Origin of the sequence: Sporosarcina gallistercoris, from assembly GCF_014836415.1 — a bacterium.
In the GTDB taxonomy this organism is placed as follows: Bacteria; Bacillota; Bacilli; order Bacillales_A; family Planococcaceae; genus Sporosarcina; species Sporosarcina gallistercoris.
On the sequence record NZ_JACSQY010000005.1, the window covers coordinates 1 to 115343 of the forward strand.

The following is a 115343-nucleotide window of genomic DNA, read 5'->3' on the forward strand; positions in this document are numbered from 1 at the left end:
ATGTAGATTCTCCTCATCTCTTTGGTTGTATTCTACAAGACCCTATCTTTATTGTCTAAGTAAGTGTAGCCTATTCATACTGTTGACGTGATAATAGCAACCAGCATTAAATACGCATCCATTAATAAAATATACAAATGCCCGATAATTGAATAACAATATTTATTCCATCTTACCGAAATTACCTAATCGGGAGATAAAAAAACACTTCTTTTAAGAAGTCCATTTATTAACGCTAGCTAATCTTTGTTGTCTAAGTACTCTCTTATCTCATCTATCTTTTTATCCATTTCTTCTAATTTATCTTTTGTATGTTTAATAAAATTGGCGACTCTTGAGATTAGAAAAATGATAAAGATAAAAAATATGATATTCATGCCAGCATCAACCGCATCCACATCTCCTCACCTCTCTCTTTTCTTATTAAATAATATTCCATATCACAAAATGGCCCGTTTTCGGAACAAAATCTAGTTATTCCATCGTACCATAATCACCAAATTGTTAGTCATAAAAAAACACCTCTTATAAGGTGTTTTTACGACACGTTATGGTCCGAGTGCATCATTAATAAGAACGTCAAATGATGATTTAATGTTGTTCTACAAACACGCCCGATTTTTTAAATACAGTCTTTCAAAAAAATGAATTTCTTCATCCCCAAAATCCATTTTACGTGTAAGCAGAAAAAGACCATGCGATTAAAAAGATGCTTATTACTCCCCAAAGAACAGCTCCCCATATCCACCATACAACGGGGTAAGGTGATATCTGTTTGCCTTCCATAATATCCTTGTATTCAATTGCTAGAGCAACTCTTTTCTCCATGTATTTTTTCATTGAAATAAGGACAAAAAATCCTACTATAATAAACCCAACCTTTATCCAAAGTAACAAATTCATTTTAACACCCCATTCTGTATACATTACTTTCTATCCCAGCTCTCCCTAAATTATGTTCTAATTGAAACTTCTAGTTCTATTCCGTTAAATGGATCGTTTGAGGAATAAAATTTATTTCATCGCACTATACCCACTCTAGTCGGAGTAATTAAAAACCCCTGAGATAAGACGTTGCTACGACACGTTAGGGTCCGATTACGCAGCGCCGAGTTGTCCGGTGAGTTCATCGTACTCTGTCTGGGACAACCGGTCGTTCAACAAGAAAATATCCAATTTAAACTGCATATCTTCTTTCGATGAATATGCTGCGCGATCCACTAATGATTTACAAGCTCTGTATGTTGGTGTCATTATAAATTCCTCCAGTCATTTTTATTGTAATCCCATTTCAATCATCGAAAGACGGAAGTCTACGTCTACAAGGTACTCCATGTTACTGTTCACCGATTCACTCAACGGCGATAGATTTGGCTGCTCAACTTCCGGTTCATTAGGGTCTGGATAACTGAACTCAATCTGTTTCGTTTCCGGGTTGACACGATAGCCATTTGATTCTGTGAAGTCTTGCGCGTATTGACCACAACTTAACTCAATTGCCCCAAAAGTTGCTCGGATTCGTTCTGATAGTACAACATAATTTGCTATGTCCTCTTCGATAGTGGTGGTCTTTACCAACCCCCGTCGCTCTCCTGTATCGAGCAAGATATTTCCCGTGATTTTATCGTAAAAGATTCTTCTTACTATACATCTCAAAGTCATCCCTCCCTTTATTCAAACGCAATCCAATGCCAAACAACAGAAGTTCCTCCTCCTATAGGCACCTGAAAACCATTTTCAGAAATATAACAGTTACCAGTCACCCTATATTGTCTGCTCGTCGTGTTAACGCCATAAAAACCATTTGTTGGGTTATAAAACGGCCATCCTTCTTCAACTGATACCGCTCCTAGATTGTAATTTGATTGGTCAACATAATAAATCGTTTTAGGAGAGAACTCTAGTCCTGACACGTTAATGTATTCAGCAGTTAATTTACTTCCGTTGGTGTTGACTATAAATTCTAAACCAGGGCTTATCTTATTTGCTGTGCCCATTGCCCACTTCTTTCCCGTACTAATCTGCCCAATCGCAGCAGCCAACTGTTGAAATGTCGGGTTGGTAGGTACTAACACGCTATAGTCAACGTCAGTAATCGCAGTACCTACCGCTTGTTTTCCATTACTGACATTTGTAAAAAGCTCATTCATTGCGTTAACAATCGATGATTTATCGGTTGTTTTCAACGTTGCTTTATTCCCAATACCATGTGCCGTATCATCCGCCTAATACGTCGTAAAAGCAAGTAGAATTTAAATGTATTGCTTATTCTTCATTCCAAGCCCAAATGCCAAAAAACCACAGTTTGTAGATAAATCTACAAACTGTGGCTATACATAGTGATAACTACCAAAAAAGAGAAATATCTATTTTCGACGTGTTATATAAAATTATACGTAGGACTCAAACAGTCATTATAGTTTTCACGAAAAATCATACTGAATGGCACGATGCCCGATATCACTTCTCCAAAAAACTTCCGCTTTATCAATCTTCTCTAACTCCGTATAAACTATCGCACGCGCAGCAAGAAGATCCTCACCCTTCGCAGTCGCAATTAGTACTCGACCGCCATTCGTCACGTACTCCCCGTTTACATTCTTAGAAGTTCCTGCGTGATATATGTCTATATCTGGGCCAATTTTATCCAATCCAACAAGCGGAGTCCCTTTGATATATACACCCGGATAGCCTTCCGCAGCAATGACCACTCCTATCACCGATGCTTCATCCCATTCTAGCTCGTAATGCTCTCCTGCGAGGACAGCGAGCAACGTTTCGACCAAATCATTCTTCAGCCGAGGGAGAACGACTTGGGTTTCCGGATCTCCGAAGCGCGCATTGAATTCGATGACTTTCGTACCTTGTTCCGTTGCGATCAATCCTGCATAGAGCACACCGGTAAAAGGACGATCTTCTGCTGCCATGGCATGTGCAGCAGGCTTCACGATTCGTTCGATAGCTTCAGCGATCGTGTTTTCTGGAATTTGCGGTACCGGAGAATAGGCTCCCATCCCCCCAGTGTTCGGACCAGTATCTCCGTCGAATGCACGCTTATGGTCTTGAGCAATCACCATTGGATAGACATTCTTTCCATTTACAAAGGCCATTAAAGAAAACTCTTCGCCTTCCAGGAATTCTTCCATGACAACAGATGCTGACGCTTCCCCGAATTTCGCCTGCACGAGCATTTCTTGAAGTGCTTCCTCTGCCTCTTCTTTCGTTTGGGCGACGACAACGCCTTTGCCAGCAGCGAGCCCATCTGCTTTGATGACAATTGGAACGCCGACTTCGTCTAAATACTTTATGGCGGGTTTTAAATCGGTAAAGGTTTCATAGGCGGCAGTAGGGATTCCATAGTTTTTCATGAGCTCTTTTGCGAAGGTTTTGCTTCCTTCAATAATGGATGCGCGTTTGTCAGGTCCGAATACTGGCAGACCTGCCGCGTTGAAATCGTCCACTATGCCATTGACCAAAGGCACTTCGGCTCCGATGATGGTTAAGGAAATGTGCTGTTCTTTAGCGAATGCAATGAGTTCCTGATGATTCTCTTCAGCAATCGGAACAAGTTGTGCGACATCTTCCATTCCTGGATTGCCCGGAGCTACAAAAACCGTTTGGACACGTGGACTCATCGAGCATTTTTTTGCGAGCGCGTGTTCGCGACCGCCTCTGCCAATCACTAATACGTTCATGGAATCACCTCTGTGTGTAATCGAATTATGTACGGTTTCTTCATATAGATCTTAGTGTTTAAAGTGTCGGACGCCTGTAAAGACCATTGCAATCCCATATTCATCTGCCTTTTTAATGGAATCTTCGTCGCGTACTGAGCCGCCTGGCTGGATAATCGCAGTAATTCCAGCTTTTGCTGCAGCTTCGACTGTATCATCCATCGGGAAAAATGCATCGGATGCGAGTGCGGCTCCAGTTGCTTTTTCACCTGCTTGTGCGAGCGCAATGTTCGCAGCCCCGACTCGATTCATCTGACCTGCGCCAATTCCAAACGTCATCTTTTCTCCGCTAACGACTATGGCATTGGATTTCACGTGTTTCACGACTTTCCATCCCAGTTTCAATGCCGCCCACTCCTCTTCAGAAGGCTCACGTTTAGTAGGAATCGTAATGGTTGCCTCATCTAATCCGTATGTGTCCAAGTCCTGTACTAGTAATCCGCCTAGGATCGACGTAGTTTTCCGCTCGTTTTTCCGTTCCCCTACGAAATCGACAGTCAAAAGGCGGATATTCTTTTTTGCCGTCAAGACTTCCAAAGCTTCATCTGTAAAAGAAGGTGCAATGATGATTTCCAAGAAGATTTCACGCAGCATGGTTGCCGTTTCTAGATCCACTTCTCGGTTCAACGCGATAATTCCACCAAAAATCGAAGTCGAGTCCGCCTCGTACGCTTTCTTGAAAGCTTCAGCCAATGTATCTCCGACACCTACACCGCATGGATTCATATGCTTCACTGCAACCGCGGCTGGTTGATCAAAGTCACGGACGATTAGTAACGCTGCGTCTGCATCATTAATATTGTTATAGGAAAGTTCCTTGCCATGAAGTTGGTTACTGTAGGCAACAGAGAACTTAGAGCCTAGTGGTTTTTGGTAAAATGAAGCGTGTTGATGTGGATTTTCTCCGTACCGAAGGGATTGTTTCAAGTTATATGTGAGCGTCAAACTTTCAGGGTTCTCTTCTTCTGCCAGCTGTGTCATATACTCCGATATCACTGCATCATAAGCTGCTGTATGGCGGAATACTTTTGCAGCAAGCTGACGTTTCTTCTGCTTTGTAACGTCACCATTTTCCGCTAGCTGCGTAAGGACCGCTTCATAATCTGCCGGATCCACAATAACTGTGACGAATTCGTGGTTTTTCGCAGCGGAACGGAGCATTGTAGGACCGCCGATATCGATGTTTTCAATCGCTTCTTCGGGAGTCACGTCAGGTTTTGCAATTGTCTGCTGAAAAGGGTATAAATTGACACAAACGAGATCGATCGGTTGAATATGGTGTTCGGCTAGTTGTGCGAGATGGTCATTATCATTCCTTTTCGCCAACAAACCGCCATGTACATTCGGATGCAACGTTTTCACTCTGCCATCCATGATTTCAGGGAATTTCGTTACTTCCTCAATCCCGATGACTTCAATTCCATTATCTGCAAGTGTTTTTTTCGTTCCCCCTGTAGATACGATTTCAAACCCTGCCTCTTTGAGACCTTTTGAAAACTCAATTATCCCTGTTTTATCGGAAACACTGATCAATGCTCGTTTCATTCGATAGTTCCTCCCTATTTTTGCTAAAGTGTGCTGCTCACCTCGAGCTGTTTCTGCCGCTCAATAAAAATAATTGACTTCTATGTTAGAGAGATACACTTTTTTTCCCTTTGGTGAAAAGTTCTTGAAGTACTTCAGGGTAAATCACGTGCTCTTGCTGCTGGATCCGTTTTTGCAGCTCATCCTTTGTATCATCGGAATGGATCCTGATTTCTTTTTGAGCGATAATCGGACCTGTATCCATACCGGCATCCACATAATGAATCGTCAGACCGCTTACCCGGACCCCTGCATCAATTGCTTGTCCGATTGCATCCTTACCGGGAAAAGCTGGCAGCAAGGAAGGGTGGATATTGACGATTGCTCCAGGATATTCCTGTAATAGCGTGGGTCCGATGAGCCGCATATATCCTGCAAGAACGATGAATTCCACTTCCCGTAATTTAAGCTGTTGCACAATTTCCGTTTCAAATGCTCCCTTATCAGGGAAATCCTTCGGTGAAATGGATAACCTGTCGATTTCTTCTTTACGGGCTCTTTGTAAGACACTTGCAGACGGCTGATCACATACGAGCAAGCGAATTTCCGCTTCAAGTGTACCGGCTTTCACCGCATCCACCAATGCTTGAAAATTACTGCCCGTTCCGGAAGCAAATACTGCAATTTTTTTCATGACTCACCCAAGATCGCCACACCGGATCCGTTTACAACGTGACCGATTCGATAGGCGTGTTCCCCGTGTTTTTCAAACAAATCAAGGAGTTCATCCGCTGTTTCCTCTTCCACTACAAGCGCCATTCCAATACCCATGTTGAAGATATTATACATATCCTCTCGGGCGATGTTCCCTTTTTCTTGGATCAGCTTGAATACAGGCTGGATAGCCCACGTACCGGACTCGATTTCAACACCTAAATCATCTGGCATCATCCTTGGGATGTTTTCGATGAATCCGCCACCAGTGATATGTGCCATTCCTTTGATGTCAAATTTTTTCATTGCATCCAAAATGGATTTCACATAGATTTTGGTAGGTTTCAACAGCTCTTCTCCAAGAGAACAACCAAGTTCGGGAAGGAATTCCGCGAGCTTCATTTTTGCATCCTCGAGCAAAACTTTTCGTACGAGCGAATAACCGTTACTATGAATGCCGCTCGAAGCCAAACCGATTATACAATCGCCAGGTTGAATGTTCTGTCCTGTAATTAGGTCTTTCTTTTCACAGGCACCAACAGTAAATCCTGCGACGTCATACTCTTCCTCGCTGTACAGGCCAGGCATTTCAGCTGTTTCACCGCCGATCAACGCGCAGCCAGCTTGTGAGCAGCCATCCGCGATTCCTTTCACAATGCTCTCTATTTTTTCTGGCTCCGCTTTTCCACAAGCGATGTAGTCCAGAAAATAGAGTGGCTCTGCACCTTGTACAATGATATCGTTCACACACATGGCCACACAGTCGATTCCGATGGTATCGTGTTGGTCCATCATCATTGCAAGCATGAGCTTCGTCCCTACTCCATCTGTTCCTGAAACAAGTACTGGCTCCTTTAAATCCAGCTGGGATAAGTCGAATATTCCACCGAATCCGCCCAGTCCGCTCAGCACTTGGGGACGCATCGTTTTCAGTACATGTTTTTTCATGCGTGATACAGCTTCGTAGCCCGCTTCAATATCTACTCCCGCTGATTTGTATGCTTTTGACATGGATTGAAATCTCCTTCGCTCAGCTTTTTATGAAATCTATTTCTTGGTCCGAAAAGATTTCTGTAGGATACTTTCCGTTAAAACAGGCTAGACATTGTCCCCGGTTTTCGCCTTCAAACTGCCTTCCAATCGCTTCAACGGTACCTTCAACACTTAGAAATGTCAGAGAATCCGCTCCAATCAGTTCACGAATTTCTTCTACTGACTTTTTAGCAGCGATCAATTCTTCTTTGTCGGATGTGTCAATTCCATAAAAACAGGGGTTTTTAATAGGCGGCGAGCTGATCAATACGTGTACTTCCGTCGCTCCAGCTTCCTTCAGCATCCTGACAATCCGTTTGCTTGTCGTACCACGGACTATGGAATCGTCCACCATGACAACTCTTTTCCCTTCCACAACTCCGCGAACTGGCGAAAGTTTCATTTTCACCCCTTGTTCTCTGAGGGATTGGGAAGGCTGAATGAACGTCCTGCCAACATATCTATTTTTGAGTAAACCCATTTCATAAGGGATGCCACTTGCTTCTGCATACCCGATTGCAGCGGAATTTCCGGAATCAGGAACCCCTGTAACAACATCCGCTTCGATTAATTTTTCCACTGCGAGTTGCTTTCCTAGATTCTTCCGAGCTGTATGGACATTGATGCCATCAATGTTGCTGTCTGGACGGGAAAAATAGACATATTCCATCGTACACATCGATCGTTGTGAACAAGTGGCGAATCGTTCACTTGTGATTCCTTCATCATTGATAACTAGAAGCTCCCCCGGTTCAATATCCCTGAGAAACTCTGCTCCTACGATATCCAGCGCACACGTTTCAGATGCTACGACATAAGCGTCACCTAACATTCCAAGAGACAAAGGTCTGAGTCCATTCGGATCCATGGCGACGAACATTTCCGAATCCGTCATGATCAAGTAAGCATAAGCGCCTTTTAATGAGCTAAGCCCATTTGTTATGCGCTGTTTCAATTCTGAAAAGCCGCCTTTTCGGATTAGATGCGCCAATACTTCAGTATCAGAAGTGCTATGAAAGATACTTCCTTGTCCTTCCAGCTGAGCTTTCAACTGATCGGCATTCACGATATTCCCATTGTGGGCCATTGCCATGGATTCACTTTGAAAGTTGAATAATAGAGGCTGGACGTTCTCATAACCACCCCCGCCAGCCGTTGTGTAACGGACATGACCGATTGCTGCATTACCAGATAAATTTTGCATTTTCTCCTCAGTGAAAACTTCTGTGACCAAGCCCTCACCTTTCGAACTGATCAGTTTTCCATCTTGAGCGAGAACCATTCCAGTACCTTCTTGGCCACGGTGCTGAAGACTATGCAATCCGTAATAGGTAACTTGCGCAGCATCCGGGTGTCCCCAGATTCCGAACAAGCCGCATTCCTCATTCAATCCCTTTAGTTCAGCAAGCATGGAATCGCACCTTTCCAAGCTTGCTCTAATGATTGGACAGGAGTATCGATTAGAAGTCCTTCTTGCTCATGGGATATGGTCAAAAACCGATTATTTGTGACAGTACCTACACACCTTGCATCTTGCACAATCGCTTCAAAAGCATCACGATGTTCCGGTGCAACGGATACAACGAACCGGGATTGGGTTTCACTGAATAATTCCGAAACTGCGTCCATATCCACAATAATCCGAGCCCCTAGCTCCGTTCCAAACAAGGATTCCGACAAAGCAACAGCGAGACCGCCTTCAGATAGATCGTGAGCTGAAGCGACACATCCTTTTTGAATTGCTCTCAAGAGCTGCTGCTGACGAAGCTTTTCCAGTTCCAAGTTAATAGAAGGAGATTTACCGAAGATTTTCCCTTCCGTCATTTTTTGCAACTCACTGCCGCCGAACTCTGTTTTTGCTTCCCCGATCACATAAATCACATCACCGGGCTTTTTGAATTCCTGGGTTGTGATATGAGCAAGATCCTTTATGAGCCCTACCATGCCAATAACAGGGGTCGGATAAATCGACACACCATTCGTCTCGTTATAAAGGGATACATTCCCTCCGATTACAGGCGTGCTTAACACTCTGCAAGCTTCACTGATCCCGTCCGCAGACTTCTCGATTTGCCAGAAGATCTCCGGCTTCTCGGGATTTCCAAAGTTCAAGTTATCCGTCACTGCTAGTGGTTCTGCTCCTGAACAGATGATATTACGAGCCGCTTCAGCTACAGCGATTTTCCCTCCTGTTTCCGGGTCCAGGTGAAGGTAACGGGAATTGCAATCAGTCGTCATTGCAAGCGCCTTATTTGTTTCACGAATCCGTACTACAGCCGCATCCGAACCTGGAGGAACGACTGTATTTGTCCTAACCGTATGGTCGAACTGCCGGTAAACACACTCCTTACTTGCAATGGTCGGCTGTGAAAGCAATTTAACGAGTGTTTCATTAAAGTTAACGACGACAGGGGCAGCGTTTGACATCGCTTGGAAATCACGGAAGTATTGCGGTTCCGCAGATGGTTTGTGGTAGACTGGCGCTTCTTTCACTAAAGCGTCCACAGGAACAAAAGCAGCCACTTCCCCTTGATGGGTAAGCTTCAGCATCTTTTCTTCTGTAACGAAACCGACAGCCACTGCTTCAAGCCCATACTTTGAAAACAACTCAGCAATTTCCTGTTCGCTTCCCTTTTTAACAACAATGAGCATCCGCTCTTGCGACTCTGACAACATCATTTCATAAGCGGTCATACCAGGTTCACGCTGTGGGACGAGGTCAAGGTTCATCTCGATTCCCATACCAGCTTTAGAAGCCATCTCCGCAGATGAGCTCGCAAGCCCTGCTGCACCCATATCTTGGATCCCGATAAGTGCATCATGTTGAATGAGTTCAAGGCACGCCTCCAGCAGCAGTTTCTCCATGAAAGGATCTCCGACTTGTACTGCCGGACGTTTCCCATCTGAAGAATCCGTCAATTCTTCCGATGCAAAGGTTGCTCCATGGATACCATCGCGTCCTGTTTTCGCACCGACATGCATGACAATGTTGCCGGCACCATGAGCTTGACCTTTTTGAATATCTTCATGATTGATCAATCCGACGCACATCGCATTGACTAGCGGATTCCCTTCGTATGAAGGATCGAATTGAATTTCACCGCCGACTGTTGGGACACCAATACAGTTCCCATATCCGCCAATCCCTGCAACCACTTCTTTGAACAAATACTTGACACGAGCACTCTCCAATTCACCGAAACGGAGAGAATTCAAAACCGCTATCGGACGAGCCCCCATTGAAAATACATCCCGTATAATCCCACCTACTCCAGTTGCTGCACCTTGATAAGGTTCAATTGCAGAAGGGTGATTATGGCTTTCGATTTTGAAGACAACTGCCTGACCATCACCAATATCCACGATCCCTGCTCCTTCACCAGGTCCCTGGAGCACGTTTTCACCGGTTGTGGGGAACTTTTGTAAAATGGGTTTAGAATTTTTATAGGAACAGTGTTCAGACCACATCACTGAAAACAAACCTGTTTCTGTATAGTTCGGTGTCCGTCCGAGGATGTTCTCGACCATCTCAAACTCTTCATCTGTAAGACCCATTGTTGCATATTCTCGCTGTGATTTAATCATTTCGGGGTTTGGTTCAAGCATTAACGACATGGCTTTCCCTCCAATTTCTTACGATTGATTGAAATAGTTTTAAACCGTCAGCACTTCCTAGTAATTCATCGACGGCACGTTCAGGATGGGGCATCATTCCAAGCACATTTCCTTGCGCATTCGTTATTCCTGCTATATCTTCCAGACTGCCATTCGGGTTTTCAACATGATACGTAAACGTGATTTGGTTGTTTTTCTTTAACATGGCCAACGTTTCTTCATTGCAATAGTAATTGCCTTCTCCATGAGCAATCGGCAAGGTAATCGTTTCGTCTATTTCGTAATTGCTTGTAAACATCGTGTTGTTGTTCACAACTCTCAGCTGAGTCGGTTTACAAATGAAAGCAAGGTCTCGATTTTTTCTCATCGCACCTGGCAGCAAGCCTGCTTCCAGTAAAATCTGGAACCCATTACAAACACCTAGTATCGGAACTCCTGCATTTCCTGCCTTTACTACTTCTCCCATGACTTTTGAGAAACGGGCGATGGCGCCTGTGCGCAAATAGTCTCCGTACGAAAAACCGCCAGGCAAAAGAATGCCATCATAGCCTTCTAAGCTTTCTGCTGTATGCGGAACATATTCAACTTCTTCACCTAGTTCGTCTTGAATAGCATGAAACATATCGATATCACAGTTGGAGCCCGGAAAGACAATCACAGCAAATTTCACAGCGCGACAACCTCCTCGATTTCATAACGATAATCCTCAATAACCGTATTCGCCAACAGACGCTCACACATTTCTTTCACGATTTCATCGATGTCCCGATTGTTCTTTTCAATCGTCAGTTCCATATATTTACCGATCCGCACATCAGAAACGCTTTCATATGACATGCTGTGAAGTGAAGATTTCACGGCAGCTCCTTGAGGATCCAAAACATTTTCTCTTAACGTGATATAGACCTTTACTTTAAACATACTGACGACCTCCTAGTTTTGTATAAATCGTTTCATAGACATCTACTAAACTTCCTAAATTACGGCGGAATACATCCTTATCGAGCTTTTCTTCTGTTTCGGAGTCCCACAAGCGGCACGTATCCGGAGAGATTTCGTCTGCTAAAAGAATCTCACCATCTGCAAGTTTTCCGAATTCCAGCTTAAAGTCTATTAAACGAACTCCTAGTTCGGCAAAGAGGTTTGTTAAAACGGTATTCACTTCCAAAGCTTTTTGCTGTAAGAGGTGGACTTCTTCTTTAGTCGCAAGCTCCAATTCTTGTATATGGGCTTCTGTAAGTAGTGGATCACCAAGCGCATCGTCCTTGTAATAGAATTCAACGAGTTTGTGTTTTAACAGCTGTCCCTCGTCCAGCCCGAGTCGCTTGGATAGGCTTCCCGCAACTACATTGCGTGTCACCACTTCAAGTGGGATAATCGAAACTTTCTTGACGAGCTGCTCTGTGGAGGAAATCTGTTTGATGAAATGAGTAGGAATTCCTGCCTCATGGAGCTTTGAAAATAGCAAACTCGTAATTCCATTCGTCAATGCACCTTTGCCGATGATTTCCTCTTTTTTCTCACCATTGAAAGCTGTTGCCGCATCTTTATATTCCACCCAGGCGACACCTTCGTCCGTTGTTGCAAAAATCTTCTTCGCCTTGCCTTCATACAGCAATTCTCGCTTTTCCATTTGAAGAACCTCCGAAGTTAAGAATAATGTTTTGTTCCAGCAGCCACTTGCTAGCTCGTTCTGGTCAATGACTCCAAATCCCACTCACTTCAATTTCATCAAGAGCTAGCTCCACCGAGTCTCTCAAAACATTGACATGACCCATTTTTCGTTTAACAATCGCGTCTTTCTTCCCGTAAAGATGAACTTTCCAATCTTCTAATTCCGAAATTGCGTTTAGGATGTCCTGCAGATGTTCACCAAGAATATTGATCATTACGACAGGACTCATTAAATCTGTTTCGCCCAATGGCCAATTACAGACTGCCCGTATGTGCTGTTCGAACTGTGATGTCTGACAAGCTTCCATCGTGTAATGACCTGAATTATGGGGGCGTGGTGCCAATTCGTTTACAATAAGCTCTTCCTGTTCAGTTACAAACATTTCAACAGCTAGCGTTCCAACGAGGTGAAGCTGAGTGGCTAGTTGCTCAGCAAGTTTCACAGCTTTCCGTGATACTTCTTCACTGATACGTGCAGGCACGATGCTTTTGTGCAAAATGTTTTCGTGATGGATATTTTCTGCAACAGGGAAACACTTCATCATGCCATTCGTTTTCCTAGTGACGATTACAGAAATCTCTTTTGTAAAAGGGATCCACTTTTCAATGACACACGTGCTATTATTCAGGAGCCCTGAAGCCAGCTCAATATCAGATTCTGAATGAATGACAATCTGTCCCTTACCGTCGTATCCCCCACGTGTTTTTTTCATTACACACGGATAGCCTACCGTACTGACGATTTCATGAATATCGCTCACATTTTTAACGATGCCGTAGGGAGCTACTGGTACTCCCGCATTTGTGATCGCCTTTTTTTCTGTGATCCGATCTTGAGTGATTTGTAATAGTTCCGCTCCTTGAGGCAAGTAACTATTTTCTTTTAACCACGCTAACGCTTCAAAACTCACATTTTCGAATTCATAGGTTATGACATCGCTCACTTCAGCGAGTTGTCGGATCGCATCTAGATCATCATAAGCGCCACTGATTTCAATATCTGCTATTTGACCGCACGGACAGTTCGTTGTCGGATCTAAGACCGCTATACGGAATCCCATAGCCTTGGCAGACAAAGCCATCATGCGGCCAAGCTGCCCCCCGCCGATGATTCCAATTGTCTGTCCTGGTAAAATCACGTTAGATAAGTTGTTCATTGCTATTTAACACCTTTACTTTCGTTTCATTTCGAAGGGTTTCTAATCTATGTGCAATTTCAAGGTCATTGCTGCCAATGATCTGCGCAGCCAGTAATCCAGCATTGACGGCACCCGCTTTTCCAATCGCGACTGTCGCTACAGGCACTCCGCCAGGCATCTGAACGATTGAAAGTAACGAGTCCATTCCATTTAAGGCCTTCGTTTGAACAGGAACACCAATGACAGGCAACGTGGTTTTCGCAGCTGTCATACCAGGTAGATGAGCAGCTCCGCCAGCCCCAGCGATAATGACCTGTATGCCTCGTTCGCGTGCGCTTTCTGCATAATTGAACAGCAAATCCGGAGTACGATGTGCCGAAACCACTTGTTTTTCATAGGGAATCTTCATTTGTTCCAATGCTTCACACGCATGTTTCATCGTCTCCCAATCGGAAACACTTCCCATAATGACTCCAACTTGTGCGTTCACTGTCTTCCCTCCCACATTTGGATACAAAGTTAACGAGTAGAAATAAAAAAAGGACAGGAAACTTTCTCGTAGAAGAGAAAGTTCCCTGTCCGGGATAAGTCGCCTTTTTAGAAAAAAGGGCATACCTATCCTGTGTTAAGGATGCACTTTCTCTCATAGTCCAACAATTTACGGTTATTGGGTAGAAACGTCCGGGCCATATTCCCGAGTATATATGAGAGATATAAGTAAGTTCGTAATCATCTTAACAATCACTTAACCGGGCGTCAACAGAAAAGCGAATGTTTTATAATTATTTTTATTAAACGTTCGTATTATTTGGTTTTTAGAGGGTTAAAAAGCAGTATACTTAAGCGGTTTTCATCGTTTCGTTAAAAAACACACCAAATCATTTCTTTGTTGCTCTTACCAATAGTAGATTTCTTGTGTCTCAATGGAATTCGTCAGTTCGTTCAGTTTAATAATTCTTTGCTCCTCATCTGCAGAGGGTTGTTATGGGAGGAAACCATCTCATTTACACTTCGCCACCCGTCGCATGTATAGCAATTTCCTTTTGAAATGCATGAGCTTAAAAATACAAGCATAAACTTAATGGGATTCTTCTAAATGACGTAAGAGAAAGGAGTTGTTCTTTTGGATCATGCTAACTCCAGCAAAGAAAATGAGGAACCAACCCCAATAAGTGCAAGTCTAAGGCTTGCGCTCATATCATCCATTCTAATAACTATTGCAGACGGCATAGCAACCATCTCGGTAATTGCTGCAATCGATGAAGAATTAAGCAATGGTGAAAGTGAGAAACAAGACCAAAAAGAGTTAGATGATAAGTTTGAAAACATGCAAAAGCAAATTGACAAATTGACATATGAACTAGCCAAAGTAAGATCAGCACGATTCTAATTAGCACATACCGGGTTTCCATTATCTTGGTGCGATATGCACTAGACACTTAGAAAAAAAGCAATTACCCTCTGCTAACTGACCAGTAAGCGGGGTAATTACTTTTCGGCATAACGTTTCTAAAACTTTGTAACCACTTTTCTATCGGAAGAAAAGTATGGCAATGGATTAGCGGGTTCAAATCACAAGGATACATAAGTGTTCTTCTTGATAAGAGCTAAACGTCTCTCCTTTTATGGGGAGACGTTTTTCAATATATCTATTTATCACGTGACTGATATTCTTTTGACACAATTAACTCATTATCAAGCAATACATAAGGATGCGTTTTATACAAACTCTTTTTGAGATAATCCGGCATTCTATTTTTATCATATGCACAAATCAAAGAAAATGGTATTTGCATGACTGCCTGGTCAACTATATTCTCAAATTCTTCGATGAGGTGAGAAGGTCCGTTCAAGCTTGCCCACTCTACATGAGCCCAAGATCGGAATGAAATTTTATTTTCTACGTACGGTTGGACTGTTTTCGTAAAGTATTCTTCGATTGCGGAAGGAGAATAACTGCCACTCGACAAATAGAAGTGAATGCTGTTTACATAATGGACATACTCCATTTCCTTGTCGGTAAATCGGGTGCTGAGCTCGTTCATAATCAGCCGATGATTTCGTTCGTTTTCGACCAAAACTACGTATTCACCTGCTGTGATCCCATCTCGGATATAGTTCAAAAGCTGGTGAAAATAATCCTTACTATCGTTATACTTAAACAAAACATGAGCATGCATTTGTTCATCAAATAATCGTTGGATTTTACTTTTCTCCACATCATTTACTATTTCAACTATGGTTCTCACCCCTTTAAATAGAATTCATGTTCGTAGATCCATTTTATTACTTTATTAGAATAAAAGATAGTTTAAACATTCGACATTTTTTGCGCAGATCCTTTTTACAGGTTAAATGACATGGACTTCGTAATTAAAATCATTATTATGAATGATTTTACCTAAGTTAATGACTTAGGGAGGACATCTTACCATCATCGTTTCTCGATTGGTACAGCTATCTTTTTTGAGACCCCTGCTTCAAACTATAGGCAAGAGATGGTTGACGAACTCAGAGATTTTTTAAGAGGAAATACTTTGAGTGGAGTGAGAATGTTGAAGAGTCTATCCTTTACACAGCACGAAAGATTTGAATTCAGAAGTTTTTCTATACGTTCAAAACGTTTGCTCCCCACTAATACAAGTTACATGTTAATACGTTTCCACATACCTTGAGGAAAAGGGGGATTCCAAATTGAATCAAAGCTCAGTGCAGGATTCTACAGATACAAAAATCTTAAACGATATTTTAAAAGCGATTGATGGTGAGTATACGGCGATAGCATGCTATGAAATATTGGCTAGTCAGGCACCAAATGCTGATATAAAGAAACGTATTCTTGAAATCAGAAATGATGAAATCAGGCACTACGAAACCTTTTGGTACCTATATTTTTCTTTAACTGATAAAAAACCAACACCAAAAATGACAAAACAATGTTCTCCGGATTATAAAGCCGGAGTACTCGCTGCATTCATCGATGAACAGGAAACCGTTGATTTTTATCACAAGATAGCTAGAAGTACTGATAATCCAATCATAAAAAATGTGTTTACCAATACTTCTGCAGACGAACAAAATCATGCAGTTTGGTATTTGTATTTTTTGAATCTCCTTTAAAGGGCTACCAATCTGCTAAAAAAGTCTTTTTTGTCGCTTTTCACATTTGGAAGGTGTGTTAAATTGTTTGTGAATCGCTAAAAATAATCAAAGGTGATTTTTTAGCGATTCCTCTTCTTTCTTCCAATCATCTTTTCACTTAGCACATAATTCTTATAAGACAAGATATTCATCCACAATTTAAAAGTGTACGAATGGCCCTCAATTCACTACATCATTTTCGCATAGTTTCATACTATACTTAGAAATCATTATCCAATAAAGGATGTGTAACAATGAATAACCGTAATTATAATCCGCAAAGTGAAAATAGTGTCTCTCCAGAAATTTACGCTGCAAGGATTGGATTAATCGGCACATTACTCTCCACATTAGGTGATGGACTTCAGTCGATCGGAGCAGGAATCGCATTACAACAATTAGAGATTTCTAGTATTCAAGATGCACAAACGCAAGCAGATCAATCCAACCAATTTGACTCCATGCAAAAACAAATTGACTTATTGACCAAAAAATTGAAGAAATGGAAAAAAATAAATAAGATAAAGTATTTTTACAAGAAACCTGTTCTTAATCAGTTACTACTTACAGAAGAACGGGTATTAACATCGTAATCTCATGCTAACTCTTCGTATAACGCTTCTACTCATTTTCCCATATATATCAGGAGGATTTATTTCATGAAAAAGTCACTAATACTTTTTGTAACATGCTTAGCAATAATGGTTGCAGGGTGTACGTCAAACGAAAAAGAACGCCAATCATTTGAAAGCATCAATTTGGTTGCATCTGAAAAGACATTGCCGAGTGAATTAGAAAATATTGCTGTAGTGCAAGATCCTAAAAAACCTGTTGTAGCTCGGGTCACAAATCAGCAAGATTATGAGGTGATGTGGCATCAGTTTACTCTCGAAGGAGACATTCCTGAAGTTAATTTAAAGAAAAACGATTTCGTATTTATCGGTATGTTCGAATCTAGCAGTTGTACATATGAAATTGACACGATGAAGGTAGAAGCCGAAACAAAAGAGTTAACAGTCGATTTTTCTCCGATAGCTGAAGCATGTACTGCAGATTTAAGTCCGAGAAATTTTGTAATTGCCATATAAAAAGAGATTTCCAGTGAACTTGACACTCTATTGTTAGTCTCCCAAGGAAATCAAACAGATATATCGATTCAACCCCCAAGAGGAAGTCTTGATAAAACCTTAACTTCATTCATTGATTAGAAGTAGAGAACACCAATCATGTTGGGTTCTCTTTTTCTTTTTTTATTGGTAAGACTCGTCTTTGTCTGAGTACAAGCTCTCTAAATTCTGAATTTTAACAGATTTGTTCTTTCATGCTTACTTCAGCTCTATTGTGGCTGGATGTTCTTGTTCTAATTAACTGGGATATCCATTGATTTTTAAAGTAATCGGATTTTGTATTGAAGACTCTGGCAGTTTCATCATTAATGTGGTCTCTTCCTCACCATTCGGGGATCCACTCCAATACTCAAATCGATGTTCTTCTTTTTCAGCATCTTTGAAATCAACACTGACTGGATAATTGTAGAAATTCTTTTCACCTTCGAAAATCTGAAGGTTAAGACGTTTTTTATCTAAAAGGAAAATAAGTATATTTGGTTACTTTCGCAGAGAATCTCTTAGTAATGCTTCTAGATAAGCTACATCCGTTATGTTTTTATTGCATTTATTACTATCAGCGCAAATAAGATTGCCGATCGATCTGAAATAATCCGGATTGTTTGGATCCCTCTCTTTAGTTTTTGTAGTGAAGAAGGTAACGTCTGACTGACATTTGCATATGGAACATGTGTTATTCTTCGTAGAAAGGGAAAATGCACATTCGATACCAACTAATTGTCCGTCAAGGTCATAAAGTAAATATTTTTTATTGGACCTGCTATCGTTCCAACTTAAGTATGTGACACGTGTCAAGTCAACACCAGTTAAATCAGGCAGCTTCAGTTTTTTGCTTTTGGGGAAAAGTTTTTTAAGCTGTTGCTCTGTCACCGTTGGAAAAGGCAAGCGATAGGCTTCTAGCTCCATCATAGCTTGGTCATAGTCCTCTACTGTCTTCAACGTAGAAAAATCCAATATTCTTTTCTGCTCTGGAGTTATATTGGGAACACAGTTCATGATTTTTTCATTTGATAACTCATACACGGAGGCTAGCACTCGGGGAGGAATATGTTGCTTCGTGCTGTCTTTAATGAATGCCACTTGTTTACTGATGAAATTAAACTGATCATTTTTTATAAATTTTTCTATCATCGCGCTTCACTCCTAAGTTCCAACTTTTACTCCATATCCATAGTTTAAAGGCATATGTGATACCCGACTAGAGCAAGAATCGGTTAGAAACGTTCTCTACATAACAAAGCCCCGTGCACATGGGTTCACCATTGACACGGGGGGATTTCAACACATATTTTTATGATGTGAATAGACAATCTTTTTAATGGTTTCAACTGAGAGATAATACTCCTGAGCTAGATCCTCTATACAAGCACCTTTTGTAAAAGCTTCTCGAATTGTTGCATTTCGGAGATCTAACCGTTTTCGGCTGCCGCTGGAAGCTCCCCATTTTTGATACTCATTTTCATGCTTAGGGATGTAAAGCGTTTCCCCTTGCACATATTTTTGGATTTCAATTATAAGCTGTTCAGGTAAAACCTTCTGTGCGTTAATATACGGCAATTTCACTCGCTCCTTATCTTGTATAGATAAATGGGAGCAAAGCCAATTGGTCAGAAAAACTCATAGCGATAAGATTAAATAATTCGCCCCAAGCAAAGTATCGCCTTCCTAATTATTGGCTTTGCATGAGTGAGTGAAGTATCAGACAATCGTAGACGATTCTCCAACTCTAAGCACCTCCTTTTAAACTGAATATTGAAGACCTCTTTTTACCTTACTAGTATTCATGGTATCACGAATTTCCACGCCATGGACACTAAACAACTGAACAAAGTAAGGTGAAATAACAAAACGTTTTCTAATTCGATCATTTCAGTCATTTTTTGTTGGCCGCAATCAGCGCGACACTATGATCATTTTACCGTATGCGTCAGAAACTGATGAACTTTTTGTTTATATTCCATAGGCTGCGACGCATACGCCTCACCATGGTTTGCATCCTCCACTAAGAAGATTTCAGAACTGCTGGAAGTATTCTGATACAACTCAATCGCATTCTTGACTGGCACAAAAGTATCCGCTTTTCCATGAATATACAATATCGGTACCTCTGTTGTCCGCACAGCTTTTAGTGAACTTGCTTCCTTGAACAAATAGCCAGCCCGCATCTTGGTCACTAAACTAGTACTATCCAACAAAGGAAATGCAGGTAGATGGAACATGCGCTTCATTTGATATGAGAACAATTGATAGACAGATCCGTATGGGCTGTCTGCAACTACCGCTTTCACCTGTGACGGTAACTCTTTTTCCCCGCTAGCCATAAGCACTGTTGCGGCACCCATCGACAATCCATGATACACGACTTCTGTCTCGGGTCCGAGTCTCTCGACTAAAGCATTGGTCCAGTCGATCAAGTCCAGTCGATCCGGCCATCCAAAACCATAATAATCCCCTTCACTCTTTCCATGCCCTCGCGCATCCGGCATGAATAGGTTGTAACCTAATTCCTGATAATAAAAAATGCCGAACAGCCCCATTTGTTTCGCATTTCCTAAATAGCCATGCGTCAAAATGACGAGCTTATCCGACGGTACAGCAGCTGGTAAAAAGTACCCTGACAATTGTAATCCGTCTCGTGATTCTAGTGTTAGTTCTTCAAAGTCCTGGTCGCGCACCCAGTCTATCCAATCGCCATTTACATACAAATCCATGGTTTCATCGGCAACCTCTAAGTCAGCATTATTTTGTAAGAAGTCTTTCGGTCCTCTTTTAATCGCTAGGTCATAAAAAAATATGCCCCCAATGACTTGAATACTGATAAAAACAACTACAACCAACAGTAAAACTTTTCTCCAATTTCTCTTTATCCTTTTCATTCAATTACCCTCAGTCCGTCAAATTCTTTCTTATACTAAGTATACAGGAATCAGAAAGAGAGTATGTGGGTAAATCTATTGAAGAATTGGATGATCTTTCTTACTTCGAATGAGCATTTTAAACATGAAAAACTCTTAAAACGCTTTCAATACACTTTTTGAACGATCAACGCTTACTGAGTGATCACGCAAGTATTGACAATTTTGTTATTCAAATGAAGGATGGGCCCACCATTCATCGGCAATACTCGGTAGGTTCTCTTCTTTGAAATTTTTCCTCTCTTCATTCAATCGTTCTATGGTGGCACCCGAGTAATTCGATTTAATGACATAACGTTCAGAGGTGTTCCCGTATTTATCTGTATATGGATATGTAACATTCACTTTAATATGATCAATGTTCAGACCGAGTTCTTTTACTGCATAGACGGCGTCACGTACAGTAAGTTGAATGCTTTTTTTTGTCATGTTATCTGAGAGGTTCTCTTTGCCTTTATACTCGATTTTCAGTGAAAACGGTTCTTTAGCATCGAGTCCGTCCACACCTACCAAATCGCCAAATTTGTTGTCTTGCAAAGCGGCTTCTACTAGTTTTTTTCTCTTTTCAGGATTTCGCTCCTTCGCAATAGTTCCTGATTTTAATTGGCCAGCCATTACCTCTTGTGTCGCCGATCTCTCATTTTTCAATTCTTCATGCTTTCCACATGCCGTAAGTAGCAAGGCGCACATTCCTATGGCAACTAATTGTTTCATCTTGATATCCCCTCTCTATGCTTACAGAATGCCTCAAGCCACCCTGCTTCATACAGAAGTTTTGCATTTTGTAGATGACAATATTACGTAATCGTCCCCTGTCTTCTATGCGTGTTTGCATGAAAAAAGCATCCGAATTCCAGACACCTTTTAAAAGGCGTGGTGAATTGGATGCTGATTGCTAGTATGGCTGTAATTTAGGTCAAATCATGATTTGACGTACCAAGGATTCTGCTATCACTTCTTACGTATACGGCCATTCACGTAAGATATGATAGGCGGCAAGATCGAAAGTACAATGACACCCATGATGATCGTAGAAAAATTGTCTTTTACAAAGGGGATATTTCCAAACAGGTACCCGACGATTGTGAACAGTCCAACCCACAGCGCTGCGCCTACAATATTGTAGGTGAGGAAATACCGATAATCCATACGGCTGGAGCCAGCAATGAACGGAATGAATGTCCGGATGAATGGCATGAATCGAGCAATGACAATCGTTTTCCCGCCATGCTTATTAAAGAATTTCTCAGCTTGATCGATTTTTTCCTGATTGATCAACCGGCCGACCCATCGATTTTGTGTAATAGCGGTTCCTAGTGTTTTACCGATATGATAATTGACAGTGTCACCGATCACAGCAGCCAGAAAGAACACAAAAATCAAGAGCCCGAGATTGAATACTTGCTTAGTTGCAGCAATCGCTCCGGCCGCAAACAGAAGTGAGTCACCCGGCAGGAAAGGAAAGATCACGATGCCTGTTTCCGTAAAAACAATCAGAAACAAAATGACGTAGGACCAAGCACCAAAGTTTTGAATAATCTCAACTAAATGTTCATCAATGTGTAAGATGAAGCTGATCATGGTTTGAATGAATGACATATGGATTCTCACTTTCAAAGTAGGATATGTATGATTCCTGCATGAGTCTAGGAACTTTCTCAGTAGAGATCAGTAACCTTCATTATCATACTTCAAATTGAAAGCCTTGTCGTGAATAAGCTAGTTTGTTCTGCAGATTAAAAGATATTAATAAAACCAACACTTACTCTCGGTAATATGATTATCATTTCCCTAATAGCTGATAATTACATACTGACTGTGAGAGAGGTTGTCCATTGAACCAAAAAAACAGCTTTACTACCCTTAACAAGTAGAAGGCTGGTTTTTTTCACACTCAGAGTTAGATACGGCTCTAGCTATTTTCATTAATGGAGATTACGAATAATATAGGTTGCGGCACTACTAGGCAATCCCTAGTCGGAATAGGCTGCGTATTATTTTCCACCTTCTGCCGAAAGTGCCCCAATCGCGGGACAGAGATGTGCCGCGCCTCTGTGATTACTAGTATACACATGTATTCACAAGAATATTCATCAACATAGTTACAATCTATTTAGCGTATGCTATTAGGTAAAGTTTGATTTTCTACATGTTGAAGTAGTCAACACTATTCAACCCCATCCAATTTAAAAAGTTTTTCAGGTTTCGAGTTTGTTATTCAGGGAAATCTTCTAATAGTACATAATTGAGAAGGGATGAAATCATTTGATAGGCACAAAAAGGGCACTATTACTGAAAGAGGATTTTGAGACACGTACGGATTTGCCGGAATGGTTGGTTGAAGAGTATCAGACATTCCACAATACAGTGACGGATAAAACGTTCCCTTGCTATTTTGGGATGAATGGTCAATTGAAAGGTGAGTTGCGTTATGCCTATATCACCCAGGATGACTGGAGTAACCTCCCTCTGGCACTCACTGATTTCCTAGCTCTCTTTGAAGATCCAAAGCATAAGCGCCATGGATTGTTTGTTTTTGTGGAACCTTTTTCAACAGAAGGAACGCTGGAAGACTATCGCAAACAGTTTTGGCAAATCCTCCAATACTTGCACGAGGTCGATGACGTCAAGTGGCCGAAGGAAAGTCCTCGTGATCCAGATCACCATCTGTGGGATTTCATGTTTCACGGAGAACCCATTTTTGCATTCGGAAACACCCCTGCTTACAAGCAGCGAAAGACGAGAGACTTAGGAAATGCGATGGTGATTGGTTTTCAACCACGTAAAATATTCGAGGGATTAAAAGGTACCGAAAAAGGTGGGATCATGTCTCGTGAAAAAGTACGGGAACGTGTAGAAGCTTGGGATCATTTACCGAAGCACCCGGATATCAGCCACTTCGGAGATCCCGAACATAATGAATGGAAACAGTTCTTCATCGGTGACGATAGTGAGCCGATCCAAGGGAAATGTCCATTTATGCATAAGGAAATGAAACAAAAGCCGTCCTAATGGGCGGCTTTTTAGACTGCATATAATAAAATGGAGACGTATTAAAAGAGGTTGTATGAAAGTCTTAAATCATTTGTCTCTTTTAAAGGTCTGTTATCTATTCGGAAGTGTGTCATTCCCCTTCACCGAGGTTGGATATTTTCTTTGAAAGTGTCGGATCCTTCTGGCCAAGTTGGAAGTTTCCGATTTTCCCTTCTTTCGTTGAAAAAATCGCTTTTCCTTCAAGTTCATGCAGGGAAGGCTCTTCACCAGGTGCTGAGAATTCAACAGTCGCTTTAATGAAATATTGATTACTCGCTGTATCTATATCACTCTGCTTCACTTCTGAGTCTACAAGTCTTAACTGGTACTCTTTTTCGAAATCATAGAAATATTGGTATTGAAATAACATGCCTATACTCTCAGCTCGTAATAACCCATCTTCTGTGAAATAGGGAAGGTACTTTTCTTTGATATAACTAGTTAGTCTCATCTCATCTTCTTTTTGTTTCACACTGCCCATGTCTTCTGTTCCACCCATAGCTGCATTTACTAACTGAACGTATTCCTCGTCGGGGCCATTAAGCTCTTGTTCCAACACAGCTTCAATTGTTTTGATATTCGCTTCAACTGAGTGTTCTGTTGTTGGAGCAGTTTCAGTTTTAGTCTCCTTTCCCTCAGTTGCTACCCCTTGTTCGCTACACCCAGCAACAATCATACAAGCTAATGCCCATGTAGTAAAAACCCCTATTCTTTTTTTAGTAACCTGAGTCTTCATCGCAATCACTCTCTCTTCTCTTAGTTTGCAATGCTTATGAAATGTAGGTTCTTTAGTAATATGTACGTTTTATTCATCCATAAGTTTCAATTTTCTATCTTTTCTATACAAATTTAAGGCCATGTGCTGTGCGGCACATGGCTCTAAATTATAACTCAATAACCCAAGTCATGAAAATGATGATTATGGCTGCTGGAACAATATATCGTACAAGGACTTTCCATATTTTATGGAGAGTTGGGTTCATATCTAATTCATCTTCAGTGTCTTGTTGGCTAAGGACATAACCAGCGAAGATCGATACAGCTAATGCACCAAGAGGCATGGCGATTCGACTGGTTAATAGGTCAGCGAAATCGAAAATAGTCCCTCCGAAGATTTGAATATCTCCCAAAAGCCCAAATGACAACGCACTAGGAATCCCGACTAGGAAAATCAGTCCGCCGAATATCCAAGCTGCTCGTTTACGATGTTCATGTTTCTTACGGATTCCAGTTGACACGACAATTTCGAGCATCGCAATCGCCGAAGTCAATGTGGCGAATAGCATGAGAATAAAGAATACAATCAAGAAAAATCCGCCAAACGGAATTTCGTTGAAAATTGCAGGAAGAACTACAAATATAAGTCCGGGTCCTTCAGTTGGCGATTGACCAAGTGCAAATACTGCAGGGAATATAACGATCCCTGCGAGAAGAGAAATGACGATATTCAATATCGACACGTTAAGAGCGGATTGACCAAGTCGTTCTTCTTTTTGTAAGTACGATGCATACGTCATCATTGCCGTCACACCGACACTCAGTGAGAAGAATGCTTGACCGAGTGCCAAGAGGACCGTTTTACCTGTCAAATAGCTCCAGTCAGGTACGAACAAGAATCGTATTCCCTCCATTGCCCCCTCAAGTGTCAGAGAACGAACTGCAAGTAAGATGAAAAAGATGAACAGTAATGGCATCATCCATCGACTCGCACGTTCGATTCCACCGCGGATACCACTTTGTACGATCCAGACGGTAATCGCCAAGAATGCAGCTTGAGCGAGTAATACTTCCGCCGGATTCGCAATTATATCGTTGAATAATCCACCATAGTCCACGCCAGAAAGACTACCCATCAAAGAACGGATGAGATAGGATAAGATCCAGCCTCCAACGACGCTATAAAATGATAAAATGATGAATGATGCAACAAGCCCCATCCATCCTACCCAATTCCAGTTACGTCCTTTCGATAACTTCTCAAGTGAGGTGACGACATCCGCCTGTCCCCTTCTGCCGATAACGAATTCCGCCAGTAAAATCGGTAACCCGATCAGTAGCGTACTTAATATGAATAACAACACAAATACACTGCCGCCATTCATCCCTGCCATATAAGGGAATTTCCAAATAGCACCCAGACCAATCGCACTTCCGGCTGCTGCTAATATAAATCCAATTTTAGATGTCCATTGTTCCCGTTCTTTCATCTCCAAACCCCGTTTCAAGCAAACAAAAAAGTTTACAAATCGTTTAGTTGTTTCAAATCACCTGTCACGGCATCTACAGCTTCTTCAGAATCCAGCAATCCACATAGTTTGTATGTCCCCGAAGGTTGGTGATACACATATTTAGGATCGAGAGTAATATACGAAACCATTTTTTCGAAAGCATCTTCATGAGCAATTGTTTCGATACGGGGTTGAGTAAATCCTTCAAAAAGTTGTGCCATTTCGCTTGAATCCAGGAAATTCATCACTTCATACGTATCCTTATTCAGCATTATCAAAATTTTCCTGCGTAGAGGGCCCGCAATTTCGCCTATTTTGCGACATACGACTTCTATCATTCCCGGCTGTTGCATAATCCGATACACTACCCATTTGCCAGCTTCGTCTGGAAGCGCTGAAGACAAAAATGAGGTTGCAGATTGTATACAGCGTTGTTGAACTTCCTCCGTTACCCCACTGATAGGTTGTTTGAGCGCATTAAAGGCTTCTTCAGCCGTGAGTTCAGGTCCAAATGGCTGAATCGCCTGTTTTTCAAAATCTTGTTGTGAAGCGGATGTCCATTGTAAAACAGCCTGAGGAAACCTTGCTGACTGTTCTTCAGTGAAATAAGGCAGGACACTTCCATCTTGTGCGATGAACACCTCATCAATCGCGTAGTAATCTGCAAAGCAGGCTTCATCCTCAATTGGTAATCGAATTGGCGTGAGTTGCTGCCGTACAAGTGGTTCGATCGATTCGAGGGTCAGTGTAAAAGGTCCATCCTCAAACTCATTTGATACTATTAGTGGCAGAGTACACATAATAATTCGACCTTGTCTATCCCATTCGATCTCTAGAAATCCGTTCGTATGTATTGGAATATTATGGTGCACGACAGCACCTTCGATTCCATTTTCGTGACGATTGGTTAGAACAAACTCCTGCCCGACATGTAATCCTGTCTGTTGCTCCGCCCAAAGAATGAACTGCTCATCACTTGTCGCGATAGAATCAGCAAAAGAATGCTGTCCTTGTGTTACGGCAAGGAGCAATTGCTGAAAACGCAGTGAATATCTAATGGAAACCGTCCCATCTGGAAGCAAGTCTTCTTCTTCAGGGGCAGCGGCTGCAGGCGGAAGCCAGTCTGCATGCAGCAAGATGTCAAAACCGCCAAATGCAGACACTTCTTGTGAAAGGGAGTGTGTATGAAGAACAAATTGCTGGATTCCCAGCGTTCCTTGCAATTCTTGCAACACAGCTTCAATTCGTTTGTCCAAAGTGGTCGCCTCCTCTTGTCTTACTCGAAAAATACTTTATCCGTGTTATACTTTGCACGCATCGTGTTGATAATGTACGTTTCGTAAATTTCGCGTTCCATTGCATCTTCCACAACGATTACAGCAATTTTATTCACTTCATCGCGATGTGGTTTTAAAGGTGAAACGTTATCTTCTAAATGTTTTTTAACACGGGGGCGCAGCTTGCGTGCTTTCCCTACAAATAGCAACTCGTCTTGTTTGTTGTAGAATAAAATGATTCCGCCTTTGTCACGGGGAATTTCGTGCAGGTCCACAAATCCGCAAATCGGTTTGATCGGCACAATATTGGCGGATACTTTTTGAAGCCGCTGTTCAATTTTTACATCAATTTCAGGAATAGTAATAGAAATCATCAATGTCACGTCCTATCTAGTTTTGTTATAAATCCTACCACAGTTTTGCGCGGAATGCGATTTGTCGATATATTACGACGAATAAACCGCCCTTTTTACAGGACGGTCGTAGGTTTCAAGTTATTTTTCAAATACTTCATGAAGCACTTTATCCGGAGTCGAATTGTTCAAATTTTTATGGATGACGCTTTTCGGTTTTTTATTTAGCGCGGATGCGAATGATTGAGAGGATTCGGCTTCTCCAACGACATGAATCTCATCCCAATTCCGTTCTTTTTTCATCTTTTCCACGTCTGCCGCCATCGATTTATAAAAACGCTCCAAGTTTTCCTTCATGCGTTGGTCGAAATCATCCGAATGGCTGCCACCGGTACCCCTATTTCCTGAGGGATTCATATCATTATCCAGACGCCATATATCTAATCCGGAGTCGTAATTGTATACCAAATCATCTCCTACATATCCCATCGCAGTATCTAAAATACGTACATTTCCTATACTCGGCATGATGATCCCTGAATTAGGATAAGCTTTCAGCATGTAATGCAATTCTTCAGTCACCGGATGGTTTTCCCAATGAAAACTTGTTTTAACCGCAATTTGCACATAATGGACGGACCATAAATCAGGGTCTTCCGCAGCAAAAATAATGACTCCCTTTTTTAAGTCATTATGATTTCTTTCGATTTCTTCTGTCACCCGCGCTTTAGCCTTTTTAAATGCTTTAAGTTCTTTGTCGTTCGAAGCTTCCAAGTATTCCTCCAGACGCTTCAATCCGGATTTCAAATGGATCTTCCAAGCGCCTTTCTGCTGATCTGGATCAGCAGGATTGGTATTCAAATACACACTTAGTACGCACCTGTCCTCGCAATGGTAATCTTTTAGAGTTTGAAGTTCTTCACTTAATGTCATTAATGCTTCGACCTCCTCATGATCTGCTTCTCTTTCTGTGATACCCTCCCGCTCGGAAATTAAACGGCGGAATTTTACGGAAAATCAGAATTTCAATTTCGCGTTAAGAATACATGGTTTTTATATCGAACGCACATCCCTAATACTTGAAAGCTTGTTTTAAACCTTCCGTGAGTGCTATACTTTTTTAAAATTAAAATTGCAGACAGGTGATGATTGTATGAATTACGATGTTTTCCTTTTTGACTTAGATGATACGCTTTTGGAATTCGATACAAGCGAGCAGAATGCATTCCGGAATGCATTTACAGAGGCTGGTCTTGCAGAAGGACTTGACGCTTATCGTGCGGAGTATAAAGCTATCAGCAAAATTCTCTGGAGACAATTGGAAGAAGGCACTACGACGATGCAGGAACTGAGCGTAAGCCGTTTCCGTCAATTATTCGATAAATTCGGCATTGACCTTGACCCTGCCGCCTTTTCTGAAACGTATTTAGCGTTTCTAGGAAAAGAAGCTCATCTAATTGATGGTGTCATGGATATGCTGGACCGCTTAGGGGATGTGCGCCTTGCTATTGTGACGAATGGTTTTATCAAAGCTCAGATTGCTCGAGTTGCTTGTTCTTCTTTGAATAAACGTTTTGAAACGATTGTTTCTTCTGAAGAAGCAGGCTTCCAAAAACCGCGCCCAGAGATTTTCCAAGAAACGCTGGACCGTCTTGGCGTCACAGACAAATCACGGGTTTTAATGACTGGAGATTCCCTAACTTCAGACATACGCGGCGGCCACAACTTTGGAATCGATACGTGTTGGTATAACCCAAATGGTTTGGAAAATACAACAGAATACAAACCCACTTACGAAATCCGCAATTGGGAAGAGTTCCGAGTTAAAGAAAAAGCTGCACATTGAATTTAAAAAGCTGCTGGATGTCAGATAATCTGACGTCCAGCAGTTTTTTTGGGGATTGGAGAGTAAAAGCATTTTTTGTTATTAAAAACAAGCTATGCGCTACTAATTAACGCTTTATAATACTTGAATGATTGCCTTTTTGTAGATTAAGTTTATTGTTCTCCAATCTGTCGCTTGATACTGCGGATTGTTGCTGTAAATGTTCCGAGTTTTAATTTTTGAAATGTTTCATTTTGGATTTATGAGCGTTTTTCGCAGTTTATGAGCACCTCCAGAGATCTATCATCTCGCTGAAGTTCATTTCCTCTTATTAAAACCCCATACTCAGCTAAGAGTATGGGGTTTACATGATTATGCGTTCGTTTTCAATTTTGCGTATTCCGTGATTCCATTGTAATAGCGATTCAGAGAAGATGGAGAGACTTCGAATACATCAGCAATAGCTTTAACCGTAAGCTCGAGCGGTTCAAACAGCGCATGTTCTTGCCCATAGCGGATGGCGCCTGCTGCTATTGCAACATCTTTACGCGCATTTGGCTGCTCCTCAACTAAGTAATCCTCGATCAATTCCAGAAGCGCATCGGATTTACGATCATTTGCTTCTAAAAATGAGGCAATCCTTCCAAGGACACCTTGTTCGAAATTGGTGAACTCTTCCCCTTTGTACCCATTCTCCGCTAGTTTTTCCCATAGTGTAACTGAGTGGTTTCTCATGTATGTTTCAGAATCCTGATCGACATTTGTGAACTCCGTCACAAATTCATCAAAGACGGAACTTTGGTCGACCGGGAAAAAGATTAGCGTCGAGACAGCGAGAACTCCGTTTATTCCATCTGGTAAAGTGAAGCACCAGAGATGGACGTCTTCTGGGACGGGCTTCTCAGACTCTCTGCGTAACAGGACATTCCGGTTATTCAACCGATCGTACACGGTTAAATAAGATTCATCTGTCTGAATAACTTTTCCAAGAAGTGTTTGTGGGACCGACCAGCTTTCAAGAACTTTAATAACCGATGGACGGACGGTTTTCTTCAATTGCTTACGAACAAAACCTTCCCAAATATCCGTACGATTATGGAAAAAGAATTCGTCCAACGCAATCGCTTCAATCATTTCTTCCGAATATGCCTCAGATAGAGGTAGTTTCCATTGGATTGCAAACTCGCGATAATCACCAAAGTCTTTTTGCTTTGGATACTCGTCATAAAACGACTGTAAAATACGTTCCATTTCTTCTGCTTGTACAACTTCCACTGTCAGTTCTTCCTTACCTGCACAACATTTCTTATATTTCTTTCCGCTGCCGCAAGGGCACGGGTCATTTCTACCGATCATCTTCAACACCTGCTTCTTCTTAAGCTGTTTTCCAGTTTACCACTTTTCTAAATGGGATGGAAGTTTGCTTCTATGATTTGACCCGTTCATTCATATGGACTACCTTATTTCTTCCTGTTTCTTTGGCATGATATAGACATTCATCTGCTAGTTCAAGAAGTCTTAGGAAATGTTCTGCGTGCTCCGGTATGTTAGCAACACCTGCTGAAAATGTTATCGGCTCACCAATTGCACTCATTTCGTTAGACACTTCAATCCTAATTTCATTCATCCATTCGCTTGCTTGTTCATTTTCAATCTGTGGAAACAAGATTACGAACTCTTCCCCGCCAAATCGATAGCACATTCCTTTGTCTTTTGTTCGTTGCTGTAATTTTTCAGCTAGATCTTTTAACACTTCGTCTCCCATTGTGTGTCCATACATATCATTTACTCGTTTAAAACGGTCGATATCTAAAATTGCTAAGGAAAAGGAGACTTTTTTTTCTACAAGCGTTCTTGCTTGCTCGTTCAGTGCCCGCCTATTTAATAAACCTGTAAGCGGGTCTGTAGATGACTCTTGTATAAAATGATCTACTCGATCCTGAAAACGGCTATAACTATCTGTTAAAGCAAGATCGAGCTGAATCGCCTCATGATACCATGCACCGCTCTCAAGTGGCGCATGCCCATCTCTTTCTAATTGATCTGATGCATAGCTTGCCAGTTTCTCAAGCGGTTTTGCAATTTTATAAGCAAAGTAAAGAATAATAAGGGCAGACAATAATATGAATGGAAGGGATTTCACAATCATTTCTTTCACCATCTGTTTTGAGGAAGCTAATGCGATTTCAGTGGGTCTTTGAGTTACTACTCCCCACTTTGTTAGAGGAACAGATGCGTACCCCGCCAACATATCCTGATTTTTACTATTCAATAGCCTCATACTGCCGCTATGTCCCTTCCTTAGCTCCTCGATTGCGGGGTTCTTAGTCACAACCTCTCCGACACGTTCACGATTCAAATGGTACATCAGCATTCCGTCTTCATCTACTACATATACGTAAGAACCGTCTTCATAGAAGTGTTGCCCTAATAGATCATATAGCACGTTTTTTTCTTTTAGATAAATACTTCCTCCGATCAGCCCGATCACATTACTTGAAGAGTCTTTAATCGGTGAGGTTATAAAGACCACCAATTTGTCTGTCTGAGTTTGATAAGGCTTACTAATAGAAGGCTTCCCCGTTGATAAAGTCTCGATCCCTGCTTCATCTAAAAGTGGCTTTCCTATAAGAGTTCTAATTTCTGAAGAAGTCCCTTGGATCATCCCTTGATTATCTGTAATGAGGACCGAACTCAACGACTCACCTTGGACAACTAAGCGTTCAGCTTCGTAATTGAGTTGCTGCTGATCGACTTCAGCCAAATAGGGTGACAGATTGTTCGCAGAATAAGCAAGGAGTCTTTCAGTCCTCAATAAATAGTCTTCTGTCATTTTCGCTAATTTTTGCGCATAGGCAAAATTCGTTTCCAATGTCGTTTTTACAAGGGTTTGCTGATCCGCACGGTATCCGGCGTAAAGACTACTTGCTAGAGTTAACGTGATGGATAGCCAAGCGATAGCTAACAACAATTGTTTTAAGGAAATTTTCATACCGGACACCGCCTTTCTGCAAAATAGTCATTTATGATCAAGACTATTATACCATAAAAGACAAAAAACAACATATTTTTATTACTTTTTTATATCACCATACTTTTTAATGCTATTTTTCCCCAATTCTTCAAAAAGTTTGTTGCCGATACCTCTCCACTAATGACAAGTGTATCTTTTTGCTCATCTGACAAGTCGAATTGGACAGCGGATATGCCGTCAGTCGGTATGAATAGGACATCTTTTTCAAGTCTCTTTGAGACATGTTTTTCATCGTGAGCATCTTTCATCGTCGTAAAAAGTGCTTCGTACAGTCCTAAACCATTACGGATAACTGTTTTTTTCTTATCCGCTGGATTATGACTTAGTTTCATACCGACGATTGGGCGCATCTCACCATTGTCGGGTTCATTGAACATCCATAGAGGGAAGTTACTGAGCACACCCCCATCGACAGTGACTGAGTTGCCTGCTAACGAATGGAGAACGACTGGTTCGAAAAAGAAAGGAATGCTTGTGCTCATCCTTAACGCGCGTGCCACAGGGAAAAAGTCTGCTCTTAACCCGTACTCCCCTAAATCATCAGGTAATACAATCAGTTTTCCGTTGGTTAAGTCGGATACAATGATTTTAAGCGAGCCTTCGGGGAGATCCGCAAACGTGTACACTCCTTTTTCTGCGAGGATGTCACTAAACCAATTTTCCAGAGCGGTTCCTTGGTATAGCCCCATTCTCCAATAGAGCTGAAGCCACTTCATGAATGGAATCGGTATAAACGTCTTTCTTGCATCGAGTAACTCAGGAAAGTTTTGTTGTTGCATAATCTCTTCCATTTCACGAGCTGTGTATCCGGCTGCTAACATGGCAGCGACAATGGCTCCTGCACTTGTACCGACCGTCCTCTTAAATGTATAGCCTTTTTCTTCAAACACTTTACATGCCCCTACTAAGGCGAGCCCCTTTAATCCGCCACCTGAAAAGACGCCATCAATTTCCATATATTCTCCACCTTTCTGAAGCCGTATAGTTTACTGTAGGAAACATCTCTTCCATTTAGAACTAGATGCCCCGTTAATCAAAGCAGCTATTTGATTCTTGTTGACGAACTAACGATTAGATGATATAGTTATTAAGTTATAACCAGTTAGCTGATTCTTGAATACTGGCATTCTGCGGAATGTTTACCCATTATACGTATTCAAACTGGCGCGGCTATAGGGCCGCAAGGACGCAAAAGTAGGTAGGGTTTGCGTTGCTTATGTTAGGAAACAACTGCTGAACAACGACCGCGGCAATGATCGTTGTGAGTAAGTACACAATTCTAGATGATAAAAGATGTAAGTTTTTTCTCATATATTCAATAATCGGCTATACAAAAAAATAAAGGGATGCCCCAACCGGGCATCCCTTTTCCAATTCATTCCTTCTTATCACCTATTAAGATTGCTAAAAAAACCATCCCCAAAAACAGTAATCCGAATAATGCGATTGTCACTTGATGATTCTCTGTAGTGTCATATAACACTCCAATCACTAGCGGTAAAATCCCCCCGATTATGTAACCGCCCGTTTGCATCATAGCTGTCCAAGAATTCGTTTCTGCTGCATTTTCCGTTTCATCCAGTGGCAGCACGAGCGCAATCGGGAACATACCTCCTAATGGAACACCCATTAATAGTGCCCCCACCCAAAGTAAAGGTATGTGACCTGTCCCGAATAGTACAACTGCAACTAGACCAATTAAGAGAATAAACAACAGCCACATTTTCCGCCCGGGATATCGTTCCATCATAAGCGGGATTGTAATATTCAAGACTATTTGAACCGCTGTCATGAGACTAACTAACGTACCTGCCTGAACCATCGTCATCCCCTTCGACATGGCAATGGGCGCAAGCCAGATAACAATCGAGAAAAAGGCGGCGGACTGCAATCCGAAAAATAATAGGAATAACCATGCTTTGCCGTTTTTCCATGGGGAACGAACTTCACTCATTTCTTCTATAGATGGACTTCCGCCGTGTTGCCGAACGATAAGCCCGTCGTTTCCTGAGGCGAGCCAGGCTGCGATTCCCACAAAAGCTAGCACCGCCCATATACTGAGCGCAAATGAATACGATCCGGTTAGCTCGTATAAGTATGCCGACAACCCTGTACTCACTGTCGCTCCTGCCCCAAGACCGAATGAATAGATTCCAATAACAGGGCCAGCCCGGTGCGGAAAGTTCTGCTTGATCATAGCAGAAAGGAGCGGTCCAGCTATGGCAATCGCTATCCCTACTCCTATAGAAGAAACTAACAGCATTGTGTAAGTCGGTATGAATTCACGTAATGCCGTCATCACACCGATAATGGCCACCATTAAGATCATCGTTGCATTTAATCCGAACCTGCGATTTAACACGGGTGCCAGTGAAGCGAACACGCCCATGCAGATGACAGGTAATGCGGTCAGCATACTAACTTGGGCATTACTGAGCACCAGTTGCGCCCGGATCGTTTCGAGGAGCGGCCCGATTGACGTTATGGCAGGCCGCATGTTTAAAGACACTGCAAAAATCGCAACAATCATGAGAACCGTTTTTTTAGTAGTAAGCACGTTAGGATTCATAAGGATTCCTTTCTAAAACTGATTCATCGAACTTGCGTTTGTTTTTTTCAAGTCGTATAATTTTCTGAGAAAGGATGAATTCTATGAAACTATTTCATTGGTCCTATACTCGGAAATATCAAGTAAAAGGTGTGTTCGATACTTTTCCTGACACTGTTGTGGTATTTCGGCAAATCAATGGATATTACTTCATTAACACGATGAAAGGGCTCAATCCAATGGATTTGCCCACTAGAAAACATTATGTGCAGATGGAGTACTTGATCAATAAAGAACTGGGCACACTGCCAGCATATAAAAACCGGAGAGCCCTTCAAAAGAGAGAAAGCTCTTAAACAATATAGACGTTATACCCATAGAACTATTGTAAGCTTGAAAAATGGATTTTGCCACTGTAATTTCCCCCACCCTGGCAACAATCCGTGCTATAATGGGCAAAGTGTGAATTTTAGGAGGTCAATTATGTTAGCAGTAAGTAATGTAAGTCTTCGATTTGGAGACCGGAAACTATTTGAAGATGTTAATATACAGTTTAACCCAGGGAATTGCTATGGGCTAATCGGTGCGAATGGTGCCGGTAAATCAACATTCATTAAAATACTTTCTGGTGAAATTGAACCACAAACTGGGAATGTCATTTTAAATAATGACGATCGCCTCGCTGTACTTAAGCAGGATCACTTCGAATTCGAAGAAGAAGAAGTTCTTGAAACCGTCATTATGGGTCACAAACGGCTTTACGATATTATGACTGAAAAAAATGCAATTTACATGAAAGAAGACTTTTCAGATGAGGATGGTATGCGCGCAGCCGAACTCGAAGGTGAATTTGGTGAACTTAACGGATGGGAAGCTGAATCCGAAGCTGCAATCCTTCTGCAAGGTCTTGGAATTCCCGAGAAATTGCACACGATGAAAATGGCAGAACTCACTGGTTCCGACAAAGTGAAGGTCTTGCTTGCTCAAGCCCTTTTTGGTAAACCGGACGTTTTACTTCTGGATGAGCCGACGAACCATTTGGACTTAAAAGCAATCCAATGGTTAGAAGAGTTCTTGATCAACTTCCCGAATACAGTGATCGTGGTTTCTCACGACCGTCACTTCTTGAACAAAGTCTGTACGCACATCGCTGACTTGGACTTCAGCAAAATCCAAATCTACGCAGGTAACTATGATTTCTGGTATGAGTCTAGCCAACTAGCGCTCAAACTATCCCAGGAGCAGAATAAGAAAAAAGAAGAAAAAGTAAAGGAATTACAAGCCTTCATTGCTCGATTCAGTGCGAATGCTTCGAAATCGAAGCAAGCAACATCTCGTAAAAAGACTTTGGATAAAATCGATATCGATGAAATTAAGCCGTCGTCACGCCGCTATCCATATGTGAATTTCCAAATGGGCCGTGAGATCGGTAATGATGTGTTAATGGTCCGTGACCTTTCTAAAACGCAAGACGGAGTTCAATTATTAAAAGATGCATCCTTCACGTTGAACAAAGAAGATAAGGTGATCCTGATCGGAAATCCCCTTGCAAAAACCGCTTTACTTGAAGTATTAGCTGGTGAGCAAGAACCCGATTCAGGAACTATTAAATGGGGAGTGACAACATCACAAGCATACTTCCCTATCGACAACAGCAAATTTTTCGAAGGCGATGAGAAATCTCTCGTTGAATGGTTACGTCCATACTCACCAGAAGATGAAACAGAAACGTTCCTACGCGGCTTCCTCGGTAGAATGCTCTTCTCGGGCGAAGAAGTGAATAAAAAACCTTCTGTTCTTTCTGGAGGAGAAAAAGTGCGATGCATGCTATCGAAAATGATGCTGACACACTCGAATGTCCTTTTGTTGGATGAGCCGACGAACCACTTGGATCTCGAATCGATTCAAGCATTAAATAATGGTCTCATTGCTTACAAAGGTGTTATGCTCTTCACTTCCCATGACCATCAGTTCATCCAAACAATTGCAAATCGTGTAATTGAAATCAATGAAGATGGAACAATCTTCGACAAGATGATGAGTTATGACGAATATCTGGAATGGAAAGAAGCTCAGTCTTCTGCAAAATAATCTGCTAAAACTAAATGATTTTCACTAAAAGAGCAACCGCTAATTCTGGCGGTTGCTCTTTTGTTTGCCTTACCTGTCATGAAAGAGTTACATCCGCACATACTTTTTTGAAAAGTGGTGATACTACAAGAAAAGGAGTGGTTGACTATGAAAAGGTCTCCGTTATTGTTTTTCTTACTCATTAGTCTCCTCGTCGTCTCCGCTTGTTCCAAACTGAATGGTGAAGATGTCACCGCACCAGATAATTCCGGAAACAGCGGTCAGCAAAGTCCTCTTGATAAAAAAGATTCAGATGCCGGCGGAGAGATAAAAGACAAAGACCTCGACAACGATGGTGTTGAAGAATTGGATGATCCTAAGGGGGAAATCAAAGATCCTGCCATGCTCGACTACTTGCTGCCGGACAGTTCGAAATCCCATTACGAAGGTACTGGAAACGAGTACGCAGAACTGGATGTGCAAGTGTACCATCCATACGAAAATTACATTATGATATACGAGAACAATGGGGCTGCGCTTCTGCGAAAACTATACAAAGTGGAGCAAGACCGTATTCTCATCCTTGAAGAAAAGCATGTAGATGTAGAGGAGAACGCACCCTCTGTAGAAACACTTAAAAAGATGGAAGTGACAGGCGTTTACTTACAAAAACCGTTTGAAAAAGGGGCAACTTTCGGGAAATGGACGATTGTAGATACGGATGCTACGGTAGATACTCCCTACGAAAAGTTCGAACATGCGATAGTAATTGAAGAAAAAGGCGAGAATTACACGAATCGTAAATACTTTGTCGAAGGATTTGGAGAAGTGAAACGCGAATCCATGATGACTAAAAAGGGCGAAAAAGATATGCTCGTGACCTCGGAAATGGAATCCGTTACCCAACCATAACGAAAAAACGGGACCCACTCAGTTAAGCGGGTCCCGTTTTGTTTGTTATTAGAGTTTTGTAACGTTTGCAGCTTGTAGACCGCGGTTGCCTTCAACGATTTCGAACTCAACCTGCTGGCCTTCGTCCAATGATTTGAAACCATCACCTTGAATAGCTGAGAAGTGTACGAATACGTCGTCTTCTCCGTCAACCTCGATGAAACCGAAACCTTTTTCTGCGTTGAACCACTTAACTGTACCTTGTTTCATAAATGAAAACCTCCAAATAATAATTGCTAATACATGAACTAGCTTCAGAAAAAAGAAAATTCACGTATTAGAAAAAGTACCGACAGCGCCGATCACTTTTTGTAATACGTGAATACGTTTCTCGTCGCAAGCACTTGTTATTAACCTTAGCTCTACTATACCATACCACTGCCAAAAGTCAATTAAACCTAATCAAATATTCTAATTATTTTTCCTCAAGAAAAGAAATAGGTTCACTGTCCTTCATCATGAAGACGCCATGATACAATTGCAGATCATCATCGCATCCATCACAATACGTTCTCTCACCCGGGTTCCAGAAAGCTGTGAAAGACCCTTTTCGTGTTTTTTCTTTTGAAAAACATTTCCGCATCTCATCCATAATCGAGTTTGCAAATTCGATTGCTTCCTCTAACTCCTCAAATGATCGTCTTACCCTAACCATCTCTTCCCAACCTTCAAACATCCACCAAGGTTCATAATCCGCTTTCATGTAAATGACTTCGTACATGCTCAAACCTCTTTTCCTTTACAGATGACAATTATACAAAGCACCATCCGTTTTTCCAAGCAATCTGAACTGATTCCCATTTCAAATGTTCGTCTGAACAGATTTTATACGGTATACTAGAGAGAGATTAATGATTCGATGAAACTTTTGCTACCGCTTATACGTAATAAGGTATAGAACATCAACGATAAGGAGGGCTGACCGAAGATGCATAAAGTCAAACAGTTTTTTATGAGGCACTTCATCGTGGCGCCCGTCAGTTTTGGAACATACCTCTTTTTGTTACTCGGAACTGGCATCCACTTTTTTGCAGCAACGGGTATTCTAATTGCCATGTACCTAGGTGGTACTTTTGCCATGAAACAAGCTCAAATCAGCTCATCAGTTAAACAACTCGGCATGACCCGATCCGAATATCGCCATATTGAATTACAAATTCAAGAAGCCAAGATAAAAATTAAAAAATTGAATAGTCTATATGGACAGGTTCGCTCGGTACAGGCTTTCCGTCAAGTATATGAGTTGAGTAACCTTTCTAGAAAGATACTTACAATTGTACGAAATGATCCTAAGAAGTTTTATCAAACAGAACAGTTCTTCTACGCACATCTGGATTCTGCAGTTGAGCTGACATCTAAATATGCACTGCTTGCCAATCAGCAATTGAAAGAAAAAGAAGTCCGTATTGCACTTCAACATACTCGGGAAACAATTACAGACGTTACCCACCAATTGGAAGGCGATCTGCAGGACGCACTTGCCACTGATTTGGCAGCCTTGCAACTGGAACTCGATTATGTAGATATTACGATGGCTCGCAAAAAATCCTTGCCTCACCCGAAAGGAGAACCATTCAATGACCGAAAATCAGCCAATGAATAATGATGTAAAATCTTTTGACGATCTTCTAAGCAACCCATTCGATAGAAGTGAATCAATGTTACCGAAAGAAATGCAGACTGAACAGCCTGATAACAATGCATCTGTAGCTTTAATGGATCGCTTATCACCAGAAGAACAGCTAAAAGCTAAGGAACTTGCCGACCAGATTCCTGTGGGCGATTATGAAGCCATTTTGACTTATGGAGCTACTGCGCAAAACGAACTTTCGCGCTTTTCCCATAAAATGCTAGACCACGTACAAAGTAAAGACATCGGTCCTGTGGGTGATGTATTAAACGATTTAATGGGTAAATTATCTGAAATCGATCCAGACGATTTATCTGAAAAGAAAAAGACCGGCCTAAGCCGAATCTTTAATAAGGCATCCCGTTCCATACAAGAAATGATGACGAAATATCAAAAGCTAAGTACTCAAATCGACCGTATCGGTGTCCAACTGGAACATTCTAAACGCGGGTTAATAGAGGATGTGCATATGCTCGATAATTTATATGAGCAGAACAAGACGTATTTCCAAGCGCTTAACGTGTATATCGCCGCTGCGGAAATAAAGCGCGATGAACTTGCAAACATCACGATTCCGCAAATGCGCGAAGCTGCGCAACTTTCGAATGACCAGATGGCCATACAAGAAGTCAATGATATGAGCCAGTTTTTGGATCGACTTGAAAAACGGTTGTATGACTTACAATTGTCGCGCCAGCTTACCATCCAAAGCGCACCTCAAATCCGTATGATTCAGCAGACCAACCAAACGCTTGCTGAAAAAATCCAATCGTCGATCATGACGTCCATTCCGTTATGGAAAAATCAGATCGCGATTGCGTTAACTTTGAATCGCCAAAAGAAAGCGGTGGAGTCACAGCGTCTGGTTACAAAAACAACGAATGATTTACTGCTCCGTAATTCAGAAATGCTGAAACTGAATTCTATTGAAACCGCAAAAGAAAACGAACGTGGCATCATTGAAATTGATACATTGAAAAAGACACAGGAAAACTTGATCCAAACAATAGAAGAAACGCTTGTCATTCAGGCTGATGGTCGCGTGAAGCGGAAAGAAGCGGAACGCGAAATCGGCAGAATGGAAGAAGAGTTAAAACAGCGTCTTCTTAATATCCACGAAAAAACGCAAAACCGTCCTTTATAAGGCGGTTTTGCGTTTTTTCATTGAGCCGCAATTGCTAAAAGCTTCCTAAGTATACGAAGCGTTTCGTTGGCGAATTCTTCTACTGAATCAGACGCCGCGGTTTTGTTGCCAAACATTGTTGCGAACAACTCTTTTTGGTCATCAGTCGGCTTTTCGGCCGATAAAAACAGGTGCACAACAGAGATTCCACGCTTTTCAGTCTCCCAGACCGCTTCTGCTGTGTCGACAATGCCATTTCGATCATATCCGAATGCTGAAGGTTCGCCATCAGAGAAGATGAGTAAGAACTTGTGCTGTTCGGACCTTCCCGCAAGTCGATCCGCCATCCATCGAATCGCAAACCCATCACGGTTATCCTCGTGCGCTTCAAAGTTCATGATGGCCTGGCCGCTATCAACATGTGTTTCATCGAACGTATGCATCACCTCGAAAAAATTAGGTTGCACATCTTTGGTTGCTTCAAAGGCATCTTCATAATAGGTAGTGATTTCATGGGATACATGTAATTTCCGTAAAACATCATGAAATAGAACGACTGCCTCTTTTGTCTCTTCCACCTTGTCAATCATGGACGCTGAACCATCTACGAGTAGTCCGAAAACGGCATCGAGTTCTTGTGAAGGTGCTTGCTTACGATAGAACGGTCTCGGTCGTTCATCTGTCAGCATGGAGGTTAGCTTTGAAGAGAGACGACCTTTCGTCAGGTTCTCCCGCTTGAGCTGTTTTTTCCGTTCAAGTCTTTTTTTCATCTCCGTCACAAGTGCACGGACAATTGGTAAATGGTTATTTCGCCATTTTGTTAACGTTACAGCCGATATAGTTTCTGCCCGATTCGATATTTTCGTTACGCTAAATGTAACATGTCTATGGGCAGCACCATAATCCGAACCTGCTTTCACTGAAGTTTGTTCTAAACGGTCACCGGCAATTTCTGATTGCTGATTAGCAGTCCCTTCTTTGTCATTTCCTTCCGAACTTCCTAGTCCTAACTGTTGAGCTTCGGCATTTTCATCCCCTGGCGAAGATTCAGATGCATCTGCAGCCCCTTGTTTGCCTTGTTGGAGCTCGAATTCCAGATGTGTCCCCTCTCCTTCTTCTGTTTCACGATGCCAAGCGCGAAACTCCTCTTCAATTGTTTCCTTCAGTTCCTGGTTGTCTGATTCACCCGGATCAGACATGGCTCTCGCACTCATCGCCTTCGATTTGCCTTCCTCAAACGATTCGCCGAATGTATATAAGGGAAGTACACTATCTCCTGTCAGTTGTTCTTCCACGAGATCCATAATTCGTTTTGCCAGATCTCCACTCTGTGAAGTGGTTTTCAGCTCATAGGCGCTTTGTGCAACTTGCCTTACACGCTCCATAGGAAGTTGATGTAATGATTCATGCGGAGAAGACGTCATCCCTGTATGGATATCCAAAAATAATTGGTTAATGAACGCATCCGAAAGGAATCCTCTTTTTGCATTCGATAATAGTCGATCCTTATGGAACTCTGCATAGACTTCAATGCGCATTGCAAAGGCTCTTTTCGTTCCGACACGCGTTCTTTGTATCGCTTCCATCAATCTGAATTCTTCAAGCAACATCATGATTTGACCAGCTAATTTAGGATGACGGCTAGTCTTCATCTCAAACGCGAATCTTTTCCATGCTGCCAAGTCAAACTGTTTGTAAAAACCTGCAGCAAGTAGATAGATATCAGAAAGGCGACCTAAATGTGTCACTTGTTCAGAACGATGTCGCCAAAAGACGCTCATCGCAAATGTCGCATCTTTAGGCTGATACTCGATTAACTGGCGTTCAGTGATCTTCACAAACGGCGCATTTGCCAATGACTGCGCAATCCTTTCATAAAGCAGGATTTTACGCGTTTCAACTGATTCGTCATTAAATTGTATGAACCGATTGACCTTATCCATCACGATCCCTCATTTCACCCACGTGGCTGTCAATTCGTTCACGAGATCGCGTTCCATCTTGTCTTCCAAAAGCTCGGCAATCGCATAGGTTACAGCCCGATCCACTGGCATGTGCACAGCAAGCTGGAGTGCATTAATAAGACTTCTGACGGATGCTGCTTCGTCAGCAAGCAATCCATTTGCAGCTTGTTTCGATAAGTCCTCCGACAGATTCATTATTGTATCTATAACAGGTGCTTCCGCCTCCGGTACTGCCTGTTCCAAAACGGTTCGTAATTGTTCCGCCTGCAAATAAGGAATTGAAAATGAGACAAAGCGATTTTTCAGTGCTTCGTTCATCGGAGAAGTTCCGATGTACCCTTCATTGATCGCAGAGAGGACTGAAAAATCTTCATGAGCAACAATGACTTCACTAGTAAATGGATTGGTGAGCATCCGCCGATGATCGAGAAGACTATGTAAAATCGGCAGTGTTTCAGGCTTAGCCATATTGATTTCATCGATATATAGAAGATGGCCGCGCTTCATGGCTGTCACGACAGGCCCATCCACAAATTCAATTGTACTCTGTCCGTCTTGTGAGACAATTGTTTTAAATCCTAACAACGCTTCAGCATCCAGATCCACTGAACAGTTGACACTTTGCATAGGCTGCTGGAACAATGCTGAAATGCTTTGAGCTAGACGGGTTTTACCACTGCCTGAAGGCCCTTTTAAGAGAATCGGTTTTTTCAAAGAAAGTGCAACAAGAATATCATCATACAAATTGGGGTTGGGACTAACATAACCGCCTTTTTGAATAAGCAGACGGTCTTCTTCTCTATACGTTCTTTTGGCCCGCATTGCTAGTGTTTGCTCGATAAACGAGTCCATGACATCAATCTCCTCCTATATAAAACGGTCTGATGCTCTAACCGCATCAGACCGTTTTATTCATCAGTAGTTCACTGCAGATACCTGTATATCATTCGAAATAAGTTTTGTAATATCCGCCGACTTTACCTGTGTTGTCAACGACGAAAAGAAATTCTTCTGTTTCGTTTTTCACATCATAAGTTTTGCCTGGTGTGAGCACGTTTGTCACTAAGTATTTTTCAGCGTCTGCATGTTTACAGACGACTTGCCGGATGGCCGGAGCATGAAGCCATTCTTTGAACGAAGACATGATAGGATCCCGCCTTTCCTCTAGAAAAGTGTAAGAGTAAATCCGCCCGCTTGAAGCGGACGGTTCAATTTAATAATTATGATCCAAGAAGAAGGTCTTCTGGATTTTCGATTAATTCCTTAATCATTTTCAAGAAACCGACGGAATCTTTTCCATCAATGACACGGTGGTCATAAGAAAGCGCCACGTACATCATCGGACGGATTTCAACATTATTACCAACTGCAATCGGACGTTTTTGGATGGTGTGCATTCCAAGAATACCTACTTGAGTACCATTTAGGATTGGAGTAGATAGAAGTGAACCGAACACTCCGCCGTTTGTAATTGTGAAAGAACCACCTGACATATCAGCAAGTGTCAATTTGTTATCACGTGCTTTTTTAGCGAGTTCTCCAATTGTTGCTTCGATTTCAGCAAAGTTTTTACGGTCAGCATCGACAACGTTCGGTACAACCAATCCACCTTCAGTTGACACAGCGATACCGATATCAAAGTAGTTTTTCATGATCAATTCATCACCATCAAGTTCTGAATTGACATTTGGATACTTTTTAAGGGCAGCTACAACCGCTTTTGTAAAGAATGACATGAAGCCAAGACGTACATCGTTCTTGTCGAAGAACTCGTCTTTCTTCCGTGAACGAAGCTCCATCACATTGGTCATATCAATCTCGTTGAATGTTGTAAGCATTGCTGTGTTTTGTTTCACTTCAAGCAAACGCTTCGCAATCGTCTGACGACGACGGCTCATTTTCACGCGCTCAACACGGCCATCGTCCACTTTTGCTTCTTGTTTAGGAGCGGCTGGTGCAGCGGGTTGTGCTTTAGGTGCAGTTCCGTGTGCTTCTACGTCTTGAACACGTACACGTCCCATTGGATCTACAGGTGAAATATCGGCTAAGTTAATGCCTTTTTCGCGTGCTAATTTACGTGCTGCAGGGCTAGCAATCAGACGATCACCAGATGCTGCTTCTTCAGCAGGTGCTTGTGCTGCAACTGGTTCAGATGCTGCTGGTGCAGACTGTTCCTGTGCAGGTTGAGAAGGAGCAGCTGACTGCTGCGCCGGTGCTCCGGAACCTGCTCCAACTATTGCAATGACTTGACCGACTTCAACAGTGTCGCCTTCAGCCGCCATCAGTTCTTGAACCGTTCCAGCTTCTTCAGAAATCACTTCAACATTTACTTTATCTGTTTCCAGTTCAACGATGAATTCACCTTTATCTACTGATTCACCTGGTTGTTTGAGCCACTTTGCAATAGTTCCTTCGGTAATCGATTCTGCCAGTTCGGGTACTCGGATCTCTGCCACAATAATTTCCTCCTCTTATATCGTTCAATCATTCAGGAATTGCGCTACTTATTTTTTAAGTGCTTCATCAATGATACGCTGTTGTTCGAGTTTATGCATCGTACCGTTTCCTTCAGAAGGACTTGCACGATGGATACGTCCTACGTAATTCACTTTAAGACCTTGTGAAATTTCGTATAAATATGGAAGTGCGAATGACCATGAGCCCATATTCTTGGGCTCTTCTTGGACCCAAACAATTTCTTCTGCGTTCGGGAATCGTTGAATGATTGCAGACAATTTGTCAGATGGGAATGGATACAATTGTTCTACCCGTGCAATATGCAAGTGTTCGAATCCTTCTCCATCTTTCACTTTCTCTGCAAGGTCAATTGCCATTTTACCGCTAGTCATAATCACTTTCTTCACGCTGTCTACGTTTTTACCAGTATTCGGCTCTTCCAATACTGTTTCAAAGTGACCTTCCGTCAAGTCAGCAAGATCAGCACCGACAAGCGGATGACGCAGAAGTGATTTAGGTGTTGCAATGACGAGCGGACGTTCAGCTTCATCTCCAAGTATTGCCGCTTGTCTGCGAAGTACGTGGAAGTAGTTTGCTGCACTTGAAATGTTTGCAACTGTCCAGTTGTTTTCAGCACACAATTGCAAGTAACGTTCGATCCGGCTGCTTGAGTGCTCCGGTCCTTGCCCTTCATAACCATGCGGTAACATCATGATTAAACCGGATTGCTGACCCCACTTCGAATTACTGGATGAGATGAACTGATCATACATCACTTGAGCCATATTGGAGAAGTCTCCATATTGCGCTTCCCAAATAGTTACGGTTTTCTCTTCTTCCAGATTATAACCGAATTCATAACCTACGACACCCGCTTCAGTCAATGGACTGTTGTAAGCGACAAATGATGCGTTGGAATCACTGATGTGATGCAGCGGAACAAATTCTTCACCTGTTTTTTCATCGTGCAGCACGAGATGACGGTGTGCAAATGTACCGCGTTGGATATCTTGACCCGACATACGGATCGGCTTTCCATCTTGAAGAATCGATCCGAATGCAAGTTGCTCTGCATGTGCCCAGTCGATTTTCCCTTTTCCGTTAAACGGATCTTGGCGACGTTTTAAGATTCTGTCCAACTTGCCGAACACATTGAAGTTTTCCGGATATGAGAGTAACTCTTCGTTCATACGACGAAGACGTTCTTCAGATACACCTGTTTGAAGATCTCGTGGATAACCCGCAAGAACCGCATCGGGAGTTACATTGGAAATAGTACTTGTATCTGATGCAAACTCTTTCACTTTGTCATAAGCACGCTGCATTTCAGCAAAAACTTCCGTATCCAATGTCTCAACTTCTTGAGCGGTCAGGATACCCTCATTCACTAACTTTTCACCATACAATTGACGAGCTGTCGGATGGTTATGCACATCTTGGTACATGACAGGGTTTGTAACCATCGGCTCATCCATTTCATTGTGTCCGTAACGGCGATACCCAATGAGGTCGATCAGCACGTCCTTACCGAATTTCTGGCGGTAGTTAAATGCAAATAATGCAGCGCCAATAACTTCTTCAGGACTATCTGCATTCACGTGCAGGATTGGAACCTCGAATCCTTTTGCCATATCTGAAGAATAATGAGTTGAACGCGAATCGTAATACTCCGTCGTAAACCCGATCATATTATTCGCGATGACGTGAATGGATCCACCTGTCTGGAATCCGCGAACGCGGCTGAAGTTGAATGTTTCCTGTGTAATCCCTTCTCCAGGGAACGCAGCATCACCGTGAACCATGACTGCATAGGCAGCATTCGTATCTTGTACCGGGATGCCTGGATGATCGGTATTCTCCTGGGCAGCACGTGTTTGTCCTGCAATTACAGGATTCACGACTTCCAAGTGTGAGGGGTTATAAGCAAGAAAACGATTCATGCCTGTTTGACCTTTATACAAAGCACCAAGGTGATACTTTACATCACCAAACCAGCCCCGTGTCACTTCCACAGACCCATCTTCAGGCAAAAACGGTTCTGATGGCACACCCGCAAATTCTGCGAACATCATTTCATAAGGTTTGTTCAAGATGTGCGTAAGAACGTTCAATCGTCCTCTGTGTGCCATTCCAATCAACATTTTCTTCGTCTGTGCTTCTTCGGAACGTCGGACTAGTTCATCTAGGAAGATGACTAAAGTGTCAAGTCCTTCAATCGAGAACCGCTTCGCTCCTACAAACGTTCTATGGATGAATTTCTCGAAACCTTCAATCCTAGTCAGACGATCTAATAATTGTTTTTTATCATCTGAAGAGAGGGAAATCGCTAATTTTCCGGATTCAATATTTTCCTGGATCCAATGCTTCTCCTCTTCTTCTATCAAGTGGGCAAATTCATAAGCGATTTTGCCTGTATAGAGGGATTTCAAATAGTTTACAGCGTCTAGTGCATTCTCCACTTGGGATGGAACTTCCGTTAAGAAAAGTGACGCTGGCATTGCTTCAAGATCACGTTCAGAGAGATCATAAGCTGAAAGTTCAATTCGTGAAGCGTCTTTCGGACGGTCATTCAGCGGGTAAATATCAGCGTTCAAGTGTCCGTATGCGCGTATTGCATCCATAAGTTTGTACGCGGAAAGAACTTTACGGAAATCAGCTGGATTTCCTTGTGCTCCATCCGGGCTCGCTAAACTTGAGAGGTTATCGCCTCCGCTTTCAGGAGTACCATTTCGCTTAAAGAATTCAGCAAGTTCTGGATCGATGGATTCTGGTGCATTTTTGTAAAGCTCATACATTTCCATTACGTAGCCAAGGTTCGGACCTGAAAAAGCTGCATACGGTGAACGCTCGGAACCAACACTGTTCGACATGAGTTATTACCTCCACATTTGCCTTTAGGCATGTTGCGCAAATTTTTATATCCATTTCTATGTTACCATGCAAACACTTGAACTGAAAGGGTTTCGTTCTAGCACCTGCATGTATTATCCGCGGACTAGTTTACACCTTGCAGACTATCTATGCAAGAGTTTATAAAACGCAAGTGTCCATTTTGTGGAGAATCGGATTTACGAGTCCGTTCGACATGCTAGAATCAGATTTGCCATTTCCTCCGGCGTTTTAGTTGCATCTGTTTGTTCCATTTTCGACACGATGTTCGATTTATCTTCAGCCAAACGAATAAGTCCGTTCAGTAAGGAGGCTTCCGTGATGTCTTCTTCGTTAAGGACATGTGCAAAGCCGAGTTTATTGAAGTGTTCAGCATTTAAGATTTGGTCTCCTCTACTCTTTTCAGCAGACAAGGGTACGAGCAGCATCGGTATTCGAACAGCCAGTAATTCAAAAATGGCGTTCGAGCCTGCACGCGATAGCGCTAATTCAGAAGCTGCCATCAAGTGAGGTAATCCCTCTGTCACATATTCAAATTGGACATATCCGTCCGTTAGGTCAAGTGACTCATCTAGATTCCCTTTCCCACATAAGTGGATGACCTGAAAGTCTTCTAGAATTGTTGGCAGGTTCGCTCTCAGCGCCTCATTGAGGACAGCAGAACCTTGGCTTCCTCCCATTACGATGACAACTGGTTTGTCCTCAGACAATCCGGACATCCGTAATCCTGTCATTCGATCCCCTTCAAATAATTCCGGACGTATGATGGCCCCTGTACAGGAGGATCTCTCTGAAGGGACATATGAGAGTGTTTCTTCAAACACTGTAAAGATATGCTTTACAAAAGGAAGTGCAATCTTATTTGCAAGACCTGGAGATACGTCTGATTCGTGTGCGACCACAGGAATACGCGCAAGTTTCGCAGCGAGCACTACAGGTACTGAAACAAACCCCCCTTTTGAAAAAATGATCTCCGGCTTCAATTTCCGCAGAATCGAATATGCCTGCAAAACACCTGCGCCGACGCGGAAAGGATCTGTGAAATTTTTCATCGAAAAATAACGTCTAAGTTTACCACTATCAATAGCATGGTAGGTCACTTCTGGATGACCTGTACCGATTAAGTCCCGCTCAATTCCTTCATGCGATCCGATATAGTGAATCTCGTATCCTCTTTCTAAAAATGCAGGGATTATCGCCTCGTTAACTGAGACGTGACCCGCCGTTCCTCCACCTGTTAATACGATTACTGGCCGTTTCATAAGGGCCGTTCACCTCTTCTGTTCATTAAGTTTCAATTACGCCTCTGCGAAATTGCGTCCGGATTTTTTCGAGCTTACTCGGAAATTCCCTCATAAAAATCTGTGACATCCGCCGGAGGCATTGTCTTTGTTCAGCAGTGATTTGAACTTTTGCCGAACATGAAAAAGAAATCATTTATCTTCTCACCAATAGAGGTGGAGTTTTATACTGAACGAAGATAAAGTCATTCTCATTTGTTTCTTTTGATAGTATACCAAAATAAGCATGATACAATAAGGATTGAATCAAAAAAGGAGGGAAATCGATGGAATCTTCTCTTCCTCTGGAAAGAAAATCGTTCCGTTTCGCCAAAATTGTCATGCCGATTTTAATCACACAGGTGGCACTATACTTAGTAACATTCTTTGATATCCTTATGACGGGGAGATACGATACATACCACTTAGCGGGTGTGACAATCGGTTCATCATTTTGGGTGCCTGTCTACACCGGCCTTGCGGGAATACTGATGGCTCTTACTCCGATCATCGCGCAACATGTAGGTGCCAAACGTAATGAGCACGTCAAACCATCTGTTCAACAGGGAATCTATGTATCCATCGCTTTAGCAGCGGTCGTTTTCGGACTGATTATTCTTGTTTTCTTTCCGATTATCCGCAGCATGTCCCTTGAAGCACCTGTAAAGGTTATTGCGATCGACTATTTGAAAGGGATGAGTATCGGTCTTGCCCCATTATTCGCATATACCGTATTGCGATCGTTCTTCGATGCACTCGGTTCTACGCGAGTGTCGATGTTCATCATTCTCATTTCTGCTCCGATCAACGTCTTATTGAACTACTTATTGATCTACGGTAACTTCGGTTTCCCTGAACTTGGTGGAGCTGGTGCCGGTTATGCCTCAGGAATTACGTATTGGATTGTGTTTGCCATTGCTGGTGCTGTAGCGGTGGCTGCTAAACCCTATCAAAAATACGAGTTACTGAAACATTGGCAGCTGCCACGCTGGTCGTATTGGAAAGAAATTTTGTTCATCGGCGTGCCGATCGGCATGTCCATTTTCATCGAGACAAGCATCTTTTCAGTGGTCACATTAATGATGAGTTCTTATTCGACAGAAGTGATTTCTGCACACCAGGTCGCACTGAACTTCACGTCCTTGTTGTATATGATTCCCCTCAGTATTTCAATGGGAGCGACTATACTCGTCGGGCAATCGATTGGTGCAGGGCAGCCTGAAGATGCGAAAAAATATAGCTTACTTGGTATCAGTTTTGCAGTGGTCTTCAGTTTTCTAGGCATAGCGATATTGCTTACATTTAGAGAACCGATCGCTTCGTTATACACGACAGACCGTTCGATTATTATACTGGCATCTCAGTTTTTCATATTCGCTTCGTTATTTCAGTTATCGGACGCTGTCCAAGCCCCTATTCAAGGAGCGTTGCGCGGCTACAAGGATGTCAACACCACGTTCCTGATGGGTTTCATTTCCCTTTGGGTGATTGGACTGCCTGTCGGGTATCTATCAGCAACCTATACCGACCTAGGACCCTTTGGATATTGGGTCGGCTTAATCGCCGGGTTGACGGTTGGAGCTATAACATTAAGCATCCGACTAAAAATTGTACAGAAAAAACACGAATTGTTCGTGAGATAGAAAAACCGCCTACTCAGCGAGAATCTTTGCTGAATAGGCGGTTTTCGTTATTTTTGTATGAACTGTTGTGTCCAATAGTTACCTTTAGCATCATAACCGATGCCGATATGTGTGAATCCGGGGGTCAAGATGTTTTGACGGTGTCCCGGAGACTCCATCCAGCCTTTGACAACTTCTTCTGCACTGCGTTGACCCATAGCGATGTTTTCAGCAGCGGCACGATATGTAATGCCGTTCGCTTTCATCTGGTCAAACGGTGAGCCATATGTCGGACTCGTATGAGAGAAGTAATTTTTCGAAGCCATGTCGGCAGATTTTGCACGCGCGGTCTTCATCAATTTATCATCCATTTGAAGAGCTTTCAAACCTGCTTTTTGTCGTTCCGCATTGGTTAGCGTCAAGACCGCTTGTTCGATTTGACTCGCAGAAACTTGTCCTTGGTCAGGTGTTTGTTCTGGTTTTTCTTCAGGTACTGGATTAGTTGGAAGAGACGGTTTCTCAACTGGTGTGTCGGGCTTTTCTACTGGAGTATCCGGTTTTTCTATAGGTGCATCCGGCTTTTCCACTGGTGTGTCCGGTTTCTCTATGGGTGCATCCGGTTTTTCCATTGGTGTGTCCGGTTTCTCTACGGGTGCATCCGGCTTTTCCACTGGTGTGTCCGGTTTCTCTACGGGTACATTCGGCTTTTCCACTGGAGTATCCGGTTTCTCTACAGGTTTCTCCTGTGGCTTATCATAATGTTTCTTTAACCAAATAGCAAACCCATTATAAAAAGACTGAAGATCTCCTTTGTTGTATTGAAGCTGCGTCGGGAGCTGTTGCAAAGTCCCCTCCACTTTAAAAGTTTTTACTACTGTTTTCGTTTGGACAGCATCTAATGTAGATGCTTCTGCCTGGCTAGTGTTCGGCAATACGAGTGCCGAACCGAGTAAGATGACTGCTATCGATTTTTTCATCTTGTACGCCTCCCTTCGAAACTATCGTAAACGAAGAAGACGTAAGTAAAACTGGAACTCTTTGGAGAGATCCCCACAACCTATCTCTAAGTCTTTGAAAAAGGGTTGAAGAAAGATCTCAATGGATATCTCTGGATAAGGGATGAATTATTGGATAACAAATCGTATTGACAAAGCATTTTCAAGTGTCTATTCAACTACTCCAGTCAATATGATCAATGCCTTCACCAATCACAACAACGCGCTCAGGCATTTTTACGTATTCTGGCATCCAATTGACCATACCGTAAGCATATTGGAAGAGCATCGGATTTTTAACACCTTCGATAGGAATATATCCTTTCATCCGGTATACGGTATCTGGAAGGGCTGCCGTCCACACTTCCACGTCACTTTTCTTTACCGGATTTGAAAAAGTAATGACTTTTGACGAAAGTGGTAAGTGCTTACCAGAAATAATCGGCTGTTGAGGTTGTTTTTCAACTGCCAGCGTTTTTTCAATGAAAGAAAAATCCAGTTTACCTTGAACCGTTTGAATGATAGGTGCAGAAGTATTCAAATTGGCAAGTTCCATTGATATTGTTGCTAACTGAGACTCCGTTACCAAATCGGATTTGTTCAACGCGATGATATGGGCATGACGAATTTGCTCCAGCATCAATGAGTGTATTCTAGGTGACAGCTCTTCACGATGCACCCAACGGAGTGCATCTGCTACAGTGACAATCCCTTTCACACGAAGCCGATCGGAAAATAGTGGTGAATAGACAGCGTCCAATGCCTCCACAGGGTGTGCAGCGCCCGTTGTCTCTATCAAGATGACATCAATGTCTTCATAGTCTTCCAGGAGCGCTTGCAGTTGAGCTTCCGTCTTTTCAGACCCTGTGCAGCAAATACAGCCACTCAATAGTTCTTTTAACGGAACTTCTCCCGTTGCCGCTACAGAATCTGAGTCGACAGGGATCTCTCCGAACTCATTCATCAATACAGCCGGTTTCCTACCTGCTGTTTTTAGTTGTGAAATGGAATTTAGGAGAAGGGACGTTTTCCCACTCCCTAAGAAACCGCTATACAGGTATACATCTATCATTACATTCCATCCTTTCTAGTAGAGAAGGCGCCCAATCCGTTTGGATTGGGCGCCTTCAGCTCATTTACCGAGTTCATCGAGCACAACTTGTTTCGCTTTCAACAATTGTGGATCGTCTTTCTCGATTTTTTCGCGGAGTTTGTTCATGAGACCAATGGCCGTATCTCCTGTTAAAACACCATTTTCCTCAAGTTTAAGATCGGCTTGAAGTTTTTTCACAGCTTGTGTCATGGATTCATCGAATAGACCATCGATTTCCCCTGCGTCATAGCCAACTGCTTTCAACATTTCTTTAGCAGTTTCTGTGTTAGCTGAAACCTGTCCTTCCTTCATCTCTTCAGAAGGATCCAGGAAAGGCAGCATTGCATATGATGGATAATCGACTTTTACGTCTGGCTCAATTCCTTTCTTGTGGATCCAATTGCCATCAGGTGTTAGCCATTTCGCAGTTGTGATCTTCAAGTTGGAACCGTCTTTCATATCCAAAGGGGATTGTACGGTACCTTTACCAAATGTCTTTATGCCCACAATCGGAATGTCTGAGGATTCTTTCAAAGCACCTGCTAGGATTTCTGAGGCAGATGCACTTCCGTCATCGACAACAAGGGCAACAGGTACTTCCACTTTCCGTCCATCAGATGCTGGGTAGATGACTGCTTTCTTCCCTTTTTCCTTGGTTTGCAGGATGGTTTTTCCTTTATCCAAAAACAGATCGGAAATTTTCAGAGCCCCATCCAGTACACCACCCGGATTTTGTCGGACGTCAAGTACAAGCCCTTTCATTCCTTTGGCTTCCATTTCGTCTAACGCTGTTAGTAATTCATCGTACGTATGCTCAGAGAAAGTAGTCATTCGAATATGCGCAATTCCTCCATCGAGCATTTCTGCATACACAGTTTCTATCGGAATATCGTCACGTTTAATCTTCACTTCAAAAGGTTCAGCTTTCTCTCCACGCTTGATCGTTAACGTAACGGTTGTCCCTTTTTCACCACGGATGAGCATGACAGCTTCAGAAGAAGACATCCCCTGGATGCTTTTACCATCCACCGCCTGAATCAGATCGTTCGGCAACAAGCCTTCTTTTTCAGCAGGTGAATTTTTTATAGGAGACACCACTTTGATATAGCCGTCCGCTTCCTGGATTTCAGCACCGATGCCTTGGAAACTGGATGAAATATTTTCCATCAGATGTTCGGTCTCTTCTGTGTTCAAGTAATCTGAATACGGATCATCCAGAGAATCGACCATCCCATTGATGGCGCCATCTAATATCGCCTTTTCGTCAATATCCTCAAAATAACTTTTCTTGATTTCATCATAGGCGTCATACAACTTTTGGAATTCTTGACGATCGCTTTTTTGGGGATTCACTACTTCGACAACTTTGTCATCGCCGAATGTAAGCGCAAAAAAGGTAATTCCTGCAGTAAGTATGACTAATGTGAAAATCAGCATGACGAAGGAGAACGGTTTGATTTTAAAATATCGATTATGAGCCGGATGCTGTTCCGGTTCTGGTGGCCGGTTCTGCTCTTTTTGTTCATTTTCGTCCATTCGCGATCCCACTTTCTACTTCTATATTACGTGTATAGTCGAAAAAGGGCCGCTAACTGGCTGGCGGCCCCATTTAGATTATTCCTGAATAGCAGCTTCTAGAGCAACTTCAATCATCTCATTGAACGTTGTTTGACGTTCTTCAGAAGTTGTCGCTTCACCTGTCAGAATATGATCGCTAACTGTAAGAACTGAAAGTGCTTGACAACCATGTTTTGCAGCAAGTGTATATAGTGCAGCAGTTTCCATTTCAACAGCTAGAACTCCATAAGAAGCAAGCTTTTCATGTTCTGCATGCTCATTGTAGAAGAAGTCTTCCGTGAAGACATTTCCTACTTGAAGGTGTAAACCTTTCACTTTTCCTGCATTATACGCTTTCAGTAGCAACTCGAAGTCTGCTGTTGGAGCGTAATCCACATCGTTGAAGAATGTACGGTTAATTGGTGAATTCGTTGTAGCACTTTGAGCAAGGATGACGTCACGTACTTTCACGTCTTTTTGAATAGCTCCGCATGTTCCTACTCGAATCAGTTTCTTCACGCCGAATTCTTGCATAAGTTCAGTTGTATAGATTGAGATGGATGGAACTCCCATACCCGTTCCTTGAACAGAAATGCGTTTCCCTTTGTAAGTTCCTGTGAAACCGAACATATTACGAACTTCGTTGTATTGAACAACATCTTCCAGGAATGTTTCTGCAATATACTTCGCCCGTAGTGGATCTCCAGGAAGAAGGATCGTATCGGCGACATCGCCTTTTTTCGCATTAATATGTATACTCATCTCTACATAGCACCTCTTTTTCATTTTCTGTAACCATCATACAGTTAAACAGGCGGTATTGCAACGGTTCCACCGCCCGTTTTAAAGGAATCGGTCTTCGAAATGACGATACAATTCGTCAAACAGAACTGAAGACATTTGCGAATCGGCTTTCTCTTCAATATACCGTGACAGCGCATCGAACGAGCGTTCATACTTTGGAAAACTTTGATCGTTAAACATGGTTTCTGCAAATACAGAATAAGGATCGTTTTTTTCACCGCCGCGATACGTTAATACAAATTGATAAAAAGAGCGGTCCATCCGTGGACCCCCTTTCTTATTGGAATTGAGCTTTGTAGTCGCCCAGGCCTTCTTCTTCGAATTTCTCAATAGGTACAAATCGAAGTGCAGCTGAGTTAATGCAGTAACGAGTTCCTGCTTCGCCAGGACCATCTGGGAAGACATGTCCTAAGTGGGAATCTGCTGTTTTACTGCGTACTTCTGTTCTGCGCATTCCATGAGTTGTGTCGAAGTGCTCTGTCACTTCAGCTTTTTCAATAGGTTTTGTAAAACTCGGCCATCCGCATCCAGCATCATACTTATCTTTTGAACTGAAAAGCGGCTCTCCTGATACAATGTCCACATAGATGCCTTCTTCAAAATGACTATCGAACTCATTTCGGAATGGAGGTTCAGTACCTTGTTCTTGTGTGACATGATATTGCATTTCGGTCAATCGACTTTTCAAATCTTCTTTCATGATCACTCACTCCAATTCTCTGATTTAAAACGTTCTCTGCCAGACCCGACTGAGTAACGTTTGTAATGACCTGGATTTTTCTTATAATAATCCTGATGGCCTTCTTCTGCCAAATAAAACGGTTTAGCCGGTAAGATTTCGGTTGCAATGGACTTTGTGAATTTCCCTGACTGTTCAAGTTCCAGTTTAGATTTTTCAGCTTCGCTCTGCTGTTCAGCTGAATGATAAAAGATGGCGGTCCGGTAAGACTCTCCCCGATCGAAAAATTGTCCACCACTATCGGTGGGATCGATCTGACGCCAAAAGATATTCAATAATTCCCGATATGAAATGACTTCATCGTCAAATTCAATTTGAACCGCTTCACGGTGTCCGGTGGTTTCAGAACAGACGAGTTCATAAGATGGGTTTGGTATATCTCCCCCCGTATAGCCAGAGACCACAGAGTGCACACCATCATACTTGTCAAAAGGCTTCACCATACACCAAAAACAACCACCTGCAAACGTTGCATATTGCTTCATGACGGATATCACTCCTTATTTTTTGAGGATGGAAACTTCAAGTAAGATTTCATCCTGTTCTAGGTTGAACGATTTCGCACGGACCGATACATCTTTGGATACGGGAACTTTCGATAGGTCGATGAAGAGTTCTTCCTCTTTCGGACGTACGATCATCCAGGAAGGTAATTTCACCGAATCCCTTAAAACCTTTAAAACAGTTGCGGGTGGGATGTTTAATTGGCCGAGTTCCATGGAAGATTGTTTTAATATCAAGTTTCCATCTTCACGGACAATTGGATCAAAGTGCATAATCACAGGGAGTGTAAACGAAAAGACAGTGAGCTCAGAGTAAAGAATCACGTCATCCTTCACCTTCATTTGAACAGGAAGTTTCTCGCCTTTCATAGCTTCACGAATATATGTATTCGCGATCCCTTCAAAATCTTTTTTAGTCGTCCGGACTGTAAGAATATTGACATCCCCATCTTCAACCACTTCTGTTGAAGGTAGAGGCTCTGAAGTTCCTGTAGAACCTATTAAAAAGAGGACGCCTGCAAAGCCTGCTGCTATCAATCCTGATAATGTGAAAAACGCTATTTTCCATCGGTTCAAGCGATCATCTCCTACCTGTCCATTTCCCCTTGGAGCAATTCCTGTAAACCATATGCCTCCAAGTATTCCATATACCGTTTTTCCATCAAGGTGTATCCTTGTGCATTCGGATGAAAAAAGTCCGTATGATACACAATATTCGTATTCTCTTCAAATAAATCGGCCACTGGTATGAAATAGCTGTTTCCGTCCAACTCAATTCTCGATTCAATAACCGCATTCCAATCATCAATGATTTCCTCAAATTCTTTCACTTCATCTGTAATGAGCAGAATTGGATTGTATAAACCCGACATCACTATCGGTGCATCTGGATTGAGTGCGCGAATCGTTCCGAAAATCTCATCTAAACGCTTTTCATATCCTTCCAGCTCCTTATAAAAAGGTTTTGTTTTCAACTTGAACAAATTGGCTTTTAAGACTTTCATAATGTCATTTCCGCCAATGGTGATAAAGATCACATCCGCATCTTTAATAGATGATTGAATATCAGTCTCTTCAAGTTGTTTGGCAAGCTGATCACTTCGACGACCACGTTTTGCCAAGTTCTCCGTCTCTACGTAAGAAATCCCTTCCCATTCAGTCAGGTCTGAAGCTACCCGTTCAAAATAACCGCCCTTCTTCTCTTCATCTCCCACACCTTGTGTCAATGAATCTCCCAATCCCACAACATGTAAAGACTTCGGCAAAAAGTTAGTCGGGATTTCCCAATTCGAAAACTCGATGTCTCGTCTTTCGGCAAAAGGTTCGGCATTATTTCTGAACACCTGATCACATCCTGTCAATACCAATGAGAAGGCAAGTAAAAGTATCCATGCTCTTCTTCTCATTATAAAATTTCCTCATTTCCTTTAAAGTATCAAATCTCTAAATCACCATAAGAGTGAGAACCTCATTCGGTGTAGTACATAAAACCGATCGCGCCTGCACCCGTATGCGTACTGACAATAGGTGAGGTGAATGAAAAGCGGATATCCGCGAACCCGCTCTCTTCGATTAGACGCTTCAATGGTTCTGCCATCGCTAAACCATGTGCGTGGGAAATCCCTACACCTTTCACTATTTTCCCAGCTGTATCTTCTTTAAACGCTTCAAAAAGTTGAGCTGCAACTTGCTTATGGCTTCTCGCTTTTCCGACAGGCGTATAGACACCGTCTTGAAGGGAAGCAATCGGCTTAATGTTAAGCAATGATCCTATCATCGCCTTACCTTTTCCAATTCGTCCGCCTTTCACAAGATTATCCAACTTATCGACAACAACGTAAAGCATGGTCTTTGCCCGTATGTCGTTCAAATGCTGGACAATTTCAGCCATCTTTTTACCTTGTTGAGCTAGTTTAGCAGCTTCAATCACTTGAAAAGAAAGGGCATGTGAAATGAAACGTGAATCGATAACCGTCACAGAAGTATCTGTCATTGCAGCTGCTGCTTCCGCCGATTTCACAGTTCCACTCATTCCACCTGTCATGTGGATGGAAATCACTTCACTGCCATCTTCACCAAGTTCGTTGTACAACTCGGTAAATGCGCCAGCTGAAGGTTGGGAACTTTTTGGCAAGTCTTCAGACGCTGCCATCTTGTCGAGAAATTCTAAAGGTTGGATATCGATCTGGTCCTGATAGACATCTCCGTCAATATGGATTGTTAGTGGTACAACCTGGATTCCATATTCACTGATTTCTTCTTTTGTAAGGTCTGCTGTTGAGTCTGTTACGACTTTGATTTTGCTCATTACATTCTCTCCTCTGTCAGTGGAAACTGTGATTCTATTTTAGTATAATGTACGAAAAGGAGGCTTTTCGCCAATGGAAAGCGCGTTCGATTATAAAACCCGGAAAGAGGAACGATGGAATGCCATCACACATGGTATTGGAGTACTCTTTAGCATTCCAGCTCTCGTTTTCCTTATTATAAAAGGGGTTCAGCAAGAGAATACACTTGCACTCATCAGCTATATTATTTTTGGGGTTTCCATGATTTTGTTGTACACGATGAGTACGTTACTCCACAGTTTACCGGAAAGGTTCAAGAAACTCTTTTCAATATTTGATCACTCAGCCATCTACTTTTTAATTGCAGGTACCTATACCCCATTAGTCTTGCTTGCAATCGGCGGAGGTTTCGGCTGGACGCTTTTCGGAATCGTATGGGGATTAGCTATTTTTGGAACGCTGTTTAAAGTGTTCTTCATCCACCGGTTTGAGAAAGTTTCCCTCGTCCTGTATATCCTGATGGGATGGTTGATCATTATTGCGATTAAACCATTATACGAGACACTCACGGGAACTGGTATTGTGTTGCTCGTGGTGGGTGGTATGTTGTATACGCTTGGTGCTTTAGTGTATGCATGGCGCAGTCTTCCATACAACCATGCGATTTGGCATCTGTTCGTTTTAGCGGGCAGCGCTTCCATGTATTTCAGTGTTTTGTTCTTTGTATAGCTAAGGAAGGCAGCCATAGACGGCTGCCTTTTTCATGCGGCTGTTTCGCGTTCATAAATATGATAGGCATACGAAAGGCCATCTTCTGTGCGATGATCTTTCGATTCGGAGATGAGTTTCCACCCGATGTTGTACGGTGGGAAAAACGTATCTCCCTTATATGTACGACGGATAATTGTCGTGTAGAGCCGATCAGCGTAAGGCATTGCCATCTCAAAGATTTGTGCGCCACCAATGACCATCACTTCATCTGCATAGCTTTCTGCACGTGCGATCGCTTCTTCTAACGAATGGACAATTACGACTCCTTCAGCTTGATACTCCTTGTCACGTGTAAGTATAATGTTGAGTCGTCCGGGCAAAGGTCTACCGATCGATTCGAACGTTTTTCTGCCCATAATGATTCCTTTTCCCATCGTTTTTTCTTTGAAATATTTCAATTCTTCAGGGATATGCCACGGCATTTTGTTGTCTGCTCCAATGACACGGTTCTCATCATGTGCTGCTAATAATGAAATCATAGTGCCCCTCCTTTAGTTAAACAGCTATCGGTGCCTTGATTTTAGGATGTGGATTGTAATTCGTCAGGACGATGTCAGATGTTGTCAAATCGAATATGGACTTGCCTTCCACATTGACACTAATTGTCGGTAATTCCCTAGGTTCCCTGCTCAATTGCTCTTTCACTTGATTCACGTGATTCGAATAGATATGAGCATCTCCTAATGTATGGATGAATTCCCCTGGAATCAGTCCCGTTTCAAGAGCGATTAAATGAATCAGCAATGCATAAGATGCAATATTGAAAGGTACACCAATGAAAATATCCGCACTTCGCTGATACAGCTGGCATGACAGTTTACCATCAGCTACATAAAATTGGAACAGCGCGTGGCATGGTGGGAGAGCCATGTCTTCGATTTCGGAAGGATTCCATGCCGACACGATATGTCTCCTCGAATCAGGATTGTTTTTCAACCCTTCGATCAACTGAGCGATTTGATCAACCGGCTTTTGACCTGCTTCCACTGGTCCCGTCCCCCAGCTACGCCATTGTTTTCCGTAAACGGGGCCAAGGTCTCCGTAAGTTTCAGCAAATGCCGGTTCTTCTAGGATCCGTTTTTTGAAAGATTCCATTTCAACTTCATACTGCGCACGGAATTGTTCGTCCACCGGGGCACGTCTGCCGAAGTCCGTCATATCGGGTCCAGTATACTCTTCACTCTTGACCCATTTTTCAAACGCCCATTCATCCCATATCGGGTTTTTTTCTTCCACCAATGTACGGACGTTTGTATCCCCTTTTAAAAACCATAAAAGCTCTGATACGATCAGGCGGAACGCGGTCTTTTTTGTAGTCATTAAAGGGAATCCTTTCTGGAGATCGTAACGCATCTGATAACCGAACACACTCAAAGTGCCAGTTCCTGTACGATCCCCTTTTTGAATTCCTGTGTCCAATACGTGCTGGCAAAGATCTAAATATTGTTTCATGGTACAGCCCTCCTGTTACTCTCTAGTCTTACTATACCAAGTGAAGGTTACCTATTACAAATTCCAAGAAGTCAACAAAAAACCACCAAACCAGCTGTCAGGACAGCCACTTCGGTGGTGTGTTTTTTGACCAGTAGACATCTCCTAACGTGTGGTGTGTCTGGTAATCGTCTTCAGGCAGATGATAATGGAAGTTAAAGAAGTATCCATCTTGAGGACGTTTCTCAGTTCTCACATGGAAAAGAAGCAAATTTTTATCAGCTTCCACATCTTTTATATTAAAGATTTTTTCCGCGGTGCCGCCAGATGGGTGTTCTGAAATGGCTAACTTACGATTCATCTGCACGTGTTCTCCAATTTTTTCACGAATCACCTGCTCGATTTGAGGGAAAATCACTTCGTCGAATTCATTTTCAATAACCGGACCGATCTTTGAACCGAACTTTGTGAAGGCAAGTGTATGTGCACCAATAACAAGGTCCTCTTCAGTAAGGTAGTCTTCAGAAGATACAGGTCTGTTAAAATACGGATCATCGAAATGAACAGCATACTTCGAGGAATGCTGAGGATGTTCAGTTTCTTTTACATCTTCCTTCTCATGGAGGGTCGACCAGATTTCGTGAGAAGGAGAAATGACACCAAATGTCACAAATGCGACTGAAATGATCATCAGTTGCTGTAGCCATTTTTTCATAACTATCACCTACAAGTATATATTTTAAAACAACCGCTTTCTGAACAGTACGAAAAATAACCGAAAAGGTTCCCTCTTTTCTAATTTCATTGTACAATAAACTTTAGAGTACGTGTATGTTTTTTTAAGGAGGTTACTCAGATGGATTTTCAATTAATCGCCGGAATCGGCATGCTAGTATTCGTCCTATACTTAAGCTCACTCAATTTCACGCATTGATCCACAAAACGCCAACCGGTTTCTTTCGAGACCGATTGGCGTTTCATTTTTCTATATATCCGAAATGGAACTTCGTATTCGGCCTATTAATTCGTGTAAAACCAAACCGTTCAAACACCGCATCACTAAAATGCGCTTTCACCACGACTCGTTTTCCAGCAACACGGATCGCCTCGGACACCCATTCCTCCGTCAGACTCCCTTGCACTCCCGCTTGCTTCAGTGGTGCAAAGCTAGTTGACTCAGAGATCGTTTGTGAGAACATAGGATCCAAATAGACTACATCCCATGACTGATCCGGTAATCTGGACAAGACTGTCATTGCTGAGTCCTGGATGACAGAAATTCTTCGCATGGAATCTTGCAGTTCTTGGAACTTAGGTTCGAATTGCGCTAATCCTGCCGCGGTAATGAACGCGACATCCCGATCCGCTTCAATCCCCTTAACTTCACCTGAAACTCCAACCGCAAATGATGCCACTATACTATCTGTCGCTAAACCTAGCGTACAATCTAAAAAAGAGTTTCCTGGAGTAAGCTGACCCGCTTCGACGAGTGGATCCGTTTCCCCTTTCATCAACCGCTTCAACCGAAATGCAGCTGTATCAGGATGAAAGAAGAAAGGTTCACACATGGACCGTCTATATAATTCGTAACGCTCCTTGCCTGCTATCAGGACATCACTCTCATAAGTCGCCATAAGAGCTGCCACTGAACGTTTGTTGCGCGGTATCACTTCATAGCCGAGTGCTTGTTGCACAGCAGATGCACGGGCTTGGGATAACTCATCCGGTCGTCCCGCTGTCGAAATCACTACACTGTTCACAATGCAGTGACTTGGTTAAGGGCACCTGTCAAATGGTCTCTTACTTGCTCCATTTCAAATCCTTCGATCTGCTCACGAGGTATGAAGTAGGCCAGCTCACCATTTTTTACAATTGCGATGGATGGTGAACTTGGAGGTACCTCCGGAAAATAATTCCTCATTTGGGCAGTTGCTTCCTTTTCCTGTCCGGCAAATACAGTGAATAAATGGTCGGGTTGCTGTTCCGCTTGGCTCAAAGCTTCACGTACGGCAGGTCTGGCAAGTCCGGCTGCACATCCGCAAACCGAATTGATGACAACTAAAGCGGTTCCTTTATGTTCCTCCATCGCAGACGTCACATCTTCTACTGTAAGCAGTTCTGTAAATCCGCTAGCAACCAACTCTTGACGCATTGGTTGAACAATGCCTTGCATGTATTCTTCATAAGCGTTCATAGTAAATAACCTCCTTCAAAATCTGTGGTGTTTTAGTCAATCCACCGTACAATCTATTCTACATGGAAACCACACGAATGAAAACGAACGGCATCTGAAACCAGAAACGCATCAAGCTGTGATACACTACATACAGACTTTACACGCAAGGAGAATTTTCATGGATATTAAACATCAACAACTTAACGCTTATTATTACAACCGCTTCACTCAAAGGAATTTTGATGAAAAAGATGTGCTCGGATTTTTAACCATAGCAGGCAACAATCCTCAATTTGAAGTGTTGTTTGCGTTAAAGGAACTCGTAACGTCTCGGGATTCAAACGCTGACTCTGTCAATGCTTATTTCGATCGTGCGCATGATGTCATTAGCCGTCTCGGTTCAGGCGGTCCAAAGGAAAAAATCGAACTCCTTTATACGTTCAAGGAAATTCGAAATGGCCTCAACCACTATTTCACAGAGAACGGATTCGATAAGTTGGAAATCGGTGCAATCAGTGATTTGCTGCTCTGTTTCATTTCACTACTGCAAGGGATAAAGATCCAAACTGGAAAAAACCGGCGGACAGTCGGTAACTTATGTTTCGGAGCGTCTCATAAGGAACTCCTGCTAATGGGGACTATTAAAACTATGGTTCGCGGACGATCCGTTCCCGTCACTTTCCCGATACTTGCTGTTAAAAACGAGTATGAAAACGTACAGAAGCAGGATGATGCGGACAGTCCTTACCTTTTCGAAACAACGATTGCGGAAATCGTCTCAAACGAAGGCAAGCTCATTGTCACATTTCCGGAAATCCCATCCGAATTATAAAAGATAGTGCCTGCTGATGGAGATTCAGCAGGCACTATCTTTTTAGGTAACCGTTGGTTGTTCGGCACTTAGAGCCGCAAATCCTATTTATTTCACAGGATGGGGTACTACAAGTCTTCCCACTTCATCTGTAATCTTTCACTTTTTAGTGCTTCGCAATTCCGTCATCTGCTTCCAAATGGAACCTTTCGCATCTTCCCCACCTTCAATACGTTCAATTGCCATCTGGATTTGCAATTTCACTTCAAACTCGGGATCTTCAGCTGCTTGATGAAGTGCAGGCAACGATTCTTCTGTTCCTGTTTCATACAAAAACATTGCTGCACGCCAGCGTACAAGTTTGTTTTTGTCCTTCAACAATTCCCTCGCCGCAGGTTCAAATTCAGGGAAACCCAAATCGCTCATACAATCTCCAGCAGTCCGGCGTACAGCCCAGCTTTTATCGTGTAATGCTTTCTCGATATAGGGTACAACCTCAACCGATTCAATCATCCCTAAGTAAACAGCAGCAAGCCGTCTGATCGACATCTTTTCATCCGATAATGCACGATTGAGTAATGGTAAATCTTCTATTGTTGGATCCGCCATCTGGTCGAGTAATCGGAAGCGCGTCTCCCACTCTTTCGTTTCGAAGTCAGCTAACGAAACCTTTTTGCGTTCAAGGCTACCTTCCGCAGTCCCTCGGAGGGAGTTGTTGACAATTGCAGCCAAACGTTCTTCAGGATAAGCAGCTTCAACTTCTTTTACAATAGTCTCCCCGATTTCTTCCTTATTGCCATACCGGATGCCATAGTCCGCCCATTTGCGTAGCAGGATATAATTTTCGACTTCAGCGCTATGTACATTCTCCATAGCTGTTATGAACCGTTCACTTAACGCAAACCGCTGTTCACTATCGCTATCGAATACTTTGACTTGAAGTGGGATCTCCTTATAGGTTTGAACATGTACATAGACTTCACCGAAATGTTCAGCCGCAACGGACTCAACTTCAGTCTGCTCGGAAATCCCTTCGATGAAAACCTGTCGAACCTCCGATAGGATCGTTTCCCATTGGACGTTACCTGCACGTTCGATCGCCATGAAATTCATGACGTGATAAATCCCTTTGATTCCCTTTATTTGTAACAGCTGAGCAACAGGTTCAGGTGCAGATGCCGCATCTTCTTTTTTATAATTATGGGATTCCAACATCGGAAGCTCCGTATCAAGCACAATCTTCATTGAATTCGGGCTTGGTGTCGGTTCGATCGAGATAATATTCATCACTTGGTACCTCCTTTAATTTTCCGTCAATTCTTCCAATACCGTCCATCTCTCAATTAAGTATTCATATCTTTCATTCAATGCAGCCAGTTTCTTCGTCAGATCATTCAGCTTATCATAATCCGCGCCACACGTACTCATTTCCATTTCCGTCGTACTGATAGCTTGTTCGGTTTCTTCGATTTCTTTTTCAATGGTTTCCCATTCACGTTTTTCTTTATAAGTAAGTTTCTTTTTACCAGATGATTCTTTTACCTTTTCAGCAGGTTTCTCTTCCGTCGCAACCGGTTCAGAGACCGGTTTGTGGGTTTCTTTGAATCGGGCGCTCTCTAAATAATCCGTATAAGACATGAACACGGTATCGATATTCCCCTTCCCGTCCAACACCCAAAGTTTTGTCGACGTCCGGTCCAAGAAGAACCTGTCGTGGGAAATCGTCAAAACGACTCCTGGGAAAGTATCTATGAACGTCTCAAGAACGGATAACGTTTCCAAGTCCAAGTCATTTGTCGGCTCATCCAGCAGCAGGACATTCGGTTGTTCCATAAGCAATTTCAGTAAGTATAAGCGCTTGCGCTCGCCTCCTGAAAGTTTGCCGATAGGTGTCCCGTGAGCAGATGCAGGAAATAAGAAGCGTTCCAGCATTTGCGAAGCAGAAATCCGGTTGCCTTCCCCATCTTCGATATCATTGGAAGTTTCCCGGATGTATTCGATAATACGCTTGTTTTCTTTCATTTCCGGTAGATGCTGTTTGAAATAAGCGATTTTAACTGTCGTCCCTCTTTCGATGATTCCTTCGTCAGGCTCCAATATTCCGTCAAACATATTGACTAACGTAGTTTTTCCAGCACCGTTTGGACCGACAATGGCAATACGATCACCTGATTGCAGAAGCGCAGAAAACTGACGGATGATGGTTTTGCCGTTAAATGATTTGGAAATGTCTTTCGCTTCGAGTACTTTTTTACCTAAACGTGAAGTTTTCAGCCCAGCGTCCATCTCTTCTTTTGCAGATCCGCTCTTCACTTGCTGTTCCAGTTCTTCAAATCGACCAATCCGTGCTTTTTGTTTGGTGGATCGCGCCTTAGCACCACGTCGGATCCATTTCAGTTCGGAGCGGTAGCGGTTTTTCAGCTTATCCTCAGTTGCGGCAGTCATTTCCTCTCTAAGCGCTTTCGCCTCGATATAATCCCCATAGTTGCCTTTATGGGCATACAGTGTCTTATCGGCGAGTTCGAAAATTGAAGTTGAAACTGCATCCAGGAAATACCGATCGTGAGTGACGAATAATACTGAACCCGACAAATTTCTGATGAAGTCTTGCAGCCATGTAATCGAGGCGACATCCAGATGGTTAGTTGGTTCATCTAGCAGCAAGAGATCCGCTGGTTCAATGAGGGTTTTGGCAAGCATTACTCGTTTTCGTTGTCCGCCGGAGAGTTCGTCCATTTTCTTGTCGTATGTTTCTATTCCGAGTTTCGATAGAATCGTTCTTGCTTGTGTATTAATATCCCATGCATTTTGCTCGTCCATCTGTGTTTGATAGGTAGCAAAACGCGCTTGGTTTTCTTCTGAGTCAGGATTTTCAGTGAGCGCTTGTAATGCATGCTCATAATTCAAATTCAACTGGATAATGGCCGCATCGCTTTGAAATACAGCTTCCATCACGGTCAAGGTTGGATCTACATTAGGATCCTGCGGCAGATATGCGATTCGATAATTATTCGGATGGTCTTTGGAAATCGTATCTGCGTCTTCTGTTCCAGCTACGATTGACAGTAACGTCGACTTTCCTGTTCCGTTTATGCCAAGTAGTCCAGTTTTTTCCCCTGAAGTTATGGTGAACTCGATTGAGTGAAACAAAGTTTTCTCGCCAACCGTTTTTGTGAGATTTTCAATAATCATTTGACTCATGACAACACTTCCATTCTTTAACCTACTGTTTTCATAATACCTTATCTTCCTCCTTATTTGTAGGGAAAGCCTCACCATGCAAGGGTTACGAATTATCCAGTAAGGGGAATAGTAAGTGGTGGAGAACAGATTCGATCGCATGTTATCTGAAAATAATTACGCGAACCAATTCAACCTATTCAAATAAACATAAAAGTCAAGGAAATCAGCATTATAAGACTTATTTTATTTTAGAATATATTATTTTCAGACTACCACTAGAAGTGGTACTATATTCTTCATAGATAAAAGGAGGATTTATCATGTCACAGCTGTCAAAACAAGAAATCGTTGAAAGCGTACCGCAAAAAGGCTTCTTCGGTCACCCTAAAGGTCTGTTCTCGTTATTCTTCACTGAATTTTGGGAGCGCTTTTCCTACTATGGGATGCGGGCAATTCTCGTCTTCTATATGTACTACGAGGTATCTAAAGGCGGTCTCGGTATCGATCAAGGCACCGCACTTGCGATTGTTTCCTTATATGGTTCACTCGTTTATATGTCAGGTGTCATCGGCGGCTGGTTAGCGGACCGAGTGCTCGGTACAGCGCGTGCTGTCTTTGTGGGCGGAATTTTCATAATGCTCGGGCATATTGTTCTTTCACTTCCTGGGAATCTTGGAATGCTCTTCTTCTCAATGGCGTTGATCGTCATCGGTACAGGTTTACTGAAGCCGAACGTATCAAGCATGGTTGGAGATATTTATCCTGTTGGTGACAATCGACAAGATGCCGGATTCAGTATCTTCTATATGGGGATCAACCTCGGTAGCTTCATTGCACCACTTACTGCTGGAACACTTGGTACAGAATACAACTTCCATTTAGGATTTGGAGTTGCCGCTGTTGGTATGTTCCTCGGTTTGGTTATGTTTGTCGTTACAAAGAAAAAGAATTTAGGTCTCGCAGGAACGTATGTTGCAAACCCACTATCGCCTGCTGAGAAAAAGAAAACGATCAAAATTGTCGGAATTGCAGTTATTATATTAGCAATTCTCGTCGCAATTGCAATTCCGACTGGATATTTGACTTTGAATTCTTTCACAGCTTTAGTTGGTATTCTTGGTTTTGCCATTCCAGCTGCGTATTTCATCGTCATGTACCGCAGTCCTAAAACAACACGTGACGAAAAATCTCGTGTACTAGCTTACATTCCACTGTTTTTAGCAGCTGTTATGTTCTGGTCGATTGCAGAGCAAGGTTCTACGATTTTAGCGTTGTATGCAGACAAAAGAACGAATTTGGATTTCTTAGGAATTCACATTTCTCCTGCATGGTTCCAGTCATTGAATCCATTATTCATCATCATTTTTGCGCCAGTATTTGCATGGCTATGGGTGAAGCTCGGTGATCGTCAACCATCTATCCCGCACAAGTTCTCACTCGGATTGCTGTTTGCCGGTATTTCTTTTATCGTCATCTTGCTTCCAGGTGTTTTGAGCGGTACGGATGCATTGGTAAGTCCAATTTGGTTGGCGTTAAGTATCTTCACGCTCGTACTCGGGGAACTGTGTATTTCTCCAGTCGGCTTGTCCGCAACAACCAAACTTGCGCCAGCTGCGTTTACCGCACAGACGATGAGCCTTTGGTTCTTGTCGAATGCGGCAGCGCAGGCATTGAATGCACAGCTTGTTAAACTATATTCCGCTGACACTGAAATGCTCTATTTCGGGATTATCGGAGGAGTAGCAATCGTGCTTTCAATTATTGTGTTCTTCATTTCCCCTATCATTTCACGATATATGAAGGGTGTTCATTAAAAAAACAGCACACAAAAAACGGTTTCCTTCTTGGAGACCGTTTTTTGTGTGCTGTGATTTAACCGAATGGTTCTGCATACTTTAATAGAACTCTATTCAGTACTATTAAGTGAGGGATGGGAAATGACTGTTTTGTTGCTTCTGTTGCTTGTAGCTGTTCTGTTAGGCCCGTTCGTATTTTCTTTTGCAGAGAGACAACTTGAACTCTATCTTTTCACATTAGGGATTTGCGCTGTAATGACCGCGGGGATTTGGAGCCGCACATTATTTTTCACCGTCATTACGGATCCTATAGCTATCACGTGCGCGGTACTGATTGCGGGTTTGCTATTCCGTGTATTCCAGCAGCCTTTCAGTAAGTCAATCGGTTTTGCAGAGCGTCACGTCCCTTCTCGGATTTTTGTTGCGCTTATGGTCATCACTATCGGGTTAGTGTCGAGTTTCATAACAGCGATCATTGCTGCTATTTTACTGGTTTCCATCATCAGTTTGCTCCATTATGACAGACGGACTCAAATCCGTTTGGTGATTATCTCTTGCTATTCAATCGGTTTAGGTGCAGTTTTGACACCGCTTGGAGAGCCTTTGTCGACAATCGCGACCAGTCGTCTGGACGAATCCTTCTTTTACTTGTTTTCTTTGTTGGGAAGCGATGTCCTCATTGCCATCGTATCACTCGGTTTCATTGCAGGAATCGTTATACAGCCGTCTGCGCTGAAAAGAAGAGTGAATAAGAAATTAGAGAAAGAATCGTTGCGCGCTATTAGTATCAGAAGCGTTAAAGTATACATATTTGTCATGGCACTCACACTATTAGGAGCAGGATTCGAACCGTTATTGAGTCCAATATTGGAAGGGAAAAGCCCGGCATTCCTCTATTGGGCCAATATGATATCCGCTGTCCTGGATAACGCTACACTGGCCTCAATCGAACTCAGTTCGTCTATGGACGAAACGACGATCCGCGCTATTCTAATGGGCTTACTGATAAGCGGTGGGATGCTGATTCCAGGCAATATCCCGAACATCATCGCTGCAGGCAAACTATCCGTCACTAGTAAGGAATGGGCACGCTTCGGCTTCCCTTTCGGATTACTCGCGATGATTATTTACTTCTTTATGGTCGTTTACTGGCAAGAATAGACTGGGTGCCGACGAATCACCCAACTGTATCCATAAAAAAAGGGCTGCACAGAAATCAGTTTTCACCGACGCTCTGAACAGCCTTTTTGGATACTTTATTTATTTCGCTTCGTCACGCGACCTAGTGCGAATGCACCCGCAGCGAGACCGATTAGCGTATTCGTCTTTTTGTTGAACACTTGTTTAACGATCAAGTTCATGTTTTGTGGACGCTCCGCAAGACGGCGCATGAAATAGCCATACCAATCTTCTCCAAATGGAACGTAAGTCGTGAAGTTGTAGCCTTCTTTCGCAAGCTCCAATTGCATGTCTTTACGGAATCCGTAGAGCATTTGGAATTCGAACTTATCATAAGAAATATCATTTTCTTTAACGAATTGCTTCACATGGTTAATGACGTGGTGATCATGTGTTGCAATTGACGTGAACTTTCCGTTCAGCAAATGCCATTCAATTAACTTCACAAAATTTTCATCGATATCCGCTTTGTCCTGATGGGCAACAGCTGGAGACTCTTTATAAGCCCCTTTAACAATACGTAAACGGAAGTCTTTGTGTTGTTTCATATAGTCTTCTGCTTCGAAAAAGTATGCTTGGATCACTGTTCCGACGTTTTTGTACGTTTTCGCCAAATCATCGAGCAAGTCGAATGATGGCTTTAACCGGTCATAGTCTTCCATATCAAAGTTGACGAAAATATCGTATTCGTTCGCTTTACTTACAATCTCACGTAAATTCCCTTCACAGAAGTCTTGGTCAATATCAAGGCCAAGCTGAGAAGGCTTCAGTGAAATCGTAGCATCGACATTGTTTTCATGAATCGCTTCAATCACACTTAAAATTTGTTTTTTTGCCGCAGTTGCTTCTTCGCGATTGTAAACGAACTCACCAAGATTGTCGACAGTACAAGAGATACCGTGCGCATTCAGTTCCTTGATACTTTCAATTGTCTCAGGAATATTTGTTCCTGCCACTACGTTTTGAGCACCCAGTTTCAGACCGTATTTTTTTGCTGCGCTGTTTAAAGTCTGGTTTTGGGAAAGGCCCATAAATAAATCTTTTAGCATGTCGATAACTCCTCAGAACTAAAATTTTTCACTACTTCATTATATCATATATCGCGTGAATACAACATGATCAGACACGTAAAAATGATCGGTTCTTCTTCAGTCAAGACCCTATTTCGTTGTTCATCGATCAGAAGATGAATCCGCTTCTTCTATAGACAAATGGAACAATTGAACACTTGTATCCAATTCCTCTGCAAGTCGTATCATTTCGTTCGATTGTTCTGCAACATCGCTAATCGTTGCGGACGTTTCTTCACCAGATGCGGAAATATTGGACGTCATTTCTTCCAAAGAACGAAGTGCGTCTGCCAGCTTTCGTATATAGCGTTCCGCCTCTTCTGACTTCTGCGCTTCACGCATCAAACTTTCAGAGATGGCCGATACTTCAGCAACTGTACTTTCTACGGCTGTCGAAATACCACTCAACGTCTGAGCAGTTTGACGGACTGTTTCCGAACCGGTTTCGATTAATCCGCCGCTTTCTTCAGTTGAACTCACCACATCTGCAATGCTCGTTGAAATATCTTTGATAAGCTGGTCCACTTCCTGGACATCTTGGTTAGATTGTTCTGCAAGACGTCGCACTTCATCGGCAACGACAGCAAACCCTTTGCCGTGCTCCCCTGCTCTCGCCGCCTCAATGGACGCGTTCAATGCAAGTAAGTTGGTCTGGTCTGCAATATCAGAAATCGATTCAGTGATTGTCTGGATCTTTTTCGCAGAATCTATGAGCCCTTGTATCGCAGATTTAGTGATCGCAGATGAAACGGAAATCTTTTTCATGTCCTCACTTAGTGAGACAGCCCGTTCCCTGCCTTCTTCCGACAACACCATAGTGTTCGATGAAATCGATGTCGCTTTTTTCGCTCGCTCATCCGCTCGGTGAAGATCTTGTGCTAGTTCCTGAATGAGTTGAGATACTTGGTCCACACTTACATTGCCATCTACCACTGAACTCGCCGCTTCGTTAATATTTTCCGAAACCATATGGGCGGCTCCTTCCATTTCCTTTAAAGAGTCCACTGTTTGTGTCGTACTTCGTGTCAATTTGGAAGAAGTCGTTTTGACGGTCCCGATCATTTCCCGCAAATTCGAAGCGAGTGTGTTTAAAGTCATCCCTAAATCCCCAACTTCGTCCTTACTTGAAACTTGTACATCATCGATCGCTAGATTACCAGATGCCAACTGCTTGGAATGCTCTATCAGCTCAGAAATCGGCTTCGTTTTTTTACGGAGCAAGTAAATCGTCAATAGCGCAGCGAGCATTAATGGAACGATGCTAATTAGAATCCCGTTGCGTACCACTCCCCAAGTACGGGAAGTGACAATTCCGGCATCGAAGTCTATAACACTTACTGCGATCACTTCTTTGGTAGGATCCTGATCTTTAAAAATCGGAGCGTACCCTGACAAACGTTTCATGCCAGCAAAATTATACGCTTTGGAGTATGTAGGGTGTTTCATATCCGCTAGCATAGCAATCGCTTCATCGTCCACTTCGAATTTATCTCCCGGCTTGAACCCTTTAGCTTTCAAGTTATCATCGACCGCTACTAACGTCCCATCTAATTCAACAATATATTGTGTTTCAAAGATATCCTTATGAGCAGTTGTCCAGTTAAGTTGTTCACCAACCTTTTCTTGTGTGGAAGCATCACCTTCCAGTGCTTTGTCCATATCTTCAGGTAAAATAAGACCAGTAGTAATGTTAGCACAACCATATGCTTCAATCCCGGCTGCTTCGAAGAGTTTGTCATACGCCGTTTTGTACGTTGCGACCGATGTAATCGCAAGCATGACTACAAGAATTCCTATTATTAAACTGCCTAGCTGAAACGTCAATGACCTTCTCATTTTCATGATACATAATACCTCTTTCCAATTTCGATTAATAAGGACTTTACTACTTTTCACTTTACCTTAGAATTGCTCGAAAAACTATACAAACATACTACATTCACACAACCTTCACCTTTGCTACATATCTACTATCGACTCAAATTGCTATTTTCTAAGTCATTTCCTACAATTTTTCATTATCTATAGGGTATGATAAAATAGTCTATTACTTTGAATAACTTGCAACTGTTTCTGACGCAAGTTTACAACTACCGGAGGGTTCCTTATGTCTGATAATAATGATAAAAATATTTTTGAATTGCTTCATACGATTGAAAAAGTGAGCTATCAAATGATTGTTAAATGGCGACAGCGCTCAGATAACGACTTGGGAATTTCTCATATTCTTGTTCTTCAAGAGTTATTGAACGAAGGAGAAAGCAGACCTTCAGATATTGCTAAGAAACTGAATTTCACTCCAGCTTCCCTTACACATCTTTCGATGAAACTAACGAAGCAAGGTCTAATTGAAAGAAGACAATCAGAAGAAGACAAAAGAACGAAGTATTTGTCCATTACTGAAGCTGGGAAAGTGCTTGTCGAAAAAGCATATAACGATGGGATTGAAGTGCGCAGAGAGTTGTTTTCACACATTTCCACGGAAGAACAGCAAGCGATGTTAGCGATTTATAGAAAACTGGATGAAGCATTGACAAAGCGTTCGAACTAAACACATGAGTTGGGAGGAGTTATATGTATGCAATCATCGTCAATCCTTACTCCGGCCGAAAAAAAGCAACTCAGCTATTTCAACAAGTCGAGCAGTTGCTAAACCTTCACAATATGCCCTATAAAGTACTGCTAAGTGACTCAAAAGATGCATCTAACAACTTCCTGAAAAAGCTGTTGGAAAGCTCGAGTCTCACAGCAGTTGTCGTCATAGGCGGGGATGGGACAACAGGATCTGTCGTGCAGTTCGCGTCTAAGAATGACATCCCGCTCGCCATTTTGCCGGCAGGATCCGGGAATGATGCCGCAAGAGCTTTCGGGCTTTCCTTAAATCCCTTGGTATTTGTTGAAAAACTGAAAGATTTTTCTGTCCGGCAGGTCGATTTATTGAATGTGGATGGCAAATTCGGAATCACTATTGCAGCTGCGGGTGTAGATGCGGAAATCGGAGAAAAGGCAAACCACTCTATTTTCAAAGTGTTGTTAAACAAACTCGGATTAGGCGGAGTTATCTACCCGATAGCGGCCATCCAAACATTAGTCCGTTTTTCGCCTTTTGAAGTGGATCTGTCTATCGACAATGAACAGGTTTTCTGGCCGCGCACTTGGTTGATCGCTGCCGGCAATACCCCTTCCTACGGCGGTGGTCTCCGCGTCTGTCCAGAGGCACTTACAAATGATGGTGTGATGCATATTACCGTTGCACATTCAGCTAGCAGACCTATCCTGCTACTGAACCTATTTCCGAAACTTCTTCAAGGAAATCCGATTCAGAGTCCTTCCATCACTTATTTCACAGCGACCGCCATGACATTACAAGCCAATCGAAACATCTTGCTCATATTAGACGGTGAACCCATCCATTCAACAAGTTTTACAATTTGCATCCAAGCAAAGGCTCTTAGACTGGTGGATACAAGCGAACAACTCATATTTTCATAAAGAAAACGCTTACATAAAATTATCAAACAAAATGTTCTAACTATTTCGACTTAGTTATTGTGTTTCCCTATTGACACATGGTAGTATTGAAAAATGCTAGTGTTGAGGAGGTCGCCCCATTGACAAACATTCAAGAAGTGGAAAAGAAAAAATTAGGGATTGAAGACATTTTAATTGCGAATCAGGTGTTAAAAGATATTGTGGCCCATACCCCTCTTCAAAAAAACGAGCGGTTGTCAGAACAATACGGATGCACGGTTTACATTAAACGAGAAGATCTTCAGCACGTCCGATCTTTCAAGCTAAGAGGCGCATATTACAAGATTAAACGGATTGAATCCGAGGCTTTGGAAAAAGGGATTGTGTGTGCCAGCGCTGGAAACCATGCTCAAGGTGTCGCCTATGCATGTGCACAGCTCGGGATTGACGGAAAGATTTTCATGCCGTTGACTACACCTAAGCAAAAAGTGGATCAAGTGAAAATGTTCGGTAAAGGGTTTATTGAAATTCTTTTGACTGGAGACACGTTCGATGATTCTTTTGACAGTGCGGTCCTTTGCACAGAGGAAGAAGACCGAATATTCATTCATCCGTTTGATGATATCGATATAATCGCCGGTCAGGCTACGGTCGCTGTCGAAATTATGAATGACATTGATCAGCCGATTGACTTCGTTTTTTCGAGCATTGGCGGTGGCGGTCTTATGTCAGGTATGAGCACGTACATTAAAAATCTTTCACCGTTAACTCGGATGATCGGCGTTGAACCAGCTGGGGCGGCAAGTATGAAGGCTTCGTTTACAAAAGGTCAGTTAACTTCCCTACCAACTATCGATAAATTTGTTGACGGAGCTGCAGTGAAGTGCCCTGGACAGAAGACGTTTGATATTTGTTTTGAATTGGTGGAAGACATTGTCGCAGTCCCTGAAGGCAAAGTGTGTACAGCCATTCTGGAATTATATAATAAGCACGCGATCATCGCTGAACCTGCAGGTGCACTTCCAATTGCAGCACTCGATTACTATAAGGATGAAATTAAAGGAAAATCGATCGTCGTTGTCATTAGCGGAGGGAATAACGATATTGGAAGAATGCAGGAAATCAAAGAAAAGTCATTGATCCATGAAGGATTATTATATTATTTCATTGTGAATTTCCCACAGCGTGCAGGAGCATTACGTCAATTCCTGGATAACGTCCTCGGTCCGAATGACGATATTACAACTTTCGAATACACAAAAAAGAATAATAAGGAAAATGGTCCTGGACTTGTTGGCATTGAACTGAAACATCCAGGGGATTATGATGGTTTGCTAGACCGGATGCGTTCGAACGGCTTCTCGTTTACTGAAGTGAATAATGACAGTACCTTGTTCGATTTGTTGATATAACATTACAGCAAAACAGGCAAAGCCGGAATTTACCCGGCTTTGCCTGTTTTGTGTTTTCATAATCCGATTGAAATGTATTTAACCTCTACAAATTCTTCGATTCCTTGATGACCGCCCTCTCGACCCAAACCACTTTGTTTGAATCCGCCAAATGGCGCTTGAGCTGATGAGGGAGAGCCATCGTTCAAGCCGACAATGCCATACTCCAGCTGTTCACTCATCCGGATTCCTCTGCTGAGATTTTCGGTGAAGAGATAGGCTGCTAGCCCATAAATTGTATCGTTCGCCCGTTGTATCGCTTCCTCTTCCGTTTTGAAAGTGGAAATGGGAGCGACTGGACCAAAGGTTTCCTCGTTCATACACAACATCTCTTCAGTTACGCCTGTAAGGACAGTAGGTTCATAGACCAGCCCTTCTAGCTTTTTACCACCTGTCACAACTTTCGCACCTTTGCCAAGCGCATCTTGTACATGCTTTTCCACTTTTTCAATCGCTTTTTCATCCACTAATGGACCAATTTGAGTGCCTTCTACGAGACCATCCCCTGTTTTAAGTGCTTTTACTTTTTCCGTAAAGATTTTCGTGAATTCATCAACAATCGATTCCTGTACATAGATTCGGTTTGCGCATACACATGTTTGTCCAGCATTTCTGAATTTCGTAGCAATGACACCGTCCGCCGCCTTTTCAAGGTCACTGTCATCCATGACAATGGCTGGAGCTAAACCGCCCAGTTCCAGTGACACTTTTTTCACAGTATCTGATGCTTTCTTCATGAGGCTTCGACCGACTTCAGTGGATCCTGTGAATGTGATCTTCTTGACACGTCCATCCTCGAGCCACGCATCGCTAATCGCTTTCGAATCTCCTGTGACGACATTCACGACACCCTCAGGAATTCCTGCTTCCAATGCAAGTCTAACAAGCTTGATGGCAGTTAAAGGAGTTTGACTCGATGGTTTGATGACCACTGTACATCCCACCGCAATCGCAGGTGCCACCTTCCGTGTGATCATCGCCGCAGGGAAATTCCATGGTGTAATCGCAGCGACGACTCCAACCGGTTGTTTCGTCACGATCATCCGTTTGTTATGGTGAGTAGCTGGGATCGTTTCACCGTAAAGACGCTTCCCCTCTTCTGCGTACCACTTGTTGAAATCATTTGCGTACTCAATTTCACCGATGGCTTCTTTAGTCGGTTTCCCTTGTTCCAGTGTCATCGTTTTTGCTAAGTCTTCTTTATCCCTTTCAATGAGCTCGTGCCACTTCATGAGCAGTCCGCTCCGTTCATATGCAGAAAGAGCAGCCCATTCCGGAAATGCTTTATGTGCTTCATCCACAGCCCGGACAGCTTCTTGTTCTCCACCTTTAGGTACATGTGCAATCTCTTTCTGTGTGAATGGATTAACGACTGAGATTTTTTCCAGTTTTTCACCGAAGTCTGTTGTACCAATAATCATTTCATAGTTTTCCATTAAAAATTCCTCCTTAAAAATCGCAAGTTCTAATGATTTGAATCTCACTTGAGGTGTGAGATGACCAAGGTTTGTTGGTTACTGTCAGTTTTTGAATGCTTCACAGCAGATTACTGCAAGTTTTCGTGATAAACTGAACGATAGCAAGCTTTTCCGGCTTACTGAACAAAATAAGGAATGTGAGGCGACGTACACATGGAAACAACCGTTAAACTAACGACACTTACTAAAAAAGGCGGCTGTGGGTGCAAAATCGGACCAGCGGATTTAGCTGAAGTTTTGCGAACACTCCCTGCTGCAACACCCAATCCGAACCTGTTAGTAGGATTGGATACGAGCGATGACGCGGGTGTTTATAAGTTAACAGACGATCTTGCAATCGTGCAAACATTGGATTTCTTCACACCCATCGTAGATGATCCGTACGATTTCGGTCAAATTGCTGCAACAAACGCAATCAGTGATGTCTATGCCATGGGAGGGACTCCAATAACAGCCCTTAATATAGTTGCATTCCCTATTGCGGCACTCGACAAAACCATTTTGACAGAAATTCTTCGTGGCGCGGGGGATAAATTGAAAGAAGCTGGAGTGGCACTTGTCGGCGGACACTCGATTGACGACCAGGAACCGAAGTTCGGTCTTGCAGTGACTGGAACAGTCCATCCTGACAAAATCCGCCCGAATGCAGGCGCCCTTCCTGGAGATATTCTTCTACTTACGAAACCAATCGGAGTTGGCATCTATACAACTTCATTGAAACACGGTGAATTATCTGATGAAGAAATCAAGCACGTTACGTCAATCATGACAACATTGAACAAAACAGCTGCTGAAACTATGGCGGACTTCGACGTTCATGCAGTTACAGATGTGACTGGATTTGGTCTACTTGGGCATACTTCTGAGATGGCAAAAGGCAGTAACGCGGGCATCACAATAGAGGCGAGTGCTGTTCCAGTCCTCCCCCGCGCTAAAGAATTAGCAGCAGGTGGTCGTGTTCCAGGTGGTACGAAAAATAACTTTGCACACCTTGAAAATGATGTCACATTTGCGACTCACTTAGACCAGATCGACCAATGGATTTTGTGTGATGCTGTCACTTCGGGCGGATTGCTGATTGCGGTTTCTCCGAACGAAGCGGATGGGCTCCTCGCTGCTCTTCAGAAAAATGGTGTGGACGCAAAACAGATTGGTAAGGTTACTTCCGATAATCCTGGACACATTTCTGTCCAATAAGAAGGTGCATGTATGTTTCGCGATATAACGCTACGGGATTTAATGGGGCTACATGCAAAAGAGCCCCATACAATGATCGATGTCCGATCACCTAAAGAATTTGCAGAGGCAAGTATTCCAGGAGCCTTGAATATTCCTGTTTTTAATGATGAAGAACGCGCAGAAGTCGGGACGATTTATAAGCAAATCGGTCAGGCAGAAGCAAAAAAAAGAGGACTTGCGATATTTGCGGAAAAGCTTCCTGCATTCATTGCTGAGTTTGAAAAGATCGAGACGTCGATGACTGTGTTTTGTTGGCGCGGTGGAATGCGCAGTAAAACAGCAGCGACCGTTCTCGATCTCATGGGCATCCATGCGCACAGACTGACTGGAGGTATCCGCACGTATCGCCAGTGGGTTGTAGAAGAGCTTGCTAATCTCGCTTATCCGCCGGAACTGATCGTATTGAACGGCTATACAGGTTCAGGAAAAACGGTGATTTTGCATAAGCTGGCAGAAGCGGGTCAACCTATTATCGATTTAGAAAATCTCGCTGGTCACCGAGGATCGATTTTCGGACAGATCGGATTAGCGGGCAGTAACCAGAAAAAGTTCGAATCGTTACTCTTACACGATTTAAAACGGACGTTGGATGAAAAAGCTGTGTTTATCGAGGGCGAGAGTAAGCGAATAGGTAAAGTGACGATGCCTGGCTTCTTGTTTGAGAAAAAAGAACATAGCCGACAGTTGATCATCAAACTGCCGATTGAAGAGCGTGTGAAAATTACGCTGGAAGATTACAAACCAGCAGAGCGACCGGAAGAGTTCAAAGCTGCTTTCGAGCAGATCCGACGCCGGATTCACGTACCCATTGCGAAGGAAATCGAGGTTGCATTGAATACTGGCGATTTCGAGACGGCAACTCTATTGCTTCTTGAACATTACTACGATCCACGTTATCAGCATTCGACCGGAAAAGTGGACGATGACTTGAAAGTGACGATTGCAGCGGACACTGTGGACGAGGCATTCGAGAAAGTACTGGCTTGGAAACAAGAATATGTGAGAAATAAATAAGGAAAGCATGCACACCTTTGGGAGTACTTGAACAACTCCTGGGTGTGCATGCTTTTTGTTGTGTGGCTGTGTAGGGTTATGAGCGTTTTCTTTGTTTATGATCACTTTTCACGGTTTATGAGCGTTTTTCTTTGGTTATGATCACTTTTCACGGTTTATGAGCGTTTTCCTTTGTTTATGATGATTTTTCCCGGTTTATGAGCGTTTCCTTTTGTTTATGATCACTTTTCCTGGGTTATGAGCGTTTTTCTTTGTTTATGATCACTTTTCCTGGGTTATGAGCGTTTTTCTTTGGTTATGATCACTTTTCACGGTTTATGAGCGTTTCCTTTTGTTTATGATCACTTTTCACGGTTTATGAGCGTTTCCTTCTGTTTATGATCACTTTTCACGGTTTATGAGCGTTTTCTTCTGTTATTCATTTCCCATGATCCAATTACTTCTTCGCGTCACTCACACGTTCTAAAGGGATATCTGCAGTGATGTCATTCAATACCCAACTTGCACAGACGAGTCCCGCAACAGATGGGCAATAGGAATTGGATGCTGGCGGCATTTTCGCTTTCCGGATTGCAGCGTCCGGTTTCCCGACCGTTTCTACGACATCAGGCCTTACAATGATGGGACTTTCATCTGAAAACACGACAGGGACACCTTTATGGATGCCAAGTTTACGCAGACGCGTGCGGATCACTTTTGCAATAGGGTCTGTGTGTGTTTTAGAAATATCAGCAATCTGGAATCGGGTCGGATCGATTTTGTTCGCTGCACCCATACTCGAAATGATTTTGATGCCCCGCTTGTGACATTGTTCAATCAGATGAATCTTGTAACTGATTGTGTCAGACGCATCGATCACATAATCGGGCTTCTGATCGAAAAAGCGATCTGCTGTCTCTTCCGTATAGAACATATGTAGCGGCACGATTTCGCAATTCTCATTAATGTCTTGTATGCGCTCGACCATGACTTCCACTTTTGAACGCCCCACCGTAGATAAATAGGCGACCAATTGCCGATTGATATTGGTAATATCGACATCATCTTTATCTACTAATATGATTTTCCCAACACCGCTGCGTGCGCAGGCTTCTGCAGCGAAAGATCCTACACCGCCTACTCCTAATATCGCCACAGTCGTGTCACTCATTCGCTTGACGCCTTCTTTACCAATGGATAATTCGTTTCTTGAAAACTGATTCAACATGTTCTAACGACCTTTCTTTAATAGGAATTCACACATAAAAACCCCTCAGCAAGACTGCCGAGAGGTGAACATTCACATAAGAAACAAATCCCGAATGTGCCGTCTTTGTAATATCGTTTTGAACCCGCACGATGCAGGTGGGTGTCCGATCTTCTTACTTCTGAGGTCCCATGACAGGCATGTCATCATAAGAAGAATCTAGACTCCCGACGATTGAAGTGTTCGGTCAAAACTGTCTGGCAAATAACGAACACCTCAGGATTTGTTATTACATGTATCATAGCATACGACTTCTCGAGATTCAATAATTTGCAGTCGAAATTATCTGTTTTATTCAGAAAAGTCCTAATTCCCTATTTTTGTTCGTTAGCCAATTGGATGTGTAACTCTTTCAATTGTTTCGGGTCTACCGCGTCTGGAGCTGCCGTCAGCAAGTCAGTCGCACTTGCTGTTTTCGGGAATGCAATCGTATCCCGTAGGTTAGTGGAACCTGAAAGTAACATTACAAGGCGGTCAAGACCGAATGCGATTCCTCCATGTGGCGGAGTTCCGTATTCGAATGCATCGAGCAGGAATCCGAATTGCTCGCGCGCTTGCTCGTCAGTGAAGCCAAGCGCTTTGAACATTTTTTCCTGAACATCACGTTCGTAAATACGAAGCGATCCTCCTCCTAATTCGTAGCCATTTAGCACCAAGTCATAGGCAAGTGCTTTCACCGTTTCCGGGCTGGATACGAGTTCTTCCACATCAGCAGGCATTGTGAACGGATGGTGTGCCGCATAATAACGGCCATCTTCTTCGTCGTATTCAAATAGCGGCCAGTCTGTCACCCATAGGAAATTGTAAAGGGACTCGTCGATTAATCCGCGTTCGCGACCGAATTTCATACGGAGCGCTCCAAGCGTGTCTGCGACCACTGATTTTTTATCAGCAGCGAATAATAACAAGTCACCCGGCTGTGCATCTGCAGCTGCTTTAAGAGCTTCCGCTGTTTCGCCTTCGAAGAATTTTGAAATCGGACCTTTTAGACCGTCTTCCTCGCATTTTAACCAAGCCAATCCTTTTGCACCGTACACCGCTGCGAATTCACCGAAGCCATCTATATCTTTACGTGAATAATCAGCTGCGGCACCTTTTACATTAATCAGTTTCACTTGACCGCCAACTTCCAATGCGCCAGTGAAGACTTTAAATGTTGTTTTCTGAACGATTTCAGAAACATCGATGAGTTCCATAGCGAAGCGTGTATCTGGTTTATCAGAACCATAACGTTCCATGGCTTCCGTATACGTAATCCGTTTAAAAGGTCCGTCAATCGCAATATTTTTCACGTCGTTCATGACTTTTTGCATGAGACGTTCATTCAACTCGATAATTTCTTCGATGGACATGAAACTCATTTCCATATCGATTTGAGTGAATTCAGGCTGACGGTCTGCACGCAAGTCTTCGTCACGGAAACAACGGGCGATTTGGAAATACCGGTCAAATCCTGACACCATCAGCATCTGTTTGAAAAGCTGTGGTGATTGTGGAAGCGCATAGAACTCCCCATCGTGAACTCGACTTGGTACGAGATAGTCACGAGCGCCTTCAGGTGTGGATTTCGTCAGAATTGGTGTCTCCACTTCCAGGAAACCTTCTCCATCCAAAAAGTTACGGACGGTCTTCGTAATATCAGAACGCATTTTGAATGTACGCGCTAATTGTGGACGACGGAGATCCAAGTACCGATATTTCAAACGTAACTCTTCACTGACGTCCGTGTCATCTTCAATTAGAAACGGAGGGTTTTTCGCTTCATTGATAATTGTGAGTTCTGACACTTGAACTTCGATTGCGCCCGTTTTCAAGTTTTTGTTCTTCGTCCGTTCTTCCCGTTCCACTACACTGCCTGTAATTGAAATGACAAATTCGCTGCGGAGTTTGTCAGCAATAGCGAGCGCTTCTTCAGAAATCGCAGGATTGAAAACCGCTTGTACGATTCCTGTGCGGTCCCGCATATCGACGAAGATCAGCCCTCCGAGGTCACGACGCTTCTGAACCCACCCTTTTAATGTTACTTTCTGACCGATATGTTGCTCATTTAGTTCTCCACAATATTGTGTACGCTGCATCATTCAACACTGCCTCTCTTCAATTAGCCTTTAATAAGTTCAATTAGTTCTGTGACGGTTACGGATTGTTGCGTTCCCTCCGCCATGTTTTTAAGTTGGACAATCTGCTGTTCGACTTCCTCTTCCCCGATCACCGTTACCCATTTGGACTGCAGTCGGTCTGCAGACTTCATCTGCGCTTTCATCTTACGATCCAGATAGTCCATGTCCGCTCGGATGCCCGCTGACCGCAACTTTTGGAGTACATGGAATCCTTCTTTTTTCGCTGCTTCACCAAGCGTCACGACATATACGTCAAGCGCATCGTCATTTGCCAGTGGGACTTGTTCCGCTTCAAGAGCTAGCAGCAAACGTTCGATACTCATACCAAAGCCGATACCTGGAGCTGGTGGTCCGCCGATTTCTTCAGATAGTCCATCATAGCGGCCTCCGCCACAAAGTGTCGTGATGGCTCCGAAGCCTTGTGCTGTACTCATGATTTCAAAGGCGGTGTGGTTATAGTAATCGAGACCTCTTACAAGATTTGGATCAAGTTCATAGGAGATGCCCGCTATCGTCAACAATTCCTTCAATGCTTCAAAGTACGCCCGTGATTCATCATTCAAGTAATCTGTAAGCGATGGAGCTGTTTTCATGAGCGGGTGCTCCCGGTCCACTTTACAATCCAGGATTCGTAAAGGATTTTTCTCCAGACGGTTTTGGCAATCACTGCAGAACTCGTCAATATGAGGAGTGAAGTGTGCAACGAGAGCATCTCTGTGGGCTATACGCGATTCTTTGTCTCCAAGGGAATTCAAGACCAGCTTGATGTCCTTCAGACCTGCACGCTTGTAGACTTCAAGAGCAAGTGCGATCACTTCAGCATCGATTGCCGGATCAGCACTACCGATCGCTTCTGTACCGAATTGAACAAATTGGCGATAGCGTCCAGCTTGTTGACGCTCGTAACGGAACATCGGCTCAATGTAGTATAATTTTACAGGTTGGTCCACCCAGCCGAACATTTTGTGTTCAACGAATGATCGTACAACAGGTGCCGTCCCCTCAGGACGCAGTGTCATGGAACGGTCCCCGCGGTCTTTGAACGTATACATCTCTTTCGATACGATATCGGTTGTATCCCCTACTGCCCGCTGGAAAAGTTCCGTCTGCTCGAACATCGGTGTGCGAATTTCTGAATAACGATAGACTTCACATGTTTCCCTGATCAGTTGTTCTGCTTTTTGCCACTTCCATGATTCGCTTGGCAGAATGTCTTGTGTTCCTCTTGGCACTTTAAACTTCATTGCTAAACCCCTCTCATCTGTTTCAATTCAACGGAAATACAAAAAAGCTCCCACCCCTTGCGTATGCAAGGGACGAGAGCTTGTATCAGCTTCCGCGGTTCCACCCAAATTGACGTCTATGACGTCCACTCGTATCCGGGTAACGGCCGGCTCCGTCTTTACCTAGTATGCCACTTGGGCGTTTCAGTAAAGAGTCTCGTTGGTGTTGTTCGTCAAGTTAGTCTGCAGGGGGATTTCAGCCACGTCCGCCCTTCTCTGTTCAGCCACAGTCTTGAGTACTTTCCAAGTCATCGACATGAATTCTTCATGCAGTTAACAATAATAGTACCATCTGAAGCAAATGTGTCAACCTTTTTCATTTCCTCTAGTCTTTTTCGACAATCTCTTTTACAATAATGAGAAAGGAGAGTGATGAAATGGCGAGACTTGCCAAACTCGTAGCCGCTATCCTGTTGTTATCGGTTACCTTACTAGATGCGCGGCTAGCAACTGCAGAATCTTCAGGACAAACGGTCATTGTCGATTCTCCTACGTTAAATGTGCGTTCCGGGCCAGGGCTCACCTATTCTTTGATAGGAAAGCTGAAAGACGGACAAAAATTGGAAGTCCTAGACCGTTCTGATGATTGGCTGCAAATTTCGGTTGATGGTGAAACCGGATGGATTGCTTCTTGGCTTACTAAGTCCAACGATAGCGGATCCAATGAAAACAAAACCATCGTCTCGCGTGTCGATTCGCTGAATATCCGGTCGTCACCGTCGATTACATCTGCAGCTATCGGGAAATTACGCTCCGGTGACCTTGCTAAATTGGTTGAATACCAAGGGGAATGGGCGTCAATTATCGTTGACGGCATGGAAGGATGGGTCCATACGACATACATAACTGAAGTGGAGGAAGGCCAAAAAACGGGTGCATCCGAGTCCGAAAAACCTAAAGTTACGGATGCCAATTCGTTTACTGTAATCGTGGATAGATTGAATGTCCGAAAGAAGCCTGATCAGACATCAAAGCGGATCGGGACTGTCAGCAAGAACGACACGTATCCCATTGAAAAAATTGACGGCAATTGGGTCAAGATTTCATTGGGTGGCAAAAAGTCTGGATGGGTGTATGCGTTCCATGGCGAACTTTCAAGCAAGTCCACGAAGTCCTCGAACAATTCAAATACCGTCGCAAAGACTGTCTCGATTGTAACGAACGGCACAAACGTCCGTGTAGAACCTACAACAGCCTCGGACGTTGCTTTACGAGCAGACGCCGGTGATGAGTTCCATGTGGTCGAGAAGAAGGATGACTGGTATGAAATCCAACTCTCAGATGGGGGCACAGCTTACGTCGCTGAGTGGGTTGTGAATTCTTCAGAAACATCAGCCAGTTCTGCGAATGCTGCCACTAAAAAACCGAAGCGGATTCCTGGCACTTTGAAAGGCATCACCATTGCTATCGATCCGGGTCATGGCGGAAATGATCGGGGGACAACAGGAACACGCGGATCAGATGAAAAGGACCTTACTTTACAAACGGCTGAACTCCTTGCAGGTAAATTGAAAGATGCCGGAGCTAAAGTCATCATGACACGAGATTCGGATTCCTACGTTTCACTCCGCAAACGGACATCCATCGCTCACGAGGAAGGTGCAGATGCGTTTGTCAGCTTGCATTATGATGCGAATCCCGATCGATCGATTACAGGGTTCACCACATATTACACACAGTCTGCCCAACAATCATTTGCTCAATCCGTCAATGAAGGACTTTCAAGCACCATCGATTTGCCGAACCGAGGAACTCAGCCAGCTAATTACTTGGTTCTGCGTGAAAACAGATTACCTGCCGTCCTCATTGAATTAGGATTCCTATCCAATTCATCTGAAGAGCGGGTGTTGACGAGTTTATACTTCCGGGAACAAGCTTCTCAAGGTATTTACAAAGGACTTCTCCATTATTTTGACACAAACTGAAAAAACGTCCGTTGCATGCCAATCCTTTGGCCGCAGCGGACGTTTTTCATTTGGATTCAACTATTATTGTAACCGGGCCATCGTTCACGAGTTCGACATCCATCATCGCGCCGAAGACACCCGTTTTCACCGTTAAACCAAGCGAGCGGAGCTGTTCGTTGAAATAATCATAGAGGGGCTCTGCCGCTTCCGGTCTCGCTGCTTCTATAAAGCTTGGCCGTCTCCCTTTACGCGTATCCCCATAAAGGGTGAATTGGGATACCGAAAGAATGCCCCCACCTGTTTCATCGATGGAGCGATTCATCTTCCCGTCTTCATCCTCAAACAATCTGAGCCCCGCAATCTTCTTTGCCACATATGCGGCGTCTTCTTGTGTATCGTTATGTGTCAGCCCGACGAGCAGCACATAGCCGTGATCGATTGCTCCTGTAACTATGCCGTCTACTGTTACCGAAGCCTTCTTGGATCGTTGAAGCACCACTTTCATGTCACGACACCTCTTTGTCAGTTAATAATCCGTTGAACGGAGTAGATGTCCCGTACTTGCTTGATTTTATCGACAATCCGCTGCAAGTGTTGCAAGTCCGTAATCTTGATGGACATACTGATATGTGCGATTTTGACACGGTCCGCTTTTCCGGAAACCGCCACAATCGGTGTTTTTGTATCCACTACCGCCATCATCACTTCGTTCAGCAAGCCTTGGCGATCGTAGCCTGTAATTTCAATATCGACTTGGAATTCCTTCTTAACACTTTCAGCTCCGGATACTGCCCAGTTGACGTCTATCAAGCGATCCTCTTGCCCACCTTCTGCGTGGATATTCGGACAATCGACACGGTGAACCGAGACTCCGCGTCCTTTTGTGATGAACCCTACGATTTCATCCCCCGGGACCGGATTGCAGCATTTGGACAATCGGATGAGTAGGTTTTCCAACCCTTTGACGACTACCCCCGATTCAGTCATCGGTTGCGGCGGCTGGGTCTTGATCTCAGAGACGATCTTATCAATCGCGTCTTTTTGCTCCCGTTCTTTACGGATCTTATCCGTCATCCGGTTGACGACTTGCTGTGCGGTAATTCCGCCTGAACCGATCGCAGCATACATATCTTCTTCAGAAGTGAAACTGTATTTATCAATCACACGTCTTAGACTTTCTGGTGTGACGACTTCACGAAGTACAAATTCTTGGTGTTTGACTTCTTTTTCAAGCAGTTCTTTTCCGCGATAGATATTCTCTTCACGCAATTGCTTTTTGAAATACTGACGGATTTTGTTGCGCGCTTGGGAAGTATTAGCGATTTTCAACCAATCACGGCTCGGTCCAAACGACTGTTTAGACGTTAACACTTCTACGATGTCACCGGTAAATAATTCGGTCTCAAGCGGAACCATCTTACCGTTCACTTTCGCACCGATTGTCCGGTTCCCCACTTCTGAATGGACACGATAGGCAAAGTCGATTGGAACGGAACCTTTAGGCAGTTCAATGACATCCCCTTCAGGTGTGAATACGTAGACCATATCCGAGAACAGATCGAATTTCAGTGACTCCATGAACTCTTCTGCATTCGATGATTCGTTCTGCATCTCCAGTATTTCACGGAACCAAGTCAGTTTCGAGTCGATCGTATCAGGATGATCTGCAGTAATCCCCTCTTTATAAGCCCAGTGCGCAGCGACCCCGAATTCAGCGATTTTGTGCATTTCCTCCGTACGGATCTGCACTTCCAGCGGATCTCCAGCAGGACCTACAACGGTCGTATGCAGCGATTGATACAAGTTTTGCTTCGGCATCGCGATATAGTCTTTAAAACGGCCTGGCATCGGCTTCCAGAGCGTATGGATAATTCCAAGGACGGCATAGCAGTCTTTAATGCTATTGACCACAATGCGGACTGCCAGCAAATCGTAAATTTCGTTGAACTCTTTTTTCTGCAACACCATTTTCCGATAAATGGAGTACAAATGCTTTGGCCGTCCTGACAGATCAGCGTGAATGTCCATCGTTCCAATTTCGTTATGGATTTGTTCCATTACATTCGCCAAGTAGTTTTCACGCTCTATGCGTTTCTGTTTCATGAGGTTGACAATGCGGTAATATTGCTGAGGGTTTAAATAGCGAAGGGCGATATCTTCTAGCTCCCATTTAATCGCAGATATTCCGAGTCGATGCGCAAGAGGTGCAAATATTTCAAGGGTTTCAGCAGAAATCCTGCGTTGTTTTTCTTCTTTCACATATTTTAGCGTCCTCATATTGTGCAAACGGTCCGCCAATTTTATGAGAATGACCCGAATGTCCTGAGCCATTGCGATAAACATTTTCCGGTGATTTTCAGCTTGTTTTTCTTCATTCGTTTTAAACTTCAACTTCTCAAGTTTGGTGACGCCGTCGACAAGCATCGCGACTTCTTCCCCGAAGTCCCGCACGATGTCTTCTCTTCCGATTTCCGTATCTTCCACTACGTCATGCAAAAATCCGGCAGCTACTGTCGAAGGGTCCATCTGAAGTTCCGCAAGAATTCCAGCTACTTGCACCGGATGGAGAATGTAAGGTTCTCCAGAACTTCTGAACTGACCTTCATGCGCTTTCTTTGCAGCTTCGTACGCTTTTTCGACAAATGCAACGTGTTCGTTATTCATATAGGAACCGACAAGTTCAAATATATCCTCTGCCGTTAAATCCTGAGTTTTAGCCATTCTCTCACCTCTTTCAATCGATTTCCGAAAAAATAAACATACCTCTATTGTATGGCGAAAATAGAAGATTTGTAAAGAAATGAATTCAAGGAGTTTTATCACTGTGTCAAAAGCATGTCGAATTGTGGATTTCCGCTATTGTTTGTGATGAATTCAAAAACTCCTCCGCGAAAAATGCGGAGGAGCAAGAATTCAGTATTTCATAAGAGAGCGAATGTTATGGTTCTCCAATTTCCGACGGCCATCCAAGTAAGTGAGTTCGATTAGGAAAGCACAACCTGCAACTACGCCGCCGAGCTTTTCTACAAGTTCGACTGTTGCTCCAACTGTTCCGCCAGTAGCAAGAAGGTCGTCCACAATCAGAACGCGCTGTCCTGGTTTAATGGCATCTTTATGAATCGTCAATTGGTCCACACCGTATTCTAAATCATAGTTGACGGCAATCGTTTCACGAGGTAATTTGCCGGGTTTACGAACCGGCGCAAAACCGATTTCCAGTGCATAGGCAACCGGACATCCGATGATGAAACCTCGTGCTTCAGGTCCAACAATCAATTCTGCGCCCATTTCTTTTGCGTATTCCACGATTTGGTCCGTGGCATATTTGTAGGCTTCACCATTATCCATGATGGTTGTAATATCTTTAAAACTGATCCCTTTTTTCGGATAATCGGGAACTACTGTTACGAATTGTTTCAAGTCCATACTGTTTCCTCCTTGACGGCTATCTCCTGATGCACCTTTTGAAACCATTGCTTGAGCTCATGGTAAGGGGCATACAGCATCCGTTCTTCCATTTCAATCTGGCTTTTCCGTTCTTGATAAGCAGGTGCTTCGGCAAGATCCCGCTTGCCTGCTGTCGGTTCGATAGTAACGACACCATTCTCTATCTTAACAAATCCTAAATCAAAAAACACTTTCGACATGAAATAAATCGTATCTATTTTCCAACCTTTGTGTTTCGCCAACTGCTCCGCTTGTGCAGACAAATCGAATGTTCCGCGTTTTTTCAAGAAGCTGAAGTACCAACCGAACTCTTGTCGATCCGGTAGACCGTCGAAATAACGCGAATCCGGTGCATAGAAATGTGCATATATTCTACCTGGATTGTACTCACTCAGTAACGATTCGATCTGTTGTGGGTGTTCAGGTATATCCAGCAGCACAATATGTTCAATCGTTTCAACTGCCTGACGTTCATCATACAGTGTGATTTCTCTTCCTTGGAGGATCGGCAGGAAGTGGGTTTTCGATTGAGGTTGGAACGCTATATAGAGTGCATTGTCCTTCGGTATTGTATGAATCCACCGAAGCGGATCCCGAATGCCTCTCAAATCGAATACTTGACGCTCATCAGAACGGATATCCTGGAGCAGGATTTGCGGTTTTTTAAAATTATTCCACTCATTCACCTGCAAATCTCCGGTTACAATCAGCGACATGCCGTGTGTCATTTCATCTGCGAGTTCACCAGACCCGAAGCTGATAGCATCCAATTTACTTTCCCCATCTTCCAGTTCAAGTTTCAAATGATTTTTCGCAGCACCGATTTTTCGGATGGAACCGACCGTGATGTGCTCAATCATATATACCGGTTTCGGGAAATCCATTCCAAATGGGCGTAACTGCTCCAATGATTCCAATACGTCCACTTCAATTTCATCGATTGTCAGCGGAACGTCAATTTGAACAGTGGCGATGAGCTGCTCCTCTGTTAACACTTGTGCAGCTTGTTCATTCAGACGGTTACGTAAATCGTCTACATCCGCCAATGCAAGTGTCATACCTGCAGCCATAGCGTGTCCACCGAAGTGCGGCAGCAGCTCTTTGTTCTTCGTGAGTTCCTGATAAAGGTCGAATCCCTCGATACTGCGCGCAGATCCTTTTGCAGTTTTTGCAACCGGGTCAATGGATAATACAAGTGACGGCCGGTGGAATTTCTCAGTCAATCGGGAAGCGACGATACCAATAACCCCCGGGTTCCACCCTTCTTTGGCAAGAACCAATACATGGGGAATGGCCGCTCCGTAACTTTCTTCGATCATTGCGAGCGCTTCTTCAGCGATTCCATTGACAAGAGCTTGTCGTTCTTTGTTGAGACGGTCCAGCTCATTTGCGATTCCAGTTGCTACTGCGCTATCCTCCGCTTTCAAGAGTTCCACAGCAGGATCTGCGTCTCCTAAACGTCCTGGTGCATTCAGACGTGGTCCCACCATGAACCCAAGTGTCTCTTCCGTGAAATGCCGCTGTTCTGTTCCGCCTATTTTCGCTAATGCCTGAATTCCCGGACGACTCGACATGCGGAGTCGACGAATCCCTTCTTTCACAAAATACCGGTTTTCATCCAATAGTGGAACAAGGTCTGCCACTGTACCGATTGCTGCAAATTCAAGAAGGTCGAGAGGTGCTTCACCAAGAAGTGCAGTTGCTAATTTAAATGCTACGCCAACACCTGCGAGCTCCCCGAACGGATAACTTCCTTCAGGATGTCTTGGATGGATCACAACATCTGCCTGTGGCAAGGTTTCTCCGATTTCGTGGTGATCGGTGATGATGATGTCAAGACCGAGCGATTTAGCAAATTCGGTCTGTTCAATACCGGAAATACCGTTATCCACTGTAATAATGAGAGACGCGCCAAGATCCGCAATTTCTTGGAACAGCTCGCTGTTAGGTCCGTAGCCATGTTCAAAGCGATTAGGGATGATAAAGGATACATCTGCACCTAATCTTTCTAAAGCTGACATTAGGACGGATACACTAGTTACCCCATCGGCATCATAGTCACCATAAACAACAATGTGCTCACCGTTCTCGATAGCTGTTCGAATTCGTGCGACTGCTTTGTCCATATCATGCAATAGAAAAGGGTCATGCAGAGCCGTTACATCTACCGATAAGAATTTTTTGACCGCTGCAGGATCTTGGAAACCGCGAGATGCCAGAATCTTCGCATGGAGCGATGGCAACTTCAATTCTGTCATGAAGCTTTTAACTAGCTCTTCGTCCGGTCTATGGATCTTCCAGTTTTTATTAGATTTGATCAATGCATTCACTTCCTCATTGGTATTATACCGGCTGCAGGTGATTTCCGAAAGGATTGTATCCAAAAGAAAAACGTCTTTGCAGAAATCGCAAAGACGCTTATTGTATTACTTTTTGGCATCGTACTGATCGTTTAGCACTTCATTTGCAAGCTCCGGTGATTTCTGAAGCATTGCAATTTCGTTTTGCTGATTGGCAATCATAGTTTCTTTCTCAGTGATCTGCCGTTTCAACACGTTCACTTCACGTCGGGTCCTGACAGAACGGAATACAGCAAATAGACCGCTTGCGAGGGCACCGAGTAAAGCGGATCCGAGAATGACCAGGACGAGCGGCCAGTGCGCTTCTCCGAATACATAGTCGACTGGAACTTTACCGACATTGAATACAGCGAAAACTGCAATGATGAGTGCGAATAATAATCCGAATACGAGCATCCATTGGGACTTCATGAGGACTTCCTCCTTTGTTTAAAAGCTGCCACGATAGCAATCGGGATTCCTCCCACCAGCGTTTTATGCAATTAGGCAATAAAAAACAGGTATACCTGAGTATACCTGTTAAAGGAACCATTGAAACGTCTTAGACAATCGGTTCGTCCGATCCCCATTGTTTCTTTTCTTTAACTGTTTTAAGTTTACCATGTTTCTTGATTTCACGCTTTTTCAGGTCGAACCAGATTTGAGCGGAAATGTAGATCGATGAATACGTACCTGCGATGAGACCGATCAATAATGCAATCGAGAATGGCCGGATCGCTTCTGCACCTAATGCAATAAGTGCAACGACAACGATGAGGACTGTCAATACGGTATTCACAGACCGTCCAAGCGTTTGACGAAGTGACTTGTTGATAATATCCGCCAGGTCATTCTCGTTATCCAAGTGACCGATTTTATGAAGGTTTTCACGGATCCGGTCGAACGTTACGATCGTATCGTTGATGGAATACCCGACAATCGTCAGTACTGCCGCGATGAAGGTGATGTCCACTTCCAGACGCAAGATACTGAAGATCGCAATCATGAAGAATGCATCATGCACCAGTCCGATAATGGCCGAAACTCCCATCCGCCATTCAAAACGGAATGCAACGTAAATGATGATTCCAAGCGCTGCAAGAAGCAAGGCTTTGATCGCATTTTCCGCCAATTCTTTTCCGACTTTGTCTGATACTGTGGAAATATTCGGTTCAGCTCCATACTTTTCAGCAACTTGACTCTTGATACCGTTCACTTCTTCTTGACTGAATTCTTCTTTGAATCGGGCAACACCGATGTTGCTCTTTTCTCCAGAGATGACGATATCATCTGTAGGATGACCGATATCTTCCAAATACGTACTGATTTCTTCTTTCGTTAAAGTACTCTCTGAAAGAATTTCCGCTCGCGTACCACTGGAGAAGTCAATTCCTAAATTCAGTTTAAAGATTCCTAGGACAATCATCCCTGCAATCAGTAAAACAATCGAGAGTGTATAGAACCGCTTACGGCTATGCACAAAGTCGAAACGATCGAATTTCGTTGTCAATTCAAGCGTATCGACGTGGTCTTCCAACGGGTGAACGCGTTTCGGAGAAATTCCGAACCAACTTGTTTTCCCGTCAAATATTCCGCTATTAACAAGCAAGCCAAGTAGTAAGCGTGAGCCCCATACAGCGGTTAGGAAGCTGACAGCGATACTGATGATGAGCATCGTTGCAAATCCTTTAACAGAGCTTGTCCCGAAGATGAACAAGACGACTGCTGCTAAAAGCGTTGTAACGTTTGCATCTAAAATCGCAGTGAAGGATTCTTTAGCACCACGAGAAAATGCAGTCTTTATGGAACTGCCGACGCGGAGTTCCTCTTTGATTCGTTCGTAGGTCAGGATGTTGGCATCGACTGCCATACCTACTCCGAGCAGCAATGCTGCAATACCTGGCAATGTCAGCACACCATTTATGAGTGTGAAAACTACCAAAATCAAGAAAATGTATACAGAAAGTGTAATGACTGCAACAAATCCAGGGATACGGTAATACACGAGCATAAAGAGGAAGATCAACGAAACGCCTATAATACCAGCAGTAATCGTCTTATCCAATGCCTGTTCACCGAACTGTGCACCTACGGATGTCGAATACATCTCTTCAAGGTGGACTGGGAGAGCTCCAGCATTCAGGATACCTGCTAGATTTTTTGTCTCTTCAACTGTGAAACTACCTGAAATTTCAACGTTCGATGAATTGATGGTCTGCCGTACGGATGGCGCCGAGATGAAGCGTGGGTCCGGTTTCTTGATCTCTTCTTTGTAAGAGTCTTTGCCTTCTTCAAAGTCCAGCCAGATGACCATGACGTTCTCAGGCGCTTTAGCAGCGACTGCAGCGGTAACTTCCGCAAACTTCGAAGGATCTTTCATCTCAAGTGTTACGACTGGATTGCCGCTTTCACCGAAATTCGCCTTCGCTTTACCAGCTTTCAAATCATCTCCGTCAAGTAGTAATTTATCATCCGCATCACGGAACGTTAAATTTGCTTGAGTCGAAAGTAATTCACGTGCCTTCTTCTGGTCATCTACACCAGCCAGCTGGACACGGATCCGATTGTTCGATTCAATCTGAATACTCGGTTCACTGACTCCGAGTACGTCAATCCGGTTACGAAGTGCCTTCGCAGTATCTGCGACGACTTCTTCTGTAATCTTTTGATTGTTCGTCCCTGTTTTCAATTGCTCGACTTCATATAAGACTTCAAATCCGCCTTGCAAATCCAGACCTAACTTAACATTTTTTAAAATCGGGTTCGCTGTACTGCCGATCGTTGCTGCAAAAATGACGAGCAACAATAAAAAGGCGACCAGCCGTCCTCTCTTCTTCATGATCCATTTTCCCCCTCTATATGTGAAGCGGTATTACTTTGATTACTTTGTTATGTACGAAAGAATCATCAACACAACAATTATGAGACAGAGAGACTCCTGTGTCAAATGCTATCCTGCCTAAATTTAACTTTCTGAATTCTTTTTAGGGGCAAGTAATAATTGAAGCTCATCACTGTTCAAATCTGAAAACCAGTCTGAGCTCCGCTGTTCTTCTATTTGCGTGTATGTCATATATTCAGCAGGAGTGAGTTCCATGACATCATTGATCAGCACGTACGTCCTCATTTCACTGATATTTCGCTTTCGCCACTTTTTTTGGACACAATATTTCCAGATATCTGCTTCAGTGACTGTTGAATAGCCGTAGAAATGAAATTCATTCATCTTACTTTCAATTGCAGGGCGGACATGGTCGAACAATTGCTCGTATTTGTTATCCACTCACGTTCATCCCTTCTTTAATCGAGAGTTGTAAATGTACATGTTTCCGCATACTAATAGTGTATCTGAATTGGTCGGACTTGAGAAGGAGTTGTTTTCATTGTCTTCATTTATTCGCGGAACTGTCATCTTGATGATTGCGGTTTTCATGACAAAACTACTTGGATTTGTGTATCGTATTCAGTTTATGAGGGTTGCTGGCGAAGAAGCAGTGGGAATTTACATGACTGCCTATCCGGCGTTCATCTTTTTCTTATCCCTCGTGCAGCTCGGCATTCCAATTGCTATTGCGAAAGTCATCGCTGAACTGAAAGCGAAAGGTGAAACTGCCCGCTATTCACAAGTGATGCGCAGTTCTACATTTATTACACTGTGCACGGCTTTCATTTTCATTCCGCTTTCCGTCTTATTTGTACCTTTTCTCTCCGGGACGTTGTTAGGTAATTCCGCAACGGCTACGACTCTATATGTTGGGATTGCTATCATTCCTATTGCCGCGATCGGCGGGATGATTCGAGGTTTTTTTCAAGGAATCGCCCGATTGGAAGAGACGGCTTGGTCGCAAATCCTGGAACAATTCATCCGGATCATACTTATCACGTGGCTGCTCCCTTATTTCCTGGTAGACGGGAACACTTCGTTGAATGCTGCTATTGCCATGGCCATCACATTACTAGCTGAAGCAGGATCGGTATTCTATTTGTGGCTTAAATATAAAAAACATAAAAAAAACACCCCTGCAGTACGTGACAGGGATGGACAATATCCATTCAAACCTTTACTCTCTGTAGCTTTGCCATCTTCAGGAAGTCGATTGTTCGGAACGTTCACTTGGTTTTTAGAACCGATCATCTTTTTACGAGCACTTGCTGTATCGGGAATTACAGCTGCCGCGGCCACTTCACTCTATGGCGTGATTTCAGGTGTGCTCATTCCCCTGTTACTCTTTCCGTCGTTTATCTCCTACGCGCTTTCTGTCGTACTTATTCCCGCCGTCAGCGGAGCATCTGCATCCGGGAATATTAGCAAGCTCCAAGAACGCATTCACCTATCACTCCGATTATCCGCCTTGACAGGTGCATTTGCAGCAGCGGTATTTTTCATACATGGTAAAGAAATGGCTGAATCCCTTTTCCACATTACAAAGGGTGCATCCTATATGGCGATGCTTGCACCAATCTTTTTCTTCTACTACATTCAAAGTCCGTTGTTTTCCATTTTGCAAGCAACAAATGAAGCGAAAGCGGCTATGATGAACTCCGTTTACGGAGGTATTGCCAAGTTGGTTGTCATGTTCGTACTGGCTTCCCAACCCGGACTCCAAGAAACAGGGGCTATTTTAGCGATTGGATTCGGTGTCTTGATCACCTCATTTCTACATATTGCAACGTTGAGGAAAAACAGAAAGACGAATACGGGGTTTACGATGTTTGCACTTCCCTATGCCTCGTTCATTATGACTGCGATCATGCGCCCCATTTTTCTCCCTGTCGGCAATTACGGGCTATGGGGCGATTGCGGGATTACCGCATTATTTCTAGCTGTTGTCCTCTTCTTCACAGGACAGTTACAGCGCAATGACATCCGACATTTCAAGAAACTATTTGCTCGTTACAAATAATCTTGCTTCAGCTGAACCTTCAGTTCTCCATTTTCATACGAACAGTAGAAAACTTGTTGGGGATCTTCAATCCCTTTTTTACGGAGTTCCGCTAGTAACCACTCTTCAGTTTTCTCATAGATCTTCAAGTGTCGATGATCGATGTCTCCATCAGATATCAACGGAAGAACAGGCGCGGTTTCTCCATATTTGAATACCGATAAATTACCAGACGGTTCCAAATATGCGTATGCCACTTCAAACACCGAACCAACTTGCTGTTCACGTAATTGCTGGAACAAGTCATCTAGATTATAGCGCTGTTTACGCATCTCTTCTTCTAGTATTTTTCCATCTTGAATGAGTATCGTTGTATCTCCGTCAACAATGTCACGGAACTTCTTATTCTTCAAAGAAATAAATGACGATACAAACTGAATAACGAGTAAAATGAGCATAGGGAAAATCGAGTTAATGAGCTTGACGTCGGGAGAGTCTAACGCAAATGCCGCCACTTCAGCAATAATGACAAAGACGACTATGTCAATTACACTGAGTTCACCGACTTCCCTCTTTCCCATCAGACGAAGGATGAGAACTATGAGTGCATACAAAAATACCGTGCGATACCCGATAATAACTAAATCATGCATGACTGCACCCTCCTTATCGTTCGTAGCTTGCCCACAAGAGCTTTCGCTTAAACGGATAAAGGCATAAAAATAGACCTGCCCACGAACCTGGGCAGGTCTCCTTCAATTTCAGTATTAAATAGCGGTTGTGCTCTCTGTAACCCGACCGACAGCTTGACGATCAAATTGCAGTACAGCGCCGTCTGCAGTTTTCAAAAATACAGAAGTTTCATCGACTGCGTCAATTGTTCCGTGTAAACCACCGATTGTAACGACACGATCTCCACGCTTCAAGCTTGTCTGCATCTCTTTTGTTGCTTTTTGACGTTTTTGAGCTGGTCGAATCAGCAAGAACCACATAATTGCGATCATCGCTACGAACGGCAGCAAATTCAATAAAGTTTCATTCATCTAAAATCCCCCCCTACTTTGACTAGTATACAAGAATTAAAAGTTTTTTGCATTCGGTTTGTTGAAACCATATTGCTCGAAAAACTCTTCACGGAAATCACCGAGACGATCATTCCGGATTGCATCTCGTACTTGCTCCATTAAATTGAGCAAAAAGTACAAGTTATGATATGACGCGAGACGCAGACCAAAAGTTTCATTACATTTAATTAGGTGACGGACGTATGCACGGCTATAATTTTTGCATGTATGACAATCGCAGTTCTCATCAATCGGACCAAAATCCTTTTCATATTTTGCGTTTTTGATGACAACGCGTCCATTACTTGTCATTAATGTTCCATTACGGGCGATACGCGTCGGCAATACACAATCGAACATATCCACTCCGCGGATTGCCCCATCAATCAGTGAATCCGGAGATCCGACGCCCATTAAATAGCGTGGTTTGTCTGACGGCAACAGAGGTGTCGTGAATTCAAGGACACGGTTCATAATATCCTTCGGCTCGCCGACTGATAGTCCGCCAATTGCGTATCCAGGGAAATCGAGGGATGTGAGATCTTTTGCACTTTGTTTACGTAACTCCTCGAATTCACCGCCTTGCACAATTCCGAACAGGCCTTGATCGTTAGGACGCTGATGCGCATTGAGACAACGTTCCGCCCAGCGCGAAGTCCGCTCGACGCTCGCTTTCATATACTCATATGTTGCTGGAAAAGGTGGACATTCATCGAACGCCATCATGATGTCTGAACCCAGTGCGTTTTGAATGTCCATCGCTTTTTCCGGACTTAGGAAAAGCTTACTTCCGTTCAAATGATGTCTGAAGTGAACGCCCTCTTCTTCGATTTTACGCATATCACTTAACGAAAACACTTGGAATCCGCCTGAATCCGTGAGAATCGGTCGATCCCAGTTCATGAATTTATGAAGTCCGCCTGCTTCCCGGATAATTTCATGACCCGGACGCAGCCATAAGTGATACGTATTGCTCAAGATGATTCCAGCACCGATCTCCTTCAACTCTTCCGGAGACATCGTCTTCACAGTTGCCATCGTTCCTACTGGCATGAATGCGGGTGTTTCAAAAGATCCGTGTGGCGTATGGACTATTCCAAGCCGTGCGCCTGTTTGCTTACATGTTTTAATATGTTCGTACGTAACTGCTGGCATTATTCGTTCTCCTTCTTTCTAGACGGACGGATGAACATCGCATCTCCGAAACTGAAAAAGCGATACTCCTCTTCAATCGCCTGGTGATAAGCATTTAATATATAATCTCGAGTGGATAGCGCGGATACGAGCATGACTAATGTCGATTTCGGCAAATGGAAATTCGTAATCAGTCCATCCACCGCTTTGAACTCGTAGCCTGGGAAAATGAAAATAGACGTCCAACCCGAACCTGCGATAATCTTGCCATCATTTTCGCTTGCGATGGTTTCGAGCGTACGAGTGGACGTTGTACCTACTGCAATGACCCGTCCTCCCGCTTCTTTTGTGCGATTAATCGCAGCAGCTGTATGCTCGGTTACTTGATAGTACTCCGCGTGCATTTCGTGTTCCTCAATCGAATCGACGCTAACAGGACGGAATGTCCCAAGTCCCACGTGAAGTGTGATGAATTCCACACCGACCCCTTTAGCCCGCAGCTCATCTAAGATCTCTTCGGTGAAATGCAACCCTGCTGTCGGGGCTGCTGCAGAACCACGCTCTTTTGCAAACACAGTTTGATAGCGTGATTGGTCATCAAGTGATTCCGTAATATAAGGAGGAAGGGGCATTTTCCCTAAGGCGTCAAGCAGTTCGTAGAATATCCCTTCATACGTAAACTTGAACGTCCGACCGCCTTGTTCGGCAACTCCGGTACATTCGGCAGTCAACCTGCCATCTCCGAATGTAATGACCGTACCGGGCTTCACACGTTTCGCCGGTTTGACAAGCGTTTCCCACTCATTGTCACCAGTTTCTTTCAGTAATAGCACTTCGATCGAAGCACCAGTTTCTTCTTTCAGACCAATCAAGCGGGCTGGTAACACTTTCGTGTCATTCAGCACGAGAAGATCGCCTGCCTCCAACTCATCGACAATTGCACGAAAATGTCGATGTGCCACTTCTCCTGTTTCACTATTCAACACAAGCATCCGGCTTGCAGTTCGGTCAGCAAGTGGAGTCTGTGCAATCAACCGTTGTGGTAAGTCAAAGTCAAAATCATGTACATCCATTCCATCCAGTCTCCTTATTTTCGTAAAGTCAGCGCTCTTCGGGCATTGGATATCCAAAGTGTTCATACGCCAAATGGGTCGCAATTCTTCCTCGCGGGGTCCGTTGAATGAACCCGATCTGCAATAGATAGGGTTCGTAGACGTCTTCCAGTGTGACCGACTCTTCCCCGATACTAGCTGCTAGGGTTTCCAAACCGACCGGACCGCCTCTGAACCGTTCGATCATCCCAGTCAATAACTTATGATCGATATGATCTAATCCATGGGAATCCACTTGCAGCATTTCCATTGCTTCTTTTGCGATGTCGAGAGAAATTGTACCATTCCCGCGCACTTGCGCATAGTCTCGCACTCTGCGAAGCAGACGATTTGAAATACGCGGTGTCCCTCTTGACCTGCGAGCAATTTCTATAGCAGCTTGGTCTTCGATTTTCACATTGAACAAGCCCGCACTTCTGATGACAATTTCCTGCAGCGGTTCTATGTCATAGTATTCAAGACGTAACGGAACGCCGAACCGATCCCGGAGCGGTGCGGAAAGTGATCCCGCCCTTGTTGTCGCCCCGATCAAAGTGAACGGAGGCAGATCGAGACGAATCGATTTGGCAGAAGGTCCTTTTCCAACAACGATGTCTAGGCAAAAGTCTTCCATCGCAGGATACAGCACTTCTTCAATCGCCCGGTTCAACCGGTGAATTTCATCAATGAATAAGACATCTCCCGGCTCGAGTGACGACACGACCGCAGCCAGATCGCCGGGCCGTTCAATCGCAGGACCACTCGTCATGCGCAAGTTGACACCCATTTCGTTCGCAATAACTGCGGCGAGTGTCGTCTTCCCAAGTCCAGGCGGTCCATATAATAAGACGTGGTCCAAGCTTTCACTCCGCCCTCGGGCGGCTTCAATGAAAATCGACAAGTTGTCTTTCACTTTTTCCTGTCCGATGTACTGCACTAATCTTTGAGGGCGCAGGGATTGTTCAAACCCTTCATCGAAATCCGAAAGTTCACTTGACAGTACCCGTGAATCCATTGTTCTCCCTCCTTTTCAACCGTAGGCATGCAACTCGTTATCATTGTTGCTTCAATAACAGCTGCAACGCCCGTTTCATATAGCCTTCTGTCGTTAACTCTTCTTTTTCGAGCGCTTTTTTCACTTTTGCTATTTCACGAGCCGAGTAACCAAGTGCTTCCAACGCAAGCATCGCTTCTTCAAGAGCACCATTTTCTGTAAGCGTGAACAGCGTATTCCCATCATCTTCAGGCATGTCCAACTCTGTGAAGAGATCCACCAATTTACCTTTCAAATCCAAGATCATCTGGCGCGCCGTCTTCTTTCCGACGCCAGGAAACTGCACAAGGAACGCCTCGTCTTCACGCTCGATGGCACTAATCACTTGTGAAGGGATCCCACTTGAAAGAATCGCAAGTGCCCCTTTTGGACCGATTCCTGATACGGTGATCAGTTTCCGGAAGAGTTCCCGTTGCTCTAACGACAGGAAACCCATGAGCAGCTGTGCATCTTCACGAACATGATGATGAATGAAGATCTGCTGCTCTGTTTCCGTTACATGAAACGCATACGGATTCGGAGTCAGCACTTGATAACCGATTCCTCTATTTTCTATCGTAATATATTCAGGTGTCACTCGGGTAACGAACCCTTTTATGTAATCATACAATGCCACTTACCCCCTAGATTCTTATCTTCAAGTATACCACATGAACGTGCAATACTACGCCGTCTAATCACCAAAAAGAACTGCCGGACGTATACAATACGACTTCGGCAGTCCTTATGGGAGATAGTGATTGTGTTCAAGTAAATCATTGGAAAATCGACATAGGTCCGGCCAGCGCATCAATGCAAGCTCGGTAAATGGGATGAGTTGCTGCGCTAAAATCCGTTGACGTTCCTCAGGAAGTGTCGTTAAATACGACCATTCACGCAACACCTCATTCGGATACTGCAACATCGCGATCGATTGCTGACCCAGTACTTGCAATCTAGGTTCTTCGTCAAACAATTGTCTTGCATTGTAATCGACTTTCGGAAGTACTCGATGAAGCCATAATGCGATTTCGACATCCGGATGACCTGTACATGCTAAATCAAAGTCTATCAGCATCACGTTGCCATCGCGAGTTTTCAGTAAGTTGTGATGGACCACATCTCCGTGAAGGAGAGTGTGGGGTGATTCCCGAGCAGGCACAGTCCGTAAACATTCCAGTGCTTGCTCGCTATACCATTCAATGAGATCGCAAGCATCGTCCCCTAAATAAGAAGCAATGGTTTGGCGATTGTTGCGAAACCTCTCCAGTCGCCAACTCCATTTCTCCAACAATGAATAGGTTTTTAGATACGGCAGCGATTTCCAATCCACAACAGATTCCGTCTCATGGAGGGCTTCCAGTGCAGTCAAAGAAGCCCTCCGATCAGATTGTTTCGTAAAATCCACTGGACTTGCATCCATTATCCATGGCTGAACCACAATGTGAGCATTCCCTTTAGATGTGACAGATGCACAAAAGGGAAATCCCACTATTTGTAACAGTTCATGTATTTTCCTGATTTTGATGGCATCCCGCACATCCGAATAGCGCTTCACTGAATAGTCAATACCATCTTCTTCTATTCTCCACACATTTTCTTTAATGCGAGTAAGTCTCTTTTCAACTTCCACGGCCGATCAATACGAGCCCATTTGGTTTTGCCCGTAGTTTCCTTGCGGTGGATAGCTCATTTGCGGGTAGCCTCCATAAAAAGGCTGTACTCCCATCATTGGCATCCCGTAATACGGAGTGGGCGACATATTTGAACCGCAAGATGAGCATAAATGCATGTATTGCGGATGCTGTGCAGCCTGAATGCCTTGCATCGGTACTTGATGATTGTTCGGATAGTGCTGCGGGTATCCCTGTTGCGGCATCTGGTGAGGAACATATCCTTGTTCAGGCGGACAGAAGGCAGGCGGTGATAAGTCAAAACCGGACGACTCGTTACTCGGCATTTGAACTGTCGGAGATTCCCACTTTTTCATACTATCGCAATGATTCGGCGACACACCAGGTCCTTGGCCAGCCATAATCGGCGACTCATCTTTACATTCCGGTGATTCGGGCTGCATGTTCCATTGTGGCGGTTGTACAGGGACCTGTGGCATCATCGGCGGTGCCATCGGTTGCTGCATATGATGCTGCATCGGATGCGTGCACGGATGGCAGTCTGCATCGTAAATCGGCATCCATCCACACGGAATGCCAATGAACATCGGGTGGACCATCGGTTGGTGCTGTACCGGTGGCATCGGCGGAGCTGGCGGTGCTTCACAGTTCGGTGATTCCGGCTTAGGTATCGGTTTCACTTCTGGCTTCGGCGGAGCCGGCGGTTTCGGCATCGGCTGTGGCTTCACTTCGGGTTTTGGGGCCGGTTGCGGTTTCACCTCTGGCTTAGGTGCAGGTTTCGGCGGTGGCGGCGTCGGTTTCTGTGGTGGTGTTGGCTGCTGTACCGGTGGTGTAGGTTTTGGAATTGGAGCTACTGGTGGAGCCGGTTGAGGTGCTGGTTTCATCGGCTTCTCATGAGGTTGCGGTTGTTTATCTTTCCCCACCTGCTTTTGAGGAGGTTTGGTCCCCTTGCCTTCAGGCAGAAAAATTTTCATGCCTGGCACAATGTAGTCTGGATTGGCTAAATGTGCATTCACCTTTTTCAATTCTTCAAACGAAATTCCATACTGACGCGCTATCTTCCAAAGCGTGTCACCTTTTACAACGATATGGACATTCACTCTGTAAAGTCCCCCTTCCATCGACTCATCTTATGAACGGGTGCCCGGATGTGTGACCATGCATAATGTTAGGCACCTTCTCTTTCAACTATACGAATCGGAAGAGGTAAATAGTACTTCATCACAAAAAATACCTGCCGATTACTTGCCGGCAGGTGATTGTTGAGTATACGTACTATAAGATCCGAAAGAGGATACATCACAATGGAGGGCTTGGAGTTCTTCCATTGCACCTTTCATCATCGGATGATCTTCCGTTTCTGCAACATCAATGATAAAAAAGTAATTGCCAAGACCCGTTTTCAATGGACGGGACTCAATTTTACTTAAATTCAGCTTGCGCCATGAAAACACCGATAAGATCTGATGGAGCATACCGGGCTGATCATCCTCAGGCAATTTCACCATAAGAGTGGTTTTCGGATTCCCTCCGCCTTCATAGGTTAACGTTTCTTTACGTAACGATAGGACAACGAATCGGGTATGATTAAAGTGGAAATCATGAATCGATTCTTCCGCGATATGGAGCCCGTATGTATCTGCAGCAAGCTGGTTGCCTATCGCAGCAATCGGAAGCTCCGGATGCTCCGATACGTATTTAGCTGCTGCTGCAGTTGAAGACGTTTGGATGAGAGGGACTCTTCTGAAGTGATATTGCAAGTATTTGTGACATTGTGCAAGTGCGTGAGGGTGTGAGTGAATCGATGCCAGTGAATCGATCTTCTTAGCTTGTTCAGGATGCACCATCAAATGTTGTCGGATAGGTGTGGACAGTTCGGCGTTTATGAACAAATCACTGCCATGGAACAAATAGTCAATCGTAAGCGGCACAGAGCCTTCCAACGCATTTTCAAGCGGTACAATCGCATAGGCGACATGACCTTCGGTGACTGCTTCTATACAATCAGGAATCGATGGATATGGCATGAGACCATCCGTCCCAAAAAAATCTGTCGCAGCAATATGTGTAAATGAAGCTTCCGGCCCTAAATAAGCAACGGATGGTGTTAACGATTCATGTTTCATCATCAAATTCCCCTTTCACAATGCGCCTGAACTGACCAAATGGACCGAGTCTACAAAGCTCGGTCCTTTCAGTTTATGGATGAATGCCTCCATCGAGATGTCCATCTCCGTGACATCCAGCGACAACGTAATGTTAGCCCGTCCCTGTACGGGTATCGTCTGGTGAATCGTGAGCACATTGCAATGTGATGAAGAAATCAGCTCCATCAACACCGCAAGTGAACCTTTCAAGTCTTCCAATTGGATGAAAACCGTCAGTACCCGTTCTCGCGCTATCGCTTCAAAGGGATATACCGCATCCTTATACTTATAGAATGCACTTCTCGATAATCCGACTTGAGCGGTCGCTTCTTGGATGGTTGTCGCTTCACCGGATACGAGAAGCCGTTTCGCTTCCAGCATCTTTTGCATGGACTCCGTCAAGACATCTTCACGCACCAAATAGAATTGGTCTTCCCCCAATTGTTTCATCGTTAATCCCCCTGCAGCCGACAATCGGCTCTCCATTAATCGATAAATTCAAATTCGAAGTCAAGCAGTCGTACGATGTCTCCATTTTCCGCACCGCGTTCACGAAGAGCATCATCAACACCCATTCCTCGCATCTGACGTCCAAATTTACGGACAGATTGGTCGAAGTTGAAATCCGTCATCTTGAATAGGCGTTCGATGGCATATCCGGACAATACGAATGCACCATCGTCATCTCGCGTAATTTTGAAATCAGGTGTTTCCGGTTCGTATTTGTAAAGAACTGAGTGCTCTTCTTCGGTTTCTTCCACTTCATGCATCGGGAATTCAGATGTCACTTCCAGCAGATCTGCAATTGCAAACAGTAGTGAATCTAATCCATTGCGCGTTATTGCTGAAATCGGGAAGATTTTGTGATCTGTTTCACCAAGTTTTTCCTTGAAAGCTTGAAGGTTTTCTTCAGCATCCGGCATGTCCATTTTGTTAGCTACAATGATTTGAGGGCGCTCCATCAGACGTAAGTTGTATTGCTCAAGCTCGGCATTGATGGTCTCGAAATCTTCAAACGGATCTCGTCCCTCCAAACCTGACATATCGATGACGTGAACGATGACACGCGTCCGCTCAATATGGCGTAAAAACTGATGTCCGAGTCCTACCCCTTCGTGTGCACCTTGGATAAGGCCTGGCAGATCCGCCATGACAAATGTCCGGTGATCCTCTGTTTCAACAAGCCCCAAGTTTGGAACGAGTGTCGTAAAGTGGTAATCAGCAATTTTAGGCTTTGCAGACGAAAGTACTGAAAGCAATGTGGATTTTCCAACACTCGGGAATCCGACAAGACCGACATCCGCGAGCACTTTCAGTTCTAGCATGATTTCTCGCTCTACACCAGGTTCTCCTTTTTCAGAGAGCTCCGGTGCCGTGTTTTGCGGTGTGACAAATCGGCTATTACCGCGTCCGCCGCGTCCGCCGCGTGCAATGACTGCAGTTTGTCCATCTTCCACTAAATCCGCAATAATCTCTTTTGTTTCCACATCCGTCACAATTGTGCCAGGCGGAACTTTAACAACCATACTCGTACCTCGGCGTCCGTGCTGGTTTTTGTTGGCACCATGTTCTCCACGCGGTGCTTTAAAATGACGTTGGTAACGGAAATCCATCAACGTCCTCAATCCTTCATCAACGACGAATATGACGTCTCCGCCATTCCCACCATCTCCGCCTGCAGGTCCACCGAATGCTATATATTTTTCACGACGGAACGCAACGATTCCATCGCCACCATTACCGCCTTTAACGTAAACTTTTACCTGATCGACAAACATGTAATTTCCTCCTATTGTCCACGAATCGTGAACGTCCAATACTCATCTTCTAAAGACAGTTTTGCTGTCCAGTCTTTCTCATATACATCTTTCCATACAATCGGCGCTGTTTGTCCGGGAAGCGAAAGTGACACTTCCCACTCGTCCACCGTTGTGGTCACAAAAATGTTGACCATACAGTCAGCGTAAGGATCCGCGCCATTGACAAGTTGCTGGAATACATTGTCCAAGACACCAACGATTGCCTGGTCATCCGCTTTTCGTGCAGACTTCCTTGGCACGATTGTTGATTGCAACTCTTTAGTAAACGCTAAATAGTTCCAGCTAAAAGTTAAGATCCACGTTTCGAGTGCCGGCATGTCTAGTCCACTCAGTTGGGAGTCGTTACGCATGCGTTCTGTAGCTTCCAGAAGTTTGCGCCGTGCTTCGGGGACATTATTGAGGTCCATATGCATGAGGATGAGCTGCAGCTCATTTAAAAAGTCATGCCGGGCGAATTTCATCGCATCCCGGACAGTCAACTCCGATTTTTCCATCTTCTTCACCGCCTGCAGTTTCGTTCTTTACAGTATAGCATTATGAGGGTATTGTTCGTCAAAAAGTTAAGACAGACACTTATTATTTAATATAATTGGATGCTAATTTGCAAAAAGGTTCAAAGTGCTTTCAATATGTGTAAGGAATTTTTAACAATAAAAAAGGACTGCACACTTGGCGCGTGCAGTCCTTTTTGGATTCAATTCTTATGCTTCCTGCACTGCAGGATACACACTTACTTTTTTCTTGTCGCGGCCAAAACGCTCGAAGCGTACTACGCCGTCAACTTTAGCGAAAAGAGTATCGTCGCCTCCGCGACCTACGTTTTCACCTGGGTGAATTTTCGTTCCGCGCTGGCGGTAAAGAATAGAACCACCAGAAACGAATTGTCCATCGGCACGCTTAGCGCCAAGACGTTTCGATTCGGAGTCACGACCGTTCTTTGTAGAACCTACCCCTTTTTTCGATGCGAAAAACTGAAGATCTAAACGTAACATGTATTCCACCTCCTACTTGATAAAAGTTATTTTAATAAATTGCGCATAGTCTTGTTCAATCGTCTGCATGGAAACAATCATCGCACGCACGATCACTTGCTGATCATGATCATCTTCCGTCTCCGGTAGAACGACTTTCAGATATCCGCCATCTTCTCCTTGCTGGATCGCTGGCGTATTCCCAGTGAGTGTAAGAATTGCATTCACAGCGCCGAATGACACTGCAGAAGCAGCTGCACACACTAAGTCTTTCCCATGTTCCGCGTAGTCGGCATGTCCGCTCATCTCAAAAGAGTTGATACGGCCAGATGCTTGTTCCTGTACGGTGATTTGAATCATAACAGCTTACAGGTTGATGCCTTCGATAACAACCTTAGTATAAGGCTGACGATGACCCTGTTTTCTGCTGTAGTTCTTTTTCGGCTTGTATTTGAAGACAGTGATTTTTTTGCCTTTGCCCTGTTTCACGATTTTCGCTGTTACAGAAGCACCTTCCACGAATGGAGCGCCAACTTTCACGTCATCTCCACCTACAAAAAGAACTTTGTCAAATGTTACAGCCTCATCAGCTTCTCCCACCAATTTCTCGATGAAGATCTCCTGACCTTGCTCAACTTTGATTTGCTTTCCACCAGTTTCAATAATTGCGTACATACTTGCACCTCCTCAAATAGTCTTAGACTCGCCTTCCCAGGTGATCCATGTGGATGCTTGGACCTGGTTCAGTGCGGTTGCAGCACGGGTGCGCTACAAACATAACATTAGAATAATAACATGCACAAAACGTTACGTCAAGTCATTCCTTTTCAATTGCTCATATATCCTATGATATCGTCTGAATCGGAACACACTGATGTTCTGCAAGCATAAAAATACCGCCAAACTTATTAAAAGAGCAGTTTCGGGTAATCCTGCCAGTAACACAGCTACTCCGACCATCAGAAACGCGATAGAAAACAGCAGAAATGCGGTGTGGTCGAAATACCGGCTTTCTTCACGTTCTGCGAGCGCAAGTAATGCCTGTCCGCCGTCTAACGGCAAAATCGGTAGTAAATTAACCATCAGAATCAACAACTGGATGCGAGCTACATCCAAAGAGCCCGGGAATTGCACTGTCAAGGCCGCTGCAAGCAACAGTGCCGTTGCAAACGGACCGCCAAGAGCCAGCAGGACACGTGCACGCCGCGAATGGTTAGCACGCCCTGCGATTTCCAACTCTCCACCGTAAGGAAGGATCGTTATCGAACGGACGCGCATTCGATTCGCTTTTGCCGCCACTAAATGTCCCGCTTCGTGTATGAGCAGCGATCCGAAAACAATCGCATAGGCAGCAAGTCCGCCCATTACAGCAAGCAGGATGAAGACCGGCAGCAGAATCGGATGCAGCCGGAACCTCAAGGACTTACTTCCGAAAAGAACGCAGGTAATAGCGTCGAGTCAAGTACAAGTCCGTCCCGCTTCACTTTTAAATACATCGTCCCTTCATCCATCACTGCGAGCGTGTCCCCTTTGTCGACAGCCGTATATGGCAACTTTGCGAACGAGCCTACGAATCCGTAAGTGACTTCATCTCCATTATCATATTGTACTGTAAGCGTTTTTCCCGACTGTCTGGTGAATCCTGTAAATACAATGAGACCGCTTCCTCGGGCCGCAATTGGAAGTGGTTCAGGATAAGACAGGATCACGCCCGATTTATACGGTTGCATCGATTCGTACGCCGCAAACGGATCGACAGCTTCGACATCCCCGCTTACTTGGATCATTCCCGATTCCTCAGAGTCTATCATCGAGGCTACCCATTTTTTCATCGCCACAAAATCTTGACCAGTAGAAAGATACTGGGTGACAGGACGCTCCATTACGCCGAGTCGCTCTAGTTTAGCAACCCCCAGGATCGATACTGTAAATACGAGCGCCAAGATCCATTTCGTCTTCCCTCTCAAACGTGCACCCCCTTTTTTTCAGTATATGAAGCATGACTCCTGAATAGTCGGGTTAGCACGGTTTTGTACGGAAAGAGACAAACATCCAATCACGGATTTTTCAGCAAAAAAATCCTCCGCACCGGCAGGCACAGAGGACAGTGGAGATTATTTCGAAAATAGCAACTTCAATTTACTGAAGAATCCTGGTTTTCCAGTATCCACTGACATCAGCGGCACAGATTCACCTAATATTCTTCGCGCGATATTACGATATCCTTGAGCAGCCGGATTGTTTGGATCCATGACCACAGGCTCGCCCTTATTGGAAGATGAGATGACATTTTCATCGTCGAGCACGATTCCTAGCAAATCGATTGAAAGATGTGAAGTGATGTCATTCACGTCGAGAGTATCCCCTGAATTGATAAGGTTCCGTCTAATCCGATTAATAATGAGTTTCGGCGGCTCGATATCTTCCGCCTCCAGCAGACCGATGATGCGGTCTGCGTCCCGGACTGCCGAAATTTCCGGTGTCGTCACTACAATTGCCCGATCCGCACCTGCAACGGCGTTTTTGTACCCTTGTTCAATACCAGCAGGGCAATCGATCAAAATGTAATCATAATCGCGTTTCAACTCAGTTATCAAGTCTTTCATCTGTTCCGGCGTGACTGCGTTTTTGTCGGTCGTCTGTGCAGCAGGCAGCAAGAACAGTCGATCTTCGAACCGCTTATCTTTGACGAGTGCTTGCTGAATTCTGCAACGACCTTCTATGACATCTACCAGATCGTAAATAATACGATTTTCAAGGCCAAGAATGACGTCTAAATTTCTCAATCCAATATCTGTATCGACTAGACAAACTTTCTTACCTTGAAGGGCCAATGCAGTACCGAGGTTTGCCGACGAAGTAGTTTTTCCAACTCCGCCTTTCCCAGATGTTATAACAATCGCTTCTCCCACATTAGCTCCCCCCTTTAAATGTTGACAACTCTGGCCGCAATAGCCTTAAATCCTGCAGACGGTCAATGGCGATACACCCATTTGTATGCAAGTATGCGCACTCCATTTCAGGATGCTCAGACAAAATCGCGAGCTCATCTGTCATCGTTTCCATTTGGTCCGCAATCATGAGGTGTGTCGCTTCCAACCACGAAGCCGCAATAACCGCTTCACGGTTGCCTGCGTTCCCTGCATGCGCTTTCCCTTTCAACCTGCCAAGTATATAAATGCTTCCTGCCGCAGAAACATGTCCATTTGGATTCACATCTCCGATGACAACCAAATCTCCTTTGGCATGTACTTCCTGACCGGAACGCACAATTCCGATGTACGTCTCAGACTGCCGTTCTTGTACGCGGCGGTTGCATTCTTCTAAAGTAATTACATCACTTTGAATCTTTGAAACACGTAAATGCCCAGCAGACTGGACAACTTGTATAATCTCTTTTGCAGTCTGGTCACTACAATAGCGCGTTCCTGTATGGATTTGCACTTCGACTGCACCCTCAAGACCAGGATCCTGTGCTTTCTTGCCCAACTCCTCCAAGAGATCGGAATAGGCGCATTGATCGTCAAGCCGCAGGATGAGTCCATCTTTGGTCCCTTTAATCGTTACTACTTGCTGTTTCGTCACTTGCGTCACCCCGCCCTATGCGAAAATTACATACCGGCTTGCTTCTCTACGACTCGTTTGTAAATCAGATTTTTAAACAACCAGCCAAACATGATAATGAATATCAAGTTAGCGATCACTGTCGGTACGAGTCTCGCTGTCATAAACACTTCCATACTGATTGACGTCAGTGCAATCAGACTTGCGAACAGATACGACATCGTTTCCAGCAAGACGACCATGAACAGAGACAAGAGCATGACAGTCCCGGTAGACCGATGAACTTGACGGATGATCACAAAAGCTAAGAAACAAATCAGCGGATAGAGAAACGTATATATCCCAATAATATCAATGTGATACATATCATACAAGAGGCCAAACGATAAACCATAGATAACCGCCTTGCGAAGATCATAGTAGGAAGCGATGAATACTAAGTAAACAATGACAAATCTCGGAACGAGTGTATAGCGGACCTCACCTAGTTCGATAGGTGAAAACAGACTGAATACCGGTTCCAGAAAAAACAGAACGACAGCAATAAGAGGGATGATGAACCGGGTCATGATCCATCCTCCCCCTCCGTCGCCGACGTTCCAGGGTCATCTGTCCCTTTTGCAGTTGCAGACTGTCTTTTTGCGATCATGACATGGTCGAGCATCGAAAATTCTGCAGCCGGACGTACATAAGCCAGTTTCGTAAGACCATAATCATCTGTAGACACTTCCGTTACTTCTCCAATTAACAGACCTTTAGGGAAAATCCCGCCAAGTCCGGAAGACATCACTTTTTGTCCCACTTTCACTTCAAAACCGGAATCGATCCGTTTCATTATCAATTCGCCACGTTCAGGATCGTATCCTTCCATCAGACCAAAAATATCTGTTTTCCCAGGAATCATTGCAGACACGCGGAAATTCTGGTTTTCAGTTGACAACAATTCGACAGTTGAATTGAATTCAGTCACGAGAACCACTTTCCCGATAAGCCCATTCGCTGTCAACACGGCCATGTTGCGCTTGACTCCATCTTTTTTCCCTTTATCGACAATGATTTTCTCTTCCCATTGGTCGGGATTCCGTGAAATGACAGTTGCTTGAACAGGATCATACGCGCGTAAATCATCTTTCTTATCGATGATCTTACGTAAACGCTCATTTTCTTGTTTGATATCTGCTAGTTCCACTTCTGTTGAAGCATACTCGGTCAGACGGGCTTTCAATGCCTTGTTTTCTTCATATGTATTCAAAATTCCATCAATGTCATCGAAAAATCCGGTAATGGAATGAGCCGGTTTGGAAAATAGAGATTGTCCAAAACCGACGACATCCTTCACCATCTTTTCAGGGAGGTTGGCGTTTTGCCGGTCTTTAAGAGAAAAAGCTATCAATGCCACCAGGACAATTACGCCCACGAGCAATAAAATTAAACGTTTGTTCGAAAAAAATCGCGGCATTGCCGATATCCTCCCTCAATTATTTCGCTTGCATCTTTTTAATGACGTCAAAGTTGTCAAGCGCTTTACCTGTTCCGATCGCAACACAATCCAAAGGATCTTCTGCGATGAATACTGGCATGTTCGTTTCATCAGAAATCACCTTGTCCAAGTTGCGTAGCAGCGCACCACCGCCAGTTAAGACGATACCGCGCTCCATCACGTCAGCAGACAATTCTGGAGGTGTCGTTTCCAACGTCTTTTTCACACCGTCGACAATTTGCAACAAAGATTCACGCAGCGCTTCGACAATTTCGTCCTGAGAGATTTCAAGTGTTTTCGGTAGACCCGTCAACAAGTCCCGTCCACGGATTTCCATCTTCTCAGATGTCTCAAGAACGCTAGCAGAACCGATTTCAATTTTAATCGCTTCAGCTGTACGTTCACCGATCGTCAAATTGTACGTCTTACGGATATAGCTGATGATCGCTGCGTCCATTGTATCACCACCGACACGAATCGACTCGCTTGTTACGATTCCTCCTAAAGAAATCACCGCAACTTCAGTCGTACCTCCACCGATATCGACAACCATACTACCAGTAGGTTCCCATACAGGCAGATTCGCACCAATTGCAGCTGCAAAAGGCTCTTCAATCGTGAACGCATCTTTTGCGCCTGCTTGACGGGCTGCGTCAATGACTGCACGCTGCTCAACAGAAGTAATTCCGTAAGGCACACAAACCATGACGTTCGGTTTCTTCCATGAACCGCCTGCCGCTTTTGTTGCTTCTTTCATATAATGCTCGATCATAGCAGTAGTAATATCAAAGTCAGCAATAACTCCGTCTTTCATCGGGCGTGTTGCAACGATCGAACCTGGTGTACGGCCGATCATATTTTTCGCAGCACTACCTACAGCTACGATCTCATTTGTCATCGTATTTTTTGCAACTACGGAAGGTTCCCGCAGAACAATTCCTTTTCCTTTGATGAAAACCAACGTATTGGCGGTGCCGAGGTCAATCCCGACATCTCTCGCTCCTAGTCCAAACAAATTCGTTCTTCCTTTCTGCAGTACCGTTTTTATGAGGCTTCTTAAAAGCATACACCATAGTATAACGGAAAGGCGAACAAATTCACAGTGTCACATGTATCCCTTTTCTTTCAGGGAGATAAAGCGCTGGTCTCCGATGATAATATGATCCAAAAGATCGATTCCCATGAGCTCCCCAGCTTCAGCGAGCCGTTTCGTCACTTCAATGTCTTCAGGAGACGGGGTTGCGTTACCCGAAGGATGATTATGAGCGACCACTAAAGAGGCCGCTGAGCGCTTCACAGCTTCACGGAAAATCTCCCGGGGATGCACAATCGAAGAGTTCAAACTGCCTATGAAAACCGTCTGCTTATGCAACACTTCGTTTTTCACATTCAGAAACAGGACAACGAAATGTTCTTGCGTCAACTTTGACATATCCGTCATTAAGTAGGCCGCGGCATCTTCGGGTGACTTGATGGCATACCGTCCGTCTTGCGCAACCGAATAGATCCGTTTGCCAAGTTCAGCGGCCGCCATGATCTGCACCGCTTTTGCGTCTCCCACCCCTTTGACGGCTGTCAATTCTTCAATCGTGACGTCCCGTAAATCCTGGATTTTATCAAACTCGGATAACAGCTTATTCGCAAGAACCAGCACGGATTCTTCACGCGATCCAGTCCGAAGTAAAATCGCAACGAGCTCCTGATTGGACAAACTGGATGCTCCTTGACGTGTCATCCGCTCGCGCGGCCTGTCTGCGAAATGGATGTCACGAATCATTAACGCATCTTTATAACCCGTCGGCATCAGCGATCGTCCCCTTTCAACCTGATCAGACCTCTCGACCGCATAGCGTCCGCCAGTTCTGAGATAGGCAGACCGACGACGTTATCGTAATCACCAGCGATTTTTGCGACAAGTAACCCGCCCGCTGTTTGAATGCCATAGCCGCCTGCTTTGTCCAGCGGATCACCCGTTGCTGCGTAAGCATGAATAAGTGCGTGATCCAACTTCCGAAATGTCACTTCGGTTATGGATGTAAAATTGGTGACCGCACCGTCTTGTAAAAGTGTGACGCCGGTTATGACACTGTGAGTCCGTCCCGAGAGCTCATGAAGATATTCCACTGCTTGAGCAGCTGACTTCGGCTTCGGGAACACCTTTCCGTCTAACGCGACCACCGTATCGGCTCCAATCACTAGAGTCCCCGGGTGGTCTTCATATATAGCGGACGC

General features: G+C 43.6%; 116 protein-coding genes, 1 other RNA gene, 1 riboswitch and 2 other annotated features (1 of these 120 running past the window's edge). Of the genes, 23 read left to right on the plus strand and 94 right to left on the minus strand.

Annotated features, from left to right (window positions below; genetic code table 11):
- Positions 1-239: 239 nt before the first annotated feature.
- From H9659_RS07990 to purE, 16 genes are all read right to left on the minus strand, one after another.
- On the minus strand, positions 240-398 hold the full coding sequence (locus tag H9659_RS07990) for a hypothetical protein (protein ID WP_191689423.1): 159 nt from the start codon (positions 396-398) through the stop codon (positions 240-242).
- Between the two features lie 274 nt (positions 399-672).
- The gene (locus H9659_RS07995; RefSeq protein WP_225217735.1) at positions 673-927 is read right to left on the minus strand and encodes a hypothetical protein; all 255 of its coding nucleotides are present in this window, start codon (positions 925-927) and stop codon (positions 673-675) included.
- Positions 928-1098: 171 nt separating this feature from the next.
- Positions 1099-1254 (minus strand): hypothetical protein, encoded by a 156-nt coding sequence (locus H9659_RS08000; protein WP_191689424.1) that lies wholly within the window; start codon positions 1252-1254, stop codon positions 1099-1101.
- Positions 1255-1275: 21 nt separating this feature from the next.
- Positions 1276-1656, minus strand: coding sequence for a hypothetical protein (locus tag H9659_RS08005; RefSeq protein ID WP_191689425.1), 381 nt, complete (start codon positions 1654-1656; stop codon positions 1276-1278).
- Between the two features lie 14 nt (positions 1657-1670).
- Positions 1671-2186 carry a hypothetical protein gene (locus tag H9659_RS08010; RefSeq protein WP_191689426.1) on the minus strand — a complete coding sequence of 172 codons (516 nt, stop codon included), beginning with the start codon at positions 2184-2186 and terminating at the stop codon, positions 1671-1673.
- Positions 2187-2423: 237 nt separating this feature from the next.
- Positions 2424-3695, minus strand: coding sequence for a phosphoribosylamine--glycine ligase (gene purD / locus H9659_RS08015; RefSeq protein ID WP_191689427.1), 1272 nt, complete (start codon positions 3693-3695; stop codon positions 2424-2426).
- A 51-nt stretch (positions 3696-3746) separates the two neighbouring features.
- The gene (gene purH, locus H9659_RS08020; RefSeq protein WP_191689428.1) at positions 3747-5279 is read right to left on the minus strand and encodes a bifunctional phosphoribosylaminoimidazolecarboxamide formyltransferase/IMP cyclohydrolase; all 1533 of its coding nucleotides are present in this window, start codon (positions 5277-5279) and stop codon (positions 3747-3749) included.
- An 85-nt stretch (positions 5280-5364) separates the two neighbouring features.
- Positions 5365-5952, minus strand: a complete 588-nt coding sequence (purN, locus tag H9659_RS08025) for a phosphoribosylglycinamide formyltransferase (RefSeq protein ID WP_191689429.1) — start codon at positions 5950-5952, stop codon at positions 5365-5367.
- Positions 5949-6983 carry a phosphoribosylformylglycinamidine cyclo-ligase gene (gene purM, locus H9659_RS08030; protein WP_191689430.1) on the minus strand — a complete coding sequence of 345 codons (1035 nt, stop codon included), beginning with the start codon at positions 6981-6983 and terminating at the stop codon, positions 5949-5951. The genes purN and purM overlap by 4 nt, the downstream gene beginning before the upstream one ends.
- A 19-nt stretch (positions 6984-7002) precedes the next feature.
- The gene (gene purF, locus H9659_RS08035) at positions 7003-8415 is read right to left on the minus strand and encodes an amidophosphoribosyltransferase (protein WP_191689431.1); all 1413 of its coding nucleotides are present in this window, start codon (positions 8413-8415) and stop codon (positions 7003-7005) included.
- A complete protein-coding gene (purL, locus tag H9659_RS08040; protein WP_191689432.1) occupies positions 8400-10619 on the minus strand; it encodes a phosphoribosylformylglycinamidine synthase subunit PurL in 2220 nt (739 codons plus the stop codon). The genes purF and purL overlap by 16 nt, the downstream gene beginning before the upstream one ends.
- Complete coding sequence (gene purQ / locus H9659_RS08045) at positions 10603-11289, minus strand: phosphoribosylformylglycinamidine synthase subunit PurQ (RefSeq protein WP_191689433.1); 687 nt, start codon at positions 11287-11289, stop codon at positions 10603-10605. The genes purL and purQ overlap by 17 nt, the downstream gene beginning before the upstream one ends.
- Positions 11286-11540, minus strand: coding sequence for a phosphoribosylformylglycinamidine synthase subunit PurS (gene purS, locus H9659_RS08050; RefSeq protein ID WP_191689434.1), 255 nt, complete (start codon positions 11538-11540; stop codon positions 11286-11288). The genes purQ and purS overlap by 4 nt, the downstream gene beginning before the upstream one ends.
- Positions 11533-12252 (minus strand): phosphoribosylaminoimidazolesuccinocarboxamide synthase, encoded by a 720-nt coding sequence (gene purC, locus H9659_RS08055; RefSeq protein WP_191689435.1) that lies wholly within the window; start codon positions 12250-12252, stop codon positions 11533-11535. The genes purS and purC overlap by 8 nt, the downstream gene beginning before the upstream one ends.
- Before the next feature lie 64 nt (positions 12253-12316).
- The gene (gene purK / locus H9659_RS08060; RefSeq protein ID WP_191689436.1) at positions 12317-13450 is read right to left on the minus strand and encodes a 5-(carboxyamino)imidazole ribonucleotide synthase; all 1134 of its coding nucleotides are present in this window, start codon (positions 13448-13450) and stop codon (positions 12317-12319) included.
- Positions 13434-13922 (minus strand): 5-(carboxyamino)imidazole ribonucleotide mutase, encoded by a 489-nt coding sequence (purE, locus tag H9659_RS08065; RefSeq protein ID WP_191689437.1) that lies wholly within the window; start codon positions 13920-13922, stop codon positions 13434-13436. The genes purK and purE overlap by 17 nt, the downstream gene beginning before the upstream one ends.
- A 136-nt stretch (positions 13923-14058) precedes the next feature.
- Positions 14059-14160: riboswitch (purine riboswitch) on the minus strand.
- A 395-nt stretch (positions 14161-14555) separates the two neighbouring features.
- Here purE and H9659_RS08070 point away from each other — a divergent pair.
- The gene (locus H9659_RS08070) at positions 14556-14822 is read left to right on the plus strand and encodes a hypothetical protein (protein WP_191689438.1); all 267 of its coding nucleotides are present in this window, start codon (positions 14556-14558) and stop codon (positions 14820-14822) included.
- 259 nt (positions 14823-15081) lie between these two features.
- On the opposite strand, the gene H9659_RS08075 is transcribed toward H9659_RS08070, so the two are convergent.
- Positions 15082-15651 carry an MEDS domain-containing protein gene (locus tag H9659_RS08075; RefSeq protein WP_318240708.1) on the minus strand — a complete coding sequence of 190 codons (570 nt, stop codon included), beginning with the start codon at positions 15649-15651 and terminating at the stop codon, positions 15082-15084.
- Positions 15652-16126: 475 nt separating this feature from the next.
- Here H9659_RS08075 and H9659_RS08080 point away from each other — a divergent pair, with 475 nt between their 5' ends.
- From H9659_RS08080 to H9659_RS08090, 3 genes are all read left to right on the plus strand, one after another.
- Positions 16127-16552 carry a ferritin-like domain-containing protein gene (locus H9659_RS08080; protein WP_191689439.1) on the plus strand — a complete coding sequence of 142 codons (426 nt, stop codon included), beginning with the start codon at positions 16127-16129 and terminating at the stop codon, positions 16550-16552.
- A gap of 275 nt (positions 16553-16827) precedes the next feature.
- Positions 16828-17166 carry a translation initiation factor 2 gene (locus H9659_RS08085; protein WP_191689440.1) on the plus strand — a complete coding sequence of 113 codons (339 nt, stop codon included), beginning with the start codon at positions 16828-16830 and terminating at the stop codon, positions 17164-17166.
- A 66-nt stretch (positions 17167-17232) separates the two neighbouring features.
- On the plus strand, positions 17233-17661 hold the full coding sequence (locus H9659_RS08090) for a hypothetical protein (RefSeq protein WP_191689441.1): 429 nt from the start codon (positions 17233-17235) through the stop codon (positions 17659-17661).
- A gap of 519 nt (positions 17662-18180) precedes the next feature.
- On the opposite strand, the gene H9659_RS08095 is transcribed toward H9659_RS08090, so the two are convergent.
- The 5 genes from H9659_RS08095 to H9659_RS08115 form a co-directional block, all read right to left on the minus strand.
- Complete coding sequence (locus H9659_RS08095; RefSeq protein ID WP_191689442.1) at positions 18181-18831, minus strand: FusB/FusC family EF-G-binding protein; 651 nt, start codon at positions 18829-18831, stop codon at positions 18181-18183.
- Between the two features lie 147 nt (positions 18832-18978).
- Positions 18979-19257 carry a CD3324 family protein gene (locus H9659_RS08100; RefSeq protein WP_191689443.1) on the minus strand — a complete coding sequence of 93 codons (279 nt, stop codon included), beginning with the start codon at positions 19255-19257 and terminating at the stop codon, positions 18979-18981.
- Positions 19258-19610: 353 nt separating this feature from the next.
- Positions 19611-20576, minus strand: a complete 966-nt coding sequence (locus tag H9659_RS08105) for an alpha/beta hydrolase (RefSeq protein WP_191689444.1) — start codon at positions 20574-20576, stop codon at positions 19611-19613.
- A 207-nt stretch (positions 20577-20783) separates the two neighbouring features.
- A complete protein-coding gene (locus tag H9659_RS08110) occupies positions 20784-21329 on the minus strand; it encodes a hypothetical protein (RefSeq protein WP_191689445.1) in 546 nt (181 codons plus the stop codon).
- Between the two features lie 237 nt (positions 21330-21566).
- On the minus strand, positions 21567-22214 hold the full coding sequence (locus tag H9659_RS08115; RefSeq protein ID WP_191689446.1) for a DedA family protein: 648 nt from the start codon (positions 22212-22214) through the stop codon (positions 21567-21569).
- A 666-nt stretch (positions 22215-22880) separates the two neighbouring features.
- On the opposite strand from H9659_RS08115, the gene H9659_RS08120 reads away from it, so the two are divergent.
- Entirely contained in the window at positions 22881-23627 is a 747-nt protein-coding gene (locus H9659_RS08120) for a YqcI/YcgG family protein (RefSeq protein WP_191689447.1), read from the plus strand.
- Between the two features lie 112 nt (positions 23628-23739).
- Here H9659_RS08120 and H9659_RS08125 read toward each other — a convergent pair whose 3' ends face one another.
- The 5 genes from H9659_RS08125 to H9659_RS08145 form a co-directional block, all read right to left on the minus strand.
- A complete protein-coding gene (locus tag H9659_RS08125; protein WP_191689448.1) occupies positions 23740-24393 on the minus strand; it encodes a hypothetical protein in 654 nt (217 codons plus the stop codon).
- Positions 24394-24532: 139 nt separating this feature from the next.
- Entirely contained in the window at positions 24533-25855 is a 1323-nt protein-coding gene (locus H9659_RS08130; protein WP_191689449.1) for a sodium-dependent transporter, read from the minus strand.
- 32 nt (positions 25856-25887) lie between these two features.
- The gene (locus tag H9659_RS08135; protein ID WP_191689450.1) at positions 25888-27132 is read right to left on the minus strand and encodes a hypothetical protein; all 1245 of its coding nucleotides are present in this window, start codon (positions 27130-27132) and stop codon (positions 25888-25890) included.
- A gap of 20 nt (positions 27133-27152) precedes the next feature.
- The gene (locus H9659_RS08140) at positions 27153-27527 is read right to left on the minus strand and encodes a nucleotide excision repair endonuclease (protein ID WP_191689451.1); all 375 of its coding nucleotides are present in this window, start codon (positions 27525-27527) and stop codon (positions 27153-27155) included.
- Between the two features lie 120 nt (positions 27528-27647).
- Positions 27648-28439 (minus strand): VLRF1 family aeRF1-type release factor, encoded by a 792-nt coding sequence (locus H9659_RS08145; protein ID WP_191689452.1) that lies wholly within the window; start codon positions 28437-28439, stop codon positions 27648-27650.
- A 220-nt stretch (positions 28440-28659) separates the two neighbouring features.
- On the opposite strand from H9659_RS08145, the gene H9659_RS08150 reads away from it, so the two are divergent.
- Positions 28660-29352: a YjjG family noncanonical pyrimidine nucleotidase gene (locus tag H9659_RS08150; RefSeq protein ID WP_191689453.1), complete on the plus strand. Its 693-nt coding sequence runs from the start codon at positions 28660-28662 to the stop codon at positions 29350-29352.
- Positions 29353-29703: 351 nt separating this feature from the next.
- Here H9659_RS08150 and H9659_RS08155 read toward each other — a convergent pair whose 3' ends face one another.
- The 4 genes from H9659_RS08155 to H9659_RS08170 form a co-directional block, all read right to left on the minus strand.
- Positions 29704-30687 (minus strand): YecA family protein, encoded by a 984-nt coding sequence (locus H9659_RS08155; protein ID WP_191689454.1) that lies wholly within the window; start codon positions 30685-30687, stop codon positions 29704-29706.
- 70 nt (positions 30688-30757) lie between these two features.
- Entirely contained in the window at positions 30758-32323 is a 1566-nt protein-coding gene (locus H9659_RS08160) for a sensor domain-containing diguanylate cyclase (RefSeq protein ID WP_191689455.1), read from the minus strand.
- Between the two features lie 89 nt (positions 32324-32412).
- A complete protein-coding gene (locus H9659_RS08165) occupies positions 32413-33321 on the minus strand; it encodes a patatin-like phospholipase family protein (protein WP_191689456.1) in 909 nt (302 codons plus the stop codon).
- 419 nt (positions 33322-33740) lie between these two features.
- Positions 33741-34934 (minus strand): MFS transporter, encoded by a 1194-nt coding sequence (locus H9659_RS08170; protein ID WP_191689457.1) that lies wholly within the window; start codon positions 34932-34934, stop codon positions 33741-33743.
- 83 nt (positions 34935-35017) lie between these two features.
- Here H9659_RS08170 and H9659_RS08175 point away from each other — a divergent pair, with 83 nt between their 5' ends.
- The 3 genes from H9659_RS08175 to H9659_RS08185 all read left to right on the plus strand — a co-directional run bounded on the left by H9659_RS08175 (position 35018) and on the right by H9659_RS08185 (position 37895).
- Entirely contained in the window at positions 35018-35269 is a 252-nt protein-coding gene (locus H9659_RS08175) for a hypothetical protein (RefSeq protein ID WP_191689458.1), read from the plus strand.
- A 127-nt stretch (positions 35270-35396) separates the two neighbouring features.
- Positions 35397-37004: an ABC-F family ATP-binding cassette domain-containing protein gene (locus tag H9659_RS08180; protein ID WP_191689459.1), complete on the plus strand. Its 1608-nt coding sequence runs from the start codon at positions 35397-35399 to the stop codon at positions 37002-37004.
- Positions 37005-37151: 147 nt separating this feature from the next.
- Positions 37152-37895: a hypothetical protein gene (locus tag H9659_RS08185; protein ID WP_191689460.1), complete on the plus strand. Its 744-nt coding sequence runs from the start codon at positions 37152-37154 to the stop codon at positions 37893-37895.
- 48 nt (positions 37896-37943) lie between these two features.
- Here the strand turns inward: H9659_RS08185 and H9659_RS08190 are convergent, their stop codons facing one another.
- Together H9659_RS08190 and H9659_RS08195 are read right to left on the minus strand one after the other, a co-directional pair.
- Positions 37944-38144: a cold-shock protein gene (locus tag H9659_RS08190; RefSeq protein WP_191689461.1), complete on the minus strand. Its 201-nt coding sequence runs from the start codon at positions 38142-38144 to the stop codon at positions 37944-37946.
- 205 nt (positions 38145-38349) lie between these two features.
- On the minus strand, positions 38350-38655 hold the full coding sequence (locus H9659_RS08195) for a DUF1033 family protein (protein WP_191689462.1): 306 nt from the start codon (positions 38653-38655) through the stop codon (positions 38350-38352).
- 207 nt (positions 38656-38862) lie between these two features.
- On the opposite strand from H9659_RS08195, the gene H9659_RS08200 reads away from it, so the two are divergent.
- Entirely contained in the window at positions 38863-39537 is a 675-nt protein-coding gene (locus tag H9659_RS08200; RefSeq protein ID WP_191689463.1) for a 5-bromo-4-chloroindolyl phosphate hydrolysis family protein, read from the plus strand.
- Positions 39512-40708: a toxic anion resistance protein gene (locus tag H9659_RS08205; protein ID WP_191689464.1), complete on the plus strand. Its 1197-nt coding sequence runs from the start codon at positions 39512-39514 to the stop codon at positions 40706-40708. Before H9659_RS08200 ends, H9659_RS08205 begins: the two co-directional genes overlap by 26 nt.
- Before the next feature lie 17 nt (positions 40709-40725).
- Here H9659_RS08205 and H9659_RS08210 read toward each other — a convergent pair whose 3' ends face one another.
- The 6 genes from H9659_RS08210 to H9659_RS08235 all read right to left on the minus strand — a co-directional run bounded on the left by H9659_RS08210 (position 40726) and on the right by H9659_RS08235 (position 49259).
- A complete protein-coding gene (locus H9659_RS08210; protein WP_191689465.1) occupies positions 40726-42630 on the minus strand; it encodes a vWA domain-containing protein in 1905 nt (634 codons plus the stop codon).
- A 9-nt stretch (positions 42631-42639) separates the two neighbouring features.
- On the minus strand, positions 42640-43503 hold the full coding sequence (locus H9659_RS08215) for an ATP-binding protein (protein ID WP_191689466.1): 864 nt from the start codon (positions 43501-43503) through the stop codon (positions 42640-42642).
- A gap of 91 nt (positions 43504-43594) precedes the next feature.
- Positions 43595-43795, minus strand: coding sequence for a DUF6501 family protein (locus H9659_RS08220; protein WP_025784293.1), 201 nt, complete (start codon positions 43793-43795; stop codon positions 43595-43597).
- Positions 43796-43871: 76 nt separating this feature from the next.
- A complete protein-coding gene (odhB, locus tag H9659_RS08225) occupies positions 43872-45107 on the minus strand; it encodes a 2-oxoglutarate dehydrogenase complex dihydrolipoyllysine-residue succinyltransferase (RefSeq protein ID WP_191689467.1) in 1236 nt (411 codons plus the stop codon).
- Positions 45108-45155: 48 nt separating this feature from the next.
- On the minus strand, positions 45156-47978 hold the full coding sequence (locus tag H9659_RS08230; protein ID WP_191689468.1) for a 2-oxoglutarate dehydrogenase E1 component: 2823 nt from the start codon (positions 47976-47978) through the stop codon (positions 45156-45158).
- Positions 47979-48176: 198 nt separating this feature from the next.
- The gene (locus H9659_RS08235) at positions 48177-49259 is read right to left on the minus strand and encodes an undecaprenyldiphospho-muramoylpentapeptide beta-N-acetylglucosaminyltransferase (RefSeq protein WP_191689469.1); all 1083 of its coding nucleotides are present in this window, start codon (positions 49257-49259) and stop codon (positions 48177-48179) included.
- 305 nt (positions 49260-49564) lie between these two features.
- Here H9659_RS08235 and H9659_RS08240 point away from each other — a divergent pair, with 305 nt between their 5' ends.
- Positions 49565-50920 carry an MATE family efflux transporter gene (locus tag H9659_RS08240; RefSeq protein ID WP_191689470.1) on the plus strand — a complete coding sequence of 452 codons (1356 nt, stop codon included), beginning with the start codon at positions 49565-49567 and terminating at the stop codon, positions 50918-50920.
- Between the two features lie 47 nt (positions 50921-50967).
- On the opposite strand, the gene H9659_RS15655 is transcribed toward H9659_RS08240, so the two are convergent.
- From H9659_RS15655 to H9659_RS08290, 10 genes are all read right to left on the minus strand, one after another.
- Positions 50968-51876, minus strand: coding sequence for a CAP domain-containing protein (locus H9659_RS15655; RefSeq protein WP_318240709.1), 909 nt, complete (start codon positions 51874-51876; stop codon positions 50968-50970).
- A gap of 193 nt (positions 51877-52069) precedes the next feature.
- Entirely contained in the window at positions 52070-52966 is an 897-nt protein-coding gene (locus tag H9659_RS08250; RefSeq protein WP_191689471.1) for a CobW family GTP-binding protein, read from the minus strand.
- 60 nt (positions 52967-53026) lie between these two features.
- Positions 53027-54523 carry a lmo1851 family serine protease gene (locus tag H9659_RS08255; RefSeq protein WP_191689472.1) on the minus strand — a complete coding sequence of 499 codons (1497 nt, stop codon included), beginning with the start codon at positions 54521-54523 and terminating at the stop codon, positions 53027-53029.
- Between the two features lie 78 nt (positions 54524-54601).
- Positions 54602-55306 (minus strand): purine-nucleoside phosphorylase, encoded by a 705-nt coding sequence (gene deoD / locus H9659_RS08260; RefSeq protein WP_191689473.1) that lies wholly within the window; start codon positions 55304-55306, stop codon positions 54602-54604.
- An 81-nt stretch (positions 55307-55387) separates the two neighbouring features.
- Positions 55388-55609, minus strand: coding sequence for a YozE family protein (locus tag H9659_RS08265; RefSeq protein ID WP_191689474.1), 222 nt, complete (start codon positions 55607-55609; stop codon positions 55388-55390).
- A 16-nt stretch (positions 55610-55625) separates the two neighbouring features.
- A complete protein-coding gene (gene msrB / locus H9659_RS08270; protein ID WP_191689475.1) occupies positions 55626-56048 on the minus strand; it encodes a peptide-methionine (R)-S-oxide reductase MsrB in 423 nt (140 codons plus the stop codon).
- 2 nt (positions 56049-56050) lie between these two features.
- On the minus strand, positions 56051-56572 hold the full coding sequence (gene msrA / locus H9659_RS08275) for a peptide-methionine (S)-S-oxide reductase MsrA (RefSeq protein ID WP_191689476.1): 522 nt from the start codon (positions 56570-56572) through the stop codon (positions 56051-56053).
- 15 nt (positions 56573-56587) lie between these two features.
- Positions 56588-57166: a YpmS family protein gene (locus tag H9659_RS08280; protein WP_191689477.1), complete on the minus strand. Its 579-nt coding sequence runs from the start codon at positions 57164-57166 to the stop codon at positions 56588-56590.
- Between the two features lie 11 nt (positions 57167-57177).
- On the minus strand, positions 57178-57996 hold the full coding sequence (locus H9659_RS08285; protein ID WP_191689478.1) for an SGNH/GDSL hydrolase family protein: 819 nt from the start codon (positions 57994-57996) through the stop codon (positions 57178-57180).
- Between the two features lie 62 nt (positions 57997-58058).
- Complete coding sequence (locus H9659_RS08290) at positions 58059-58898, minus strand: DegV family protein (RefSeq protein WP_191689479.1); 840 nt, start codon at positions 58896-58898, stop codon at positions 58059-58061.
- A 73-nt stretch (positions 58899-58971) separates the two neighbouring features.
- Between H9659_RS08290 and trhA the strand changes: the two genes are divergently transcribed.
- Positions 58972-59607: a PAQR family membrane homeostasis protein TrhA gene (gene trhA / locus H9659_RS08295; protein WP_191689480.1), complete on the plus strand. Its 636-nt coding sequence runs from the start codon at positions 58972-58974 to the stop codon at positions 59605-59607.
- 32 nt (positions 59608-59639) lie between these two features.
- Here the strand turns inward: trhA and H9659_RS08300 are convergent, their stop codons facing one another.
- The 5 genes from H9659_RS08300 to H9659_RS08320 form a co-directional block, all read right to left on the minus strand.
- A complete protein-coding gene (locus H9659_RS08300) occupies positions 59640-60128 on the minus strand; it encodes a dihydrofolate reductase (protein WP_191689481.1) in 489 nt (162 codons plus the stop codon).
- A 16-nt stretch (positions 60129-60144) separates the two neighbouring features.
- Positions 60145-61101 carry a thymidylate synthase gene (locus H9659_RS08305; RefSeq protein WP_191689482.1) on the minus strand — a complete coding sequence of 319 codons (957 nt, stop codon included), beginning with the start codon at positions 61099-61101 and terminating at the stop codon, positions 60145-60147.
- Between the two features lie 97 nt (positions 61102-61198).
- Positions 61199-61795: a YpjP family protein gene (locus tag H9659_RS08310; RefSeq protein WP_191689483.1), complete on the minus strand. Its 597-nt coding sequence runs from the start codon at positions 61793-61795 to the stop codon at positions 61199-61201.
- A 262-nt stretch (positions 61796-62057) separates the two neighbouring features.
- Positions 62058-62840, minus strand: coding sequence for a class I SAM-dependent methyltransferase (locus H9659_RS08315; protein WP_191689484.1), 783 nt, complete (start codon positions 62838-62840; stop codon positions 62058-62060).
- On the minus strand, positions 62837-63274 hold the full coding sequence (locus H9659_RS08320; RefSeq protein WP_191689485.1) for a BrxA/BrxB family bacilliredoxin: 438 nt from the start codon (positions 63272-63274) through the stop codon (positions 62837-62839). Before H9659_RS08320 ends, H9659_RS08315 begins: the two co-directional genes overlap by 4 nt.
- Positions 63275-63434: 160 nt before the next feature.
- Here H9659_RS08320 and H9659_RS08325 point away from each other — a divergent pair, with 160 nt between their 5' ends.
- Entirely contained in the window at positions 63435-64088 is a 654-nt protein-coding gene (locus H9659_RS08325; RefSeq protein ID WP_191689486.1) for a hypothetical protein, read from the plus strand.
- Positions 64089-64226: 138 nt separating this feature from the next.
- On the opposite strand, the gene H9659_RS08330 is transcribed toward H9659_RS08325, so the two are convergent.
- The gene (locus tag H9659_RS08330; protein WP_191689629.1) at positions 64227-65354 is read right to left on the minus strand and encodes a virulence factor; all 1128 of its coding nucleotides are present in this window, start codon (positions 65352-65354) and stop codon (positions 64227-64229) included.
- Positions 65355-65369: 15 nt separating this feature from the next.
- Positions 65370-67268 (minus strand): ABC-F family ATP-binding cassette domain-containing protein, encoded by a 1899-nt coding sequence (locus H9659_RS08335; RefSeq protein ID WP_191689487.1) that lies wholly within the window; start codon positions 67266-67268, stop codon positions 65370-65372.
- A 302-nt stretch (positions 67269-67570) separates the two neighbouring features.
- Between H9659_RS08335 and H9659_RS08340 the strand changes: the two genes are divergently transcribed.
- Both H9659_RS08340 and H9659_RS08345 read left to right on the plus strand, forming a co-directional pair.
- Positions 67571-69064 (plus strand): peptide MFS transporter, encoded by a 1494-nt coding sequence (locus H9659_RS08340; protein WP_191689488.1) that lies wholly within the window; start codon positions 67571-67573, stop codon positions 69062-69064.
- A gap of 123 nt (positions 69065-69187) precedes the next feature.
- Positions 69188-70207 carry a DUF1646 family protein gene (locus H9659_RS08345; RefSeq protein ID WP_191689489.1) on the plus strand — a complete coding sequence of 340 codons (1020 nt, stop codon included), beginning with the start codon at positions 69188-69190 and terminating at the stop codon, positions 70205-70207.
- A gap of 95 nt (positions 70208-70302) precedes the next feature.
- Here H9659_RS08345 and H9659_RS08350 read toward each other — a convergent pair whose 3' ends face one another.
- Together H9659_RS08350 and H9659_RS08355 are read right to left on the minus strand one after the other, a co-directional pair.
- A complete protein-coding gene (locus H9659_RS08350) occupies positions 70303-71274 on the minus strand; it encodes a proline dehydrogenase family protein (protein ID WP_191689490.1) in 972 nt (323 codons plus the stop codon).
- Between the two features lie 123 nt (positions 71275-71397).
- Positions 71398-73137, minus strand: a complete 1740-nt coding sequence (locus H9659_RS08355) for a methyl-accepting chemotaxis protein (protein ID WP_191689491.1) — start codon at positions 73135-73137, stop codon at positions 71398-71400.
- A gap of 265 nt (positions 73138-73402) precedes the next feature.
- On the opposite strand from H9659_RS08355, the gene H9659_RS08360 reads away from it, so the two are divergent.
- The 3 genes from H9659_RS08360 to ilvA all read left to right on the plus strand — a co-directional run bounded on the left by H9659_RS08360 (position 73403) and on the right by ilvA (position 76178).
- Positions 73403-73846, plus strand: a complete 444-nt coding sequence (locus H9659_RS08360; protein WP_191689492.1) for a MarR family winged helix-turn-helix transcriptional regulator — start codon at positions 73403-73405, stop codon at positions 73844-73846.
- A gap of 23 nt (positions 73847-73869) precedes the next feature.
- Complete coding sequence (locus H9659_RS08365; RefSeq protein WP_191689493.1) at positions 73870-74787, plus strand: diacylglycerol/lipid kinase family protein; 918 nt, start codon at positions 73870-73872, stop codon at positions 74785-74787.
- A 128-nt stretch (positions 74788-74915) separates the two neighbouring features.
- Complete coding sequence (gene ilvA, locus H9659_RS08370; protein WP_318240711.1) at positions 74916-76178, plus strand: threonine ammonia-lyase IlvA; 1263 nt, start codon at positions 74916-74918, stop codon at positions 76176-76178.
- Between the two features lie 56 nt (positions 76179-76234).
- On the opposite strand, the gene H9659_RS08375 is transcribed toward ilvA, so the two are convergent.
- Complete coding sequence (locus H9659_RS08375; protein ID WP_191689495.1) at positions 76235-77653, minus strand: NAD-dependent succinate-semialdehyde dehydrogenase; 1419 nt, start codon at positions 77651-77653, stop codon at positions 76235-76237.
- Positions 77654-77848: 195 nt separating this feature from the next.
- On the opposite strand from H9659_RS08375, the gene selD reads away from it, so the two are divergent.
- Entirely contained in the window at positions 77849-78892 is a 1044-nt protein-coding gene (gene selD / locus H9659_RS08380) for a selenide, water dikinase SelD (protein WP_191689496.1), read from the plus strand.
- A gap of 12 nt (positions 78893-78904) precedes the next feature.
- On the plus strand, positions 78905-79948 hold the full coding sequence (gene mnmH / locus H9659_RS08385) for a tRNA 2-selenouridine(34) synthase MnmH (protein ID WP_191689497.1): 1044 nt from the start codon (positions 78905-78907) through the stop codon (positions 79946-79948).
- A 436-nt stretch (positions 79949-80384) separates the two neighbouring features.
- Here mnmH and H9659_RS08390 read toward each other — a convergent pair whose 3' ends face one another.
- The 4 genes from H9659_RS08390 to hisS all read right to left on the minus strand — a co-directional run bounded on the left by H9659_RS08390 (position 80385) and on the right by hisS (position 84558).
- The gene (locus H9659_RS08390) at positions 80385-81155 is read right to left on the minus strand and encodes a tRNA threonylcarbamoyladenosine dehydratase (RefSeq protein ID WP_191689498.1); all 771 of its coding nucleotides are present in this window, start codon (positions 81153-81155) and stop codon (positions 80385-80387) included.
- Between the two features lie 83 nt (positions 81156-81238).
- Positions 81239-81420, minus strand: a non-coding RNA gene (ssrS, locus tag H9659_RS08395) — 6S RNA.
- A gap of 88 nt (positions 81421-81508) precedes the next feature.
- Positions 81509-83275 carry an aspartate--tRNA ligase gene (gene aspS, locus H9659_RS08400; protein ID WP_191689499.1) on the minus strand — a complete coding sequence of 589 codons (1767 nt, stop codon included), beginning with the start codon at positions 83273-83275 and terminating at the stop codon, positions 81509-81511.
- A 20-nt stretch (positions 83276-83295) separates the two neighbouring features.
- On the minus strand, positions 83296-84558 hold the full coding sequence (gene hisS / locus H9659_RS08405; protein ID WP_191689500.1) for a histidine--tRNA ligase: 1263 nt from the start codon (positions 84556-84558) through the stop codon (positions 83296-83298).
- A gap of 65 nt (positions 84559-84623) precedes the next feature.
- Positions 84624-84858: a binding site (T-box leader), on the minus strand.
- A gap of 116 nt (positions 84859-84974) precedes the next feature.
- Between hisS and H9659_RS08410 the strand changes: the two genes are divergently transcribed.
- Positions 84975-86522, plus strand: coding sequence for an N-acetylmuramoyl-L-alanine amidase (locus tag H9659_RS08410; RefSeq protein ID WP_191689501.1), 1548 nt, complete (start codon positions 84975-84977; stop codon positions 86520-86522).
- 46 nt (positions 86523-86568) lie between these two features.
- Here H9659_RS08410 and dtd read toward each other — a convergent pair whose 3' ends face one another.
- The 7 genes from dtd to H9659_RS08445 all read right to left on the minus strand — a co-directional run bounded on the left by dtd (position 86569) and on the right by H9659_RS08445 (position 95573).
- Positions 86569-87009: a D-aminoacyl-tRNA deacylase gene (gene dtd, locus H9659_RS08415; protein ID WP_191689502.1), complete on the minus strand. Its 441-nt coding sequence runs from the start codon at positions 87007-87009 to the stop codon at positions 86569-86571.
- 17 nt (positions 87010-87026) lie between these two features.
- Complete coding sequence (locus tag H9659_RS08420; protein ID WP_191689503.1) at positions 87027-89225, minus strand: RelA/SpoT family protein; 2199 nt, start codon at positions 89223-89225, stop codon at positions 87027-87029.
- A 192-nt stretch (positions 89226-89417) separates the two neighbouring features.
- Entirely contained in the window at positions 89418-89930 is a 513-nt protein-coding gene (locus tag H9659_RS08425; RefSeq protein ID WP_191689504.1) for an adenine phosphoribosyltransferase, read from the minus strand.
- Complete coding sequence (gene recJ, locus H9659_RS08430; RefSeq protein ID WP_191689505.1) at positions 89921-92272, minus strand: single-stranded-DNA-specific exonuclease RecJ; 2352 nt, start codon at positions 92270-92272, stop codon at positions 89921-89923. Before recJ ends, H9659_RS08425 begins: the two co-directional genes overlap by 10 nt.
- Before the next feature lie 105 nt (positions 92273-92377).
- Positions 92378-92722, minus strand: a complete 345-nt coding sequence (locus H9659_RS08435; RefSeq protein ID WP_191689506.1) for a LapA family protein — start codon at positions 92720-92722, stop codon at positions 92378-92380.
- Positions 92723-92852: 130 nt separating this feature from the next.
- On the minus strand, positions 92853-95129 hold the full coding sequence (gene secDF / locus H9659_RS08440; protein WP_191689507.1) for a protein translocase subunit SecDF: 2277 nt from the start codon (positions 95127-95129) through the stop codon (positions 92853-92855).
- Positions 95130-95255: 126 nt separating this feature from the next.
- On the minus strand, positions 95256-95573 hold the full coding sequence (locus H9659_RS08445) for a post-transcriptional regulator (RefSeq protein ID WP_191689508.1): 318 nt from the start codon (positions 95571-95573) through the stop codon (positions 95256-95258).
- A 100-nt stretch (positions 95574-95673) separates the two neighbouring features.
- On the opposite strand from H9659_RS08445, the gene H9659_RS08450 reads away from it, so the two are divergent.
- Positions 95674-97194 carry a putative polysaccharide biosynthesis protein gene (locus tag H9659_RS08450; protein WP_191689509.1) on the plus strand — a complete coding sequence of 507 codons (1521 nt, stop codon included), beginning with the start codon at positions 95674-95676 and terminating at the stop codon, positions 97192-97194.
- On the opposite strand, the gene H9659_RS08455 is transcribed toward H9659_RS08450, so the two are convergent.
- The 24 genes from H9659_RS08455 to H9659_RS08570 form a co-directional block, all read right to left on the minus strand.
- Complete coding sequence (locus H9659_RS08455) at positions 97185-97826, minus strand: DUF421 domain-containing protein (RefSeq protein ID WP_191689510.1); 642 nt, start codon at positions 97824-97826, stop codon at positions 97185-97187. The two genes, H9659_RS08450 and H9659_RS08455, sit on opposite strands and share 10 nt — an antisense overlap.
- A 114-nt stretch (positions 97827-97940) precedes the next feature.
- Entirely contained in the window at positions 97941-98216 is a 276-nt protein-coding gene (gene yajC, locus H9659_RS08460; RefSeq protein WP_191689511.1) for a preprotein translocase subunit YajC, read from the minus strand.
- 36 nt (positions 98217-98252) lie between these two features.
- Entirely contained in the window at positions 98253-99392 is a 1140-nt protein-coding gene (gene tgt, locus H9659_RS08465; RefSeq protein ID WP_191689512.1) for a tRNA guanosine(34) transglycosylase Tgt, read from the minus strand.
- Positions 99392-100444 (minus strand): tRNA preQ1(34) S-adenosylmethionine ribosyltransferase-isomerase QueA, encoded by a 1053-nt coding sequence (queA, locus tag H9659_RS08470; protein WP_191689513.1) that lies wholly within the window; start codon positions 100442-100444, stop codon positions 99392-99394. The genes tgt and queA overlap by 1 nt, the downstream gene beginning before the upstream one ends.
- A 28-nt stretch (positions 100445-100472) precedes the next feature.
- On the minus strand, positions 100473-101477 hold the full coding sequence (ruvB, locus tag H9659_RS08475) for a Holliday junction branch migration DNA helicase RuvB (protein ID WP_191689514.1): 1005 nt from the start codon (positions 101475-101477) through the stop codon (positions 100473-100475).
- Positions 101478-101517: 40 nt separating this feature from the next.
- Positions 101518-102126, minus strand: a complete 609-nt coding sequence (gene ruvA, locus H9659_RS08480; protein WP_191689515.1) for a Holliday junction branch migration protein RuvA — start codon at positions 102124-102126, stop codon at positions 101518-101520.
- Between the two features lie 114 nt (positions 102127-102240).
- Complete coding sequence (locus H9659_RS08485; RefSeq protein ID WP_191689516.1) at positions 102241-103128, minus strand: phosphotransferase; 888 nt, start codon at positions 103126-103128, stop codon at positions 102241-102243.
- Between the two features lie 6 nt (positions 103129-103134).
- Positions 103135-104229, minus strand: a complete 1095-nt coding sequence (gene safA / locus H9659_RS15660) for a LysM peptidoglycan-binding domain-containing protein (RefSeq protein WP_318240710.1) — start codon at positions 104227-104229, stop codon at positions 103135-103137.
- A gap of 141 nt (positions 104230-104370) precedes the next feature.
- Positions 104371-105255 (minus strand): prephenate dehydratase, encoded by an 885-nt coding sequence (gene pheA, locus H9659_RS08495; RefSeq protein WP_191689631.1) that lies wholly within the window; start codon positions 105253-105255, stop codon positions 104371-104373.
- A 15-nt stretch (positions 105256-105270) separates the two neighbouring features.
- Positions 105271-105726, minus strand: a complete 456-nt coding sequence (locus tag H9659_RS08500; RefSeq protein ID WP_191689517.1) for an ACT domain-containing protein — start codon at positions 105724-105726, stop codon at positions 105271-105273.
- A gap of 35 nt (positions 105727-105761) precedes the next feature.
- Positions 105762-107054 (minus strand): GTPase ObgE, encoded by a 1293-nt coding sequence (gene obgE / locus H9659_RS08505; protein ID WP_191689518.1) that lies wholly within the window; start codon positions 107052-107054, stop codon positions 105762-105764.
- An 11-nt stretch (positions 107055-107065) separates the two neighbouring features.
- Positions 107066-107590, minus strand: coding sequence for a Spo0B domain-containing protein (locus tag H9659_RS08510; protein ID WP_191689519.1), 525 nt, complete (start codon positions 107588-107590; stop codon positions 107066-107068).
- Positions 107591-107797: 207 nt separating this feature from the next.
- Positions 107798-108088 carry a 50S ribosomal protein L27 gene (gene rpmA, locus H9659_RS08515; protein WP_025783524.1) on the minus strand — a complete coding sequence of 97 codons (291 nt, stop codon included), beginning with the start codon at positions 108086-108088 and terminating at the stop codon, positions 107798-107800.
- 12 nt (positions 108089-108100) lie between these two features.
- A complete protein-coding gene (locus H9659_RS08520) occupies positions 108101-108427 on the minus strand; it encodes a ribosomal-processing cysteine protease Prp (RefSeq protein WP_191689520.1) in 327 nt (108 codons plus the stop codon).
- 6 nt (positions 108428-108433) lie between these two features.
- The gene (rplU, locus tag H9659_RS08525; protein WP_025783522.1) at positions 108434-108742 is read right to left on the minus strand and encodes a 50S ribosomal protein L21; all 309 of its coding nucleotides are present in this window, start codon (positions 108740-108742) and stop codon (positions 108434-108436) included.
- 14 nt (positions 108743-108756) lie between these two features.
- Positions 108757-108831, minus strand: a sequence feature (ribosomal protein L21 leader region).
- A gap of 43 nt (positions 108832-108874) precedes the next feature.
- Entirely contained in the window at positions 108875-109486 is a 612-nt protein-coding gene (locus H9659_RS08530) for a site-2 protease family protein (RefSeq protein ID WP_191689521.1), read from the minus strand.
- The gene (locus H9659_RS08535) at positions 109483-110034 is read right to left on the minus strand and encodes a M23 family metallopeptidase (RefSeq protein WP_191689522.1); all 552 of its coding nucleotides are present in this window, start codon (positions 110032-110034) and stop codon (positions 109483-109485) included. The genes H9659_RS08530 and H9659_RS08535 overlap by 4 nt, the downstream gene beginning before the upstream one ends.
- Before the next feature lie 147 nt (positions 110035-110181).
- The gene (gene minD / locus H9659_RS08540; RefSeq protein WP_191689523.1) at positions 110182-110979 is read right to left on the minus strand and encodes a septum site-determining protein MinD; all 798 of its coding nucleotides are present in this window, start codon (positions 110977-110979) and stop codon (positions 110182-110184) included.
- Between the two features lies 1 nt (position 110980).
- A complete protein-coding gene (locus H9659_RS08545) occupies positions 110981-111652 on the minus strand; it encodes a septum site-determining protein MinC (protein ID WP_191689524.1) in 672 nt (223 codons plus the stop codon).
- Between the two features lie 26 nt (positions 111653-111678).
- The gene (gene mreD, locus H9659_RS08550) at positions 111679-112200 is read right to left on the minus strand and encodes a rod shape-determining protein MreD (RefSeq protein ID WP_191689525.1); all 522 of its coding nucleotides are present in this window, start codon (positions 112198-112200) and stop codon (positions 111679-111681) included.
- Positions 112197-113090, minus strand: coding sequence for a rod shape-determining protein MreC (gene mreC, locus H9659_RS08555; protein ID WP_191689526.1), 894 nt, complete (start codon positions 113088-113090; stop codon positions 112197-112199). The genes mreD and mreC overlap by 4 nt, the downstream gene beginning before the upstream one ends.
- Positions 113091-113109: 19 nt before the next feature.
- Positions 113110-114126, minus strand: coding sequence for a rod shape-determining protein (locus H9659_RS08560; protein WP_191689527.1), 1017 nt, complete (start codon positions 114124-114126; stop codon positions 113110-113112).
- A gap of 90 nt (positions 114127-114216) precedes the next feature.
- A complete protein-coding gene (gene radC, locus H9659_RS08565; protein ID WP_225217737.1) occupies positions 114217-114915 on the minus strand; it encodes a RadC family protein in 699 nt (232 codons plus the stop codon).
- Positions 114915-115343, minus strand: partial view of a Maf family protein gene (locus H9659_RS08570; protein WP_191689528.1) — the 3' portion only. The gene runs 174 nt beyond the window's last position; the window shows 429 of its 603 coding nt (coding positions 175-603); its start codon lies off the right edge, out of view; the stop codon is at positions 114915-114917. Before H9659_RS08570 ends, radC begins: the two co-directional genes overlap by 1 nt.

Coding starts and splice junctions, on each gene's coding strand:
- H9659_RS08115 (WP_191689446.1), bottom strand. CDS start 22,214: ATGTCATTCATTCAAACCATGATCAGCTTCATCTTACACATTGATGAA.
- H9659_RS08265 (WP_191689474.1), bottom strand. CDS start 55,609: ATGGACCGCTCTTTTTATCAATTTGTATTAACGTATCGCGGCGGTGAA.
- purD (WP_191689427.1), bottom strand. CDS start 3,695: ATGAACGTATTAGTGATTGGCAGAGGCGGTCGCGAACACGCGCTCGCA.
- H9659_RS08330 (WP_191689629.1), bottom strand. CDS start 65,354: ATGAATATTATCTCGATCGAACCGACACCAAGCCCGAATTCAATGAAG.
- H9659_RS08250 (WP_191689471.1), bottom strand. CDS start 52,966: ATGATAGATGTATACCTGTATAGCGGTTTCTTAGGGAGTGGGAAAACG.
- H9659_RS08510 (WP_191689519.1), bottom strand. CDS start 107,590: ATGGAAAAATCGGAGTTGACTGTCCGGGATGCGATGAAATTCGCCCGG.
- dtd (WP_191689502.1), bottom strand. CDS start 87,009: ATGAAAGTGGTGCTTCAACGATCCAAGAAGGCTTCGGTAACAGTAGAC.
- pheA (WP_191689631.1), bottom strand. CDS start 105,255: ATGAAACATGAATCGTTAACACCATCCGTTGCTTATTTAGGGCCGGAA.
- purS (WP_191689434.1), bottom strand. CDS start 11,540: ATGTTTAAAGTAAAGGTCTATATCACGTTAAGAGAAAATGTTTTGGAT.
- H9659_RS08290 (WP_191689479.1), bottom strand. CDS start 58,898: ATGAGCAAAATCAAAGTCGTAACAGACTCAACAGCAGACCTTACAAAA.
- H9659_RS08375 (WP_191689495.1), bottom strand. CDS start 77,653: ATGGAAAACTATGAAATGATTATTGGTACAACAGACTTCGGTGAAAAA.
- H9659_RS08235 (WP_191689469.1), bottom strand. CDS start 49,259: ATGAAACGGCCAGTAATCGTATTAACAGGTGGAGGAACGGCGGGTCAC.
- secDF (WP_191689507.1), bottom strand. CDS start 95,129: ATGAAGAAGAGAGGACGGCTGGTCGCCTTTTTATTGTTGCTCGTCATT.
- H9659_RS08095 (WP_191689442.1), bottom strand. CDS start 18,831: ATGATAGAAAAATTTATAAAAAATGATCAGTTTAATTTCATCAGTAAA.
- tgt (WP_191689512.1), bottom strand. CDS start 99,392: ATGCCAGCAGTTACGTACGAACATATTAAAACATGTAAGCAAACAGGC.
- purN (WP_191689429.1), bottom strand. CDS start 5,952: ATGAAAAAAATTGCAGTATTTGCTTCCGGAACGGGCAGTAATTTTCAA.
- aspS (WP_191689499.1), bottom strand. CDS start 83,275: ATGATGCAGCGTACACAATATTGTGGAGAACTAAATGAGCAACATATC.
- H9659_RS08335 (WP_191689487.1), bottom strand. CDS start 67,268: ATGAGTCAAATGATTATTGAAAATCTCACAAAAACGGTTGGCGAGAAA.
- H9659_RS08340 (WP_191689488.1), top strand. CDS start 67,571: ATGTCACAGCTGTCAAAACAAGAAATCGTTGAAAGCGTACCGCAAAAA.
- msrB (WP_191689475.1), bottom strand. CDS start 56,048: ATGAAAGAAGATTTGAAAAGTCGATTGACCGAAATGCAATATCATGTC.
- purK (WP_191689436.1), bottom strand. CDS start 13,450: ATGAACAACTTATCTAACGTGATTTTACCAGGACAGACAATTGGAATC.
- H9659_RS08000 (WP_191689424.1), bottom strand. CDS start 1,254: ATGACACCAACATACAGAGCTTGTAAATCATTAGTGGATCGCGCAGCA.
- H9659_RS08175 (WP_191689458.1), top strand. CDS start 35,018: ATGAAACTATTTCATTGGTCCTATACTCGGAAATATCAAGTAAAAGGT.
- H9659_RS08185 (WP_191689460.1), top strand. CDS start 37,152: ATGAAAAGGTCTCCGTTATTGTTTTTCTTACTCATTAGTCTCCTCGTC.
- H9659_RS08110 (WP_191689445.1), bottom strand. CDS start 21,329: ATGAAACAATTAGTTGCCATAGGAATGTGCGCCTTGCTACTTACGGCA.
- yajC (WP_191689511.1), bottom strand. CDS start 98,216: ATGAATGAAACTTTATTGAATTTGCTGCCGTTCGTAGCGATGATCGCA.
- rpmA (WP_025783524.1), bottom strand. CDS start 108,088: ATGTTACGTTTAGATCTTCAGTTTTTCGCATCGAAAAAAGGGGTAGGT.
- H9659_RS08360 (WP_191689492.1), top strand. CDS start 73,403: ATGTCTGATAATAATGATAAAAATATTTTTGAATTGCTTCATACGATT.
- H9659_RS08365 (WP_191689493.1), top strand. CDS start 73,870: ATGTATGCAATCATCGTCAATCCTTACTCCGGCCGAAAAAAAGCAACT.
- H9659_RS08130 (WP_191689449.1), bottom strand. CDS start 25,855: ATGAAAGAACGGGAACAATGGACATCTAAAATTGGATTTATATTAGCA.
- H9659_RS08310 (WP_191689483.1), bottom strand. CDS start 61,795: ATGAAAAAATGGCTACAGCAACTGATGATCATTTCAGTCGCATTTGTG.
- radC (WP_225217737.1), bottom strand. CDS start 114,915: ATGCCGACGGGTTATAAAGATGCGTTAATGATTCGTGACATCCATTTC.
- H9659_RS08195 (WP_191689462.1), bottom strand. CDS start 38,655: ATGTACGAAGTCATTTACATGAAAGCGGATTATGAACCTTGGTGGATG.
- H9659_RS08355 (WP_191689491.1), bottom strand. CDS start 73,137: ATGAAAATGAGAAGGTCATTGACGTTTCAGCTAGGCAGTTTAATAATA.
- obgE (WP_191689518.1), bottom strand. CDS start 107,054: ATGTTTGTCGATCAGGTAAAAGTTTACGTTAAAGGCGGTAATGGTGGC.
- rplU (WP_025783522.1), bottom strand. CDS start 108,742: ATGTACGCAATTATTGAAACTGGTGGAAAGCAAATCAAAGTTGAGCAA.
- purL (WP_191689432.1), bottom strand. CDS start 10,619: ATGTCGTTAATGCTTGAACCAAACCCCGAAATGATTAAATCACAGCGA.
- H9659_RS08215 (WP_191689466.1), bottom strand. CDS start 43,503: ATGGACTCGTTTATCGAGCAAACACTAGCAATGCGGGCCAAAAGAACG.
- H9659_RS15655 (WP_318240709.1), bottom strand. CDS start 51,876: ATGAAAAAATCGATAGCAGTCATCTTACTCGGTTCGGCACTCGTATTG.
- H9659_RS08350 (WP_191689490.1), bottom strand. CDS start 71,274: ATGCTAAAAGATTTATTTATGGGCCTTTCCCAAAACCAGACTTTAAAC.
- H9659_RS08180 (WP_191689459.1), top strand. CDS start 35,397: ATGTTAGCAGTAAGTAATGTAAGTCTTCGATTTGGAGACCGGAAACTA.
- deoD (WP_191689473.1), bottom strand. CDS start 55,306: ATGAGTATACATATTAATGCGAAAAAAGGCGATGTCGCCGATACGATC.
- H9659_RS08320 (WP_191689485.1), bottom strand. CDS start 63,274: ATGAACGCTTATGAAGAATACATGCAAGGCATTGTTCAACCAATGCGT.
- selD (WP_191689496.1), top strand. CDS start 77,849: ATGGAAACAACCGTTAAACTAACGACACTTACTAAAAAAGGCGGCTGT.
- purM (WP_191689430.1), bottom strand. CDS start 6,983: ATGTCAAAAGCATACAAATCAGCGGGAGTAGATATTGAAGCGGGCTAC.
- H9659_RS08325 (WP_191689486.1), top strand. CDS start 63,435: ATGGATATTAAACATCAACAACTTAACGCTTATTATTACAACCGCTTC.
- H9659_RS08190 (WP_191689461.1), bottom strand. CDS start 38,144: ATGAAACAAGGTACAGTTAAGTGGTTCAACGCAGAAAAAGGTTTCGGT.
- H9659_RS08435 (WP_191689506.1), bottom strand. CDS start 92,722: ATGAAGTCCCAATGGATGCTCGTATTCGGATTATTATTCGCACTCATC.
- H9659_RS08090 (WP_191689441.1), top strand. CDS start 17,233: ATGAAAAAGTCACTAATACTTTTTGTAACATGCTTAGCAATAATGGTT.
- H9659_RS08420 (WP_191689503.1), bottom strand. CDS start 89,225: ATGGCTAAAACTCAGGATTTAACGGCAGAGGATATATTTGAACTTGTC.
- H9659_RS08165 (WP_191689456.1), bottom strand. CDS start 33,321: ATGGAAATTGATGGCGTCTTTTCAGGTGGCGGATTAAAGGGGCTCGCC.
- H9659_RS08155 (WP_191689454.1), bottom strand. CDS start 30,687: ATGATCGGTAGAAATGACCCGTGCCCTTGCGGCAGCGGAAAGAAATAT.
- H9659_RS08240 (WP_191689470.1), top strand. CDS start 49,565: ATGGAATCTTCTCTTCCTCTGGAAAGAAAATCGTTCCGTTTCGCCAAA.
- H9659_RS08220 (WP_025784293.1), bottom strand. CDS start 43,795: ATGTCTTCGTTCAAAGAATGGCTTCATGCTCCGGCCATCCGGCAAGTC.
- H9659_RS08520 (WP_191689520.1), bottom strand. CDS start 108,427: ATGATTCAAATCACCGTACAGGAACAAGCATCTGGCCGTATCAACTCT.
- H9659_RS08305 (WP_191689482.1), bottom strand. CDS start 61,101: ATGAAACAATATTTAGATCTTTGCCAGCACGTATTGGACACAGGAATT.
- H9659_RS08255 (WP_191689472.1), bottom strand. CDS start 54,523: ATGGACGAAAATGAACAAAAAGAGCAGAACCGGCCACCAGAACCGGAA.
- purH (WP_191689428.1), bottom strand. CDS start 5,279: ATGAAACGAGCATTGATCAGTGTTTCCGATAAAACAGGGATAATTGAG.
- H9659_RS08145 (WP_191689452.1), bottom strand. CDS start 28,439: ATGACATTAAGTGAAGAACTTCAAACTCTAAAAGATTACCATTGCGAG.
- hisS (WP_191689500.1), bottom strand. CDS start 84,558: ATGAAGTTTAAAGTGCCAAGAGGAACACAAGACATTCTGCCAAGCGAA.
- H9659_RS07995 (WP_225217735.1), bottom strand. CDS start 927: ATGTATACAGAATGGGGTGTTAAAATGAATTTGTTACTTTGGATAAAG.
- H9659_RS08390 (WP_191689498.1), bottom strand. CDS start 81,155: ATGTTGAATCAGTTTTCAAGAAACGAATTATCCATTGGTAAAGAAGGC.
- H9659_RS08285 (WP_191689478.1), bottom strand. CDS start 57,996: ATGAGAAGAAGAGCATGGATACTTTTACTTGCCTTCTCATTGGTATTG.
- H9659_RS08105 (WP_191689444.1), bottom strand. CDS start 20,576: ATGAAAAGGATAAAGAGAAATTGGAGAAAAGTTTTACTGTTGGTTGTA.
- msrA (WP_191689476.1), bottom strand. CDS start 56,572: ATGAAGCAATATGCAACGTTTGCAGGTGGTTGTTTTTGGTGTATGGTG.
- H9659_RS08140 (WP_191689451.1), bottom strand. CDS start 27,527: ATGATTTCTATTACTATTCCTGAAATTGATGTAAAAATTGAACAGCGG.
- H9659_RS08300 (WP_191689481.1), bottom strand. CDS start 60,128: ATGATTTCATTATTAGCAGCACATGATGAGAACCGTGTCATTGGAGCA.
- queA (WP_191689513.1), bottom strand. CDS start 100,444: ATGGATGTACATGATTTTGACTTTGACTTACCACAACGGTTGATTGCA.
- purC (WP_191689435.1), bottom strand. CDS start 12,252: ATGGAAAAGCGAGAATTGCTGTATGAAGGCAAGGCGAAGAAGATTTTT.
- H9659_RS08200 (WP_191689463.1), top strand. CDS start 38,863: ATGCATAAAGTCAAACAGTTTTTTATGAGGCACTTCATCGTGGCGCCC.
- H9659_RS08455 (WP_191689510.1), bottom strand. CDS start 97,826: ATGCATGATTTAGTTATTATCGGGTATCGCACGGTATTTTTGTATGCA.
- mreC (WP_191689526.1), bottom strand. CDS start 113,090: ATGCCGCGATTTTTTTCGAACAAACGTTTAATTTTATTGCTCGTGGGC.
- H9659_RS08230 (WP_191689468.1), bottom strand. CDS start 47,978: ATGTCGAACAGTGTTGGTTCCGAGCGTTCACCGTATGCAGCTTTTTCA.
- H9659_RS08210 (WP_191689465.1), bottom strand. CDS start 42,630: ATGGATAAGGTCAATCGGTTCATACAATTTAATGACGAATCAGTTGAA.
- H9659_RS08150 (WP_191689453.1), top strand. CDS start 28,660: ATGAATTACGATGTTTTCCTTTTTGACTTAGATGATACGCTTTTGGAA.
- H9659_RS08345 (WP_191689489.1), top strand. CDS start 69,188: ATGACTGTTTTGTTGCTTCTGTTGCTTGTAGCTGTTCTGTTAGGCCCG.
- H9659_RS08085 (WP_191689440.1), top strand. CDS start 16,828: ATGAATAACCGTAATTATAATCCGCAAAGTGAAAATAGTGTCTCTCCA.
- H9659_RS08160 (WP_191689455.1), bottom strand. CDS start 32,323: ATGAAAATTTCCTTAAAACAATTGTTGTTAGCTATCGCTTGGCTATCC.
- purF (WP_191689431.1), bottom strand. CDS start 8,415: ATGCTTGCTGAACTAAAGGGATTGAATGAGGAATGCGGCTTGTTCGGA.
- ruvB (WP_191689514.1), bottom strand. CDS start 101,477: ATGGATTCACGGGTACTGTCAAGTGAACTTTCGGATTTCGATGAAGGG.
- H9659_RS08425 (WP_191689504.1), bottom strand. CDS start 89,930: ATGGACTTGAAACAATTCGTAACAGTAGTTCCCGATTATCCGAAAAAA.
- H9659_RS08500 (WP_191689517.1), bottom strand. CDS start 105,726: ATGAAACAATTGGGGGAAGACCAATTCTATTTGGTGCGTGAAGATGTC.
- trhA (WP_191689480.1), top strand. CDS start 58,972: ATGGAAAGCGCGTTCGATTATAAAACCCGGAAAGAGGAACGATGGAAT.
- H9659_RS08170 (WP_191689457.1), bottom strand. CDS start 34,934: ATGAATCCTAACGTGCTTACTACTAAAAAAACGGTTCTCATGATTGTT.
- H9659_RS08205 (WP_191689464.1), top strand. CDS start 39,512: ATGACCGAAAATCAGCCAATGAATAATGATGTAAAATCTTTTGACGAT.
- H9659_RS08410 (WP_191689501.1), top strand. CDS start 84,975: ATGGCGAGACTTGCCAAACTCGTAGCCGCTATCCTGTTGTTATCGGTT.
- mnmH (WP_191689497.1), top strand. CDS start 78,905: ATGTTTCGCGATATAACGCTACGGGATTTAATGGGGCTACATGCAAAA.
- mreD (WP_191689525.1), bottom strand. CDS start 112,200: ATGACCCGGTTCATCATCCCTCTTATTGCTGTCGTTCTGTTTTTTCTG.